The sequence below is a fragment of the Synechococcus sp. N26 genome, from assembly GCF_900473975.1.
Lineage (GTDB): Bacteria > Cyanobacteriota > Cyanobacteriia > PCC-6307 > Cyanobiaceae > Parasynechococcus.
The window spans coordinates 52,583-152,640 of record NZ_UCNM01000009.1; the positions used below are offsets into that span (position 1 = coordinate 52,583).

The 100,058-nt window shown below is 61.7% G+C and carries 106 protein-coding genes and 5 tRNA genes; 81 read left to right on the forward strand and 30 right to left on the reverse strand.

The annotated features are described in order from the left end of the window. The first annotated feature begins 155 nt into the window (after positions 1-155). Complete coding sequence (gene purM, locus DXY33_RS07030; RefSeq protein WP_115132322.1) at positions 156-1,193, forward strand: phosphoribosylformylglycinamidine cyclo-ligase; 1,038 nt, start codon at positions 156-158, stop codon at positions 1,191-1,193. A 116-nt stretch (positions 1,194-1,309) separates the two neighbouring features. Continuing rightward, a complete protein-coding gene (locus tag DXY33_RS07035; RefSeq protein ID WP_115132323.1) occupies positions 1,310-1,942 on the forward strand; it encodes a histidine phosphotransferase in 633 nt (210 codons plus the stop codon). Between the two features lie 9 nt (positions 1,943-1,951). Here DXY33_RS07035 and DXY33_RS07040 read toward each other — a convergent pair whose 3' ends face one another. Next, a complete protein-coding gene (locus DXY33_RS07040; RefSeq protein ID WP_170950983.1) occupies positions 1,952-2,968 on the reverse strand; it encodes an aldo/keto reductase in 1,017 nt (338 codons plus the stop codon). On the opposite strand from DXY33_RS07040, the gene DXY33_RS12315 reads away from it, so the two are divergent. Continuing rightward, the gene (locus tag DXY33_RS12315; protein ID WP_170950470.1) at positions 2,967-3,125 is read left to right on the forward strand and encodes a hypothetical protein; all 159 of its coding nucleotides are present in this window, start codon (positions 2,967-2,969) and stop codon (positions 3,123-3,125) included. The two genes, DXY33_RS07040 and DXY33_RS12315, sit on opposite strands and share 2 nt — an antisense overlap. Next, positions 3,125-3,598: a hypothetical protein gene (locus DXY33_RS07050; RefSeq protein ID WP_244275923.1), complete on the forward strand. Its 474-nt coding sequence runs from the start codon at positions 3,125-3,127 to the stop codon at positions 3,596-3,598. Before DXY33_RS12315 ends, DXY33_RS07050 begins: the two co-directional genes overlap by 1 nt. An 11-nt stretch (positions 3,599-3,609) precedes the next feature. On the opposite strand, the gene DXY33_RS07055 is transcribed toward DXY33_RS07050, so the two are convergent. Further along, positions 3,610-3,680 (reverse strand) — tRNA-Cys (locus DXY33_RS07055). A 54-nt stretch (positions 3,681-3,734) separates the two neighbouring features. Here DXY33_RS07055 and DXY33_RS07060 point away from each other — a divergent pair. Next, positions 3,735-4,955 carry a lipid-A-disaccharide synthase-related protein gene (locus tag DXY33_RS07060; protein ID WP_115132325.1) on the forward strand — a complete coding sequence of 407 codons (1,221 nt, stop codon included), beginning with the start codon at positions 3,735-3,737 and terminating at the stop codon, positions 4,953-4,955. Positions 4,956-4,974: 19 nt separating this feature from the next. Then, positions 4,975-5,232: a hypothetical protein gene (locus DXY33_RS07065; protein ID WP_006850096.1), complete on the forward strand. Its 258-nt coding sequence runs from the start codon at positions 4,975-4,977 to the stop codon at positions 5,230-5,232. Between the two features lie 9 nt (positions 5,233-5,241). Here the strand turns inward: DXY33_RS07065 and DXY33_RS07070 are convergent, their stop codons facing one another. Further along, positions 5,242-5,886, reverse strand: a complete 645-nt coding sequence (locus DXY33_RS07070; protein WP_115132391.1) for a ribonuclease D — start codon at positions 5,884-5,886, stop codon at positions 5,242-5,244. A 115-nt stretch (positions 5,887-6,001) separates the two neighbouring features. Here DXY33_RS07070 and DXY33_RS07075 point away from each other — a divergent pair, with 115 nt between their 5' ends. The 3 genes from DXY33_RS07075 to DXY33_RS07085 are packed head-to-tail and all read left to right on the forward strand — an operon-like array spanning position 6,002 to position 7,827. Beyond that, a complete protein-coding gene (locus tag DXY33_RS07075; protein WP_115010493.1) occupies positions 6,002-6,385 on the forward strand; it encodes a helix-turn-helix transcriptional regulator in 384 nt (127 codons plus the stop codon). A 50-nt stretch (positions 6,386-6,435) separates the two neighbouring features. Then, positions 6,436-6,990, forward strand: coding sequence for a cofactor assembly of complex C subunit B (locus DXY33_RS07080; RefSeq protein ID WP_115132326.1), 555 nt, complete (start codon positions 6,436-6,438; stop codon positions 6,988-6,990). A gap of 3 nt (positions 6,991-6,993) precedes the next feature. Then, a complete protein-coding gene (locus tag DXY33_RS07085; RefSeq protein WP_115132327.1) occupies positions 6,994-7,827 on the forward strand; it encodes an N-acetylmuramoyl-L-alanine amidase in 834 nt (277 codons plus the stop codon). Here DXY33_RS07085 and hemF read toward each other — a convergent pair. Then, complete coding sequence (gene hemF / locus DXY33_RS07090; RefSeq protein ID WP_115132328.1) at positions 7,824-8,912, reverse strand: oxygen-dependent coproporphyrinogen oxidase; 1,089 nt, start codon at positions 8,910-8,912, stop codon at positions 7,824-7,826. The two genes, DXY33_RS07085 and hemF, sit on opposite strands and share 4 nt — an antisense overlap. A gap of 115 nt (positions 8,913-9,027) precedes the next feature. Here hemF and DXY33_RS07095 point away from each other — a divergent pair, with 115 nt between their 5' ends. From DXY33_RS07095 to DXY33_RS07130, 8 genes are all read left to right on the forward strand, one after another. Beyond that, the gene (locus DXY33_RS07095) at positions 9,028-10,104 is read left to right on the forward strand and encodes an Mrp/NBP35 family ATP-binding protein (protein WP_115132329.1); all 1,077 of its coding nucleotides are present in this window, start codon (positions 9,028-9,030) and stop codon (positions 10,102-10,104) included. 2 nt (positions 10,105-10,106) lie between these two features. Continuing rightward, entirely contained in the window at positions 10,107-11,345 is a 1,239-nt protein-coding gene (gene rodA / locus DXY33_RS07100) for a rod shape-determining protein RodA (RefSeq protein WP_115132330.1), read from the forward strand. Further along, entirely contained in the window at positions 11,342-12,691 is a 1,350-nt protein-coding gene (locus DXY33_RS07105) for a sensor histidine kinase KdpD (RefSeq protein ID WP_115132331.1), read from the forward strand. The genes rodA and DXY33_RS07105 overlap by 4 nt, the downstream gene beginning before the upstream one ends. Before the next feature lie 102 nt (positions 12,692-12,793). Next, the gene (locus DXY33_RS07110) at positions 12,794-13,225 is read left to right on the forward strand and encodes a photosystem I reaction center subunit II PsaD (protein ID WP_011363412.1); all 432 of its coding nucleotides are present in this window, start codon (positions 12,794-12,796) and stop codon (positions 13,223-13,225) included. A 60-nt stretch (positions 13,226-13,285) separates the two neighbouring features. Beyond that, entirely contained in the window at positions 13,286-14,803 is a 1,518-nt protein-coding gene (locus DXY33_RS07115; RefSeq protein ID WP_115132332.1) for an anthranilate synthase component I family protein, read from the forward strand. Then, positions 14,800-15,942: a glutamate--cysteine ligase gene (gene gshA / locus DXY33_RS07120; protein ID WP_115132333.1), complete on the forward strand. Its 1,143-nt coding sequence runs from the start codon at positions 14,800-14,802 to the stop codon at positions 15,940-15,942. The genes DXY33_RS07115 and gshA overlap by 4 nt, the downstream gene beginning before the upstream one ends. Beyond that, positions 15,939-18,968 (forward strand): phosphoenolpyruvate carboxylase, encoded by a 3,030-nt coding sequence (ppc, locus tag DXY33_RS07125; RefSeq protein WP_371634684.1) that lies wholly within the window; start codon positions 15,939-15,941, stop codon positions 18,966-18,968. Before gshA ends, ppc begins: the two co-directional genes overlap by 4 nt. A 6-nt stretch (positions 18,969-18,974) precedes the next feature. Beyond that, positions 18,975-19,430 (forward strand): N-acetyltransferase, encoded by a 456-nt coding sequence (locus tag DXY33_RS07130; protein WP_115080374.1) that lies wholly within the window; start codon positions 18,975-18,977, stop codon positions 19,428-19,430. A 17-nt stretch (positions 19,431-19,447) separates the two neighbouring features. Here DXY33_RS07130 and DXY33_RS07135 read toward each other — a convergent pair. Beyond that, positions 19,448-19,521 (reverse strand) — tRNA-Arg (locus DXY33_RS07135). A gap of 103 nt (positions 19,522-19,624) precedes the next feature. Between DXY33_RS07135 and recF the strand changes: the two genes are divergently transcribed. Together recF and speD are read left to right on the forward strand one after the other, a co-directional pair. Next, complete coding sequence (gene recF, locus DXY33_RS07140) at positions 19,625-20,719, forward strand: DNA replication/repair protein RecF (protein ID WP_244275933.1); 1,095 nt, start codon at positions 19,625-19,627, stop codon at positions 20,717-20,719. Positions 20,720-20,750: 31 nt separating this feature from the next. Then, entirely contained in the window at positions 20,751-21,218 is a 468-nt protein-coding gene (gene speD, locus DXY33_RS07145) for an adenosylmethionine decarboxylase (RefSeq protein WP_115010551.1), read from the forward strand. 16 nt (positions 21,219-21,234) lie between these two features. Here speD and larE read toward each other — a convergent pair whose 3' ends face one another. Further along, positions 21,235-22,062: an ATP-dependent sacrificial sulfur transferase LarE gene (gene larE / locus DXY33_RS07150; RefSeq protein ID WP_115132336.1), complete on the reverse strand. Its 828-nt coding sequence runs from the start codon at positions 22,060-22,062 to the stop codon at positions 21,235-21,237. Positions 22,063-22,115: 53 nt separating this feature from the next. Here larE and DXY33_RS07155 point away from each other — a divergent pair, with 53 nt between their 5' ends. Beyond that, a complete protein-coding gene (locus DXY33_RS07155) occupies positions 22,116-23,264 on the forward strand; it encodes a cob(I)yrinic acid a,c-diamide adenosyltransferase (protein WP_115132337.1) in 1,149 nt (382 codons plus the stop codon). A 9-nt stretch (positions 23,265-23,273) separates the two neighbouring features. Here DXY33_RS07155 and moeB read toward each other — a convergent pair whose 3' ends face one another. Together moeB and DXY33_RS07165 are read right to left on the reverse strand one after the other, a co-directional pair. Beyond that, positions 23,274-24,410 (reverse strand): molybdopterin-synthase adenylyltransferase MoeB, encoded by a 1,137-nt coding sequence (gene moeB / locus DXY33_RS07160; protein ID WP_115132338.1) that lies wholly within the window; start codon positions 24,408-24,410, stop codon positions 23,274-23,276. Continuing rightward, positions 24,382-24,855, reverse strand: coding sequence for a M67 family metallopeptidase (locus DXY33_RS07165; RefSeq protein ID WP_244275925.1), 474 nt, complete (start codon positions 24,853-24,855; stop codon positions 24,382-24,384). The genes moeB and DXY33_RS07165 overlap by 29 nt, the downstream gene beginning before the upstream one ends. Positions 24,856-24,919: 64 nt before the next feature. Here DXY33_RS07165 and DXY33_RS07170 point away from each other — a divergent pair, with 64 nt between their 5' ends. Next, positions 24,920-25,306, forward strand: coding sequence for a CAAD domain-containing protein (locus tag DXY33_RS07170; protein ID WP_115132340.1), 387 nt, complete (start codon positions 24,920-24,922; stop codon positions 25,304-25,306). A 3-nt stretch (positions 25,307-25,309) separates the two neighbouring features. Here the strand turns inward: DXY33_RS07170 and DXY33_RS07175 are convergent, their stop codons facing one another. Then, positions 25,310-26,197, reverse strand: coding sequence for a fructosamine kinase family protein (locus DXY33_RS07175; protein WP_115132341.1), 888 nt, complete (start codon positions 26,195-26,197; stop codon positions 25,310-25,312). Between the two features lie 50 nt (positions 26,198-26,247). On the opposite strand from DXY33_RS07175, the gene crtD reads away from it, so the two are divergent. Continuing rightward, positions 26,248-27,750, forward strand: a complete 1,503-nt coding sequence (crtD, locus tag DXY33_RS07180; RefSeq protein WP_115132342.1) for a C-3',4' desaturase CrtD — start codon at positions 26,248-26,250, stop codon at positions 27,748-27,750. Here crtD and DXY33_RS07185 read toward each other — a convergent pair. Then, entirely contained in the window at positions 27,734-28,615 is an 882-nt protein-coding gene (locus DXY33_RS07185; protein ID WP_115132343.1) for a prephenate/arogenate dehydrogenase, read from the reverse strand. The genes crtD and DXY33_RS07185 overlap by 17 nt on opposite strands. A gap of 83 nt (positions 28,616-28,698) precedes the next feature. On the opposite strand from DXY33_RS07185, the gene DXY33_RS07190 reads away from it, so the two are divergent. From DXY33_RS07190 to DXY33_RS07200, 3 genes are all read left to right on the forward strand, one after another. Next, positions 28,699-30,144 (forward strand): helicase, encoded by a 1,446-nt coding sequence (locus DXY33_RS07190; RefSeq protein ID WP_115132344.1) that lies wholly within the window; start codon positions 28,699-28,701, stop codon positions 30,142-30,144. 35 nt (positions 30,145-30,179) lie between these two features. Further along, positions 30,180-30,428, forward strand: coding sequence for a DUF2839 domain-containing protein (locus DXY33_RS07195; protein ID WP_115132345.1), 249 nt, complete (start codon positions 30,180-30,182; stop codon positions 30,426-30,428). 69 nt (positions 30,429-30,497) lie between these two features. Then, complete coding sequence (locus DXY33_RS07200; protein ID WP_114987287.1) at positions 30,498-30,842, forward strand: DUF1815 family protein; 345 nt, start codon at positions 30,498-30,500, stop codon at positions 30,840-30,842. Positions 30,843-30,844: 2 nt separating this feature from the next. Here the strand turns inward: DXY33_RS07200 and recA are convergent, their stop codons facing one another. From recA to DXY33_RS07230, 6 genes are all read right to left on the reverse strand, one after another. Next, a complete protein-coding gene (recA, locus tag DXY33_RS07205) occupies positions 30,845-31,966 on the reverse strand; it encodes a recombinase RecA (protein WP_115132346.1) in 1,122 nt (373 codons plus the stop codon). A gap of 86 nt (positions 31,967-32,052) precedes the next feature. After that, a complete protein-coding gene (locus DXY33_RS07210; protein ID WP_115132347.1) occupies positions 32,053-32,802 on the reverse strand; it encodes an HAD family hydrolase in 750 nt (249 codons plus the stop codon). Positions 32,803-32,811: 9 nt separating this feature from the next. Next, positions 32,812-32,883 (reverse strand) — tRNA-Gln (locus tag DXY33_RS07215). Between the two features lie 102 nt (positions 32,884-32,985). Then, positions 32,986-34,626 carry an AAA family ATPase gene (locus tag DXY33_RS07220; RefSeq protein ID WP_115132348.1) on the reverse strand — a complete coding sequence of 547 codons (1,641 nt, stop codon included), beginning with the start codon at positions 34,624-34,626 and terminating at the stop codon, positions 32,986-32,988. A 22-nt stretch (positions 34,627-34,648) separates the two neighbouring features. Beyond that, positions 34,649-35,680, reverse strand: coding sequence for an LdpA C-terminal domain-containing domain (locus DXY33_RS07225; protein WP_115132349.1), 1,032 nt, complete (start codon positions 35,678-35,680; stop codon positions 34,649-34,651). Next, positions 35,647-36,108 (reverse strand): NAD(P)H-quinone oxidoreductase subunit N, encoded by a 462-nt coding sequence (locus DXY33_RS07230; protein ID WP_006850745.1) that lies wholly within the window; start codon positions 36,106-36,108, stop codon positions 35,647-35,649. The genes DXY33_RS07225 and DXY33_RS07230 overlap by 34 nt, the downstream gene beginning before the upstream one ends. 381 nt (positions 36,109-36,489) lie before the next feature. Between DXY33_RS07230 and rplC the strand changes: the two genes are divergently transcribed. From rplC to prfA, 30 genes are all read left to right on the forward strand, one after another. Next, entirely contained in the window at positions 36,490-37,146 is a 657-nt protein-coding gene (rplC, locus tag DXY33_RS07235) for a 50S ribosomal protein L3 (protein ID WP_115132350.1), read from the forward strand. Continuing rightward, positions 37,146-37,781, forward strand: a complete 636-nt coding sequence (rplD, locus tag DXY33_RS07240; RefSeq protein ID WP_115132351.1) for a 50S ribosomal protein L4 — start codon at positions 37,146-37,148, stop codon at positions 37,779-37,781. Before rplC ends, rplD begins: the two co-directional genes overlap by 1 nt. After that, positions 37,774-38,076: a 50S ribosomal protein L23 gene (locus tag DXY33_RS07245; protein WP_006850625.1), complete on the forward strand. Its 303-nt coding sequence runs from the start codon at positions 37,774-37,776 to the stop codon at positions 38,074-38,076. Before rplD ends, DXY33_RS07245 begins: the two co-directional genes overlap by 8 nt. Positions 38,077-38,091: 15 nt before the next feature. Further along, positions 38,092-38,955, forward strand: coding sequence for a 50S ribosomal protein L2 (gene rplB / locus DXY33_RS07250; protein ID WP_115132352.1), 864 nt, complete (start codon positions 38,092-38,094; stop codon positions 38,953-38,955). A 35-nt stretch (positions 38,956-38,990) separates the two neighbouring features. After that, positions 38,991-39,266, forward strand: coding sequence for a 30S ribosomal protein S19 (gene rpsS, locus DXY33_RS07255; RefSeq protein ID WP_006849645.1), 276 nt, complete (start codon positions 38,991-38,993; stop codon positions 39,264-39,266). 3 nt (positions 39,267-39,269) lie between these two features. Then, the gene (gene rplV / locus DXY33_RS07260) at positions 39,270-39,635 is read left to right on the forward strand and encodes a 50S ribosomal protein L22 (RefSeq protein ID WP_115132353.1); all 366 of its coding nucleotides are present in this window, start codon (positions 39,270-39,272) and stop codon (positions 39,633-39,635) included. Between the two features lie 20 nt (positions 39,636-39,655). Beyond that, positions 39,656-40,384, forward strand: a complete 729-nt coding sequence (gene rpsC / locus DXY33_RS07265; protein WP_011363386.1) for a 30S ribosomal protein S3 — start codon at positions 39,656-39,658, stop codon at positions 40,382-40,384. Between the two features lie 16 nt (positions 40,385-40,400). Then, the gene (rplP, locus tag DXY33_RS07270) at positions 40,401-40,877 is read left to right on the forward strand and encodes a 50S ribosomal protein L16 (protein WP_006851743.1); all 477 of its coding nucleotides are present in this window, start codon (positions 40,401-40,403) and stop codon (positions 40,875-40,877) included. Between the two features lie 2 nt (positions 40,878-40,879). After that, positions 40,880-41,089: a 50S ribosomal protein L29 gene (gene rpmC / locus DXY33_RS07275; protein ID WP_115010469.1), complete on the forward strand. Its 210-nt coding sequence runs from the start codon at positions 40,880-40,882 to the stop codon at positions 41,087-41,089. A gap of 17 nt (positions 41,090-41,106) precedes the next feature. Next, positions 41,107-41,403: a 30S ribosomal protein S17 gene (gene rpsQ, locus DXY33_RS07280; protein ID WP_006850241.1), complete on the forward strand. Its 297-nt coding sequence runs from the start codon at positions 41,107-41,109 to the stop codon at positions 41,401-41,403. Further along, on the forward strand, positions 41,400-41,765 hold the full coding sequence (gene rplN, locus DXY33_RS07285) for a 50S ribosomal protein L14 (protein ID WP_006851211.1): 366 nt from the start codon (positions 41,400-41,402) through the stop codon (positions 41,763-41,765). Before rpsQ ends, rplN begins: the two co-directional genes overlap by 4 nt. Positions 41,766-41,767: 2 nt before the next feature. Further along, entirely contained in the window at positions 41,768-42,124 is a 357-nt protein-coding gene (gene rplX / locus DXY33_RS07290) for a 50S ribosomal protein L24 (RefSeq protein WP_006852039.1), read from the forward strand. Between the two features lie 40 nt (positions 42,125-42,164). Continuing rightward, the gene (rplE, locus tag DXY33_RS07295; protein ID WP_006851706.1) at positions 42,165-42,704 is read left to right on the forward strand and encodes a 50S ribosomal protein L5; all 540 of its coding nucleotides are present in this window, start codon (positions 42,165-42,167) and stop codon (positions 42,702-42,704) included. Positions 42,705-42,723: 19 nt separating this feature from the next. Further along, positions 42,724-43,125 (forward strand): 30S ribosomal protein S8, encoded by a 402-nt coding sequence (gene rpsH, locus DXY33_RS07300; protein ID WP_115132354.1) that lies wholly within the window; start codon positions 42,724-42,726, stop codon positions 43,123-43,125. Between the two features lie 14 nt (positions 43,126-43,139). Next, positions 43,140-43,679 (forward strand): 50S ribosomal protein L6, encoded by a 540-nt coding sequence (rplF, locus tag DXY33_RS07305; RefSeq protein ID WP_114987267.1) that lies wholly within the window; start codon positions 43,140-43,142, stop codon positions 43,677-43,679. A gap of 33 nt (positions 43,680-43,712) precedes the next feature. Then, positions 43,713-44,081, forward strand: a complete 369-nt coding sequence (gene rplR, locus DXY33_RS07310; RefSeq protein WP_114987264.1) for a 50S ribosomal protein L18 — start codon at positions 43,713-43,715, stop codon at positions 44,079-44,081. Between the two features lie 14 nt (positions 44,082-44,095). Then, positions 44,096-44,740 carry a 30S ribosomal protein S5 gene (gene rpsE / locus DXY33_RS07315; protein WP_011363379.1) on the forward strand — a complete coding sequence of 215 codons (645 nt, stop codon included), beginning with the start codon at positions 44,096-44,098 and terminating at the stop codon, positions 44,738-44,740. 6 nt (positions 44,741-44,746) lie between these two features. After that, a complete protein-coding gene (gene rplO, locus DXY33_RS07320) occupies positions 44,747-45,202 on the forward strand; it encodes a 50S ribosomal protein L15 (protein WP_115010467.1) in 456 nt (151 codons plus the stop codon). 104 nt (positions 45,203-45,306) lie between these two features. Further along, positions 45,307-46,626, forward strand: coding sequence for a preprotein translocase subunit SecY (secY, locus tag DXY33_RS07325; RefSeq protein ID WP_115010466.1), 1,320 nt, complete (start codon positions 45,307-45,309; stop codon positions 46,624-46,626). A gap of 52 nt (positions 46,627-46,678) precedes the next feature. After that, positions 46,679-47,230 (forward strand): adenylate kinase, encoded by a 552-nt coding sequence (locus DXY33_RS07330; RefSeq protein WP_115132355.1) that lies wholly within the window; start codon positions 46,679-46,681, stop codon positions 47,228-47,230. 46 nt (positions 47,231-47,276) lie between these two features. Then, positions 47,277-47,390 carry a 50S ribosomal protein L36 gene (rpmJ, locus tag DXY33_RS07335; RefSeq protein WP_006850859.1) on the forward strand — a complete coding sequence of 38 codons (114 nt, stop codon included), beginning with the start codon at positions 47,277-47,279 and terminating at the stop codon, positions 47,388-47,390. Between the two features lie 71 nt (positions 47,391-47,461). After that, on the forward strand, positions 47,462-47,827 hold the full coding sequence (gene rpsM / locus DXY33_RS07340; RefSeq protein ID WP_006850466.1) for a 30S ribosomal protein S13: 366 nt from the start codon (positions 47,462-47,464) through the stop codon (positions 47,825-47,827). Between the two features lie 35 nt (positions 47,828-47,862). Continuing rightward, positions 47,863-48,255, forward strand: a complete 393-nt coding sequence (rpsK, locus tag DXY33_RS07345; protein ID WP_006850182.1) for a 30S ribosomal protein S11 — start codon at positions 47,863-47,865, stop codon at positions 48,253-48,255. Between the two features lie 47 nt (positions 48,256-48,302). Continuing rightward, positions 48,303-49,241: a DNA-directed RNA polymerase subunit alpha gene (locus DXY33_RS07350; RefSeq protein WP_114987249.1), complete on the forward strand. Its 939-nt coding sequence runs from the start codon at positions 48,303-48,305 to the stop codon at positions 49,239-49,241. Positions 49,242-49,290: 49 nt separating this feature from the next. Next, on the forward strand, positions 49,291-49,641 hold the full coding sequence (rplQ, locus tag DXY33_RS07355; protein WP_006851925.1) for a 50S ribosomal protein L17: 351 nt from the start codon (positions 49,291-49,293) through the stop codon (positions 49,639-49,641). Between the two features lie 25 nt (positions 49,642-49,666). Beyond that, positions 49,667-50,548 carry a tRNA pseudouridine(38-40) synthase TruA gene (gene truA, locus DXY33_RS07360; RefSeq protein ID WP_115132356.1) on the forward strand — a complete coding sequence of 294 codons (882 nt, stop codon included), beginning with the start codon at positions 49,667-49,669 and terminating at the stop codon, positions 50,546-50,548. Positions 50,549-50,703: 155 nt separating this feature from the next. Next, positions 50,704-51,156: a 50S ribosomal protein L13 gene (rplM, locus tag DXY33_RS07365; RefSeq protein ID WP_114987243.1), complete on the forward strand. Its 453-nt coding sequence runs from the start codon at positions 50,704-50,706 to the stop codon at positions 51,154-51,156. Then, positions 51,153-51,554 (forward strand): 30S ribosomal protein S9, encoded by a 402-nt coding sequence (gene rpsI / locus DXY33_RS07370; RefSeq protein ID WP_115132357.1) that lies wholly within the window; start codon positions 51,153-51,155, stop codon positions 51,552-51,554. The genes rplM and rpsI overlap by 4 nt, the downstream gene beginning before the upstream one ends. An 11-nt stretch (positions 51,555-51,565) precedes the next feature. Beyond that, a complete protein-coding gene (rpmE, locus tag DXY33_RS07375) occupies positions 51,566-51,817 on the forward strand; it encodes a 50S ribosomal protein L31 (RefSeq protein ID WP_006851595.1) in 252 nt (83 codons plus the stop codon). A 15-nt stretch (positions 51,818-51,832) separates the two neighbouring features. Continuing rightward, on the forward strand, positions 51,833-52,930 hold the full coding sequence (prfA, locus tag DXY33_RS07380) for a peptide chain release factor 1 (protein ID WP_114987239.1): 1,098 nt from the start codon (positions 51,833-51,835) through the stop codon (positions 52,928-52,930). Between the two features lie 3 nt (positions 52,931-52,933). Here the strand turns inward: prfA and DXY33_RS07385 are convergent, their stop codons facing one another. Further along, positions 52,934-53,434, reverse strand: a complete 501-nt coding sequence (locus DXY33_RS07385) for an HNH endonuclease (RefSeq protein WP_114987236.1) — start codon at positions 53,432-53,434, stop codon at positions 52,934-52,936. A 69-nt stretch (positions 53,435-53,503) separates the two neighbouring features. On the opposite strand from DXY33_RS07385, the gene alr reads away from it, so the two are divergent. From alr to DXY33_RS07405, 4 genes are all read left to right on the forward strand, one after another. Then, positions 53,504-54,634 (forward strand): alanine racemase, encoded by a 1,131-nt coding sequence (gene alr, locus DXY33_RS07390; RefSeq protein WP_170950984.1) that lies wholly within the window; start codon positions 53,504-53,506, stop codon positions 54,632-54,634. Positions 54,635-54,671: 37 nt separating this feature from the next. Beyond that, positions 54,672-54,760 (forward strand) — tRNA-Ser (locus DXY33_RS07395). A gap of 475 nt (positions 54,761-55,235) precedes the next feature. Beyond that, complete coding sequence (locus DXY33_RS07400) at positions 55,236-56,810, forward strand: Calx-beta domain-containing protein (RefSeq protein ID WP_115132358.1); 1,575 nt, start codon at positions 55,236-55,238, stop codon at positions 56,808-56,810. A gap of 84 nt (positions 56,811-56,894) precedes the next feature. Next, complete coding sequence (locus tag DXY33_RS07405) at positions 56,895-57,095, forward strand: AlpA family transcriptional regulator (RefSeq protein ID WP_115132359.1); 201 nt, start codon at positions 56,895-56,897, stop codon at positions 57,093-57,095. A 257-nt stretch (positions 57,096-57,352) separates the two neighbouring features. Here DXY33_RS07405 and DXY33_RS07410 read toward each other — a convergent pair whose 3' ends face one another. Next, a complete protein-coding gene (locus DXY33_RS07410) occupies positions 57,353-58,267 on the reverse strand; it encodes a serine hydrolase (protein ID WP_115132360.1) in 915 nt (304 codons plus the stop codon). Positions 58,268-58,284: 17 nt separating this feature from the next. On the opposite strand from DXY33_RS07410, the gene DXY33_RS07415 reads away from it, so the two are divergent. Together DXY33_RS07415 and DXY33_RS07420 are read left to right on the forward strand one after the other, a co-directional pair. Then, the gene (locus DXY33_RS07415) at positions 58,285-59,013 is read left to right on the forward strand and encodes a C40 family peptidase (protein ID WP_115132361.1); all 729 of its coding nucleotides are present in this window, start codon (positions 58,285-58,287) and stop codon (positions 59,011-59,013) included. 60 nt (positions 59,014-59,073) lie between these two features. Next, entirely contained in the window at positions 59,074-60,036 is a 963-nt protein-coding gene (locus DXY33_RS07420) for a glycosyltransferase family 2 protein (protein ID WP_115132362.1), read from the forward strand. Here the strand turns inward: DXY33_RS07420 and DXY33_RS07425 are convergent. Beyond that, positions 59,994-60,461 (reverse strand): HEAT repeat domain-containing protein, encoded by a 468-nt coding sequence (locus DXY33_RS07425; protein ID WP_115132363.1) that lies wholly within the window; start codon positions 60,459-60,461, stop codon positions 59,994-59,996. The two genes, DXY33_RS07420 and DXY33_RS07425, sit on opposite strands and share 43 nt — an antisense overlap. A 90-nt stretch (positions 60,462-60,551) precedes the next feature. Between DXY33_RS07425 and DXY33_RS07430 the strand changes: the two genes are divergently transcribed. The 4 genes from DXY33_RS07430 to DXY33_RS07445 all read left to right on the forward strand — a co-directional run bounded on the left by DXY33_RS07430 (position 60,552) and on the right by DXY33_RS07445 (position 65,426). Next, on the forward strand, positions 60,552-60,668 hold the full coding sequence (locus DXY33_RS07430) for a photosystem I reaction center subunit VIII (RefSeq protein WP_006851672.1): 117 nt from the start codon (positions 60,552-60,554) through the stop codon (positions 60,666-60,668). Positions 60,669-60,711: 43 nt separating this feature from the next. After that, positions 60,712-61,203, forward strand: a complete 492-nt coding sequence (locus DXY33_RS07435; RefSeq protein ID WP_011363361.1) for a photosystem I reaction center protein subunit XI — start codon at positions 60,712-60,714, stop codon at positions 61,201-61,203. Positions 61,204-61,311: 108 nt separating this feature from the next. Continuing rightward, complete coding sequence (locus DXY33_RS07440; RefSeq protein WP_115132364.1) at positions 61,312-64,428, forward strand: efflux RND transporter permease subunit; 3,117 nt, start codon at positions 61,312-61,314, stop codon at positions 64,426-64,428. A 41-nt stretch (positions 64,429-64,469) separates the two neighbouring features. After that, a complete protein-coding gene (locus tag DXY33_RS07445; protein WP_115132393.1) occupies positions 64,470-65,426 on the forward strand; it encodes a cupin in 957 nt (318 codons plus the stop codon). Positions 65,427-65,437: 11 nt separating this feature from the next. Here DXY33_RS07445 and DXY33_RS07450 read toward each other — a convergent pair whose 3' ends face one another. The 3 genes from DXY33_RS07450 to psaA all read right to left on the reverse strand — a co-directional run bounded on the left by DXY33_RS07450 (position 65,438) and on the right by psaA (position 70,874). Next, entirely contained in the window at positions 65,438-66,157 is a 720-nt protein-coding gene (locus DXY33_RS07450; protein ID WP_244275927.1) for a DUF3598 family protein, read from the reverse strand. 177 nt (positions 66,158-66,334) lie between these two features. Further along, the gene (psaB, locus tag DXY33_RS07455) at positions 66,335-68,548 is read right to left on the reverse strand and encodes a photosystem I core protein PsaB (RefSeq protein ID WP_114987216.1); all 2,214 of its coding nucleotides are present in this window, start codon (positions 68,546-68,548) and stop codon (positions 66,335-66,337) included. A 22-nt stretch (positions 68,549-68,570) separates the two neighbouring features. Beyond that, on the reverse strand, positions 68,571-70,874 hold the full coding sequence (psaA, locus tag DXY33_RS07460) for a photosystem I core protein PsaA (RefSeq protein ID WP_115010450.1): 2,304 nt from the start codon (positions 70,872-70,874) through the stop codon (positions 68,571-68,573). 403 nt (positions 70,875-71,277) lie between these two features. Between psaA and DXY33_RS07465 the strand changes: the two genes are divergently transcribed. Together DXY33_RS07465 and cobJ are read left to right on the forward strand one after the other, a co-directional pair. Further along, positions 71,278-72,621 (forward strand): hypothetical protein, encoded by a 1,344-nt coding sequence (locus tag DXY33_RS07465; RefSeq protein ID WP_115132366.1) that lies wholly within the window; start codon positions 71,278-71,280, stop codon positions 72,619-72,621. Positions 72,622-72,690: 69 nt separating this feature from the next. Further along, positions 72,691-74,430 (forward strand): precorrin-3B C(17)-methyltransferase, encoded by a 1,740-nt coding sequence (gene cobJ / locus DXY33_RS07470; RefSeq protein WP_115132367.1) that lies wholly within the window; start codon positions 72,691-72,693, stop codon positions 74,428-74,430. A gap of 67 nt (positions 74,431-74,497) precedes the next feature. Here cobJ and DXY33_RS07475 read toward each other — a convergent pair. Then, a tRNA-Pro gene (locus DXY33_RS07475) sits at positions 74,498-74,571 on the reverse strand. An 86-nt stretch (positions 74,572-74,657) separates the two neighbouring features. Between DXY33_RS07475 and lipA the strand changes: the two genes are divergently transcribed. Next, on the forward strand, positions 74,658-75,527 hold the full coding sequence (lipA, locus tag DXY33_RS07480) for a lipoyl synthase (protein ID WP_115132368.1): 870 nt from the start codon (positions 74,658-74,660) through the stop codon (positions 75,525-75,527). Here the strand turns inward: lipA and DXY33_RS07485 are convergent. Both DXY33_RS07485 and gltB read right to left on the reverse strand, forming a co-directional pair. Further along, on the reverse strand, positions 75,505-75,813 hold the full coding sequence (locus tag DXY33_RS07485; RefSeq protein WP_115132369.1) for a YciI family protein: 309 nt from the start codon (positions 75,811-75,813) through the stop codon (positions 75,505-75,507). The genes lipA and DXY33_RS07485 overlap by 23 nt on opposite strands. 15 nt (positions 75,814-75,828) lie before the next feature. After that, entirely contained in the window at positions 75,829-80,430 is a 4,602-nt protein-coding gene (gene gltB, locus DXY33_RS07490; protein WP_115132370.1) for a glutamate synthase large subunit, read from the reverse strand. Positions 80,431-80,532: 102 nt separating this feature from the next. Between gltB and DXY33_RS07495 the strand changes: the two genes are divergently transcribed. The 9 genes from DXY33_RS07495 to DXY33_RS07535 all read left to right on the forward strand — a co-directional run bounded on the left by DXY33_RS07495 (position 80,533) and on the right by DXY33_RS07535 (position 89,013). After that, the gene (locus tag DXY33_RS07495; protein ID WP_115132371.1) at positions 80,533-82,218 is read left to right on the forward strand and encodes a phosphodiester glycosidase family protein; all 1,686 of its coding nucleotides are present in this window, start codon (positions 80,533-80,535) and stop codon (positions 82,216-82,218) included. A gap of 34 nt (positions 82,219-82,252) precedes the next feature. After that, a complete protein-coding gene (locus tag DXY33_RS07500) occupies positions 82,253-82,579 on the forward strand; it encodes an iron-sulfur cluster assembly accessory protein (protein WP_114987195.1) in 327 nt (108 codons plus the stop codon). A 72-nt stretch (positions 82,580-82,651) separates the two neighbouring features. Then, entirely contained in the window at positions 82,652-83,026 is a 375-nt protein-coding gene (gene rpsL, locus DXY33_RS07505) for a 30S ribosomal protein S12 (protein WP_006850614.1), read from the forward strand. 41 nt (positions 83,027-83,067) lie between these two features. Continuing rightward, a complete protein-coding gene (gene rpsG / locus DXY33_RS07510; protein WP_006849937.1) occupies positions 83,068-83,538 on the forward strand; it encodes a 30S ribosomal protein S7 in 471 nt (156 codons plus the stop codon). Between the two features lie 89 nt (positions 83,539-83,627). After that, the gene (gene fusA, locus DXY33_RS07515) at positions 83,628-85,703 is read left to right on the forward strand and encodes an elongation factor G (protein ID WP_115132372.1); all 2,076 of its coding nucleotides are present in this window, start codon (positions 83,628-83,630) and stop codon (positions 85,701-85,703) included. 44 nt (positions 85,704-85,747) lie between these two features. After that, on the forward strand, positions 85,748-86,947 hold the full coding sequence (gene tuf / locus DXY33_RS07520) for an elongation factor Tu (protein WP_115080435.1): 1,200 nt from the start codon (positions 85,748-85,750) through the stop codon (positions 86,945-86,947). A gap of 121 nt (positions 86,948-87,068) precedes the next feature. Further along, positions 87,069-87,389 (forward strand): 30S ribosomal protein S10, encoded by a 321-nt coding sequence (gene rpsJ, locus DXY33_RS07525; protein ID WP_011363346.1) that lies wholly within the window; start codon positions 87,069-87,071, stop codon positions 87,387-87,389. Between the two features lie 56 nt (positions 87,390-87,445). After that, entirely contained in the window at positions 87,446-88,081 is a 636-nt protein-coding gene (locus tag DXY33_RS07530; RefSeq protein ID WP_114987187.1) for an LON peptidase substrate-binding domain-containing protein, read from the forward strand. Continuing rightward, positions 88,081-89,013, forward strand: coding sequence for a methyltransferase domain-containing protein (locus tag DXY33_RS07535; RefSeq protein ID WP_115132373.1), 933 nt, complete (start codon positions 88,081-88,083; stop codon positions 89,011-89,013). The genes DXY33_RS07530 and DXY33_RS07535 overlap by 1 nt, the downstream gene beginning before the upstream one ends. A 3-nt stretch (positions 89,014-89,016) precedes the next feature. On the opposite strand, the gene pheA is transcribed toward DXY33_RS07535, so the two are convergent. Beyond that, complete coding sequence (pheA, locus tag DXY33_RS07540) at positions 89,017-89,859, reverse strand: prephenate dehydratase (RefSeq protein WP_115132374.1); 843 nt, start codon at positions 89,857-89,859, stop codon at positions 89,017-89,019. A gap of 31 nt (positions 89,860-89,890) precedes the next feature. On the opposite strand from pheA, the gene DXY33_RS07545 reads away from it, so the two are divergent. Further along, positions 89,891-90,487, forward strand: coding sequence for a DUF1997 domain-containing protein (locus DXY33_RS07545; protein WP_115132375.1), 597 nt, complete (start codon positions 89,891-89,893; stop codon positions 90,485-90,487). Here DXY33_RS07545 and DXY33_RS07550 read toward each other — a convergent pair. The 3 genes from DXY33_RS07550 to DXY33_RS07560 all read right to left on the reverse strand — a co-directional run bounded on the left by DXY33_RS07550 (position 90,434) and on the right by DXY33_RS07560 (position 95,900). After that, positions 90,434-91,033, reverse strand: coding sequence for a ribonuclease HII (locus tag DXY33_RS07550; RefSeq protein WP_115132376.1), 600 nt, complete (start codon positions 91,031-91,033; stop codon positions 90,434-90,436). The genes DXY33_RS07545 and DXY33_RS07550 overlap by 54 nt on opposite strands. 5 nt (positions 91,034-91,038) lie before the next feature. Then, positions 91,039-92,979 carry an Rne/Rng family ribonuclease gene (locus DXY33_RS07555; protein WP_115132377.1) on the reverse strand — a complete coding sequence of 647 codons (1,941 nt, stop codon included), beginning with the start codon at positions 92,977-92,979 and terminating at the stop codon, positions 91,039-91,041. Between the two features lie 257 nt (positions 92,980-93,236). Next, positions 93,237-95,900: a TIGR03960 family B12-binding radical SAM protein gene (locus tag DXY33_RS07560; RefSeq protein ID WP_115132378.1), complete on the reverse strand. Its 2,664-nt coding sequence runs from the start codon at positions 95,898-95,900 to the stop codon at positions 93,237-93,239. Positions 95,901-95,953: 53 nt separating this feature from the next. Here DXY33_RS07560 and DXY33_RS07565 point away from each other — a divergent pair, with 53 nt between their 5' ends. From DXY33_RS07565 to DXY33_RS07575, 3 genes are all read left to right on the forward strand, one after another. Beyond that, positions 95,954-97,180 (forward strand): LL-diaminopimelate aminotransferase, encoded by a 1,227-nt coding sequence (locus DXY33_RS07565; RefSeq protein ID WP_115132379.1) that lies wholly within the window; start codon positions 95,954-95,956, stop codon positions 97,178-97,180. A gap of 47 nt (positions 97,181-97,227) precedes the next feature. Beyond that, on the forward strand, positions 97,228-97,548 hold the full coding sequence (gene clpS / locus DXY33_RS07570) for an ATP-dependent Clp protease adapter ClpS (protein ID WP_115132380.1): 321 nt from the start codon (positions 97,228-97,230) through the stop codon (positions 97,546-97,548). 281 nt (positions 97,549-97,829) lie between these two features. After that, a complete protein-coding gene (locus DXY33_RS07575; protein ID WP_244275929.1) occupies positions 97,830-98,336 on the forward strand; it encodes a CPBP family intramembrane glutamic endopeptidase in 507 nt (168 codons plus the stop codon). A gap of 1 nt (position 98,337) precedes the next feature. On the opposite strand, the gene DXY33_RS07580 is transcribed toward DXY33_RS07575, so the two are convergent. Further along, on the reverse strand, positions 98,338-99,927 hold the full coding sequence (locus DXY33_RS07580; protein WP_115132382.1) for a photosystem II high light acclimation radical SAM protein: 1,590 nt from the start codon (positions 99,925-99,927) through the stop codon (positions 98,338-98,340). Positions 99,928-100,058 lie beyond the last annotated feature (131 nt).

Below are 100,058 nucleotides of genomic sequence, written 5' to 3' on the forward strand. Positions count from 1 at the left end.
CCGCGTGCCGACTGGCCGATCAACACCGAAACGCAAGCCCCCGGGCATAAGCCGAGAGAGAACAATCAATAAGCACAACCAATCAGCTGCTGTGCCGACAAGCCAATCAGCACAGGTTCCGTGGCATTGCAGGATCAATGCATCGGATTCGTTCCATGGATTACAAGAGTGCTGGAGTTGACGTTGAGGCCGGGCGCGCGTTCGTGCAACGCATCAAGGCGTCTGTGGAAGCCACCCACCGACCGGAGGTCATCGGCGGCCTTGGCGGTTTTGGCGGGCTGATGCGACTTCCAGCCGGATTGCGCAAGCCCCTTCTGGTCTCAGGCACCGATGGTGTCGGAACCAAACTTGAGCTGGCCCAGGAGCATGGCTGCCATCACGGCGTGGGCATCGACCTGGTGGCGATGTGCGTCAACGACGTGATCACCTCAGGAGCCGCGCCGCTCTTCTTCCTGGATTACATGGCCACCGGGGCCTTAGCGCCATCGGCAATGGCCGAGGTCGTTGAAGGAATCGCCGATGGCTGCAGGCAGAGCGGCTGCGCCCTACTCGGCGGCGAAACGGCAGAGATGCCGGGGTTTTACCCGAGGGGGCGCTACGACCTCGCCGGCTTTTGTGTGGCCGTCGTTGAAGAAGACGAGCTCATTGACGGCCAGCGCATCCAACCTGGCGACAGCGTGATCGGTGTGGCCAGCAGCGGCGTGCACAGCAACGGCTTCAGCCTGGTGCGCAAGGTGCTGGAGAAGGCCAACGCCAATGCGAACACCTTGTATGGCGACGACCAGCGCCCTCTCATCGACGACCTGCTGGTGCCGACAACCCTGTATGCCGACCTGGTGCAGCACCTGCTGCAGAGCGGATGCGAGCTCCACGGCATGGCCCATATCACCGGCGGAGGACTCCCGGAAAACCTGCCGCGCTGCCTGCCGGATGGCTGCTCTGCGCGCATCGATGCCTCCAGCTGGACAAGACCACCCCTGTTCCGATGGCTGCAGGAGGCCGGAGACATTCCCGAAAGAGACCTTTGGCACACGTTCAACCTGGGCATCGGTTTCTGCCTGGTGGTGCCGGCTGGGAGCGAAACCGCTGTGATCCAGAATTGCCGCGGCAAGAACCATCGGGCTTGGGTGATTGGCAACGTGACTTCAAACAGCCCAGGCAGCGCCGCTGTTTTGGACGGTGTTCCCTCCTGATTACGTCAGTTTCAGACAGGTTTAAAGCAGTCGACCACGCCCTAGAAGGGATCGAATAGGCTGCCCTGAAGCACATCGGAACCTTTTCCGATAGCGGCGTCAATACATTTTTTTCAATGCCTTTTGATAAGCCCCAGCGCATTACGCGCCGTCGATCGTCTGCAGGTCCTGTTCCTCCGAGGCGTCCTTTGCCTTCAGGCCAGGACAGGCAACAGGGCTACAGGCAGGGGCCACGACCAACTTTTCTCACGCTCCGGGATCACGGCAAGGTGTTCGTGGCCGACATGCCCCACCTTTCGGATGGGCAACTGGCTCACATCGGCAAGGAAGCCCAGGAGGTTTTGGAAAGCCTCGAACGGCGGATTCAAGACATGGAGCAGGAGCTTAGTCATGGTCCTCAGGAGCGCGACACCCTGATCAAGGCGTCCACCAAGCGCGATGTCACACGCAGGTTCATCCGGGCAATTCAGGACGAGCAGGAACATCGCCAGAACAACCCCGCTCTGAGGAGCGCTGCTGGCGAATCGCTTCCGCGCACCTTTCTGGAGGTCGCCCGGCATCGACTGCCTGGGGCAACCTTTGATTCCTTGTTGCAGGAAGCCCTCGCCGCCTGTGCCCAGCAACAGGACACTGCCCCAGCCCCCACTCGCCTGGAACCCTCGCAAGAAAAAGTCGTTCCGATTCGCAATGACGGCGACAGCCTCCCGGTGGTGGTGAGTCCAGCCCCTGAATCCGCCTCGGAGGCCTGAGCACAACACTCAGCGGCTCTGGAAGGGATTGGCGGGCATCCGCTCGCTGCAATGCAGCCGGGCCGCATCCAACCGCTGAAACTCCTGCGGTGACAATGACCACTGCAGCGCAGCGGCGACATCCCTGGCCTGCTCTGGAGTTCGCAGCCCCGGGATCGGCGTTGTGCCAAGAGCTCTGCACCAGTTCAAAGCGACTTGAACCATCGATGCCCCGCGATCGATCGCGATGGCCTGCATCGCACTGCGCAACTCAAGACTTGCCGGAAGCAGGCGCTGGAACAGGCGTTGTCTCAACCAGGTGACAGGACGCCTCTCCTCAGACCCGGGAGCACAACCAAGCACGCCGAAAGCCAGAGGGCTGTAGGCCAACACCTCCACGCCAAGCTCCCTGCTGACGGCAATCAACTCGCGCAGCTGATCATCCGCAGGTGCCAAGAGCGAGCACTGCACCTGAACGCTGCGTAGGGAAACGCCCCGCTCCAACAGACGGCGATGGATCAACAGCAGGCGTTGGGGGCCCAGGTTGGACAGGCCCAACTCCTCAACCCGGCCAGACAGAACAAGATCAGCCAAGCCATCAAGAAGGCCTGTCTCCTGCCAGGGCGCGTAGCGCGCTGTGCTCCAGTGCAGCTGCACCCGCCGAAGCTGCCCCTTAAGCCTCGTTCGACTGGCCTCAAAGGCGGCATCAAAGCCCCGACGCCCCCATCGCCAGGGGAATGGGGCCAACTTCGTGGCCACCGTCAACTGGGATCGACGCAGGGATGGCAACTCGGCCATGAAGTCGCCAAGCAACGCTTCACTGCGTCCACTCAGGCTCCCCGTTCCATAGGAATCCGCCGTGTCGATCAAGTTGAGCCCAGAGCTGAGGGCCTGACGAAACGTGGCACGAAGTCGAGCGTCGTCCCGCTGGGCGTCATATCCCCAAACCGCCTTGTTGCCCCAGGCCCAGGTGCCGAAACCGATGCCGTTCAACGGGGCGATGCTGCTGCCAGCCATGATCGCCACCAGCCCGTCCCGTTGCGTCATGACCGCATCCCCCGCGCAGGAACCTGCGCGATCGACCGATCAAGCCGTGGAGGGATCGACTGCGGACGCGGAACGCATCCTGTGCAACCACTGCCGCAGAACCGCCAGCAATGGCATTCGCTGCCTGGGCATGTGCGTTGCCGACAGCGATTACTGATGGTTCATCTCTGGATGGCGCCACTGCTGATTGCCGTGCCAGCAACGGTCAATCCAGCCCAGGCTTTTGGCCGTCTGGAGCACCGGCCTGCGCATTGCCGCATCGTCGTCGGTGGGCGTTCTTTGGCCTGCGAGCGCCTGCAGATCAGCGCGAACGGAAGCCGTGGCCTGCGGCTTCGATTCATCGGAGACGATCAAACAACGGGCGGCAGCTACCAGTTGAGCTTCGTCAGCCTGGATGGAGATCAAGGCAGTCCGCTCAGCTGCGACAACTCAAGCTGCAGCGTGGATTCACGCCGCTGGAGCGCAACCCTGCTCAGCACGTCATGGGTTCGCTTTGATGCCAGAGGCCTACCCAAAGGCCTACCTGCAACCCGCATGGCCCAGGGGCGTTGCTGGATTGATGCGGACACCGTGAGCTGCGAGAGTCACTCACGCAACGTTGCCGGCATGAGCGCGGAGGCTCAACTGTGATGAGGATTGAAAGGCGGCACCCAGATTCGAACTGGGGATAAAGGATTTGCAATCCTCTGCCTTACCACTTGGCCATGCCGCCGCCCGGGAACAGCTGTCCCCATCAGGGGATCGTATCAGCCGTGCCCCAGGCTCTCTGCTGTTTCTCTGCAACGGCCACGGCGAAGACCTGATCACCCTGCGAATCATCCAGGCCGTGCATCGGCGCGCACCGCGACGCCCCCTGACGGTGCTTCCTCTGGTGGGTGCCGGCCGAGTGTTTGATGCTGCTGTTCAGCAAGGATGGTTGAGGCGCCTAGGGCCAAAGGCGGCCCTGCCCAGTGGTGGCTTCAGCAACCAAAGCCTGAGCGGTCTGCTGGCAGACGTCAGGGCTGGACTTCCCAGCCTGAGCTGGAGTCAATGGCAGTTGGTACGCCGCTTGGGACATGAGCGCAAACCCATCGTTGCCGTGGGTGATTTGCTGCCACTGCTGATGGCCTGGAGCAGTGGCGCCCCCTTCGGCTTCATCGGCACTCCCAAAAGCGACTACACCTGGCTCAGCGGTCCCGGACGGGCCAAAAGCGACTGCTACCACCGGCTCAAAGGCAGTGAGTGGGATCCCTGGGAATGGCGCCTGATGCGCTCGCGCCGTTGTCAACTGGTGGCCATGCGTGATCGGCTCACCGCACGAGGCTTGCAACGCAAGGGCGTGAACGCCCTTGCGCCGGGCAATCCGATGATGGATGGCCTTCAGGTCCAACCGCTGCCATCGGCCCTGGACCGCTGCCGCCGCGTGCTCCTGCTCTGCGGAAGTCGCATGCCGGAGGCCCAGCGAAACCTGCAGCGGTTGGTTCGCAGTGCCATGGCGCTGCCCGGCCGTGTGCCGATGGCACTGCTCGTGGCCGTGGGCGCCCAACCCGATGCAGAGGCCCTGAGCAACAGCTTTGAACAACTGGGGTTTCGACGCAGCCTTCCGCCTTCAGACCAACTGGGTGCCGAAGCCTGCTGGGTGAAAGGAGCCTGCCTGGTGCTGATCGGGCGAGGTTGCTTTGACCAATGGGCTGGCTGGGCAGAAGCCGGCATCGCCACTGCCGGAACGGCGACGGAACAACTGGTGGGGCTGGGCATTCCGGCCCTGTCCCTACCGGGACCAGGACCGCAGTTCAAAACGGGCTTCGCTCGCCGTCAGAGCCGCCTGCTGGGGGGGGCGGTTCGTCCCTGCCCTGATGAATCCGAGCTCACGAGACGGCTCGAATTCCTCCTGCACGACCCGGCACTCCGCTCCCACCTGGGACGAATCGGCACGCAGCGGATGGGGCCGGCAGGGGGAAGCGATCAGCTGGCACGCCTGATCCTGGATCGCTTCAACGGATACTGAAGATCTTCGGTTGGTTGCGATGGCCGCGATTCAAGACCCCACCCTCGTCAAACTTTGTGCCCAGTTGGCGAGTCGACTGAGCATCAGCCTCGCCAGTGCCCGGCGCCAGGTGGAACAAGCCGCGGCCCGAGAAGGACATCGCGATGTGGAGGGACGGCGAGCCATGGCTGAATCCATGCTGGCCGCCCTCGACAAGGACAACGGTGACCACGCCCGTCAGCTGGACGCGTTGCTCGAGAACAGCGAAGGCGACGGCAATTTCATGCTGGAAGACTGAGCCCCAACCTCAGTGCTCAAAGATCTGGTGAAAGCGGAGCCGATCCAGCTCGGCTACCACCGGAACGCACTGGAAGCAGCGTTGCGCCAGATCCCAGCGCCCTTCCCGCCGCAACATCTGCTCCAGGCGCTCACGGGCTGGCAGCAGATAGCGCACATCGTTGGCGGCGTAGGCCAGCTGGGTATCGGTAAGTTCGTCCACCCGACCCCAGTCACTGCTCTGGGCGCCCTTGTCCAGCTCAACGCCGACCAATTCCATCACCAGATCTTTGAGGCCATGGCGGGGGGTGTACGTGCGGCCGAGCCGACTTCCGACCTTGGTGCAGAACACGGGGTTCACGTCGATCCCCAAACCGGCGGCAAGCGCAGCCACATCAAAACGGGCGAAGTGAAACACCTTCTCCACCGTGGGCGCCTCAAACAGGCGCTTGAGATTCGGCGCCTCGGTCTGGCCCAGGCCAATGCGGACGCAGGCCACACGGTCTTCGGCGTCGGCGATCTGAACCAGGCAAAGCCGATCACGCCCATGGATCAGCCCCATCGCTTCGGTATCAACGGCAAGCCCCGGGGACCGCAGATAGCGCTCCGTCCAAGCTGCATCGAGGTCGCGATCAAAGACGGCGAATTCCGCTGGGGATGACGACTTCTCAGCCATGACTTCAGGAAGGGATAGGGCCAGTGTGGCCAATCACCTCCACAGCAAGTCTCAAGACTCTTCTATTGAATCTCGAAATGAGATCGCTTTTGATTGGTGAAGTCGTCCCGCGCCTGTGTTCTCTCGCAGAAAGCCTTCGCGCACCTGTCTGGCAGACATCGAGCAGTACTTCCATCAGCCGCCGCCGCAGTTCCTCGATCTCGAGCTGGCTGTCTGCTGGATCCTCGAGTGCTTGCTCAAAGACGACAACTACCCCTCCGGACTACTGCAAAAACTGATCCGGGAGGAGCCGCAACTGCGGCTTTCTGAAACCGTGCTGCAACAGGCCCTCGAGTTCCTTGAGCAACAGGGCTCAATCAGCAGTTACACCCAACGCTGCCCGAGCCGCGGACGGCCACGGCGCATGCTGCACCTTGAATCTGATGCACGCGGCGAAGCCGAGCGACTGATGCAGCCCTGGCGCAGCTGGCTGGACTCCCACCGGTTCGCGTTGAACTAAGCGATTCAGCCGGCGCAAGGCTTAAAAAGGTTGAACACCACCGGGATGCCATGCCTGCAGGATTTCAATCCACTCTCCTGCTGACTGTTCTGCTGGCGATTGGTCTGGTCTTCTTTCTGCGTGCAGCCAGCAAAGACCGAACCACAGTGGTGGACGTGATGTCCCCCCAACCCCCCATCACCGTGCTTAACGGGCTCAGCACTTGGCTGGAAGAACGCGGCTGGAGCCGGGATGGCGGCGATGCTGACCGCCAGGTGCTCCGCTTCAAGGGGAAAGTGGCCTCCAGCCAACCCCTTGCGGTGCTGCTGTCACTGCTGGCGGCCATTGGCTCCGCCTGCTTCGGCCTGGTCCTGCGTCAGCTGGCACCCCAACTGCACTGGTGGCCTCTGCTGCTGATCGGCCTCGGCCCTCTGGCGGGAGCTGTTTACACGCGGCGGGCCGCTCGCACAGAAGCCCTGGAACTGCAACTCCTTCCTGCTCCCGAGGGAGACGGCAGCGCCATTCGTCTGCGGGCTCATCGGGACGAATTAATCGCCATCGAACTGGAACTGGCTGAGACCCTGCAACTCGCCAGTGACGGATCCCTGCTCTCCTCCCCCATCTGAACCATGCGTCTGCCGGCCTGGATGCGACGGCGTCGCTTTGCCTCAGGACTTGCCATCGCAGGCCTGTCACTGGCAACCCTGGCGATGACCAAGGCTGCGGAACAGCACAACTGGCTTGGCACAGCCGAGCCCAGCAAAAAACCAGCACCGAAACAGCCAGCCCCCTGTCCTGAGCCCGCCACGCCAGATCCCTTGCTCGGCCCACGCACAAAGAAACCCGGGAGCTGGGTTGGCAGAAGCCCTGTGCAGAGCAACCTGCCAATCGTCGTCATGGCAGGACATGCCGACTCCCAGGGCACCGCCAGTCCAGGAACCCCTGGATATGCCGTGGATCAGCAGAAGCGAGCACCGCTGCAACCGGGCATTCGCGATGAGCTGTTCTGGAACCGCGAAGTTCAGGCCGCTGTGGTGAGCCAAGGCCAGGCCCGTGGCTTAAACATCCGCGCCTACACCCCGCCGTCAATCAGCATCGCGAACGATGACGACCCCAGCACCAATTGGTCGAAGGCCAAGGTCTTTTCGGAGCGTGGTGAATACGTTCTGGAGATCCATTTCGATGCCTACCGGCCCCAAGGCTTCGGCTCCGGCTTGATTCCGGTGCTCCCAAATGTGCGTGAACTGAATGTCGTCGATGAAAGCCTGGCCCAGGCATTTGGGCGCTACCCACGCCTGTTCCGCGGAGGCCTTGGCGGTCCGCAGCGCGGGATCGGAATTCTTGAAATCGCCATGCTGGAGCCCCCTCTCGAGACGAAACTGAGGGATCCACGCTCAAGGGAGCACACGGTGAATTGCCTGGCCGAGCGCGTGGTGAACGCGCTCGTTGAAGGCGTCAGTTAGTTGATCGCTCCATGGGGGCGGCAGCGCTCATCCAGCGAGGCATCACCGAGCCAGTCCTGCGGCTTGGTGAACAGTTCGGTAAGCAGGGCTTCCCTTGATCCGGCCTCGGCGGTGTAGCCGTACTCCCAACGCACCAGCGGAGGCAGAGACATCAAGATCGACTCCGTGCGTCCATTGGTCTGCAGGCCGAAGATCGTGCCGCGGTCCCAGACCAGGTTGAACTCCACATAACGGCCCCGGCGATAGAGCTGAAAGTCCCTTTCGCGATCGCCATAGGCCATCGGGTGGCGCTTCTCAACGATGGGGGCATAGGCGGGCAGGAAGGCTCTGCCATTGGCCTGCCCCAAGGAGAACAGCTGCTCCCAGCTCAACGGCCGAGCTCCCAAACGGGCTGACACCTGAGCCGCAGGCCCTGAGGGATCCTGACCCTTGTAGAGAGTGCCGTTGGCGTCTTGGTAGTCGTAAAAGATGCCGCCAACGCCGCGGGTTTCACCACGGTGCTTCAAATAGAAATATTCATCGCACCAGGGCTTGAACACCTTGTGCAGATCCGGGTGAACCGAATCACAGGCCGCCTGATGGGTGCGATGGAAATGACGGGCGTCGTCCAGGAAGGGGTAGTAGGGCGTGAGGTCGGCACCGCCGCCGAACCACCACACCGGGCCAGCCTCGAAGTAGCGGTAATTGAGGTGAACCGTCGGGATGTAGGGGTTGCGCGGATGAAGAACCATCGAGGTTCCCGTGGCAAACCAGGGATGCCCCTTCGCCTCAGGACGCTGCTTGAGGATCGACGGGGGCAGTTCTTCGCCTTGAACCTCGGAGAAATTCACGCCGCCCTGTTCAAAGACGCGGCCCTCGCGCATCACCCGGGAGCGCCCCCCACCCCCTTCAGGCCTGACCCAACTCTCTTCAACGAAGCGACCTTCACCGTCGAGGGCTTCCAGGCCCGCACAGATTTCGTCCTGCAGGCCCATCACCATCGCCCGGGCCCGCTCTCTGGAATCGCTGGGGGGCAGCTCAAGGGAAGCGTTGCTGACACCCACGTCCTGGCGTCCGAGGACGCGGCGAATCAGGGAGCGGACCATGTGTCAGAGACTGAAGACATCGAAACCTAACCAGGTCACCCCAGGCCTGGACAAGCATCCGTCAGGGACTGTCACGGGCGGCGCCCCTAGGATCCGGCTTGCCTTGATGAAACGGATGACCCCGGTCGAGCAGGCCAACCAAGCCCTCCAGCAAGTCAAAGATGCCGGCAGTGGCAAAACGGCCCTGGAGCTCGGCTGGATCGAACAGATCCGCATCACCCCGCCACGGGCTGTGTTTCGCCTCAGCCTTCCAGGCTTCGCCCAAAGCCAGCGAGACCGCATCGTGGCCGAAGCACGGGGAGTTCTGATGGCGCTCGATGGCATTGACGACGTGCAGATCGAGATCGGCCAACCGCCAAGTCAAGGGGGCATTGGCCAGGCTGGCCATGGTCAGCCGGCGGAACGCCAGTCGATCCCCGGCGTCCGCCAGGTGATTGCCGTGAGCAGCGGCAAGGGCGGCGTCGGCAAGAGCACCGTCGCGGTCAATCTGGCCTGCGCCCTCGCCCAGACCGGCCTGCGGGTCGGACTTCTGGACGCCGATATTTACGGGCCGAACGCCCCCACCATGCTGGGCGTCGCTGACCAAACACCTGAGGTGCAGGGCAGCGGCGATCAGCAGCGGATTGTGCCAATCGAGACCTGCAGCATCGCCATGGTGTCGATGGGTCTGCTGATCGACGATCACCAGCCTGTGATCTGGCGCGGCCCAATGCTCAACGGCATCATTCGGCAGTTCCTGTATCAGGCCGAATGGGGTGAGCGGGACGTTCTCATCGTTGATCTGCCGCCGGGCACCGGTGATGCACAGCTCTCTCTGGCCCAGGCAGTGCCGATGGCGGGCGTTGTGATCGTGACCACCCCACAACAGGTGTCGCTGCAGGATGCGCGACGGGGGCTCGCCATGTTCCGGCAGATGGGCATTCCCGTTCTGGGCGTGGTGGAGAACATGAGCGCCTTCATCCCTCCGGACCGTCCCGACTGCCGCTACGCCCTCTTCGGCAGTGGCGGCGGCGCCCAACTGGCCGCCGACTACGACGTTCCCCTGCTGGCTCAGATCCCCATGGAAATGCCCGTGCAGGAAGGCGGTGACACGGGACGACCGATCGTGATCAACCGCAGCGACTCCGCCAGCGCCGCTGAGTTCAAGGGTCTCGCTGAAGCGGTGCTCAAGGCCGTCACCCAGCCCGTCTGACGATGTTCAGCCGACGTGACCGCCGCAGATCGCACCGGGAGTGGGTGCTCTGGGGCGTTCCGCTCGGAATGATCGCCATCGCCGGGGGGCTGATCGCCAGCACCCAACGCCAGGCGGACTATGCCGACTGGTATCACCACTGGATCACCGCGGCCTTCGGAGTGCTGCTGGCGCTGGGACTGGAACGGCTGCCGCTGCAGCGTCTCCGGCCTCTTTTGGTTCCCGTCTACGCCCTCACCGTGATCAGCCTGGTGGCGGTGCGCGTGATTGGAACCACAGCGCTGGGTGCCCAACGCTGGATCAGCATTGGCGGGGTTCATGTTCAGCCATCGGAGTTCGCCAAGATCGCGGCGATCCTGCTCGTGGCAGCAGTCTTGTCGCGACACCCGGTAGAACGACCGGTTGATCTGATGCGCCCGCTCGGGGTGATTGCAGTGCCTTGGCTGTTGGTGTTCATCCAGCCTGATCTCGGCACATCGCTTGTGTTCGGCGCCCTGATGCTCACGATGCTCTATTGGTCGGGGATGCCGATCGAGTGGGTGATTCTGTTGTTGTCACCGCTGGTCACGGCCCTGCTCTCAGGCCTTCTCCCCTGGGCCATGGCCCTCTGGATCCCTCTGATGGGAGTTCTCGCGTACCGCTCCCTGCCCTGGAAACGTCTGGCAGCCGCAGCAACCCTGGCCATCCACGGCGCCATGGCTGCTGTGACGCCATGGCTCTGGATGCATGGTTTGAAGGACTATCAACGGGACCGTTTGGTGCTGTTCCTCGACCCCAGTCAGGATCCATTGGGCGGGGGCTATCACCTGCTCCAGAGCACCGTTGGCATCGGTTCAGGCGGCGTCTTGGGCACTGGCCTTCTTCAAGGACAACTGACCAAGCTTCGTTTCATCCCTGAACAACACACCGATTTCATCTTCAGCGCTCTGGGTGAGGAAACCGGCTTTATTGGCTGCCTTCTGGTGGTTCTTGGCTTTGCCGCGTTGATGGCTCGGTTGCTCCAGGTCGCGCGCAATGCCCGCACCGACTTCGAATCACTCGTGGTGATCGGGATCGGCACGATGCTGATGTTCCAGGTGGTGGTAAACATCTTCATGACCATCGGCCTGGGCCCCGTCACAGGAATCCCCCTGCCCTTCCTCAGTTATGGGCGCTCAGCCATGGTGGTGAACTTCATCGCGCTCGGCCTCTGCCTGTCGGTGGTCCGGCAAAGCCGTCGCTCCTTGGCGCACCTCCGTTGACCGGCCCCTCCTTCACCGACTTGCGGCAACGGCTGGCACAGGACGTGCCCCTAGGCCGCTGCGATGAGATTGGTGTGCGGCGGCTTTGGTGGGCGGCCCTGGAGACCCTTCAACAGGATCTGCTCGAGCGCGGCCTGGAACGCGGCATCTGGCTCGCTGCCCCCCTGCCGGCTCTCTACGAACCGGAACTACTGAAACATCTGCAGGGATGGGTGTGGGCTCCAGATCAACTGGATCAACTGAGTCCGCATCCAACGGCACTGCCGGGACGGTCCAGCAGCGATGAGCCCAGTTCCCTGCGGGGATTCCAACGCTTGTCCCTGAGCCCCGACGACGGGGATGACCCACTGCTGCTGGTGATCACACCCGAGGTCCAAGTGGCCCTTGCCCTGCATGGGCCGCCCCAGAAGCGTCAGCTGCTGATGCGATGCGACCCAGCAACGCTCAGTGATGTGTTGGTGCAGCTGGGGGGGCGGCTGGAGCACCAGTCACCAGCGCAGGCCGAGCAGCTGCGCAAAGCGCTCGAATCGATCGGATCCCTGCAGAGCAATGCAGCCTGGTCAGAACAGTTCTGGCCACGGCTCACGGAGCGGCTCACCGGCACAGCCCCCGGGCTGATGCTGCAACCCATCCAGGCTGAGCGCCCACCGGAAGCGCCCAGCCATGGAGATTTGAATTTGCTGGAAGCGATCACCCATGAGGTGCGAACCCCGCTGGCCACGATCCGAACACTGATCCGCTCTCTGCTGCGGCGGAAGGATCTGGCTGATGTCGTTGTGAATCGCTTGCGGCAGATCGATGTGGAATGCAGCGAGCAGATCGATCGATTTGGCCTAATCTTCCACGCCGCCGAACTGCAACGGGAACCCAACGAGGCCAATCTGGCCCGCACGGATTTGCAGGCCATGCTGAGCGCCCTTGCACCCAGCTGGACGGAGCAACTAACTCGCCGTGGGATCGCGCTGGAGCTGGATCTCAGCGCTGACCTGCCGGCGATCCTCAGTGACTCCCGTCGACTGGAACCGATGCTGGGGGGTCTGATCGACCGCAGCACCAGGGGGCTCCCCTCCGGCTGTCAGCTCACGCTTCACCTCCAGGCAGCCGGTCCACGGGTGAAGCTTCAGCTGCATGTGGAGCATTCCGACAGGAGCCAGGCCACGGAGGCCGGCCCGTCTCCCCAACGCGAGGACGTGGGCACCGTCCTGAGCTGGGATCCCAGCACCGGGAGCCTGCAGTTAAGCCAGGATGCGACCCGCCAGATGATGGCCAGCCTGGGAGGCCGCTATCAGCCCAGGCGCGACCGCGACATCACCGTTTTTTTCCCGGTGCATACGCCCGCAGAGTGATGGGTTTGTTGACGGGTGTGAAGCTTGCTGTCGGAGCTCAAAACAGGCCCCAATGACGGTGCTACTTTCCAGCCATAACGGCTCTTGTGGATTCTTTCAGCCATGGCAGCAACGGCGTTGAACGGTCAACTTCCCCAGCACATCGCCAGCACTGGCGGCCTTCTGAATTCAGCGGAGACTGAAGAGAAATACGCAATCACCTGGACCAGCAAGACAGAGCAAGCTTTTGAGCTGCCCACCGGTGGCGCCGCTCTGATGAACTCAGGCGAGAACCTGATGTATTTCGCTCGCAAGGAACAGTGCCTCGCCCTCGGCACCCAGCTGCGCACGAAATTCAAGCCCCGGATCGAGGACTACAAGATCTACCGGATCTACCCCGGTGGTGACACCGAGTTCCTGCATCCCAAGGATGGTGTGTTCTCCGAAAAGGTGAACGAAGGTCGTCCCATGGTGGGCCACAACCCCCGTCGCATTGGCCAGAACGTCAACCCGGCCAACATTAAGTTCAGCGGCCGCAACACCTTCGACGCCTGATCTCTCAAAACCGACGCCCGGAGGTCATGATCTCCGGGTCCCGGCTGCGATGATCAGGTCATGTTCAGTCCCGATCGCGACGCCTTTCATCAGGCTGTTTGCAGTGGTGCCAACCTGATTCCTCTGGCACAGAGTTGGCCCGCAGATCTTGAAACACCCCTCACCACCTGGATCAAGGTGGGTGACGGAAGGCCTCCTGGTGTGCTGCTGGAGTCCGTCGAGGGTGGTGAGACCTTGGGGCGTTGGAGCGTGATCGCCTGCGATCCACTCTGGACGGCGTCAGCGCACAACGATCGTCTGACGCGCACCTGGCGAGATGGTCGTGAAGAGACCTTCAACGGCAATCCCCTCGAATCCCTACGCGACTGCCTGGCGCCGTACTCCTGCGTCAACCTGCCGGGCCTCCCTCCGCTTGGGCAGCTTTATGGCGTTTGGAGTTACGAACTGATCCAGTGGATCGAACCCACCGTCGCCGTTCATCCCCGCGCTGCTGCCGATCCCCCGGATGGGATCTGGATGTTGATGGACGCGATCCTGATCTTTGATCAGGTGAAACGACAGATCACCGCTGTTGCCTTCGGCGACCTCTCCAACGGAGCGGATGAGGAGCAGGCCTGGCAAACCGCAATCGGACGGATTGAGGCCCTGCGCCAGCGGATGAACGCACCTCTGCCGGCCGTCAAACCACTTACCTGGGACGCGAGAAGCAAAGAGCTTCCCGCGGTGCGCTCCAACCGCAGCCGCGATGAATTCGAAGCCGCCGTCGACACCGCCAAGGAACACATCGCAGCCGGCGATGTGTTCCAACTGGTGATCAGTCAGCGCCTGGAAACCGAGGTGCCTCAATCACCCCTGGAGCTGTACCGCAGTTTGCGGATGGTGAATCCTTCTCCGTATATGGCGTTCTTCGACTTTGGGGACTGGCAACTGATTGGCTCCAGTCCGGAAGTGATGGTTCAAGCCGAACCCGCTGCTGATGGCATCCACGCCAGCCTTCGCCCCATCGCCGGAACTCGGCCCCGCGGCGCCACGCCCCTGGAAGACCGCGAACTGGAAGCTGACCTGCTGGCCGACCCCAAGGAAAGGGCTGAGCACGTAATGCTGGTGGATCTGGGCCGCAATGACCTCGGCAGGGTCTGTCAGCCCGGAAGCGTGGCCGTGCAAGACCTGATGGTGATCGAGCGCTACTCCCACGTGATGCACATCGTCAGCCAAGTCGAAGGACGCCTCGGGCCCACGCACGACGTGTGGGATCTGCTGATGGCGGCGTTCCCCGCCGGCACCGTGAGCGGCGCACCGAAAATCCGGGCAATGCAACTCATACACGAGCTGGAGCCCGATGCCCGTGGCCCCTATTCGGGGGTGTACGGATCCGTTGATCTGGCCGGGGCCCTCAACACGGCGATCACGATCCGCACCATGGTGGTGCAACCCCGTGATGGCGGGGGATGCCGGGTGAAAGTGCAGGCCGGAGCGGGCGTTGTGGCCGATTCACAGCCGACGGCGGAGTTTGAGGAGACCCTCAACAAAGCCCGGGGAATGCTCACAGCACTGGCGTGCCTGAATCCGCCGGGATGACAACGCAACCCCTCCTGCTGAAAGGCTTCGAGGTTGAACTGTTCACCGGTAGAAGCAACGGAGCCAACGTGGGCGTCGCCCCCGACGTGGTCAGGGACCTGCCTGGCTTCGTGACGGAACCGGACCGTCGCAACCTCGAATACGTCACCGACCCGATCCGGGATTACGCGGAACTGCCCGAGGCGCTGCTTGCTCCCCGGCGGACGCTGCGGCAGTGGCTGCAGAAGCGGGAGCTGACGCTTCTCCCCGGCAGCACCATGAGCCTGGGTGGCAGCAGCCGATTCGAACGCTCCGACCCCGAGAACGCCTATCACGCGCTGATTGAGCAGCTGTACGGCACCAGGGTCGTGACAGCCAGCATCCATATCAACCTTGGGATCACCGATCTCAACTGGTTGTTTGCAGCGGTCCGGCTCGTGCGCTGCGAAGCGGCTCTGCTGCTTGCCCTGAGTGCAAGTTCTCCCTTCCTGGATGGGCAGAGCACCAGCAACCACTCCCAGCGATGGCATCAATTCCCGCTCACGCCCGCTGCAGTTCCTCTCTTTAGGGATCACCAGCACTACATCGAGTGGGTGGAGGAGCAGCTGTCCACGGGTGCCATGCGCAACGAGCGTCACCTGTGGACGTCGGTTCGGCCCAATGGTCCTCGGCGCCCCTACGACCTCAACCGGTTGGAATTAAGGATCTGTGATCTGGTCACCAATCCCGATCAGCTGCTGGCGATCACCTGTCTGCTGGAGCTGCGGCTGCTGGCCCTCAAAAACAACATCGAAAGCCTCGATCCACTCAGCAGCAGTTCGCTGAGCGCCGCTGAACTGGTCCAGCTCGCCGACAGCAACGACGCCGCCGTGGCCCGAACCAGCCTGAATGCTGAACTCAGGCATTGGCAGGACGGCCGTGTCATCAACTGCAAAGACTGGCTGCGGCAGCTGATTGATCAGCTCACTCCCCTGGCCGAATCGCTCCAGCTCAGCGCCTGCTTGAAGCCCTTGGATTCCCTACTTGTTGATGGCAACCAGGCCATGCGCTGGGAAGCGGCCCATGGCCAGGGGCAATCCATCGAAAACCTGCTTCAGGAAGGTATCCAGCGGATGGAGGAGGAAGAACGGATCTCCACCGGGGAAGCCTGTTTGGGATGATCATGTCGAGTTCGTCGCAGCGTGGAGACTTCATGCCCGAGTCCACCACCCCTGTCTCCGAGCAAGAGACTGCACGCTTGAGCGGTGGCGGATCCGGCGCAGGACAGCTTCTTCAGCACCGGCTGGACCTGATTGAAGACCTCTGGAAGTCGGTGCTGCGCAGCGAGTGTCCACCGGATCAGAGCGAACGCCTGCTGAGGCTCAAACAACTCAGCGACCCCGTCTCGATGGGAGGGCGAGATGGCGACAGCACGAGCGAGGCGATCGTCGAGCTGATCAAAGCCATGGACCTTTCGGAGGCCATCTCCGCGGCCCGCGCTTTTTCGCTGTATTTCCAGCTCATCAACATCCTTGAGCAACGGATCGAGGAAGACAGCTATCTCGACAGCCTGAGCCCCAATTCCAGCGCTGACGCGGCCCAACGGGACGCCTTTGATCCCTTCGCTCCGCCCCTCGCCAATCAGACCGATCCAGCCACCTTTGGAGAGGTGTTCGAACGGCTGCGGCGGATGAACGTCCCCCCCGCGCAGGTGGAACAACTGCTGCGGGAACTGGACATCCGGCTGGTCTTCACCGCGCACCCGACGGAGATCGTGCGGCACACGGTGCGGCACAAGCAGAGGCGAGTCGCCAACCTGCTCCAGCAACTTCAATCCGACGCCCCTCTGGCGCATCAGCTGCGGGAGGACTGCCGCGACCAACTGGAGGAGGAAATCCGCCTGTGGTGGCGCACCGATGAACTCCACCAGTTCAAGCCCACCGTCATCGACGAGGTGGATTCAACCCTGCACTACTTCCAGCAGGTGTTGTTTGACGCGATGCCGCAACTGCGCAGAAGGCTGATCTCCGCCCTGCATCGCCACTACCCCGATGTCCAGGTTCCCCAGGCGTCGTTCTGCACCTTCGGCTCCTGGGTGGGTTCCGATCGTGACGGCAATCCTTCGGTCACACCCGAGATCACCTGGCGAACCGCCTGTTACCAGCGACAGCTGATGCTGGAGCTCTACATCAGTTCTGTGCAGTCGCTCCGGCAGCAGCTGAGCATCTCCATGCAGTGGAGTCAGGTGGCTCCATCACTGCTGGAGTCGCTCGAAATGGATCGGCTCCGCTTCCCGGAGATCTACGAGCGCAGAGCAGCGCGATACCGACTGGAGCCCTACCGGCTGAAGCTCTGCTACGTGCTCGAAAAACTGGAGCGCACCCTCGCCCGCAACAACCAACTGTCGGAAGCGGGCTGGCAGATGCCCTGTGAGGCGCTGGCCGATCCCAAGGATGGGCTCGGTAACGCTGAGGTTCTCCACTACACCTCGGTGGACCAGTTCCGAAGTGATCTGGAGTTGGTGCGCAACAGCCTCGTGAGCACTGAACTGAGCTGCGAACAGCTCGACACCCTGCTGCACCAGGTGCACATCTTCGGGTTCTCACTGACCAGCCTGGACATCCGTCAGGAGAGCACCCGTCATAGCGATGCCATCGACGAGCTCACCCGCAGCCTTGAACTTCCCCAGGCCTATGGGGACATGGACGAGACGGAGCGGATGGCATGGCTCCTGCAGGAACTGCAGACCCGTCGGCCCCTGATCCCGCCTGCCGCCAGCTGGTCGGCAGCGACGGCCGAGACGCTGGCGGTGTTCCGAATGCTGCAGCGCCTCCAGGAGGAGTTCGGTCCGCGGATCTGCAACTCCTACGTGATCTCTATGAGCCACACGGCATCGGATCTCTTGGAGGTTCTGCTGCTGGCCAAGGAAGCGGGTCTCGTAGACCCGCCCAACAAACGGGCCTCCCTGTTGGTGGTGCCGCTGTTCGAAACCGTGGAGGATCTCCAACGGGCCCCTGAGGTGATGGAGGGTCTGTTCAAAACGCCGCTCTACCGCGAACTCCTCCCCGTTGTGGGGCAGCAAAAGCAGCCGCTGCAGGAGCTGATGCTGGGCTACTCCGACAGCAACAAGGATTCCGGCTTCCTCTCCAGCAACTGGGAGATTCATCAGGCCCAGATCGCCCTTCAGGAACTCGCCAGCCGCCAGGACGTGGCGCTTCGCCTCTTCCACGGACGCGGTGGATCCGTCAGTCGTGGTGGCGGGCCGGCCTATCAGGCGATCCTGGCCCAACCCAGCGGCACACTCCAGGGCCGGATCAAAATCACCGAACAGGGCGAAGTTCTGGCCTCGAAGTACAGCCTGCCCGAGTTGGCGCTCTACAACCTGGAGACCGTCACCACGGCCGTGGTGCAGAACAGCCTGGTCACCAACCAGCTTGATGCGACACCCAGCTGGAACCAGCTGATGAGTCGCCTTGCCACCCGTTCAAGGGACCATTACCGGGCTCTGGTTCACGACAATCCTGATCTGGTGGCGTTTTTCCAGCAGGTCACACCGATCGAGGAAATCAGCAAGCTGCAGATCTCCAGTCGACCAGCCCGACGCAAAACCGGCGCCAAGGACCTCTCCAGCCTGCGGGCCATTCCTTGGGTCTTCGGCTGGACCCAGAGTCGGTTCCTGCTGCCGAGCTGGTTCGGTTTCGGCACGGCGCTCTCGGAAGAAGTGGGCGGCGACTCCGAACAACTCGACCTGCTGCGGCGCCTCCATCAACGTTGGCCGTTCTTCCGAATGCTCATTTCCAAAGTGGAAATGACCCTCTCCAAGGTGGATCTCGACCTGGCCCGTCACTACATGAACAGCCTGGGGCACCCCGAACAGCGGGAAGCCTTTGAAGCGATCTTCCAGGTGATCGCCAAGGAATACGAACTCACTCGAAAACTGGTTCTGGAAATCACGGGCCAAAACAGACTGCTGGGCGCTGATCAAGGGCTGCAGCTGTCGGTTGATCTGCGCAACCGCACCATCGTTCCCCTGGGCTTCCTGCAGGTTGCGCTGCTGAAGCGACTGCGGGATCAGAACAGGCAACCGCCCATGAGTGAGACGCCAGGCGCCCCCGAGGACACCCGCACTTACAGCCGCAGTGAACTGCTGCGGGGAGCTTTGCTCACCCTCAACGGCATTGCAGCCGGCATGCGCAACACCGGCTGATCCACAGTGCTGTCGTTCCTTCAACAACCCTCGATTCCACCCTTACCCGAGGGAACGCGACTCGAAACATCAACCCCTCCCACCTCCCAGCAGCTCAACACATTGCTGATGTCCTGCGGGGAATCAACCCACCCTGAGGAACGCTGGGAGCTCGCCCTTCAGCGCAGCTTGTGGCAGATCAGCATCCTTGAGGAATCAACGGGGGAACTGATCGGATTTGTTCGGGCCACCAGTGATCTGGCCCTCAACGCCAATCTTTGGAACCTGGCCGCCAAACCAGGGCCGAACCAAGGGGCCCTTTTCGCCGTTCTGGTGCACCGAGCGCTGCAGATTCTGCGCCGGGATCTGCCGGGCTGCAGCCTTTCAATCTCGGCCCCTGCGGATGCGCTGGACGCTCTCAAACAGCAGGGTTTCCTGATTGATCCCAATGGCATTCGCGCCATGGGCCTCAGCCTGAGCTGAGACATTGAGTTCAAACACGAGCATGGAGGGACTCGAACCCCCGACCCTCAGAACCGGAATCTGATGCTCTATCCAACTGAGCTACATGCCCACTGATCGGCGTTAAGCCGCAGTGATATCGAGCGGCAACCGTCCCGATACAGGTACCTTACTCACTGGTCGCCCCAGCACCCATCCGGCTCCACAGGCTCCAACTGCAGGGCTTCCGGAACCACACCGTTCTGCAGCTGGAACTGACGCAGCCACGCCTTTTGGTGATCGGGCCCAATGGCATCGGCAAGTCCAACCTGCTCGAAGCGGTTGAGCTGCTGGGCAGCCTGCGCTCCCATCGCTGCAGCAATGATCGCGATCTGATCCAGTGGGACGCTCCGCAGGCCCTGATCCGGGCCGACGTGAGGGATGGGGATCGTCTGGAGCTGGAACTGCGCCGCCAGGGAGGCCGTCAGGCCAAACGGAACGGCAAGCTGCTGGATCGGCAGCTGGACCTGATTGGTCCGCTGCGCTGCATCGGCTTCAGCGCCCTGGATCTTGATCTAGTGCGGGGCGAACCCGCCCTACGCCGCCAATGGCTGGACCGCGTCGTGCTGCAGCTCGAACCGGTCTATGCCGATCTGATGGCGCGGCTGAACCGGTTGCTGCGGCAGCGCAGCCAGCTCTGGCGCCAGCGGCAGGTCTCCAGTGGCGAACGCCATGCACTGCTTGATGCTTTTGACGTTCAGATGGCGCTGGTGAGCACCCGAATTCACCGGCGGCGGCAACGGGCCCTGCATCGGCTGGAACCGATAGCCCAACGCTGGCAGGCCCACCTCAGCGGGGGCACAGAAGCCTTGGAACTGCACTACAAACCCGGCAGCATGCTCGACGGGGAGGATGCCGAAGAACCCTGGCGACTCGCCATCGAGGAGCAACTGCGCCAGCAGCGGGGAGAGGAGGAACGGCTCGGCAGCTGCCGCGTGGGCCCGCACCGCGATGAGATCGCCCTGCTGCTGGGGGGCAGCCCGGCACGACGGTTTGGCTCGGCAGGCCAGCAGCGGTCGCTGGTGCTGGGCCTGAAGCTCGCCGAACTGGAGCTGGTGACCCAGCTCTGTGGGGAGCCACCCCTGCTGCTTCTTGATGATGTATTGGCCGAACTTGATCCAACCCGCCAGCAGCTTCTCCTGGAGGCCGTGGGCGAATCGCATCAATGCCTGGTGAGCGCCACCCACCTCGAGGGCTTTGGCGGCGGATGGCAGCAGCAGGCCCAAATTCTCGGCGCAAGAGACCTGAGACCCGATCTGAAGATCGGATAAGGTGGCGGACCTGTTTTTCTCTCATCGCCTGATGGAGCAGACCCTCTCTGAACTGCATCCCAACCCGGGATGGGGGGCACCTGAGATTCATGCCACCGACATGGTCGGCAAACACTGCATTCTCGAGCTCTACGACTGCGATCCGAGCCGGCTCGACGACGAAGCATTCATCCGCACAACGATCACCTCAGCAGCCAAAGGCGCTGGTGCGACGCTGCTGAACCTGATCACCCATCAATTTCAACCCCAGGGCGTCACAGGCCTTGCCCTGCTGGCGGAATCCCACATTTCCATCCACACCTGGCCGGAATCCGGCTACGCCGCGGTTGATGTGTTCACCTGTGGTGACCACACCATGCCGGAACAGGCCTGCGCGATTCTCTGCAGTGAGCTTCAAGCGAAACGCCATGCGCTGAAGAGCTTTCTGCGTGAAACACCGGCGGCCATTGCCACTGGGGTGAGAGAGCCTGTGGAAACGCCGAGCCAGCTCCCCAGCTGATCCGGCCCAGGCAAAATCAGCGGCGGTTCAACTTGCCGCTGACCAGACCTTCCAGATCCAGGTTCACGGAGGTGAAGCCAAGGGAGCGAAAAGCCTCCACCAGAGGCTCGCTTTCCGCCAGCGCGAGCACAGCGCGGATCTGCTCGCTGGGCACCTCAATCCGTGCCGCCAATCCGTGGGAGCGCACACGAACGGAGCTGAATCCCCTGGCAATCAACCAGGCTTCCGCCTGACCCACCCGCTTCAACCGCTCAGCGCTGATGCTTTCGCCATAGGGGAAACGGGAGGCCAGGCAGGGCTGCGCCGGCTTATCCCACCAGGGAAAACCAAGGGCCCGTGACAGCGAACGAATCATGGATTTGTCGATCGACAATTCCGCAAGGGGGGAGCGAACCCCCGCCTGTCGGGCCGCTTCAATGCCGGGCCGATGATCACCGAGGTCATCGAGATTGACCCCATCAATCACCAACGCGTCTCCAGCCGCCGCGGCAATGGGCTGAAGGTGCTGGTGCAGTTCACGCTTGCAGGCAAAGCAGCGATCCACGGGGTTGCTGCTGTAGTCAGGGTCGTTCAACTCGGCCGTTGCACACTCCCGATGCGGGATGCCGATCCAGGAGGCTTGATCCCGGGCTTCCCGCAACAGATGCGGCGCCAGAGCCGGGGAGACACCCGTTACCGCCAGAGCGGCATCGCCCTGGGCTTCGTAGGCCATCGCCGCCACCAGGGTGCTGTCGACTCCACCGGAATAGGCCACACAAAGGGCAGATTGATCTGCCATCCACTGCCGCAGGTTCGCCAGCAGCTGCTGCTCTCGATCCGCCAAAGGCTCCTGCAACCGAAACATCAGCGGGGAAAACCAGTTGAGCTAGGTAGGCTCCAACGGTAAGAGCTGTCCCCATGCCTCGAAGCATCGGCATTATCACCGCAGCGGACAGCCGCGAGCGCAGCCATGGACAGCTGCACATCTATGACGGCGAAGGCAAGGGCAAAAGCCAAGCAGCCCTAGGGGTTGTGCTGCGCACCATCGGCCTCGGCATCTGCGAGCAGCGCCAGACCCGGGTGCTGCTGTTGCGCTTTCTCAAGGGCCCAGGACGGGCCTACGACGAGGATGCGGCCATCGAAGCTTTGCAGCAGGGCTTCCCCCATTTGATCGACCATCTGCGCACCGGAAGGGCCGATCACTTCACCGCTGATGAAGCCACCCGGTTCGACCGCGACGAAGCCCAGCGGGGCTGGGTGATCGCCAAGGGCGCGATCGCCAGTGCCCTCTACTCGGTGGTGGTTCTGGACGAGCTCAATCCCGTGCTGGATCTCGGCCTGCTGGATCTGGATGACGTGGTCCGCACCCTCAGCAACCGGCCGGAGGGGATGGAGATCATCGTCACCGGTCGGGCTGCACCGGCCCCGTTGGTGCGTGAGGCAGACCTCCACTCCGAGATGCGTGCCCATCGCCGTCCGGGCATGAACAACAACCGGGTGGTGCCTCTCAATGTGAGCAGCGGCATCGAGATCTACACCGGTGAAGGCAAAGGCAAATCAACCAGTGCACTCGGGAAAGCGCTGCAGGCCATCGGGCGGGGCATCAGCCAGGACAAGAGCCATCGGGTCTTGATCCTGCAGTGGCTCAAAGGCGGCAGCGGTTACACCGAAGATGCAGCCATCGCCGCCCTGCGCGAGAGCTATCCCCATTTGGTGGACCACCTCCGCTCCGGCCGTGATGCCATCGTCTGGCGGGGCCAGCAGGAGCCGATCGATTACGTGGAGGCCGAGCGGGCCTGGGAGATCGCACGGGCCGCCATCTCAAGCGGCCTCTACAAAACCGTAATCCTCGATGAGTTGAACCCCACGGTGGATTTGGAGCTGCTGCCCGTTGAGCCGATCCTGCAAACCCTGCTGCGCAAACCAGCAGAAACTGAAGTGATCATCACGGGGCGCTGCAAAAACCCTCCGGCCTACTTCGATCTGGCCAGCATCCATTCCGAAATGGTGTGCCACAAGCACTACGCCGAACAGGGCGTCGACTTGAAGCGAGGGGTGGATTACTAACCCTCAGGTTCAGTAACGAGGGATTGCAGGATCCACCTGCTGCGACCAGGCATCAATTCCACCGGTCACATTCGTTGCCGCGATCCCCTGCTGAGCCAATAGCTCAACGGCCCTGGAAGAACGCCCCCCGAGCTTGCAGTGCACCAAAAGGCGCCGTCCCTCCGCCAAATCACGAACGCGATCGATCGCCTCTCCACTCTCCAGCGAGGCCAACGGAACCAAGTGGCTTCCTTCAATCGAAGCCACCTCTGCTTCAGGAGGATTGCGCACATCAACCAGCGCAATCTCGTCTGGAGCGGAGTCCAGCAGGGCCTTCAGCTCCATGACAGTGATGGCTTCCATCTCCGATGACGCCGGACGGCAGAACTGGCGATAGTCAATCAGGCTCTCAACCTTCGGTCGGTCGGGATCAACGCGGAGGGTGAGTTCGCGAAATCGCATCGCGAGGGCATCAACCACCAACAGCCGACCATCCAGGCACTGGCCAATGCCGGTGATCAGTTTGATCGCTTCGGTGGCCTGAAGCAGACCGATCAGCCCCGGCATCACACCCATCACCCCAGCCTCCGAGCAAGACGGAACAGCGTCCGGGAGAGGGGGTTCCGGCAGCAGATCGCGGTAATTGGGGCTCGCCGGCGTGCGGTTGAACACGCTGACCTGGCCGTCAAAGCGCTGCACGGAGCCGTAGACGAGGGGCTTGCCGAGCAACACACAGGCGTCGTTGATCAGATAACGGCTGGGGAAGTTGTCGGTGCCGTCACAGACCAGGTCGTAGGCACCGATGAGATCCAGAGCATTGCCCACATCCAGCATGTGTTCATGCACCTCCACCTGGCAGTGGGGATTGAGGTCGTGGATCCGCGCTGCGGCTGAGCGGGCCTTGGAGCCGCCAACCCCGCTGGAGCTGTGGATCACCTGCCGCTGGAGATTGGACAGCTCCACCACATCTCCATCCACGATTCCAATACGACCAACACCTGCCGCAGCCAGATACAGCAGCAGAGGGGATCCGAGCCCTCCACTGCCAACACAGAGCACAGAAGCAGACTTCAACCGGAGTTGACCGGCCGAACCAACCTCGGGAAGGATCAGATGGCGGGCGTAGCGCCCCCGCTCATCAGCACTCAACATCGGTTGGTCTTGCATCCTTGTGAGTGTCCCAGAGATGAATCGGGATTTCATCCACACTGCGGTCCCCATGCAGCCACCAGGCCCGCAGGCCAAGCGAGGCAGAGAGGATCAACATCAGACTCTCCGTCTGTCCCAAGCGCCGATCCTGAGGCGAGGGAACTGGGGCGGACGCCGGATGGGAATGGGCCACCCCAAGACAACGTTGATGACGCTCCCGCGCCCATCGCTGGGCTGCCAACTGCTCCCTCGGATCCACCAGAAACCTGCTGCGACGGTCGTGGACAGGCTCCTGACCGGATCCCCCCCGTCCCCAGGCATTGCAACAGGGCCAGGTCGTGGTCAGCCTCAAACAGCCTGAATTCGTCCGTTGTCCCAGCAGCAAGGCGCAGCCTTCTTCGGGGTGGGGCGCCAGCAAAATCCGGGCCAGATCCGTGTGGCATCGGTGATCAATTTGCAGCACGGATGGCGTAGACCCCGTCGCACCGATACGCTCAGCTGAAATTGTGAAGGATTTAGTCGTTCTCATGAGTGACGCCACCACTGAAGTTAAGGATGCCGCCACAACCGTGACGACACCCCTCGAAACTCCTGCGCAGGAAGACACCACCTCCTTCGCTGAGCGCTACAGCGACGTATTGGGCAAGGTGAACGACACGCTCGATCAGGTCGACTGGAGCCAGATGGGACGCATCGGCAAGATCGTCGGCATCTTTGCCGCCGTGATCATTGCCCAGATCCTGATCAAGGGAATCCTTGACACGATCAATCTGTTGCCCATCGTTCCGGGCCTGCTGGAACTTCTCGGCGTGGTCGTGGTGGGGCAATGGAGCTGGAAGAACCTCACCACCAGCGACAAGCGCAATGCCCTGGTTCAGCGTGTTCAAACCCTCCGGAAGGAGTACCTGGGCTGAGCCTCAAAGCCGCCGAGCCAGATCTTTGAGACTGGCTCGGCATTGGCTCAAATAACTCCCCCCAAACAAATTGGCGTGGTTGAGCAGGTGGTACAGGTTGTAGATCTCCACCCGACCGTCAGCGCCTGAAGCCTCGGGGATCACCTCCCCATAACCCGAGCGGAAGGCTTCACCGAAGCCGCCGAACAGCCGGGTCATGGCCAGATCAACTTCCCGATCAGCCCACCAGCTGGCGGGATCAAAAATGCTCCCCCGTCCATCGCTGAGGCTGGCAGCATTCCCACCCCAGAGATCGCCGTGCACCAAAGCAGGACGCGGTTGATGCTCGTTCAAGTGCTCTGCGAGGCGCAGCAACAACGGATTGAGGTCCGTTGAATCCACCTGCAACCCATCAAGGATCTCGAGTTGCGGGCGCAGCCTGAGCTCCACGAAGGCCGATCCCCAGTCATCACGCCACCCACCGGGTTGAGACCCAGCGCCGATGAAGCCATCCCGATGCCAGCCGAAACGAGCTGGGCTGGAGGCCATCGACGACTGGTGCAGCAAGGCCAAACCCCGGCCAAGGGCTGTTTGGTCGCTGCCACCAAAATCCAGCCAAGGCAACAGCAGCACCGCACCATGGGGCAGTGCTGCCAAAGCGATGGGCTGCGGCACAACCAGGAACGAGGTATCGGCTTGGGCATGCAGGGCCTCGAGGGCCTCCGCCTCCACCTCAAACAGGGGTAGGGCGCTGGCGCCACCACTTTTGGCAAACAACACCTGGCCATCAGAGAGGCGAAGTTTCCAGGCCTGATGGATGCAGCCACCACCAACGGGGGAGACGTCTGTGATGACAGCCCCCGCCAACGGGCCGTCCTTCGCGGTGAGATCCCGGCGCAGTTCGCTGTTCATCCTCAGCAGGCCCCCTGTCTTGCCAGCATGGCCCGATTCTTCAGGGCGCCGTGAGCGAATCCAGCGTGATCGTGGTGGGCGGTGGGATCGCTGGCTTAACCGCAGCGGCACTCCTGGCCCGCGATGGCGTCAAGGTCACGCTGCTGGAAGCGCATCAACAACCGGGGGGATGTGCCGGAACGTTCCGGCGTGGTCCATGGGTGTTCGATGTTGGGGCGACCCAGGTGGCTGGATTGGAGCCCGGCGGCAGTCATGCCCGACTGCTGAAGCATCTGGACATGCCTCTGCCCAGCGCAGAGCTTCTGGACCCAGGTTGTGTGGTCGACCTCGGCGATGGCTCCCCTCCCATTTCGCTCTGGCATGACCCGGACGCCTGGGCCGCCGAGCGTGAGCGTCAATTCCCAGGCAGCCAGCGCTTCTGGAGCCTTTGCCATCAGTTGCATTCCAGCAACTGGCAGTTCGCCAGCCAGGACCCTGTGGTGACGCCGCGCTCCCTCTGGGATCTCGGCACATTGCTGCGGGCCCTTCGGCCCGCAACGCTTGCATCGGGACTGTTCACAGGTCTGACCATCGCCGATCTATTGCAGCTGTGCGGTTGCGGTGACGATCAACGGCTGCGGCGCTTTCTCGACCTCCAGCTGAAGCTGTACTCCCAAGAACCGGCCGATCGCACGGCGGCGCTTTACGGCGCAACCGTCCTGCAGATGGCCCAAGCACCGCTCGGTCTCTGGCATCTCGAGGGATCGATGCAGGTGTTGAGCAATCAGCTGGTGGCGGCCATTGAGCGCGACGGCGGAACGGTGCTGATGAAGCATCGGGTCACCAAGCTGCAGCCCCGCTCATCCGGCTGGCAGGTGACGATCAGCACCGGCAAGGGCACGGAACACCAACGCAACAGCCGTGATGTGGTCTGCAGCCTGCCGCCCCAGTGCCTGCAAGAGTTGATCGAACCGGATCAACTACCCCAGGGGTACCGCAAGCGACTGGACAACCTGCATGAACCGAGTGGTGCGCTGGTGCTTTACGGAGCAGTGCGGCGTGATGCACTGCCACATTCCTGCCCAGGCCATCTCCAGCGGGGCTGCGCATCCCCAGGGCCTCTGTTTGTGTCCATCAGCCGCGAGGGCGATGGGCGTGCGCCCCAGGGGCAAGCCACCTTGATTGCCAGCGTGTTCACCCCAACAGGTGACTGGTGCCGCTTGCCGGAGCCGGAGTACCAGCAGCGCAAAACAGAAATGTTGAAGCTGATCCAAGCCGAGTTGAACCGCTGGCTCTCGCTCAAAGATGACGCCTGGTTGCACGCTGAACTGGCAACACCACGGGGCTTCGCCGGCTGGACGGGCCGTCCCAACGGCATGGTCGGGGGCCTTGGACAGCATCCAAGCCGGTTCGGCCCCTTCGGCCTGGCAGGACGAACGCCCATGCCGGGGCTTTGGCTCTGCGGCGACAGCCTCCATCCGGGCGAGGGCACAGCGGGGGTGAGCCTGTCAGCCCTCAATGCCTGCCGGCAGCTCAGGGCCGAACGGGGTCAACCCCTCAGTTTTCGGAGCTGACTTCCCCAGGTGCCCTCAAAAAATCCGGGCGCAGGGTCTGGGTTCGGCGCAGTTCCAACTCGAGCTGAGACCAGTTTTGCTGGAGCACGGCATCTTCGAGCTGCTCCAGGCTCCAGCGGTAAGCCGCCAAGCCACGCAACACCGCATCCCGATTGGTGGAGGCCATCGCCACCCCCAGCTCGGGATTCCCGCCACCCACGCGACTGGTGTCGGCAAAGCCACTGGACGCCAGCACCATGGCCAACTGCCGGATCTCCGGATCCCGTTCATCGCCCACTGCCCGCAGCAGTGCAGCACTCACCAGCACCGGCATGTGGGAAATCAGAGCCACAGCCTGGTCGTGCTGGGACGCGGTGGCCGTCAGCCAATGGCCGCCCACGCTGACGGCCAGATCACGAACCTGGGCCAGAGCAGATGGATCTGTTGCCGCATCAGGAGTCGCGATCCAAGGGCGGCCGCGGAACAGATCCAGCACACCGGCCTCAACGCCCGCCTGAGCTGTGCCTGCCATGGGGTGACTGGCCACAAAGCGGGGATGCCGCTGGCGCCAAGCCTGCAACACAGGTTGTTTGACCGAACCAACATCGGTGATCACCGCTGCTTCAGGCAGGGCCGCAATGAGCTCATCCTGTGGGTTCAGCAGCAAGGGAATGGGCAACGCCAGGATCACCAGGTCGCAACCCGAGAGGCAGCTGGGATCGGTCGACACCGAACCCACCAGCCCTCGGGCCATGGCGCGATCCGCCGTGGCCTGACGATGTACAAGGCCCTGCACCGACCAGCCCCGAGCCTGCAGATCCAGCCCAAGGGATCCCCCGATCAAGCCAAGACCAACGATCCCCACACGTCCCGGTTGCATCGCCATCTCTCCCGCAGGGTCGTGAAGCCATGTTGATGGATGGATTGCCATGAACCAATCGCCAGGGGAGCCCTGCTTAGGGTTTGACGATGTTGGAAGCCCAGGCCCACCACCAGATCAAAACCCTGCTCCGTCAGGAGGAATCGGACTGGCCCCACCACCTGACCCTGAGCCGGCTGGTGGCACGAAGCCTGAGGCGTCGCGACACAACACTCGTTCAGCTCCCCCCGAGCAGCAGCGAACGCTGGTGGCTCGGTCTGCTGGTGCCGCTGTGCCTGGCTCCCGAAGCGGGGGCGCTGGTGCTGACGGCCCCCCAGCGCCGGCGTCTGCTCCAGCTGGAATTGCCCCGTCTCCGTAACCAGGGTCTGAGGCTCCCCTGCTGGCAGGGACCGACCCCTCCGGAGGGACCACAGCTCTGGCTGATGGATGTTGGCGAGCTGATTCAGGCCCATCGCGACGGGCAATTGGGCCAACGGCAACTGCTGATCCCGGAGATGGATCAGTTGAGCCGGCGCATGCGCAACGCTCTCACCTTGGAGATCGAGCATCAGCACTGGGATGAGCTGCGCCAGGCCTGTCCCCAGGCGGAATCCGGATTGCTGGAACTGCATGACCGGATGAGCCGGCAGCTGTTCGCTGATGCCACGAGGCCCGATGGCGCCGTGCGACTCGAAGGCTCAGCCGGGCAGGCCCTGCGTGACCTGCTCCAGCTGATGCCAGCCAGCCCTGAACCGTGGAACAACCTCCGCAGCATCAACCCGGCTGAGTGGAGTCAATGGGCTGAACTGGATCACCGGCTGCTCCAGTGGCGCTGGAAGCTGGCCCCCCTCGAACCACTCCAATTGCTGCGGGGGGTTCTGCTGGATCACCCCTGCCTGATGTTCAGCAGCAATGGAGACAACGCCAGGCTTGATCTGGAATTTGAACAGGCCGGCGTTGTCCCCGACGTGCGGGCAACACTGCGGGAACGGGAGCTGAATGAACCGCTCCCCGTCTATGCCCCGCGTCGCCAGCCCCTGCCGAACACCCGGATCTACGCCCAACATCTTCTGGAGGAGAGCAGAAGGCTCATCCTTGGCCAGGCGGGGCTCACCCTTGTTCTGATCAATGACAACCAGCTGCGTCGGCAGCTGACCAGCTCCCTGGCTGCGGAATTCGGACGCCGTGTGGTGCATGAGTCGACAGCACCCGAAACCAATGGCGTGGTGACCTGCAACTGGGACTGGTGGCTGGAGCATCAGGAGCAGCTGCCGGCCCCAGCACAGCTGATTGTCGGCATGCTCCCCATCGCCAGCCTGGACAATCCACTCACCTCGGCTCGAGTGGAGCGGTTGAAACAGCAGGGAGAGGACTGGTTCCGCACCCTGCTGCTGCCGGAAGCCCTGAGTCTGATCCCCGCCGCCATTGCGCCGCTGCGCCGCAGTGGTGGTCGTCTGGCCATTCTCGATGGCCGCCTGCGAGGGCGCAGCTGGGGTGATCAGGTGCTGAATCGACTGGAACCTTGGATTCCATTGCAGCGACTGCTGCCGGAGTGAACAACGCCTAACCTCTCTGCAACGCTCAGAAGTGCATGGGAGAAGCACGCCGCCGGGCTGCCCAGGGCTTACCTCCTCGTCAACCCAAGGTCAGCACCAAAACCGTGGACACCTCCCCACGGGTCGTGTCCTGGCTTCCGCTCACCCGCAATCAGACGCAGCAGTTCATGGCGGTGACCACTCGCGGCGCCTGGATTGGAATCGGAGGGATGGTGGTGCTTTGGGTGACGGTGCGCTTCATCGGCCCAGCGGCCGGTTGGTGGACGCTTGCGGATACCCCCTGAGCAACCGGCTCAACCAACAAACGAAAACAAAAGAAAACCTTTAGAATGGGTCTCATTGGAGACTCAATTATGTTTCCGCGCCTCGCAGAGCACTATCGATCCGTTGTTGAAGACCTGGTGATGAGCCTGCAGGCCCTCGCCAGCAGCCTTCAAAGCGCGGGCTTCACAGCCACTTGCTATTCCTGTGGCGACGGCCGCGATGGCCATGGAGCTTCGTTTGTGGCTGACATCGGCGATGGCCACATGGTGCGCTTTCTGGTCTCCGACTTCGGCATCAGCTGGGTGGAATCCCGCAACGGCCGAGAACTGGTGAAGCTGGAGGGAGCAGAAGCCATCCAGGAATTGCAGCGGATGGCTGATTTGGCCCAGGAAGGCCAGGTCCGTGCCATGCAGTCCCTGGCCCAGGCCGCCTGAGATCAGGCGGCGGCTTCCGGAGCCTTTGCCACAACGGGCTTGTCAGCAGCCGCCTTCGCAGCGGCGGCCAAAGGCCGCATGGAATTCGACTTCACCTCAGAGCCCTCCGTCAGCTTTTGACGCACCAGCGTTTCGATGGTGGCTGTTGCATCCGGGTTCTCCTCCATCCAGGTGATGGTGTTGTCGCGACCCTGACCGATGTTGTCTCCTTCGTAGCTGTACCAGGCGCCCTTACGGACAACAACGCCTGTCTCTTCGGCGAGATCCAGCAGACAACCCAAGGTGCTGATGCCGCGGCCAAAGAGAATGTCGAATTCGGCAATGCGGAAGGGTGGCGCCACCTTGTTTTTCGCCACTTTCACCTTGGCCCTGATGCCGAATTCCTCTGTTCCCTTCTTGAGGGTCTGAATCCGACGGATGTCGAGGCGAACCGAGGCATAGAACTTGAGCGCGTTGCCTCCAGTGGTGGTCTCTGGATTGCCGTAGGTCACACCAATCTTGAGACGCAGCTGGTTGAGGAAGATGACGGTGCAACCCGACTTGCCGATGTTGCCGGTGATCTTCCGCATCGCCTGACTCATCAGACGCGCCTGGGCGCCAACCGCCAGATCTCCCATCTCACCTTCGATCTCAGCGCGGGGGGTGAGGGCAGCCACCGAGTCGACAACGACCAGATCCACCGCCGCCGATCGCACCAGTTGATCAACGATCTCCAGCGCCATCTCGCCGGTGTCGGGCTGAGAGACCAGCAGGTTCTCCACGTCAACGCCCAGAGAAGCTGCATAAACGGGATCCAGGGCATGCTCCGCATCCACGAAGGCCGCCACACCACCACGCTTCTGCACTTCAGCGATCGCGTGCAGCGTGAGCGTGGTTTTACCGGAACTTTCCGGGCCGTAAATCTCCACTACGCGGCCCTTCGGGTATCCACCACCCAAAGCGAGATCAAGGGTCAGCGCACCGGTGGAAATCGTCTCCACCCGCATGCGGGAGGCATCGCCCAGCCGCATGATCGATCCCTTGCCGAAGTTGCGCTCGATCTGACCCAGCACCAGATTCAGCGCCTTGTCCCTCTCGCCGGAGGAACGGGGATCGGAAGCGCCGGATTTCATATCTGCTGGCATGAAAAAGACCTGAAACTAAGGAACGAGAGATCCAATGCCACAGAAGCGTCGAATCGTCTCAGGTAGTACAAGCGTACCGTAACGAATCAGGACCATTGCGCCAGGGGGGCCCGAAAACGATCTGGATGGAGCAGGGCAATCCCTGAGGGAAGACAGCTCTGATCCTGCGGGCGAAGATAGCCCCAACTCACCAGAAAACAGGGCAACTTTTCTAACCCTGGGGTTGAGCGCACCGCCTCCAGCGTCGCCCGGCGGTCTTCCACGAAGCCACACAGCCTTCGCTGCTGCTGAAGCTGACGCAGAACCTGAGGCTTGGCGCCAGCCTCACGGCCATCCAGGCGCCAAGGATGCAGGCCAAGGCTGTTCAGCAGTTCAGCTGTGAAGGCCTGGGTTTTGGTGGTCAGAACAGACCAGTCCACCCCCTCAGCCTCCAACCGCTGCAGCCGCTCCACCAGACCGGGGAAAGGTCGATGCAGCGCCAACCAAGCCGAACGGTTCTGCTGAACGGCTTGATCTCTGGCGTCATCGAGGGCCGCCTGAAGCTGCTCCGGCCGCCATCCACGCCGTTGCAGTGCCGAAGCCTGCGCCTCCCCATAGGAGTCCAGCCAATCCTGAAGGTTCAGCACCGGCAGCTCCGCGGCCAGCAGAACCATCTCCCAACCGTGATGCACCCATGGCCGCAGCTGTCGAAAGGCGTCAGGCACCCGATCAGGAGTTAAGCCCTCTGGAGCAGCCTCAAGACCACGACAGGCATGCCAGGCACTCCACCAGTACTCCGCCATGCCATCAACGATGACCCCGTCGAAGTCGAAGACGAGGAGGGGTCGATCATTCATGGACAAAAACTGGGCCGCTAGGATTCGAACCTAGGAATGGCGGGACCAAAACCCGCTGCCTTACCACTTGGCGACGGCCCATTGATCCGTTTGAACCGCGACCTGCGGATCACCGGAGTACACATAGTTACCCACAGCAGCCAACCCTTCGTCAATCCACCGGGCGAACCAACCGACGGCCGATCAGCGAGGGAAAACCCTCAGGCGTGACATTTCAGCCTCACCGAAGACATCACTGCGCAGTTGGTAACGGCGCACAAGGTCGGCCTGCATCCGGAGAACACGCTCACTGCGAGGTAGCAACTCCACCGGCCTGCCTTGCGGCATCACCACCTGTTCCACCGCAAGCCGGCATTCCTCGAGAGCAGCCAATTCATCGTCCTGAGACGCCCGATCTGGCGGAGTGACCTCTGCGGCTGTTTCGGTGGCCTGACGGCGCAGAAGACGTGCCATGGCACGGGTCACCTGGGGCAGGGTGTCGGACTTGATCACCAGGATCGGGATCCCCAGATCCCTGACCTGACGGCGCAGTGATGGTTGACGACTGAGGCCCAGCCGAACGCTCAACACCACATCAGCCTCACTCAAGTCCTCCACAACCCGCGCCTTCCAACCGTGGGAACGGATGGCCTCTTCCACAACACGATGTGGAACCCCGCAACAGAGAACCTGCAGATACTCGGCACTGGTCTCCTGCGGAGATGATTCCTCTGCCGCACTGGCCCCTCGGGCACTGGCTGCAGGCATGGGTACGGGAGCGGAGACCGGCTGATCCGCAAACGACCGTTGGGACGGAGGGCGCAGCAAACCGGAAGCCTGAGGCGGGTCCACCAGCTGAACGCCCCCCTCAGGCGTCAGCTCGCGCTCCTGAGCCCTTGGCTTCAGGCCCCGGAGCAGTTGATCCACGGTGGCGGCAACGTCGGTGTGAACGGCCCAGCGCTGCCGGCTGTGCATTTCAACCGCCACCGGAAACGTTGGTTCGGCGGCGCGCTCCAACACCGTTTTCTGACTGCGCCGCCGCCGGGCCTCCTCATCCCCGAGGGTGACCGCCTGAATGCCCCCCACCAGATCGCTGAGGGTGGGGTTCTTGATCAGGTTGGCCAAAGCATTGCCGTGGGCTGTGGCGACGAGAACCACACCACGTTCAGCGATGGTGCGCGCGGCCTGCGCCTCCAGCTCCGTGCCGATCTCATCGATCACGATGACTTCGGGCATGTGGTTTTCCACCGCCTCGATCATGGTTTGGTGCTGCAGCTCAGGCCTGGCCACCTGCATGCGGCGGGCCCGACCGATCGCGGGGTGCGGGATGTCGCCATCACCGGCAATCTCATTGCTCGTGTCGATCACCACAACGCGCCGCTCCAGCTCATCGGCAAGCACCCTGGCAATCTCGCGCAACGCCGTTGTCTTGCCCACACCCGGGCGCCCCATCAACAACAGGGACTGCCCTCCATCCAGGAGGTCCCGCACCATGGCAACGGTGCCGAACACGGCACGGCCCACCCGGCAGGTCAAACCAACCACCTCACCCTGACGGTTGCGGATCGCGCTGATCCGGTGAAGCGTTCGTTCGATTCCCGCCCGGTTGTCGCCACCGAACTGACCGAGCCTGGCCACCACAGCCGTTAGATCCTCGCGAGACAAAGGCGTGGAACCCAACGCCAAGGCACGGCCTGGATAACGCGCTTCTGGAACCCGACCCAGATCGAGCACAACCTCAAGCAACTGCTCTCGCGCTTCTTCCAGCCGCAACTGCTCCTGCACGGCATCCGGCAGGAGCTCGAGAAGGCGATCCAGATCGTCGGTGACCCGTTGCGTGCCCATGGGTACTGCGCGTTTCAGCCTTCTAGCAAGAGCGCTGCAGCCATGGCGCGACCAATGGACGCGCGAGGGAGAGGGCACGCTTCCAACCCTCGGGCCATTGCCACAGGGCAAGGCCACGGGTTTGCGCCTCATCCAGCACAGGCATCAGCAAGCGACGGGCCACACCACCAAAGGCGATGCCAGCCGGCCGCTCCGTCGAACGCAAGAACTCCAGCGTTGCGGCGTTGGTACCACCGGCCAGCTGCAGCGGGCCCGGCGGGGCCAGACTCCGCATGGCACGCCAGAGCTGAACTGCAGCCCGCGCGGTGCCAGCCCCCACATCGCCGCTCATCGGACGCCCATCCAGCTGCCAGAGGGGTCTGTAACCGGCTTGCCGCAGGCGGGAGTAGCGACGCCAAAGCAAATCAGCCAACTGATCAGCCTTCACGCCGTGGCCCTCCAAGCCGGAGCTCACAGCCAAGCGCCGCAAGGGAACCTTGTGCTGCTGAAGGCTTTGGATCAGCGTTGCGAAGCCCTCGTCATGCCCAGATGCGGTGTGAATCTCCACAGCATCGGGCTGAATCGATTGGAGCAGAGAGATCACCTGCTCAGGGGCCAAACGGTGGTCGCGCTCCTCGATCAAGCCATGGGGGCAAGCCGGCAGGCAGCGGCCGCAGCCATAGCAACGCTGCTGGTCGATGCCAGCACCAGGCGGAATCGCTGCCGCCGGACAGATCCTTTCGCAGGGCCGCGGACAGTCCACAGGGCAGCGGGCTGGATCGAACCAGGCCTTGCGGAAGTGAGCATCGATGCCATCGCTGAGGCTCACCATCAGCCAGGGGCGACGACCTGTTTGCGCCTCAGCCCAGTCCAGACCGCGACGCGCTGCGAGGGCAACCGCTGGGTCGGCCGCCACATCAACACAATGAACACCAACAGCAGCAAAGACTGCGGTCAGGTCGGCAATGGCCGGCAGATCCTGGTTGCTTGCCCCACAGATCAGCTTGACCCAGCGCCCCTGAACGAGGGCGTCGTCAGGCGTCAGGCCTTCAGATATGTGGTCATCGGTTCCCACTTCAGGCTGCGAGCACCACCCATCTCCACGATGATGCGTAAACGCGGTTCGCGCTTGCACAGATCGCAGAGAGAAAGAAGTTCAGAGCGCGAGAGCACCTGGCCTTCCAGCAGCCAGAGAGCCACGGGAGCATCACCTTCAAATAGGTCGCCGAGCTGAGGAGCCACCTCCTGCACTTCTCCCACAGCAGCTCCACGACCAACACTTTGATGGCCGAGATGGGGCGGACGGATGCCGTGCTTCTGGGTGAGAAACACCTCCGGATCACCAAGACCACGGGCCGATGTCATGCGGGTGCTGTAACCGGCGCCGCGCAGACGTCTTAATAGACGGGTTTCTGCACCGCCTTCAAGAGGAGCCTGCACCGCCAGGCAGCCATTGGCTTCGAGATCACGGCGAAATGCCTGACCGGTGAGAAGCAGAGGCATGGCAGCTACAGGGATTGGACGAGATTCTGGCAGCAGGCAGAGGGATCAGGGGAGAGGGAAGGTCGGTGTTGTAGGTTCGTTGTTTGTTCTGTGTTTCTGTGCCCGTCCGCTAGCCGGGCCTCCAGTCGGCAGAACAGATTCGACGATTGCGTCGAATCCCCAGGCCAGTACGGAAGCTTTCTTCGGAGATCTCCGTCGGGAAACTGCAACAGCACATCGTGCAGATGCAAGTCCCAGCCTCGCTGAATCGTTCGCTAGCCCATTCGAATCCACTCCTTCGGGAGTTCCGCTTCGAACCACGTCTGCGTCCAATCGATCAGCACCTGACCCCATGCGGTTCTCCGCCTGGTGGTTGTCCACGCTGGCGCTTCCTCCCCATCCATGTCCATCGGCATCCTCGGGAAGAAGCTGGGTATGTCCCAGTTCTTCGACGAGCAGGGCAGAGCTGTTCCGGTCACCTTGATCGAAGCCGGCCCCTGCCGCATCACCCAACTCAAAAACGACGACACTGACGGTTATTCCGCAGTGCAGATCGGCTTTGGCGAAACCCGCGAGAAGCTGATCAACAAGCCCGCCCAGGGTCACCTCAAGAAATCCGGTGAGGGCCTTCTGCGTCATCTGCGCGAATACCGCGTCGACAGCGTTGAAGGTCTCGAACTCGGTGGCGCCATCACCGTCGGCGATTTCGAAGCCGGCCAGAAGGTGGATGTCAGCGGTGACACCGTCGGCCGCGGCTTCGCTGGCTACCAGAAGCGCCACGGCTTCAGCCGGGGTCCGATGACCCACGGTTCGAAGAACCACCGCGAGCCCGGTTCGACCGGTGCCGGTACGACCCCGGGCCGCATCTATCCCGGAAAGCGGATGGCCGGTCGCTACGGCGGCAAGAAAATCACCACCCGCGGCCTGACCATCCTCAAGGTGGACAGCGAGCACAACCTGCTGGTGGTGAAGGGATCCGTGCCCGGCAAGCCTGGTGCGCTGCTCAACATCCGCCCGGCCTTGCGCGTGGGCGCCAAGCCCGCCAAAGGAGGTAAGTGATGGCCAATTGTGTCGTTCGTGATTGGCAGGGCAAGGAAGCCGGCAAGGCAACCCTGGACCTGAAGGTGGCCAAAGAGACCACCGCCGTTGACCTGATGCATCGGGCCGTTCTGCGTCAGCAGGCCCATGCACGCCAAGGAACCGCCAGCACCCTCACCCGCTCAGAAGTGCGCGGTGGTGGTCGCAAGCCCTACAAGCAGAAAGGAACTGGTCGGGCCCGTCAGGGATCGATCCGCACTCCTCTGAAACCCGGCGGCGGCATCATCTTTGGACCCAAGCCCCGCACGTACAACCTTGCGATGAACCGCAAGGAGCGTCGTCTGGCCCTGCGCACCGCGCTGATGGCCCGCATTGACGATGTAACCGTCGTGAAGGACTTCGGTGCTTCGCTGGAGGCCCCCAAGACCCGTGAAATCACAGATGCTCTGGGTCGCCTCGGTGTTGCTGCCGACTCCAAGGTGCTCATCGTTCTGACAAACCCCTCCGATGTTGTGCGCCGTTCCGTGCGCAACCTGGAGAAAGTCAAGTTGATCTCCGCAGATCAGCTGAACGTCTTCGACCTGCTCCACGCCAATGCTCTGGTGCTGGGCGAGGAAGCTCTCGCAACCATCCAGGAGGTCTACGGCGATGACTGAACGTTTCCAAGGACGCCTGGCGGATGTGATCCGCCGTCCCCTGATCACCGAGAAGGCCACCCGCGCCCTCGAAATCAACCAGTACACCTTCGAGGTGGACCACCGCGCCGCTAAGCCCGACATCAAGGCCGCCATTGAGCAGCTCTTCGATGTGAAGGTCACCGGCATCAGCACCATGAATCCCCCGCGACGCTCCCGTCGCATGGGTCGCTTCGCCGGCAAACGTGCCCAGGTGAAGAAAGCCGTGGTGCGCCTGGCGGAGGGCAACTCGATCCAACTCTTCCCTGAGTCCTGAGGGGTCTGAATCGTCATGGCAATCCGTAATTTCCGCCCCTACACCCCCGGTACCCGCACCCGGGTGGTCACTGATTTCAGTGAGATCACCAGCCGCAAGCCAGAGCGGACCCTGGTGGTGGCCAAACACCGCCGCAAGGGCCGCAACAACCGCGGTGTGATCACCTGCCGCCATCGCGGTGGTGGCCACAAGCGCCTCTATCGCGTGGTGGATTTCCGTCGCAACAAGCACGGTGTCCCCGCCAAGGTGGCCGCGATTCACTACGACCCGCACCGCAACGCGCGTCTGGCACTGCTCTTCTACGCCGATGGCGAGAAGCGCTACATCCTTGCTCCTTCAGGAGTTCAGGTGGGCCAGACCGTGGTCTCCGGCCCTGATGCCCCGATCGAAAACGGCAACGCCATGCCGTTGTCCTCGGTGCCCCTCGGTTCGGCGGTTCACTGCGTTGAGCTCTACGCCGGTCGTGGTGGCCAGATGGTCCGTACCGCCGGTGCCAGTGCCCAGGTGATGGCGAAAGAAGGCGACTACGTCGCTCTGAAGCTGCCCTCCACCGAGGTTCGCCTGGTTCGCCGCGAGTGCTACGCCACCCTCGGCGAGGTCGGTAACTCCGAGATGCGCAACACCAGCCTGGGTAAGGCCGGTCGTCGCCGCTGGCTCGGTCGCCGTCCTCAGGTTCGAGGCAGTGTGATGAACCCCTGCGATCACCCCCACGGTGGTGGTGAGGGTCGTGCACCGATCGGCCGTTCCGGCCCGGTGACCCCCTGGGGCAAACCCGCCCTCGGTCTCAAGACCCGCAAGCGGAACAAACCCAGCAACCAATACGTGCTCCGGAAGCGTCGCAAGACCTCCAAGCGGAGCCGTGGCGGACGCGATTCCTGATGCAAACCATCACTTATCCGCTTGCTTAAACCGTTATGGGACGTTCACTCAAAAAAGGTCCGTTTATTGCCGACAGCCTGCTTCGCAAGGTTGAAAAGCAGAACGACAACGACGACAAGTCTGTGATCAAGACCTGGTCACGGGCCTCCACGATCCTGCCGATGATGATCGGCCACACGATCGCGGTTCACAACGGCCGCACCCATGTGCCGGTGTTCATCACCGAGCAGATGGTGGGCCACAAGCTGGGAGAGTTCGCTCCCACCCGCACCTTCAAGGGCCACATCAGAGACAAGAAAGGAGGCCGCTAAACCATGACATCGTCAACCCAAACGGCACCCACCGCCCAGGCTCACGGTCGCTTCATCCGAGGCTCCGTGTCGAAGGTGCGCCGTGTGCTCGACCAAATCCGTGGCCGCACCTATCGCGACGCGCTGATCATGCTCGAGTTCATGCCCTACCGCTCCACCGGCCCGATCACCAAGGTGCTCCGGTCTGCGGTGGCCAACGCTGAGCACAACCTCGGTCTCGACCCCTCATCTCTGGTGATCTCGGGCGCGACCGCTGACATGGGCCCCTCCATGAAGCGCTATCGCCCCCGCGCCCAGGGCCGGGCTTACCAGATCAAGAAACAGACCTGCCACATCAGCATTGCTGTGGCGGCTCAGACCGATTCCTGACCCCCGAGGACTCTGACCCAATGGGACACAAAATCAACCCAACCGGTCTGCGCCTGGGGATCACCCAGGAACACCGGTCACGCTGGTACGCCTCCAGCAAGAACTATCCGGCCCTCCTCCAGGAGGACGACCGGATTCGCAAGTTCATCCACAAGAAGTACGGCTCCGCCGGCATCAGCGATGTGCTGATCGCCCGTAAGGCCGATCAACTGGAAGTTGAACTCAAGACCGCACGCCCCGGCGTGCTGGTCGGCCGTCAAGGCAGCGGCATCGAAGAGCTTCGCTCCGGCATTCAGAAGACCATCGGCGACTCCAGTCGTCAGGTGCGGATCAATGTTGTCGAGGTCGAACGCGTCGACGGTGATGCCTTCCTCCTTGCCGAGTACATCGCCCAGCAACTGGAGAAGCGTGTGGCCTTCCGCCGCACCATTCGCATGGCTGTGCAGCGCGCTCAGCGTGCCGGCGTTCTGGGTCTGAAGATCCAGGTGTCCGGTCGCCTGAACGGTGCTGAGATCGCCCGGACGGAATGGACCCGCGAGGGTCGGGTGCCCCTGCACACCCTGCGTGCCGACATCGACTACGCCACCAAGGTGGCCAGCACGACCTACGGCGTGCTCGGCATCAAGGTTTGGGTGTTCAAGGGCGAAGTGCTGAGCGAACAGGCTCAGCCCATGCCGGTGGGTGCCGCCCCCCGGCGCCGGGCCAGCCGTCGGCCCCAACAGTTCGAAGACCGCTCAAACGAGGGTTGAACAGGAGGCCTGAACCATGCTGAGTCCAAAACGCGTCAAATTCCGTAAGCAGCAGCGAGGCCGTATGCGCGGCGTCGCCACCCGGGGCAACACCATTGCCTTCGGACAATTCGCGCTGCAGGCACAGGAATGTGGCTGGATCACCTCGCGCCAGATCGAGGCCAGCCGTCGTGCCATGACCCGCTACGTCAAACGTGGCGGAAAAATCTGGATCCGGATCTTCCCCGACAAGCCGGTCACCATGCGCGCTGCCGAAACCCGGATGGGTTCCGGTAAGGGCAACCCAGAATTCTGGGTGGCGGTGATCAAGCCCGGCAGGATCCTGTTCGAGATGGGCGGTGATGAAATCACCCCCGAAATCGCCAAGGAAGCCATGCGCCTCGCGCAGTACAAGCTTCCCGTGAAGACCAAGTTCATCCAACTGGATGAGCAGGAGAAGTCAGCTGGTGCCAAGGCTCCGGCAGCTTCTGAAGCCGTCACCGTGGAGTCCTGACCATGGCCCGTCCCAACGCCGCCGATGTGCGCAGCCTGTCCGATTCGGATATCAACGAACAGATCGACGGCCTGCGCCGCGAGCTGTTCCAACTCCGTTTCCAGCAGGCCACGCGCCAGCTCGCTAACACTCACCGTTTCAAAGAGGTCCGCATCAAGCTGGCCCAGCTGCTGACGGTGCAGTCGGAGCGCCAGCGCTCCACCGCCTCCTGATCCCCCACTCCGTAACCATGGCAGTCAAGGAAAGGATCGGCACCGTCGTCAGCGACAAGATGGAAAAAACGGTGGTAGTCGCGGTGGAAAGCCGCTTCCCACACCCCATCTATCAAAAGACGGTCAGCCGTACCACCCGTTACAAGGCTCACGACGAAGACAACACCTGTCGCGTCGGTGACCGCGTTCGCATCACTGAAACCCGTCCGATGAGCCGCCAAAAGCGGTGGGCCATCGCCGAGGTTCTCAGCCACAGCCCGAAAGCTGCGGCTGAGGAAGCCAACAAGGCTGAAGCTCAGGAGGTGAAGCAGTGATCCAGCAGGAGTCCTATCTCACCGTTGCCGACAACAGCGGCGCCAAGCGCATTCAGTGCATTCGCGTCCTCGGCACCAACCGTCGCTATGCCCACGTGGGCGACGTGATCGTTGCCGCCGTGAAGGATGCCGCCCCCAACATGGGCGTCAAAAAGTCCGACGTGGTGAAAGCGGTTGTGGTGCGCACCAAAGCCACCATGCGTCGTGAAACCGGAAACTCGATCCGTTTCGACGACAACGCCGCCGTCATCATCAACGACGACAAAAACCCGAAAGGCACCCGCGTCTTCGGACCGGTGGCCCGTGAGCTGCGTGAGCGCAGCTTCACCAAAATCGTGTCCCTCGCTCCGGAGGTGATCTGACCATGGCGACTGCAACCACCAAGGCCAAGGCCACCGAGCGCATCAAGATGCGCATCCGCAAAGGCGACACCGTTCAGGTGATCGCCGGCAAGGACAAGGGCAAGACCGGTGCCGTTCTGCGCACCCTGCCCAACGAAAACCGTGTCGTCGTGGAGGGCGTAAACATGCGCACCCGCCACGAAAAGCCCACCCAGGAGGGCGAGACCGGCCGCATCGTGACGGAGGAAGCTTCCCTGCATGCCTCCAACGTGATGCTGTATTCCACCGACAAAAAGGTGGCCAGCCGCGTTGAAATCGTCGTCGAGAAGGACGGCACCAAGAAGCGCCGGCTGAAGAAAACCGGTGAAGTCCTCGACTGATCCCGACTTCTGACCACGCCCAGAAGCACCCCAACCCGTTATGTCACTCAAGAAGCGCTACCGGGAGACCATCCAGCCCAAGCTGCAGAAGGATCTCTCCCTCACCAACATCCATGAAGTCCCCAAGGTGGTGAAAGTCACCGTCAACCGGGGTCTCGGCGAAGCCGCCGCCAATGCCAAGTCCCTCGAGGCTTCGGTGAATGAGCTGGCGCAGATCACCGGCCAGAAGGTCGTTGTGACCCGTGCCAAAAAAGCCATCGCCGGCTTCAAGATTCGGCAGGGCATGCCGATCGGCTGTGCCGTCACCCTCCGTGGTGATCGGATGTATGCCTTCCTCGAGCGCCTGATCAACCTGGCGCTGCCCCGCATCCGCGACTTCCGCGGGGTCAGCCCCAAGAGTTTCGATGGCCGCGGCAACTACACCCTTGGGGTGCGCGAACAGATCATTTTCCCTGAGATCTCCTTCGACAAGATCGATGCGATCCGGGGCATGGACATCACCATCGTGACCACTGCCCGTTCGGACGAAGAGGGCCGGGCCCTCCTCCGCGAGATGGGAATGCCGTTCCAGAGCAACTGAGCCCTCCCCGTCGACACCTATGGCCAACCACGACCCCATTTCCGACATGCTCACCCGCATTCGCAATGCGAGTGAGAAACGTCACGAAACCACCAAGATCCCCGCTTCGCGGATGACCCGCAGCATCGCCAAGGTGCTGCAGCAGGAGGGCTTCATCTCCGAGATCACCGAGCAGGGTGAAGGCGTTCGCACCGAACTGGTGCTCGCCCTCAAGTACAGCGGCAAGCACAGGCTGCCCACCATCCGCTCCATGCAGCGGGTCAGCAAGCCCGGTCTCCGCATCTACAAGAACACTCGCGGCCTGCCCAAAGTCCTCGGCGGACTGGGCGTGGCGATCATCTCCACCTCCAAAGGTGTGATGAGCGACCGCGACGCCCGTCGTGAGGGCGTCGGTGGCGAAGTGCTCTGTTACGTCTACTGATCCGGAGCTGAACCATGTCACGAATCGGCAAAAACCCTGTTCCCGTCCCTGAAAAGGTCACGGTTTCCCTCGACGGTCTCACCGTCAAGGTGAAAGGACCCAAAGGCGAACTGGAGCGCACCCTTCCTGAAGGCGTCAGCGTCAGCCAGGACAACAACACCATCGTGGTCTCTCCCACGAGCACCAAGCGCATCTCCCGTGAGCGCCACGGCCTGAGCCGCACCCTCGTCGCCAACATGATCGAGGGCGTCAGCAACGGATACAGCAAAGCCCTAGAGATCGTTGGTGTGGGCTCCCGTGCCCAGGTCAAAGGCAAAACTCTCGTGGTGAGTGCTGGCTACAGCCACCCCGTCGAGATGGAAGCCCCTGAAGGCATCACCTTCAAGGTGGAGAACAACACCAAGGTGATCGTCTCCGGCATCGACAAGGAGCTGGTGGGCAACGAAGCCGCCAAGGTCCGCGCCATCCGTCCGCCCGAGCCCTACAAGGGCAAAGGCATCAAGTACGAGGGCGAGCGCATCCTGCGCAAGGCAGGCAAGTCCGGCAAGAAATAAGCCTTGTCCTGACGTTCCTTCCCTTCACCCACCATGTCCCAACTGTCCCGTAAACAGCAGACGCAAAAACGCCACCGGCGTCTGCGTCGTCACATCACCGGAACCTCAGACCGTCCGCGTCTGGCCGTGTTCCGCTCCAACAACCACATCTACGCCCAGGTCATCGACGACGCGGCCCAGAGCACACTCTGCTCCGCCTCCACCGTTGACAAGGAGCTGCGCGCCGGCCTCAAGGCTCCGGCTGGCAGCTGCGACGCCTCTGTCGCCGTCGGCGAACTGGTCGCCAAGCGCGCCATCGCCAAAGGCATCCAGCAGGTGGTGTTCGACCGCGGCGGAAATCTGTACCACGGCCGGATTAAAGCCCTCGCCGATGCCGCCCGGGAAGCGGGCCTTCAGTTCTGATTCCTGCTCAACCCATGACAGATTCCTCCCCCCAATCCAATCCCAACGCCGTGCCGGGTGCGGCCGACGTTCCAGCAGCAGCCGAAGGGCAGCAGCAACAGGAACAGCGCCGCGGCCGTGGCGACCGTGACGGTCGTCGTGGCGACCGGCGTGGTGGCCGTCGCGGCCAGGAGCGCGATTCCGAATGGCAAGAGCGCGTGGTTCAGATCCGCCGCGTCTCCAAGACCGTGAAAGGCGGTAAGAAGATGAGCTTCCGGGCCATCGTGGTTGTCGGCAACGAGAAAGGCCAGGTCGGCGTTGGCGTCGGCAAGGCCGGTGATGTGATCGGTGCCGTCCGCAAGGGTGTTGCCGATGGCAAGAAGCACCTGGTCAAAGTTCCGTTGACCCGCCACAACTCCATCCCGACCCTCTCCAATGGTCGTGATGGTGCTGCCAGCGTGCTCATCCGCCCTGCAGCCCCTGGTACCGGTGTGATCGCTGGCGGTTCCATCCGCACAGTGCTCGAACTCGCCGGCATCAAGAATGTCCTGGCCAAGCGCCTGGGCAGCAAGACCCCCCTGAACAATGCACGGGCTGCCATGGTGGCCCTGTCGCTTCTCCGCACCCACAAGGAGACGGCGAAGGAACGGGGAATCTCCCTCGAACAGATCTATTCCTGATTCGCGATGACTCTCCGACTCGATTCCCTCAAATCCAACAAGGGCGCTCGTCGCCGCAAATTGCGCAAGGGCCGCGGCATCGCCGCCGGTCAGGGTGCCAGCTGCGGCTTCGGTATGCGCGGCCAGAAATCCCGTTCGGGTCGCCCCACGCGCCCCGGCTTCGAGGGTGGCCAAATGCCTCTGTACCGCCGGGTGCCGAAGCTGAAGCACTTCCCCCTGGTGAATCCCAAGTTCTTCACCGTGCTCAACGTTTCTGCGTTGAACGACCTGAAGGACGGCAGCACCGTCAACTTGGATTCCCTGGTCAAGGACGGCATCGTGACCAGCCCCAAGCATCCTCTGAAGATGCTCGGCAACGGTGAACTGAAAGCCAAAAAGCTGACAGTGCAAGCCGCGGCGTTCACCGCCTCGGCCCGCACCAAGATCGAAGCCGCAGGCGGAACCTGCGAAATCCTCGACTAATCAAGGGCTCGTCCCCAAGTCAGCCCTAGGGTCTGAGCCGTCCGCTGGATTTCGATCCACGGGCGGCTTCTTGGCTTTTCGCCCAACTTCACTTTCTTCCGGACATGCTCGTCAGTCGGGGTCGCAACCCCAACGCCTCCGAAGTGATCGGCCAGCTGATCACCAACCCTGGGCTCCGCAGTCGCGTGCTCACCACACTCGGCCTGCTGTTGTTGGTGCGTCTTGGGATTTACATCCCAATGCCCGGAATCGATCGGGAAGCCTTCAAGCAATTCATCGATCAAGGCGGACAGCTGATCGGTTTTCTCGACATCTTCACCGGCGGCGGGATCTCCACCCTGGGCATCTTTGCCCTGGGGATCCTGCCTTTCATCAACGCCTCGATCATCCTCCAGTTGCTGACCGCAGCGCTGCCGCAGCTGGAAGACCTCCAGAAGAATGAAGGCGAGGCTGGCCGACGCAAGATCGCCCAGATCACCCGTTATGTGGCGCTCGGTTGGGGTCTCGTCCAGAGCGTCGTCTTCGCCATGATCCTGCGCCAATACGCCGTGGAAGGTCTAAGCGAAGTGACCTTTGTGGTGCAGACGGCACTGGCCCTGGTGACCGGCTCGATGGTGGTGATGTGGCTGAGTGAAGTGATCACGGAGCGAGGCATCGGCCAGGGGGCTTCCCTGGTGATTTTTCTGAACATCGTTGCCACCCTGCCGCGCACCCTCGGCGCCACGATCGAAGCCGCTCAAACCGGTGACAGGGACACCGTGCTGGGCATCATTGTTCTGGTGCTGGTGTTCCTGGCCACGATCGTTGGAATCATCTTCGTGCAGGAGGGGGCTCGCCGTATCCCCATCGTCAGTGCCAAGCGCCAGGTGGGTGGAGCAGGTGTGCTCCCCACGCGTCAGAGCTATCTGCCGCTCAAGCTGAATGCCGGCGGTGTGATGCCGATCATTTTCGCTTCAGCCCTGATTTTCCTGCCGGTCACCATCGCCAACCTCACCAAGAGTGAGTGGTTGATCCGTGCGGCCAGTGCCCTGAATCCTGGGGCAGCGAACCCCTGGCCATACGCACTCACATTTTTTGCGTTGATCCTGGGCTTCTCTTATTTCTATGCCTCTCTCACGGTGAATCCCGCTGACATCGCCACCAACCTGAAACGGGGTGGTGTGGCGATTCCAGGCGTTCGCCCTGGCAGCGCGACGGCCACTTATCTCTCAGGAGTCCAGAACCGCCTTACCTTGCTGGGTGGTCTGTTCCTCGGCGCCGTCGCCATCATTCCCGCGGCCGTCGAACGCGCCACGAATGTGCAGACCTTCCAGGGGCTTGGCGCCACATCACTGCTGATCCTTGTCGGTGTGGCCATCGACACGGCCAAGCAGGTGCAGACCTATGTGATCTCACAACGCTACGAAGGCCTCGTTCGCCAGTGAGCGCTGCTGGGCAGCGCACCTTCCGTTCACGTCACCTCACGCTTACGCAACTATGAAAAATCGCTTGCTCTTTCTTGGCCCTCCCGGAGCCGGCAAAGGCACCCAAGCCGCTCGGCTGTGCGATGCCAACAGCATGAAGCATCTGTCCACAGGCGATCTGCTGCGCTCTGAAGTAGCAGCCGGCAGCGATCTGGGCAAAGAAGCTGAAGCGGTGATGAACCGCGGCGAACTGGTGAGCGACGCCCTTGTGCTGGCGATTGTGGAAAGCCAGATGAAAGCTCTCACCACCGATGGCTGGCTACTGGATGGGTTCCCCCGCACGGTGCCCCAGGCTGAAGCACTCGAACCCCTGCTGGCCGAATTGCAGCAACCCATCCAGGCCGTGGTTCTGCTGGAGCTGGATGACGCCGTTTTGATTGAACGGCTGTTGGCCCGCGGTCGCGCCGACGACAACGAAACGGTGATCCGCAATCGCCTGGAGGTTTACCGCGAGAAAACCGCACCCCTGATTCGCTTCTACAGCGACAAGGGTCTCCTCGTTTCCGTCCCCGCCCAGGGCACAGTCGAGGAGATCACCAAGCGGATCGAGTCCGTTCTCGGTTGACCGGCATGGTAATGTTGCCGTTTGGAAATTTGGAGAGCCACGCCTCATGAAGGTGCGCAGCTCAGTGAAAAAAATGTGTGACAAGTGCCGGGTGATCCGTCGCCACGGCAAGGTCATGGTCATTTGCGCCAACCCCAAGCACAAACAGCGCCAGGGCTGATCCCCCGCTGTTGTGAAACATTCCTCGCCTCCAGGACTTCGGAGGCATCTGTCCTTTTCAACTAAACGAACGTGGCACGGATCGCCGGCGTTGACATTCCCCGCGACAAGCGGATCGAAGTGTCCCTCACTTACATCTACGGAGTTGGTCTCACCCGCTCACAGGCCATCCTGGCCAAAACCGGCGTGAACCCCGACATCCGGGTGAAAGATCTGGAGGACGGAGATCTTCAGAAGCTCCGCAACGCCATGGAGGAATACACCCTCGAAGGCGATCTGCGCCGTCAGGAGGGCATGGCCCTCAAGCGCCTGCAGGACATCGGCTGCGTCCGTGGCCGTCGCCACCGCATGAGCCTTCCCGTTCGTGGCCAACGCACCCGCACCAACGCCCGCACCCGCCGCGGCGCGCGGAAAACTGTGGCCGGCAAGAAGAAGTAATTCCTTTACATCCTTATCCCTGACTGCATACGGCCATGGCTAAAACCGTCAAAAAATCCGGCCCCAAGAAGGCCAAGCGCAACGTCCCGAACGGCGTCGCTCACATCCAGAGCACCTTCAACAACACCATCGTGTCCATCACCGACACCGCCGGTGAGGTGATCTCCTGGTCGTCTGCAGGTGCCAGTGGCTTCAAAGGTGCTCGCAAAGGCACCCCCTTCGCGGCTCAAACCGCTGCAGAAGCAGCAGCACGTCGCGCCCTTGACCAAGGCATGCGTCAGATCGAAGTGCTGGTGAGGGGTCCTGGCTCAGGCCGTGAGACCGCCATCCGTGCTCTCCAGGTTGCTGGCCTCGAAATCACCCTGATTCGCGACGTCACCCCCCTGCCCCATAACGGTTGCCGCCGGCCCAAGCGCCGCCGCGTCTGAACCGAGCTGATTTCCGTCCGGTTTCTCCCCTTACCCCGATTCAGACCGTGTTGCAGTACCAGATTGATCGCATTGAGCATCAGGTGGCCGAGGATCGCGCCCAGTCCGGCGTTTTCCTGATCGGTCCCCTCGAGCGTGGCCAGGCCACGACCCTGGGCAACGCGCTGCGCCGCGTGCTGATGGGTGGGCTGGAAGGCAGTGCTGTCACCGCCATCCGGATCGCCGGTGTCAATCACGAATACGCCACGGTTCCTGGGGTCCGTGAAGACGTTCTCGACATCCTGCTGAACTGCAAGGAGCTCACCGTCAACAGCCGTTCGGCCGAACTCGAGATCGGTCGTCTCGTGGTGGCTGGTCCCGCTGAAGTGAAGGCCGGAGATCTTCAGTTCTCCTCTCAGGTGCAGGTGGTGGACGCCGATCGTCCGATCGCCACCGTGGCAGACGGCCACAGCCTCGAGCTGGAAGTGCACGTTGAGCGCGGCGTTGGCTATCGCCCGGTGGATCGTCACAACGAAGAAACCAGTGCCATCGATCTGCTCCAGATCGATGCCGTGTTCATGCCCGTGACCCGGGTCAACTTCACCATCGACGAAACCGCCGTTGCCGAAGGCGGTTCGGCCCGCGAGCGCCTGCGGATGGAGATCGTCACCGACGGCTCTATTACCCCCGACGACGCCCTGGCTCAATCAGCCAATCAATTGATTGAGCTGTTCCAGCCGCTGGCCACGGTCACTCTCGTGGAGGAAGTTCCTGCTGAACCCGAGCCCTCGGCGGAAGCACAGATTCCTCTTGAGGAACTGAACCTTTCGGTTCGCGCCTACAACTGCCTCAAGCGGGCCCAGGTCAACTCCGTGTCTGACCTGATGGGCTTCAGCTACGAGGATCTTCTGGAGATCAAGAACTTCGGTTCCAAATCCGCTGATGAAGTGATCGAAGCCCTCGAGCGCATCGGCATCTCCATCCCCCAGAGCCGCACTTCTGCATAACTGCAGAACGGCCTGAACGTCCTTTTTCGTCTTCGTCACCGACAGAACCATGCGTCATCAATGCCGAGTTCCTCAGCTGGGACGTCCAGCTGACCAGCGCAAGGCAATGCTGCGCGCCCTGACCACCCAGCTGATTCGCGAAGGTCGGGTCACCACCACCAAGGCACGGGCCAAAGCGCTTCGCGACGAAGCCGAGCGCATGATCACCCTGGCCAAGGACGGCAGCCTCGCCTCCCGTCGCCGGGCCATGGGTTACATCTACGACAAGCAGCTGGTGCATGCCCTGTTCGACAAGGCTCCCAACCGCTACAGCGATCGCAAGGGTGGCTACACCCGCATCACCCGCACCGTTCCCCGTCGTGGCGACAACGCCGAGATGGCCATCATTGAACTGGTCTGATCAGACCTCACGTCAGTTCTGACGTTTGAACACCCAACCCTCGTCTGCAGGTCCTGAGCCAGCGTCCCTTCAGCGGATCGCGCTCAGCCTTCAGTACGAGGGTTCTTCATTTTGTGGGTGGCAGCGCCAACGCAACGGTCGCAGTGTTCAGGCCGTGCTGGAGAACGCCATCGCCCAGCTTGATCCGCACCGACCGGTGCAGACCTTTGCCGCCGGTCGCACCGATGCCGGCGTTCATGCCGCCGGTCAGGTGGTGCACTTCGACTGCAGTGGGCCGATCCCAGCTCGCAAATGGGCCCCGGCCTTGAACAGACGCTTGCCGAGCACCATTCGTGTGCGCGAATCCGTCGCCCGTCCCCTGGATTGGCATGCCTGTTACTCCGCCACCTATAGGCGGTACCGGTACACGATTCACAACGGGCGCCGCCCCAATTTGTTTTTAAGCCCCTGGAGCTGGCACCGTTACCAACACAAGCTGGATGAGTCCCGCATGCGGGACGCTTTGAGCAGCATGCTTGGTCTGCACGACTTCAGCGCCTTCATGAAGGCAGGCAGCCGTCGCGCCCATGCCCGAACCACCGTGCAGGAGGTGCTCGTGGAGCGCCAAGGCGATCTTCTGCGGGTTGAGATTCAGGCCAGTGGTTTTCTGTACGGCATGGTTCGCCTGCTGATGGCCCAGTTGGTGGCCGTTGGCGAGCACCGTCTCAGTGTTGCCGCCTTTGAACAGCGCTGGAGGGAACGACGACGCCATGAGGTAAAAGAGGCGGCGCCGGCCACGGGCCTCTGCCTGCTTCGGGCTGGCTATGCCGAGCCCATCTTCACCAAAGCCGGCTGGTACGATTGTCAGCCGTGGTTTTTTCTGGCCGAGAGCGATCCGCCTCCGGATCCACCCTCAACGCCGGGATAAACGGGCCTCTACTTCGAAAGCTTCCCAACTCACTGGAGCTGGAGGGCCGAAGAGTAAGCTCGACCTTTAGCCCCGTCAGGTCCAGTTCTGGACCGACCCCTTTGCCCAGTTCCGCTTCTTCAGGCGGGACATAACCGAACCGGCATGCCGGCGCGATGAACAAGACCTCTCTCCCCCCGATTGATTCGATCGACCGCCAGTGGTACGTGGTGGACGCTGAGAATCAAACCCTCGGCCGTCTGGCCACTGAAGTGGCCGCCGTGCTGCGTGGCAAGAACAACCCCAGCTTCACCCCCCATCTGGACACCGGTGATTTTGTCGTCGTCGTGAACGCCGAGAAGATCAAAGTCTCCGGCCGTAAGCCCCAGCAGAAGCTGTACCGCCGTCACTCCGGTCGTCCCGGAGGCATGAAGGTGGAAACCTTCGAAGCTCTGCAGGAACGTATCCCCGAGCGGATCGTGGAGAAGGCCATCAAAGGCATGCTTCCCCACAACGCCCTGGGCCGCCAGATGTTCCGCAAGCTCAAGGTCTACAAAGGCACCGAGCATCCCCACGCCGCTCAGAAGCCCCAGCCTCTTCAGCTCAACCCCTCCGCATCCGCCCAATGAGCAACAATTCCGTCGTCTACTGGGGCACCGGTCGTCGCAAGACCTCTGTCGCCCGTGTTCGTCTCGTCCCCGGCAATGGAACGATCACCATCAACGGTCGTCCAGGTGACAACTATCTGAACTACAACCCCTCGTACATCGCAGCGGTGAAGGCTCCCTTGGAGACCCTCGGCCTCAGCAGCGAGTACGACATCCTCGTCAATGTTCACGGTGGTGGACTCACCGGTCAGGCCGGCGCCATCAAGCAAGGTGCAGCCCGCGCCCTGTGCGAACTGTCTGCCGACAACCGCAAGCCGCTGAAGACGGAAGGTCACCTCAGCCGCGACCCCCGTGCCAAGGAACGCCGCAAGTACGGCCTCAAGAAAGCCCGTAAGGCTCCTCAGTTCTCCAAGCGCTGATTTTTTTACCGATGCCAAAGCCCGACATTCATCCCACCTGGTATCCCGACGCCAAGGTGATCTGCAACGGCGAAGTGGTTATGACCACAGGCGCCACCCAGCCAGAGATCCACGTCGACGTCTGGAGCGGCAACCACCCCTTCTTCACCGGCACCCAGAAGATCCTCGACACCGAGGGTCGTGTGGACCGCTTCATGAAGAAGTACGGCATGGGCACCAAGAAAAAAGGTGCCGACTCTGCCAAGGCCGAGTCCAAGGCCTGAGGGTGATAACGGGGCATGGACGCCTCGACCTTGTTCACACGGCTGGAAACAGCCACAGCCAGCTTCCGCAACCTCGAGCGGCAGCTGGCTGATCCTGATGTCGCCGCTGATCCGAAGCGGCTTGAATCGATCGCACGGGAGCGATCAAGACTTGAGCCACTCGTGCTCGACTTCGAGGAACTCCAGAAGCTCGAATCCGAGCGTGATTCCGCACGTCAGCTGCTGAAAGACAGTCGCGGTGACGCTGCAATGGAGGAGCTGGCGCAAGATGAGTTGGCCAGCCTCCAAGAACAGCACGCAACGCTGACGGAGAGGCTCACCCTGGCTCTGCTGCCGCGGGATCCCCGCGATGAGCGCAGTGTGATGCTGGAAATTCGTGCCGGCGCAGGCGGCGACGAGGCCTGTCTCTGGGCCGGTGATCTGGCACGGATGTATGAGCGGTACAGCCAAAAAGTGGGCTGGGCCGTGCAATCCATCAGCTGCACCGAGGCCGACCTGGGCGGGTTTCGCGAACTGATCCTGTCGGTGCGTGGCGACAGTGTCTACAGCCAACTGAAATTTGAAGCGGGAGTGCATCGGGTGCAACGGGTACCGGCCACGGAATCCCAGGGTCGGGTCCACACCTCAACAGCCACGGTGGCCGTGATGCCCGAAGCCGACGCCGTGGAAGTTCAGCTCGACCCGAAGGATCTCGATATCAGCACCGCGCGTTCAGGCGGTGCTGGGGGGCAGAACGTCAACAAGGTGGAAACAGCTGTGGACCTTCTCCACAAACCCACGGGCATCCGCGTGTTCTGCACCCAGGAACGCTCCCAGCTGCAGAACCGGGAACGGGCCCTGGAGATCCTGCGCGCCAAATTGTTGGAGCGGGAGCAGGCGGCTGCCGCAGAACGCGAAAGCAGCGACCGACGCGCCCAAGTGGGCAGTGGTGACCGCTCTGAAAAAATCCGCACCTACAACTACAAAGACAACCGAACCACAGATCACCGGCTGGGCCGAAACTTCACCCTGGAACCTGTGTTGGAGGGCCAACTAGAAGACCTGATTGGTGCCTGCATCGCCGAAGAGCAGCGTCAGAAACTCGAAGCGCTGAGCGATCAGGCCGAGGCCTGACGGTCAAGCACCGATCACGTACTTCGCCCATTCCTGGTGATGACCGGAATGGATCTGGCGCCGGGCCTCAAAACTGAGGCTGCTGGCCGGTCGCCGCGGCACATGGCGCAGAGGCATGGCGGCTTCCTTCGGAGTTCGATTGCCTTTGCGCACATTGCAGCTGAGGCAAGCCGTGGTCACGTTCTCCCAGGTGTCGCTACCTCCCCGACTGCGGGGCATCACATGGTCGATGGACAACTGATTGTCACGACTGCCGCAGTACTGGCAGGTGTGGTTGTCCCGCTGGAAGAGGTTGCGACGCGTCAGGGGCAGCTGACGAAAAGGAACGCGAACGTACTGGCGCAGGCGGATCACCGTTGGCAGGTGGGTGCCCTGACGCAGTTGCCGACAGGGGTCGTGTTCCAGACTCTCGGCCTTGCCCTTCAGCATCATCACCACAGCCCGTCTCCAGGTGGTGATATTGAGCGGCTCGTAGGACGCATTGAGAACGAGAACCTGGCCCATGCCAGCTCACTCAATAATGGTCATGCTATCGGGGATGTGAAGCTGTCTCGGTAGCGCCGAGCACCGCCTGTGATTCCGGAGCTGAATCCACGTCAGCGCGCCTGGGTGGAGGTTTCACCTGCAGCGATTCGGGCCAACGCCAGGGCGCTCTGCCAACACCTCGGTGCTCGTACCCAACTGATGGCGGTGGTGAAGGCCGATGGCTACGGCCACGGCGCCGAGACGGTGGCACGGGCTGCCCTTCAGGGGGGAGCCACCAGCCTTGGCGTAGCCACGCTGCAGGAAGGCCTTGAGCTGCGGCGGGCCGGGCTGGAAGCACCAGTGCTGTTACTAAGCAACCTCAATGAACCGGACGACCTGCGCACTTGCCTGCACTGGCGGTTGATGCCCACCCTGAGCAGCCTCAGGGATGCCCAGCTCTGCAACGCTCTGGCAGCCGACAGCGGTCGGTGTTTCGACGTGCAATTGAAGATCGACACCGGCATGGCACGGCTGGGCTGCTCCCTCAGCGAGGGACATCAGACCGCGGCGGAGCTGAACAGCCTGGAACACCTCAATCTGGAGGGCATCTACAGCCATCTGGCCTGTGCCGATGAGCCGAACGATGCCTTGACCAGCCTCCAGCAGGAGCGCTTCGTGAGCATGCTCTCGGCTCTGCCCCAAGCGGGTGCCGGCATCACCCGCCATCTGGCCAACTCGGCGGGGACCCTGCTCAACCGGGAGCTGCACCACGACCTCGTGCGCGTTGGATTGGCCCTGTACGGCCATGCCCCCGCCAGTCATCTGAGCAACGTCATTCCCCTGCAACCCGCCCTGGCGGTTCGTGCCCGGGTCAGCCTGATCCGCGACGTGCCCGCCGGCACTGGAATCAGCTACGGCCATCGCTTCATCACCCAGCGCCCCACGCGGCTTGCGGTGGTGGGGATCGGCTATGCCGATGGTGTTCTGCGGTCCCTCAGCGGGCACATCCACGCCTTGCATCGCAATCGCCAGCTGCCTCAGGTGGGAGCCATCACCATGGACCAGCTCCTGCTGGATGCCACCGATGCAGCTGAGCTGGAGCAAGGCGACATCGTCACTCTGCTGGGCCAGGACGGCGACCTGGAATTAAGCCCTCAAAGCTGGAGCAACCACTGCGGCTCGATTCCCTGGGAGATCCTCTGTGGTTTCAAACGACGTATGCCCCGCGTTGAAGTCTGACCACCTGCCCAGCACTTGGTACTCTGGGTGCGCCGCTGGAGAGGTGGCTGAGTGGTTGAAAGCGGCTCCCTGCTAAGGAGTTACAGGAGGCAACTTCTGTCGAGGGTTCGAATCCCTCCCTCTCCGTTCCAAACCTGACTTGTCAGGTCTCAAGAACACTCAAACCCTGATGCCGCAGCTCGTTTCAGGGGTTTAGCCTTTTGGGACCTCACCCAATCAAGCCAGTGCGCTTCGGTCTTGCTCTGATCTGCGCAGGAGCCCTTTCGTTCTTGGCTTTTCCTGCTCAGGCGAACCAGATGTTCCGAGCAGGGGGGAGCAGTGGAACCTCCTGCCCTTCTGGCTCCTAATACCGAGGCAGTGGCTTCTGCAGAGCCACAAAGCCGAACTATCAGTTCTTCCGCGCTGGAGGCAGCAGTGGGACGTCCTGTCCTGGCGGATCGCAGTACAGGGGCAATGGTTTCTGCATGGCACGCTGAGCAGAGCTGAGATCCATCTCCTGGCAATGGATTTGAACAGGCAAGGACACATACAGACACCACGTTCAACCGCATCAACTCGATGGAAAATCAAGAAAGCCTGCTAAAATATAAAAAAAATTGGTATGACTGAAAACAACGGAAAAATAAAACTGTCTGCAAGCAGTGACGGCAAAATTGTTGCCAACTATGGTCAAAAAGACTTAAAAATATCCTTGGTAGATCATAGAGATGGCAAGCCGTATAGAAAGCAATATCTGCTTGACGGCGAGGGATCCGACGACAGCGTGACAGGCTTCAAAGCTTATGCTGCGGATATAAGTAGTGATGGGAGCGAAGGAATACTGATTCGCAAAAATCAATATCTACAGAACCCCGCTGAAGATGTGGGAAACCAGGCATGGACACCCACGGTGTATGAGGTATTTACATTTTCTCTGCAAACTGGCGAGATAATTGGTCAGTATTGGGATGATGGCTTTCGCAGAGATATTTCACTATCGCTTGACAGGGTAGACAAAGCTTCAGCAGGGAATGGAGATTTAGATTACCTATACAATACCCTTTACTGGGACGAAAAAGAAGGAAAAAGCGAAAAGCTACTCGGGCAATTTGATTACATCATCAATCCAAAAACTCCTTCAACGCCTAGCACTTATTTCTCTATCGTTGGCACGGAAGTCATCGAAGGGGGAATTGCCAAGGTCGCGATAAGAAGAACCGGCAATTTATCAAGTGAAGTCAGCATAAATGTATTTATTACCGGAGATTCTGCCGCAATAGGGAATGATTTCAAAGGTGGCAATCTCATCGATATGAAGTGGCTTCCAGGCGAGGAAGAGACCATAGTCGAGATTCAGACCGTTGAAGACTCACTGGCAGAAGCAGATGAAAGCTTCACAGTAATGCTTACTGGTGGAGACGAATCGGTAATAATGCTTGATTCAAACGCTACAGTAATAATCAAAGATAACGATAATTTAGGTATTAGTCCTGGGGTTAGCGCTACATATTTAGAGACAAAAACCGTAAATACCTCCACATGGTCAGACGAAGTTAGAATTAATCTTCACAAAACAGGTTCAGCTTCTGATTCGGTCATCCAAGCCAAACAAGTCCATAAGTCTGAATACGACTCGGGTTTTGTGGGTTCAATTGTTAACGGCAGTTCTGATGACGACACCATTCGTGGATTGGCTGGCTTTGACCAATTGTTTGGTAAAGCCGGAGATGACCTGATCCATGGCGGCAATGGGCGCGACATCATTGATGGAGGCAGTGGGTCAGATGAGCTTCACGGAGACTTCGGATGGAACACTTTCAAATCTCAACAAGACAGCATGAAGGATCTAATAGCGATCAAATCCGACCAACATTTGAGTAATTGGTGGTATGGAAAGGCTGGCAATAGTCCGAATGGTGAAAAAGCTGATTTTATTGAGGGTTTAGATGCATTTGACGAGATCAAGATCATTGGCGTTTTCACTCCTGACATTTCAGTGGTCGACAACGTCACCGCCAGAGGTGTCTCCGGCATTGGCATCTACGCCAAGGGCGCCCTTGAGGCGGTCTACACCGGCGGCAACTTGAGCATTGGGCAGATCACCCAGATGACCAGCGGTGATGGCTCAACAGCAGCGATGAAGAACCAGATGTGGAGCTACTGGGGCAGCAACACTGTCCCTCCTCTGCAGACCTAGAAAAGAACAGGGCTACGAACAGCTACTTGGCTCTGGCTGGTTTGAAAGAAGAACTCTGTCATCAGGACTCTTCTTTCCTTCGCCATGCCATCAGGCAATAAATCCAGACCACAATTCCACCGTATCTCAGAGGTCATCGATCTCATCGGCGTCAGTCGCCCCACCATCTACCGATGGGTGGCATCAGGTGAGTTCCCCAAGCAAATCGCTATTGGTGCGAACTCCGTCGTCTGGTTGGAGTCCGACGTCACCAAGTGGATGGAAGACCAGATCGCAAAGCAATGACCTCAGTAGGCAGGGCACTCACCGGTGCTCTGCCTTTTTTTGTGCCAACTCGCAGGGGCAAACCATCCCGCACCTGGGACACCCGATACCTCTTATATGCAACAGTTCTCAGGACTTCTTATCGCAGCACAAGAAATGTGTTGTGGGATGTGTTGTGGGAAATTTGGATTTTTACCTCAAACCTGTCTCAAGCAGAGTCATGCCAGTGCATTTCGGACCACTCCGAATGACTCCCTCTCCGTTCCAAGTCCATCAACTCAATCCGCCGGCTCCTCTGAGCTAGTGAACAGTTTGAGTTGCCGTGCCAGCTCCGGCAAAAGAGATGCGTCCCTGGCGCGATCAGGCCCCGTGGTGAACACCACCAGCAAGCTGGGCGGCTGCTGTTCAGACGCCTGGAACCAGGCGGCGTCATGACGGGCCTGACTCATCCAGCCGGCCTTGCTCCACAGCAGAGCGTCCTCAGGTAGGCCTTCGCCGAGGAAGCCATCCACCTGGTTTTCAGGATCAGCGCGACGCTGCTTCTGATCGAGCGAGCGCCGCAACAGACCCTGCAGCCGACGACAGGCCGGTGGCGACACCACCGCACCGGTCATCACCGCCTCCAGCATCCGGGCTGTCGCAACCGTGGACAAGCCATTGCGGTTGCCGTTGTCGACCCCATAAAACATTTTCTCCCGGCCATAGGGACCATCACCCCAGGTCTTCTGGCAGCAATTCACCGCCTCAAGTTCCGGCCAGGCCAGGCTCTGCAACCAGCCATTGATCAAGCGACGCTGCTGCGTCCAAAGCTCCCAGCGTTCGCCATGGAGGGCAGGGCCGCTGGTGGTGCCTGTGAGCAGATCCACCACAAGCCCCGTGGCATCGTTGCTGGAATCAGCGACCATGTCACGCATCGCGCACCGCAATTCGTCGCTCTCAGGGATCAGGTCCCGTTGCAGCCACTGCTCAACGGCGACGGCATAGAACAGCTTCACCACGCTGGCCGGATAGAGGATCCGATCTTGGTTCCAGGAAGCACCATGGCCCTGACCCGCCTCCGGTGCAGCTTCGTCGTACCGCACCCAGGTGATCGCCAGGCTGTTGCGCAGCCCCGGGCGACCGTCGGCATCGAGCCCATCGAGGGCCGCCTCAAGCCGAGCCGCCATTGCGGGATCGGGACGGTAGAACGCCATAGCGATTCGATTGGGCCATGGCGACGTTAGGCACCCTGCTGGCCCCGGACCTCATTCAGACAGGCTCCAATTGGCAGCTGTGCGCTGACGTGAATGGTTATTCGCGATCTGACGGCGCAAGTCTGACCACCCAGGCCTGTCGTGGACGCCGTTTTCGCATTCTGGAGAGGCAGCCCAAGAGGATCGCTGTTCAGCTGCTGGAGGATGGCTACCGCTGCTGGCTCGAACTCGAGGCGGTTCTGGGGCGAGCTGAGCGATGCGCAGCCTGGCGACCGTCGCCTCTGAGCGCGACGGAGATTGAACGACGTCTGCCCAGCGTGCTCGCCTGGAGCGAAACCGCCCAGCAACGCCCCAATGTCTACCTCTGGGGAGGCACCACAGAGCCGGACATGGATTGTTCCGGTCTGATGCAGATGGCCTTCGCCAGCCAGGACATTTGGATTCCGCGAGATGCCTATCAACAGGAGCGGTTCTGCCAACCTGTTGCAGCTCTGCCCGACGATCACAGCCTGCTGCGCCCTGGAGATCTGCTGTTTTTTGGCACACGTCGGCGTTGCACCCATGTGGGAATCCATCTCGGCGAGGGCCGCTACCGCCACAGCTCAGGCCAGGAACATGGGCGCAATGGGATCGGCATCGACAGCTTGCACAGCAGCGATCAACACCCGGTGGCTTGCCACTACAGGGCTGAATTCCGCGGCGCAGGCCGTGTGGTGCGTTGCCATGACGGATCGCATCTCTCCTGACGCTGGCTGCCGGATGAACCGGGCCCCTGCTTAAGTTGAGCGACTCGCAGCGCGACCGGCATGAGTGAGCCCCTGAATCTCTCGGTGGTGGTGCCGCTGTACAACGAAGAGGAAAGCCTGCCTCATCTGGTTGAGCAGCTCCTTTCAGCGCTGCGTCCAACCGATGAGGCGTTTGAGCTGGTTCTGGTCGACGACGGATCCAGCGACCGCACCGCGAACGTGCTGGCCAAGCTCAGCGCCGAAGTACCCGAAGTGGTGGCTGTGCTGCTGCGCAAGAACTATGGCCAGACCGCAGCCATGGCGGCTGGGTTTGATGTGGCTGGCGGAGAGGTGATCGTCAGCCTCGATGGAGATCTGCAGAACGATCCAGCCGACATCCCCATGCTGCTGGCCAAACTGCGAGAGGGGTACGACCTCGTCAGTGGCTGGCGCCATCAGCGCCAGGACGCCGCCCTCCAGCGCAAACTTCCCTCCCGGATCGCCAACCGCTTGATCGGCCGGGTAACCGGTGTGCGGCTGCATGACTACGGCTGCTCCCTCAAGGCCTACCGCCGCGAGGTGCTCTCAGACATGCGGCTCTATGGGGAGCTGCATCGCTTTCTTCCCGCCCTGGCCTTCATCGAGGGTGCACGGATCACCGAAATGAAGGTGAACCACCGGGCGCGTCAGTTCGGCAGCAGCAAGTACGGGATCGATCGCACCTTCCGTGTGCTGATGGATCTACTCACCGTCTGGTTCATGAAGCGATTTCTGACCCGGCCGATGTACGTGTTCGGCTTCGGGGGGCTCCTGGCCATCGCCGCCAGCCTGATCACCAGCACCTATCTGCTGGTGATCAAGGTGATGGGAGGCGACATTGCCAATCGCCCACTGCTCACCTTGGCGGTGGTGCTTGGCTTGGCTGGCATTCAACTGTTCTGCTTCGGACTGCTGGGCGAACTGCTGATCCGCACCTACCACGAAAGCCAGGATCGCCCGATTTATCGCATCCGCGAAACATTGCGCGGCGGCCGAGCCTGCTGACGGATCGGGGCAGCGGCCGGCGCGCCGCGGAACGGTGCGATCGCAGCGGCAGCTGCTTCCACCACACTCGCATCGCTGTCACGCAGCGCCTGGCGCAGCAGGGGCAGCGCCGAACGGTGTCCCCATCGGGCGGCCAAACGAACAGCGCGCAAACGCTCCTCGGGTCCAGCCTCCATATCAGCCTTGAGACGACGCTCCAGGGCAAGACGCTCCAAGGGACTGCTCGGCGCCGTCCAGGACTCCAGGGAAGCATCGGCGGATTCCCCATCAGCAGCGGGCTCAATCACCAGTTCCAACTGGGCACGATTGATCTGTGCGACACGGCTGGCATCCGTGCTGGAAAGCATCGGCTTCGCCGGCTTCCTGCGCAACCACAACACCACCGTGAGCAGCACGACGGCACCGGGGAGGAGAACGTTCTGCATGCGGATTGAACTTTTATGTCGCCGTCGGGACCTAAAGCAGGCCGTCAGAACGGTCCTACTTACAGTAGCTGCGAAGCTTTTGGCCTCGACATGACTGGAGATTTCGCTGCTGCTTGGCTGCCTGCGATTTTCGTGCCCATCACCGGAATCGTGTTCCCCGCAGTGTTCATCGTCCTTGTTGGTCGAGTGATCACCGCTGCCGAGTGACCGCGACCTGCGGACCGTTTCAACCCCTCAGCACTCGTACCTCATGACCGTCACTCCTGCTGCTGATCCCTGCGTCGGCAACCTTGCGACACCCGTCAACAGCGGCTATTTCATCAAGGGCCTGATCAACAACCTGCCCCTGTACCGACCCGGAATTTCTCCGAACTTCCGTGGTCTGGAAACTGGTGCAGCCTTCGGCTATCTGCTCTACGGCCCCTTCACCATCTGTGGTCCCCTGCGTGCCACTGAGTACCAGCAAACCGCTGGTCTGCTGGCTGCCATTGGCGCCGTGCACATCCTCAGCCTGCTGTTCCTGCTCTACAACCAGCCCGGCAAGCAACCCAACATCCCCCCTGCAGATGTAACGGTTGAGAATCCCCCCGCCGACCTGTTCACCCGCACCGGCTGGGCTGATTTCACCAGTGGGTTCTGGCTGGGTGGTTGCGGCGGTGCCGTTTTTGCCTGGTTCCTCTGCAACACCGTTCACGTGCAGGAACTGTTCAAGATTGCTGCTGGTGTCTGGAGCGTCGGCTGAAGCAGTTCACTGAACCCTCTGACTAAAACCTTTCATCCCCCGGTTGCCTTATTCCAGGCGATCGGGGGATTTTTCCTGGCAGGATTCATTCACATTTGAGACGCCCCGGTGCGGTCGATCTCCCAGCCGTTTCTTCGGCGGCCGGTTCTGACGGTCGTCTGCAGCCTGCTGATCCTTTTGGCGGGCTGCACTGCGTTGTTCGGCCTGGGACTGGAGGATCTTCCGCCCCTCGCTCCCACCCGCGTGAGTGTGAGCGCCAGCTTCCCGGCGGCTTCACCGGAGGTGGTGGAGCAGAGCGTGACCCGGGTATTGGAACAACAGCTGAATGGCCTGGAAGGGGTCGAAAGCATCAGCTCAACCAGCAGGCAGGGCGGCGCCAGCATCTCGTTGCGCTTCAACGCGGGTGATCCCGAGCTGAATGCGATCAAGGTTCAGAACGAGGTGAACCTGGCCAGCCGCCGGCTGCCCCAGGCAGTGACGCGCCAGGGGCTCCAGGTGCGGCGCTCCTCGGAAGACCTGTTGATGATCCTGGGGTTCAGCCACCCGCCGGATCAATACGTCCCCACCTTTCTCACGGGCTGGCTGGACCAGACCCTGCGGGACGCGCTGCTCAGCACACCAGGCATCGGTGATGCGCGGATCTTCGGCAGCAGTGAACTCTCTTATCGCCTCTGGTTGGATCCGCAACGCCTCGAACAGACCAAGCTCACCCTTGGCGATGTCAGCCGAGCCCTGGCTGAACAGAACGTTTTGGCTGCCGTTGGCAGCATCGGGGCTGCCCCAGTTCCAGAGGGCCAAGTGCTGAGCCTTCCGGTAGAAGCGGAAGGACGTCTTCGCAGCCAATCGGATTTCGAGAATCTCGTCCTGCGCCGGCTCGACAACGGCGGGCTGCTGCGCCTCAAGGATGTGGGACGGGTTGTACTCGGACAGCGCAACTACGGACGCGAGGCCATGAATCTGGCTGGCGAGCGTTCGGTGGCCGTGGGCATCTACCAGCGCGATGGGGCCAATGCCCTGGAGGTGAGCAGGGCGATCAAGGGCAAGCTGAAGCAGTTGGAAGCGAGCTTTCCCCCGGGCATCGAGGTCTCAATGATCGTGGATATGGCCGACACGGTTCAGGCCAACCTCGATCGCACCTTCATCACCTTGCGCGATGCCGTGCTGCTGGTGCTGCTGGTGCTGGTGCTGTTTCTGGGCCGCTGGCGTCTCGCCCTGATCCCTGGCCTTGCCGTGCCGGTGGCGCTGGTGGGAAGCCTCAGCCTGGTGAAACTGAGCGGTTCCAATCTCAACAGCCTGATCTTGTTTGGCCTGGTGCTGGCCACCGGGATTGTTGTGGATGACGCCATCGTCGTGAGTGAAGACATCGCCGGACGCATCGAACGGGGCACACCCCCCGAACAGGCGGCCGAAGACGCCATGGCTGAGTTGGCGACGGCCGTTGTGGCCACCTCATTGGTGCTGGCAGCCGTGTTCCTCCCCGTGCTGCTCATTCCTGGATCGATCGGACGCCTATATCAACCGATCGCCCTGGCCATCAGCGGAGCGATTCTGTTCTCCACCCTGAATGCGCTCAGCTTCACCCCAATGGCCTGCGCCCGGGTGTTGGGCCCAGGGGGCGGCCGTCTTCCTGGGGCCATCGGCAAGCTCAGCCGTTGGCTTCGGCAGGGCATGCAAACCCTGCAATCCCAATACGCGAAACAACTCAAGCACTGGCTGCAGCACAAGCGACGCATCGGCCTTGTGCTGCTGAGCGGCCTTGTCATCACGGCCTCAGGCTTGGCGGTGATGCCAACGGCGTTCATCCCCGATGACGACCAAGGCCAGATCCGCGGCTACTTCACCCTCCCCGATGGTGCCAGCCTTGAGCGCAGCGTGGCCGTGATTGACGACATCCGACGGGTCGTCAGCGAAGAGCCCCTGGTGCGCACCGGCAACTTTTATGCCGGCAGCTCCTTCGGACAGAGCGGAGAAGACCGTGGCTCGTTTTACCTGCGCCTGCAGCCACGCAAGGATCGACCTGGCAAAGAGCAGAGCAGCAACGCCATCAAACGCCGTCTCAATCGCAAGATTCAGCAACGGGTTGGTGAGGCCAGGGTCGTGCTGATCACCCCACCAACCGTGCGGGGCTTCAGCAGTGAATCAGGACTTTCGCTGGAACTGCTGGACCGCAGCGGAGGGCAACTCAGCCTGGAGCAATTCGGCCAGGTCGCCGACGATTTCATCCAGACGGCCAAGGCGACGGACCGCTTTGAACGGGTGAGCTCCCGCTTTGATGCCAGCTTCCCCCGCTGGCGGCTGGAGCTCGACCGCGACCAACTGGCTGCTCTCGATCTCGACTACGGCGCAACCCTGCGGGAGATCGGCACCGCCTTCGGCGGCCGCTACATCGATGACACCTACAACGACGGTCGCATCCGCTCGATTGTTCTTCAGCTGGAAGGCAGCGAGCGACGTCGGCCGGAAGACCTCACCGGGCTGATGGTGCGCAACCGCAGCGGTGAGCTGGTGTCGGTGGCCAGCGTGGCCAGCCTGACCCGCGAGGAGGGCGTCAACAACATTCGCCACTACGGACTCAACCGGGCCATCCAGATCACGGCCATCCCGGCGCCAACGGTGAGCAGCGGTGAAGCCATCGATGCCCTCACCCAGGCCGGTGATCGCATTGGAGGCAGCAACATCGACCTGGCCTTCACGGGCCTGGCGTTGGAGGAACAACGGGCTGGGCAGGTGACCTGGGTGCTGTTCGCCCTTGGCGTGACGGTGGTCTATCTGATGCTGGCCGCTCTTTACGAGAGTTTCATTGACCCGTTGATCATCCTGCTCACGGTGCCGATGGCCCTGCTCGGGGCTCTGATCGGCTTGAAATTGCGGGGCCTTCCACTGGATGTTTACGGCCAGATGGGACTCCTTGTGCTTGTGAGCCTGGCGGCCAAGAACGGAATTCTGATCGTGGAATTCGCCAACCAGCGGGTGGCGGCAGGCCTGGCCCTGCGCGAGGCCGTTGTGGATGCAGCCGTGAACCGGATGCGCCCAATCCTGCTGACAGCGGTCACATCTCTGGCGGGTTTCCTGCCCCTTCTGTTTGCCCAGGGCACTGGAGCCGCCAGCAGGGTCAGCATTGGCACCGTGGTGTTCAGCGGACTGCTGGTGGCCTCGTTGCTGTCCCTGTTTGCCGTCCCTGCCGTCTATCTGATGCTGAAACGCGATCGAAGGCCCACCGCGTAGGGTGCGATCTCGATCCAATGGTTCTGCTGCTTGAGGGAACGATGACCATCACCCCACGGGCGACAACGGCAACCAGTTCCCAGGCGCAGTTCTTCGATTACGCCTCAGCAGCCAATCCCCTGCAACAGGGGCTGATCAGCACGATCCCCTACCGCAGCTTTTCGGCCAGTTTTTTTGATCAAGCCGGAACGGCCCTGCAACCTCTTGATTTAAGTGCCGACTTGCACTGCGAAGGTCCGGCCACCGGTCCATCGCTCTGCGGCAACTTCATCCGACTGGATCATGGATCCCTGCGCACCCATGCGGATGCGACCAGTCAGTTGTTCTTCGTGGCCCGAGGCCATGGGCAAACTGAAGCCTGCGGTCAAGTTTTTCACTGGAGCGAGGGAGACACGTTCGTGCTTCCGGCGGGCGGTGAAGCCATTCACAGCAGCGAAACGCACGCAGGCCTGTATTGGGTGCACGATGCCCCCTTGCTTCGTTATCTGGGGGTGAGCACCGTGAAACCGGTGTTCGAACCCTGCTTCTACAGCCATGAGGATGCTCGCGCGCAGTTGGATGCCATCGCCAGCCATCCCCGCGGAGCCAACGCCAATCGCGTGAGTGTGCTGTTGGGAAACAACGCCTTCCCGCAGACGCGCACCGTCACCCATACTCTCTGGGCCATGTTGGGAATCCTCCCCGCAGGCCAGGTGCAGCGGCCCCACCGACACCAGTCAATCGCCCTTGATTTTGCGGTGGCCTGCCAACCGGGTTGCTACACGATGATCGGCACCGAGCTGGATGAGAACGGAATGATCCGCAATGGGCACCGGGAAGACTGGGCAGCCGGCGCAGCCTTCGTGACACCGCCCGGCTACTGGCACTCCCACCACAACGAATCCGGCGCCGACGCCTACGTGCTGCCCATTCAGGATGCCGGCCTGCACACCTATCTGCGCACTCTCGACATTGCCTTCAGCATCAGAGGCCGGGCTGACTTAAGTTACATACCGTAGCCAACCCAACCTCAACGGGTGAGCAATTGATGGTTCACCGAGCTGAGGGCACCGTGTTCTGAATAGCGACGTGAAATGCGCTCGAGGCGCGTTGCACTCGACAGCCAAAGCGCTTCGATGTTGAAGGGCTGGTGCGGATGAATCTGGGCCGGCGCCAGAAAAGCGCCTCCATCCGGCAAAAAGATCCAGCGATCAAGATCGCCTGCGGCAAAACAGATGTTGTCCCCTGGCGAAGGGTGGTCGCAGCGCCAGTCACCGATCAGCTGATGTGGCTCCAGGGGTGGACGTTCCAGGGCTGAACTGCCAGCGAGGAACTCACGGATCAGCACAATCCGATCCAATTGCCCCGCACCATCCCAAAGCAGCACCAAGCGATGACGGCGTTGCTCATGCAAGAACCCGAACTCGGCATAGAGCTTGGTCCAAGTGGAGCGGTGCAGCGTCCCCCTTGAAAAACTACCGGTGCCGAAGACCCCCATGTCGGGATCCAGCCGCGTGAAGCATTGAACGATCCGCTTTTCAGGCTCGCCGGTAGGCGGTTGATGGGGAGAACTCGATCCCGCTCCCTCAGGCCAGAGCAGCAGAGTCAGATTCAGTGGCACACCGGAGGGAGCCGGTTTAAGCGTGAGCAGGGAGGGCTGACGCTTGGTGCGTTGAAGTGTCCGGTCCAGGCTGTCGAACCAGCCGCGCCACTCACCAACGTTGCGCTGCAGGTGCTCCCATTCGCCCACGTTCAGCCCGATCCCGATCGAGGCCTGAGGCTAGAGAAGGCCCAGAGCAAGACGAGAACAACAACGCGGTCCAACAGAACCACTGCGAAGCACAGACAACAAAAATCCCCATCCGGCGAACCGGATGGGGACGTTTGAAACGAGGAACGACTCGTCGCGGGTTAATTCAGGAAGGAATCAACCGAATTTCCCTGAAGTCGAGGCAATCAGGAAGGCGGCGTACGTCAGGACATAGCCAACTGTGAAGTGAGCCAAGCCGACGACACGGGCCTGAACGATGGACAGTGCCACAGGCTTATCGCGGTAACCCATCATGTTGGCGATGGGGCTGCGCTGGTGAGCCCAGACAATCGTCTCGATCAGTTCCTGCCAGTAACCCCGCCAGGAGATCAGGAACATGAAGCCGGTGGCCCAAACCAGGTGTCCGAAGAGGAACATCCAAGCCCAGACGGCGAGGTTGTTGCTGCCGAACGGGTTGTAGCCGTTGATCAACTGGGAGGAGTTGAGCCACAGGTAGTCGCGGAACCAGCCCATCAGGTAGGTGCTGGATTCGTTGAACTGGGCCACGTTGCCGGACCAGATGGCCAGGTGCTTCCAGTGCCAGTAGAAGGTCAGCCAACCCACGGTGTTCAGAGCCCAGAAGACAGCCAGGTAGAAGGCGTCCCAGGCAGAGATGTCGCAGGTGCCGCCACGGCCGGGGCCGTCGCAGGGGAAGGAGTAGCCGAAGTCCTTCTTGTCGGGCATCAGCTTGGAGCCGCGGGCATCCAGGGCACCCTTCACAAGGATCAGGGTGGTGGTGTGCAGACCCAGAGCAATGGCGTGGTGAACCAGGAAGTCACCAGGGCCGATGGGCAGGAACACATCGGTGTTGCCATTGATCGCGTCCAGCCAGTAGTGCTCACCAGGAATGTTCTGGGCAGCAAGGCTGGCGGAGCTGGAGGCGTTGGAGAGCAACACGTCCATTCCGTACATGGCCTTACCAGAGGCGGCCTGAACGAACTGGGCGAACACGGGCTCAACCAAGATCTGCTTCTCGGGGGTACCGAAGGCAACAACAACGTCGTTGTGGACGTAGAGGCCGAGGGTGTGGAAACCGAGGAACAGGGAGACCCAGCTCAGGTGACTGATGATCGCTTCCTTGTGCTCGAGCATCCGAGCCAGGACGTTGTCCTTGTTGGCTTCAGGGTCGTAGTCACGGATGAAGAAGATCGCACCGTGGGCGAAGGCACCACACATCAGCGCGATGGCGATGTACTGGTGGTGGGTGTACAGGGCTGCCTGAGTTGTGTAGTCCTTCGCGATGAAGGCGTACGACGGCATCGAGTACATGTGCTGCGCCACGAGGCTGGTGACCACGCCGAGGGAGGCGAGAGCCAGACCGAGCTGGAAGTGCAGGCTGTTGTTGATGGTGTCGTAGAGACCCTTGTGGCCAGCGCCGAGGTCACCGGGGGTGCCTTTCGGGGGGTTGTGGGTTTCGAGGATCTCCTTGATGGAGTGACCGATACCGAAGTTGGTCCGGTACATGTGGCCGGCGATCACGAATAGGCAACCGATGGCCAGGTGGTGGTGGGCGATGTCCGTCAGCCAGAGGGCTTCTGTCTGAGGGTGGAAACCACCAAGGAAGGTGAGGATGGCGGTGCCGGCACCTTCGGAACTACCGAAGACCTGATTCAGAGAATCGGGGTTTTCGGCGTAAACACCCCAGTTGCCGGTGAAGAAGGGTCCAAGACCGGCGGGATGAGGCAGAACGTTGAGGAAGTTGTCCCAACCAACGTGCTGACCGCGGGCTTCGGGGATCGCAACGTGAACCAGGTGACCGGTCCAGGCGATGGAGCTGAAGCCGAAGAGGACAGCGAGGTGGTGGTTCAGACGCGATTCAGCGTTTTTGAACCAGGCCAGAGAAGGACGGAACTTGGGCTGCAGGTGCAACCAGCCGGCGAAGAGGGCCCAAGCCGACAGGATCATCATGAAGATGGAACCCTGATACAGCTCGGCATTCGTCTTCATGCCGATTGTGTAGAACCAGTGATAAAGGCCTGAGTAGGCGATGTTCACCGGGGAGGAAGCACCCGCTTGGGTGAAAGCGTCAATGGCGCCTTGACCGAAGTGGGGATCCCAGATTGCGTGAGCGATGGGGCGCACGTGCAGGGGGTCGGCGACCCACTGCTCGAAGTTGCCCTGCCAGGCGATGTGGAACAGGTTTCCCGAAACCCACAGGCCGATGATCGCGAGGTGACCGAAATGGGTGGAGAAGAGCTTCTGGTAGAGGCGCTCCTCCGTCATTCCGTCATGGCTCTCGAAGTCGTGAGCCGTGGCGATCCCGTACCAAATACGGCGGGTTGTCGGGTCCTGGGCCAGACCCTGGCTGAACGAAGGGAATTTCGTTGCCATTAGAGGGAGAGGTCAGGTGAGGTCAGCCGACCACAAGAATGTGGGCGTGGAAGAAGGCCCACGTGGTCGCAATTCCGCCCAAGAGGTAATGGGCAACACCCACGGCACGGCCTTGGATGATGGAAAGAGCACGGGGCTGGATGGCGGGAGCCACCTTCAGCTTGTTGTGAGCCCAGACGATGGACTCAATCAGTTCCTGCCAGTAGCCGCGGCCACTGAAGAGGAACATCAGGCTGAAGGCGAACACGAAGTGGGCGCCGAGGAACATGATTCCGTAGGCGGCCGTGTTCGAGCCATAGCTGTTGATCACCTGAACGGCCTGAGCCCACAGGAAGTCACGCAGCCAGCCATTGATGGTGATGGCGCTTTGGGCAAAGTTGCCGTTGGTGATGTGCGCGACGGAACCGTCGGCATTCACCGTTCCCCAGATGTCGCTCTGCATCTTCCAGGAGAAGTGGAAGATCACAACAGACAGGGAGTTGTACATCCAGAACAGGCCCAGGAACACGTGGTCCCAAGCGGAAACCTGGCAGGTGCCACCACGACCAGGACCATCGCAGGAGAAGCGGAAGCCCAGGTTGGCCTTATCAGGGATGAGGCGGGAGCTACGGGCGTACAGGACACCCTTCAGCAGGATCAGCACCGTCACGTGAATCGTGAAGGCGTGGATGTGGTGAACCATGAAGTCGGCGGTGCCGAGCGGCATGGGAGCAGCGGCAACCTTGCCGCCGACGGCGACAACAGAACCGTTGAACACTTCACTCACACCCGCGAGGGCGTTGGGAGCTGTGCTGCCAGCAGCTGCGGCGTGCACGTTCTGAATCCACTGAGCAAAGATCGGCTGAATGGATATCGCCGAATCGCTGAACATGTCCTGGGGACGACCCAGGGCACGCATGGTGTCGTTGTGGATGTACAGGCCGAAGCTGTGGGCTCCGAGCCAGATGCAGACCCAGTTGAGGTGACTAATGATGGCGTCGCGAGCCTTGAGCACCCGATCCAGCACGTTGTCGATGTGCTTGGCGGGGTCGTAATCGCGAACCATGGCGATAGCGGCGTGAGCGCCGGCACCAACGATCAGGAAGCCGCCGATCCAGATGTGATGGGTGAAGAGCCCGATCTGGGTGGGGTAATCGATCGCTTGGTACGGATACGGAGGCATCGCGTACATGTGCTGAGCAACGATGATGCTCACTGAACCGCCGATGGCGAGGTTGACCGCCAGCTGGGCATGCCAGGAATTGGTCATGAAGTCGTAAAGACCGTCGTGACCGTTGGTGGCAGGGAACAGCAGGGGATCACCCTTCTGACCTTCGTGGATCTCCTTAATGGAGTGACCGATGCCCCAGTTGGTCCGGTACATGTGACCGGCAACGATGAACATCACTGCAATCGCCACATGGTGATGCGCGATGTCGGTCATCCAGAGGCTTCCGGTCACAGGATTCAAACCACCCTTAAAGGTGAGGAAATCGCTGTAGGCAGCCCAGTTGCCGGAGAAGAAGGCACCGACACCAGCACTGAAGCCGGGATACAGCTGCGCCAGCAGGTCCTGATTGAAGAACTCGTGGGGCAGCGGAATGTCTGCAGCCGAAGCGATGGTCTTGCCATTCAGCACCAGCGGCTGGCCGGCGTCGATGGCATCCATCAACTTGGTGACAGGGGCAGACACGTGGATGACGTGACCAGCCCAGGACAGTGAACCGAGACCCAGCAGACCTGCCAGGTGGTGGTTCAGCATCGACTCAACGTTCTGGAACCACTCCAGCTTCGGCGCAGCCTTGTGGTAGTGGAAAACACCGGCGTTGAGCATGAGACCGGCCATCACCAGGGCACCGATGGCCAGAGCCATGAGCTGGGTTTCGCTGGTGATGCCCCAGGCCCGCCACATCTGGAAGAGGCCTGAAGTGATTTGGATGCCTTGGAAACCGGCACCCATGTCGCCGTTGAGGACTTCTTGGCCGAAGACGGCCCAGACCTGCTGGGCGCTTGGCTTCACATGGGTGGGATCAGCAAGCCAACCGGAATAGTTGGAGAAGCGGGCGCCATGGAAGAAGGCACCGCTGAGCCAGATGAAGATGACGGCCAGGTGGCCGAAATGGGCGGAGAAGATCCGCCGAGAGACCTCTTGAAGGTCGCTCGTGTGAGCGTCGAAGTCGTGAGCGTTGGCGTGAAGGTTCCAAACCCAGGTGGTGGTTTTGGGACCTTTCGCGAGAGCTCGGTCGAAGTGTCCGGGCTTGCCGAACAGCTCGAAGGTTGCTGGATTGTCAACCTTCTCGACCTGGCTTTTCGCGTCACTCCCACGCTCAGGTGGGCTGATGGTCATCGAGTCGTTCCTCGAGGGACGGGTTTCGAGGTGGTGGGCCACCCCTCCGAAGGGCCGAAGCCAATCGGGGCCCCGAACAAGGATTCACAAGGAATCGGTGTTCGGGCGTCAGTACAGCAAGAGGCCGAAACCCCTTGTCTGCACTGAAGCTGGGGCCCCAAAGAGGGGACCGCTGGCGGAAGCATAGGGGCGGAGAAGGGGGTTAAAGGGCCCTGAGTTACAAAGGTTCAATCCCGTGGCGAGCCAGTCAGCGACAGGCGTCTGCAGAAGGCTGAGAATCAGCGAAACAACAAAGATCTCAGGCAGTAAGCAACACAATTTCACGCATATTTCCTTTCTAAATAACTAAAACTCTGCCGCTGAAGGGCGGATTGTTCAGAATGATCGGATCTGTTCATACCCGATGCATCGCCCTGGCCTGAAGTCGATATGGGCTGTTCTGCTGGCAGCAGTGATGCTTCTTGGTGCCGGCTTACCTGTTCATGCTCGCCCTGGATTCTTCAATCGCGATGCAGGATCCGCTGCCAAACCGCTGCCGAGTTCAGCCCCCAGCGGGAAGCTCCAGGAAGTGGCTCCTCCAGGGGCAGTGCAACAGCTGCGCCAGAACCTGCAACAGCACCGCCCCTCCCTGCGGCTGATCGATCCAAGCAACGACAGCATCGTTTCTTCTGACACCCTTGAGCTGCGTTTCGAAATCGACGACTGGCCCCTCAGCAGCGACCCCGAATTGGGCCTGGGGCCCCATGTGGTGCTCCAAATCGACAACCGCGCTCCCCTACGACTGAGCAAAAGCGATGGAAACCGCCTGAAGGTCCGCATCGATGACCTGGAGGCGGGCAGTCATCGGTTCAGCGCCTGGGCCGCTTACCCCTGGGGAGAAGCCGTTCAAGCACCGGGGAGCTCAGTCCAGGGACGCGTGCACCTCTGGCAAAAACTGCAGGGCACACAACCCGAACGTGATGCCCCCTGGCTGGTCCCTGTCTCACCGGCCGGAGAGCAGGGCCTGCAACCCCTGTTGGTGGATTGGCTGATCTGGAATGCTCCGCTGCAAAACCTGCGGGAGGGCGATGGACGCTGGCGACTCCGCATCAGCATTGATGGGGACAGCTTTTTGGTTGATCACCAGGAAGCCCTTTGGCTCAAAGGATCGAACGGCTCAGGCAGCCATGACATTCAGATGGAACTGCTGAATGGGCTGGGCGAGCCAATCACACCGGTCTTCAACAACCAGCTGATTCATCTGAAAGCCGCATCCGGTGCCAAAGCGGGCTGGATGCGCCCACGCCTCACCGAAAGCCAGCTCGCGCGCCTGAGCGGCTCCCCTGAGCCTGACGTTCTGGAGGTGGTCGAATCCTCGCCAGAGCCTCCTCAAAAGACTGAGGAGAAACAACAGGAGAAGACAGAACAGCCCCGAGACCTTCCTCAGGCTGAGCTCAAAGCAGAGGTCGTCGTCAAGGACGAGGTTGAAACCAAGCCCAAGGCCACCCCCGAGCCCGCGGCACCAGAGGAAAACGAAGAGCAGGATCCTGAGCCAGCCCTTATTGAACAGCAGCTTGCTGAGCAGCCACCTGCTGAACAGCCATCCAAATCAGAAGCTGCTCGGCCCACTCCTCCCACTCCCGCCCCGGGTGAGCCAGCGGAGCCTCAGCAGGCAGCCGACGAGGAACCCAAGCTGAAGCCAAGCAGCAGCCTGGGAGGATCAGCCCGTGAGTTGCTCAACAGCGATGGGCGCTTGCGCAAGCCCTGATCCGGATTTCCTGCCCTGAACCCCACATCCGCCGCTCCCGCTCTGGGCCTAGGACTGAGCCCCAGCGCCATGCCGCTGTTGGAGCGTTTGCTGCTACGCGGCCACATCGACCGGATCAAGCCAGTCGATCAAGACATCAGCATCGCCCTTGATGGGCACTGGACGGCAGAGAACGTTGTTTTGTTCGTGGGCGCCGTGGGAGCAGTGACGCGCCTGATTGCAGCTCGGATCCAAGGCAAGGAGAAGGATCCAGCCGTTCTGGTGCTTGACCCGAAAGGAGAATTCATCATTCCGCTGTTGGGAGGCCATTCCGCAGGGGCCGAACAACGCGCCTGGGAAATCGCCATGGATCTCGGCGGGCAGGCGGTGATCACGGGCGCCTGCGCCCATGAAGGACGTCTCCCCCTGGATGCCTTTGGCGAGAGCTGGGGCTGGAAACGCAGCGGATCGGTGGCCCATTGGCGCGATCTGATGGTGCGGCAATCCCAGGGATCCAGCATCAGCGTTCACCAGAGCAGTGGATCCACCACCTGGCGTGGCCCTGAAGGCCATCCCTTGCTGCACAACATCGATCCCAAGGATGTGCCAGACGCCGCTGATCTAGTGATCGGAGCGCGCCGTCGGGGTGATTGCCAGTGGCATCCAGCCACGCTCTGGATCGGCATCGGCTGTGAGCGCAACACCAGTGTTTCGCTGGTGGAGAAGGCCATTGCCGAGGCCTTGGCAACAGCAGGACTGGCGGAGGAGGCGATAGCCGGCATCGCCAGCGCAGCGCGGAAATCCGATGAACCGGCCCTGCAAGAGCTAAGCCGCACCAGGGCATGGCCGTTCCGAACCTTTGCGGAGCATGCCCTTGCATCCATCGACGTGCCCAATCCCTCCGAAGTGGTGCGCCAGGAAATGGGGACCGCGTCGGTGGCTGAAGCAGCGGCCTTGCTGGCTGCGGGCGAACAAGGCCATCTGATCCAGCCCAAGCGAATCAGCCGTCCGGCAACAGGAGAGCAGGGTGCCGTGACGGTGGCCATTGCCGAGGCGGCCCTCCCCCACGCGCCAGAGAGGGGCGAACTCCATCTGGTGGGGAGCGGTCCAGGGGATCTGTCCCTGCTCAGCGGAGACGCCAAAGCGGCCCTCTCCCGTTGCTGCGCCTGGGTTGGCTACAGCCTCTACCTCGATCTTTTGGAGCCCCTGCGCCGGCCGGATCAGGTCCGATTCGATGGCCAGCTCACCCGGGAATGGGACCGCTGTGCCGAAGCGCTGCGCTTGGCCCAACAAGGGGCCAAGGTTGCTCTGATCTCCTCCGGCGACAGCGGCATCTACGGCATGGCGGGATTGGCTCTGGAGCTGCTGCTTCAGCAACCCGAGCAGGAGCGGCCCAGCTTCGCGGTGCATCCCGGCATTTCAGCCTTGCAGCTGGCCGCCGCCCGGGCCGGAGCGCCACTGATGCATGACTTCTGCTGCGTGAGCCTCAGCGATCGCCTCACGCCATGGGCCGTGATCGAAAAGCGACTGGAGGCCGCCGCCGCTGGAGATTTTGTGCTCGCTCTGTACAACCCACGCTCCAAGGGCCGGGACTGGCAGCTGGGACACGCCAAGGAAATCCTGATGAAACACCGCCCCCCCACAACCCCGGTGACGCTGGCGCGGCAGCTGGGCCGCGCAGAGGAATCCCGTGAGCTCACGAGCCTTGAGCGCTTGAAGCCGGAATCCGTGGACATGCTCACGCTGGTTCTGATCGGGAACAGCAGCAGCCGTGCAGAGGATGGCTGGATGGTGACGCCGCGGGGCTACCCCGGGGCGAGTCTCCAATGAGCGCCAAGTCTTTTTCGGCCTAGCTCAGGCCTCCATCAAGACCAGGCAGTGCCATGCAAACCAAGAATCGGGATGACAGGATTCGAACCTGCGGCCCCTTCGTCCCGAACGAAGTGCGCTACCAAACTGCGCCACATCCCGGCTCTGCAATCTTAAAAGATCGCAGTGAAGCGAAATCCAGGCAGATCTCAGCAGCGACTAGGGTCATGGATTGAAGATGCTTCGCCGTGCTCAAGCCGGAGTGGTTGCGCGTTAAGGCTCCGCAGCGCGAGCGAATCGGCGCCGTGGCCGACCTGCTGCTGGACTTGAACCTGAACACGGTCTGTCAAGAGGCAAGCTGCCCCAACATCGGCGAATGCTTTGCAGGCGGCACCGCCACGTTTTTGATCATGGGGCCCGGCTGCACCCGCGCCTGCCCCTACTGCGACATCGACTTCGACAAGAGCGTGCGCGAGCTCGATCCCACCGAGCCGCAACGGCTTGGGGAGGCAGTGGCCCGTCTGGGCCTGAAGCACGTGGTGATCACCTCAGTGAACCGCGACGATCTCGCCGATGGTGGAGCGTCCCAGTTCGTGGCCTGCATCGAACAGGTGAAGCAACGCTCACCGCTCACCACGATTGAGCTGCTGATCCCCGACTTCTGCGGCAACTGGGATGCCCTGGCAACGGTGATGGCCGCCGCCCCCCACGTGCTGAACCACAACATTGAAACGGTGCCGCGGATGTACCGCCTGGCGCGGCCCCAGGGCATCTATGAACGCTCCCTCGAGCTGCTGCAACGGGTGCGGGACCAATGGCCCAAGGCCTACAGCAAGTCGGGCCTGATGGTGGGGCTCGGGGAAACCGATGAAGAGGTGATCGAGACGCTCTGGGATCTGCGCAAACACAAGGTCGACATCGTCACCATCGGTCAGTACCTCTCACCTGGCCCCAAGCACCTGGCCGTCGACCGCTTTGTCACCCCGGCTCAATTCGAGACCTACAGAACAGTGGGCGAAAAGGAGCTGGGCTTCCTCCAGGTGGTCAGCACACCACTCACCCGCAGCAGCTACCACGCCGGCGAAGTACAACGGCTCATGGCCAGCCATCCCCGCTGACGGGGATCCATTCCTGCACCTGCCAGTCCACGAGGCCATCGCGGATCATCGGGTCGTTCTGCACCCACGCAAGGGCATCGGCATAGGACGACGCTTCAAAGATCAACAAACCCCCGCCGCCCGGACGCCGATCGCCATCCACCAGGTAGCCGCTGCGTAGACGGCGGCCTACTGCAGCTTCCCCTGAAACCCAATGGCGGTGAGCCTCCAGGGTGGGTCTCCGCTGCTCAACGGAGAGAGCGGCGGCGACGGCCGTGAAGGTTTCGGTCTTGACGAACCAGGCCACGGACTGGGGACGGCGCTAGGCCGCCACAGCCTGCTTGTCAGCCAATCCCATCGCCTCCCGCTCACTGGGGGGGACCAACACCTTGAAGCGACCCTTCGCCGCAGACCAATCGGCCAGGAGAGCAGCAGCCTTTTCACTTCCCGTGAGCGCCACATGCCGTTCCAGCAGACCCTTCAGCAGCGACTCCTGCTCATGGGTGGTGATGGTGCAGACCTCAACAATTTCCGGGTTCACCCGAGGAGCGACACGCCCCTCCTCATCCAGCAGGAAGGTCACTCCACCGGTCATACCAGCGCCGACATTGCGGCCGGTGCTGCCGAGAACAACGACGACACCACCGGTCATGTACTCACAGCAGTGGTCACCAGCTCCCTCCACAACCGTGCGGGCGCCGCTGTTGCGAACACCGAAGCGCTCACCAGCCCGGCCATGGGCAAACAACTCACCGCCGGTTGCCCCGTAAAGACAGGTGTTGCCGAGGATCACTTGGTTACCGGGAGATGCACAACCGTCTGATGGCACCAGGGTGATGCAACCACTGTTCATGCCCTTGCCCACGTAGTCGTTGGCTTCGCCTTCCAGACGAACCTGCATGCCCTGCACCAGGAAAGCCCCGAAGCTCTGGCCTGCTGCCCCCCGGAAGGTGAGATCGAGCTGTCCCTTGAAGCCGCGGTTGCCATGGCGCTGGGCGATTTCACCGGCCAGACGGGCACAGACACTGCGATCGGTGTTGATGATCTCGATGCTGCGGCTGATGGAACCGTGGTTCTCCAGGGCAGCCATCAGTTCAGCGTCGGCGAGGAGCTGATCCTCAAGAATCGGTCCGTTGCCGTGGGCCTCGTCGCTGTGGCGAAGCCAAGAGCGATCTTCGGCGCCGCTGATCGGGGCCAGCAGGCTGGAGAGATCCACACCCTTGGTCTTGGCCAGATCAACTGAGCGGGCCTGGAGCAGATCGGTGCGACCGATCAGCTCCTCGAGACGGCTGACGCCGAGCAGGCTCATCAGCTGACGCACTTCCTCGGCGACGTACCAGAAGAAATTGACGACATGCTCAGGAATGCCGGTGAAACGCTTGCGCAGGTTCTCCTTCTGCGTGGCCACTCCCACAGGGCAGTTGTTGGTGTGACAAACGCGAGCCATGACGCAGCCCTCGGCGATCATTGCGATCGAGCCGAAGCCGTATTCCTCCGCCCCCAGAAGGGCAGCGATCACCACATCCCAGCCTGTTTTCAGGCCTCCATCGGCGCGCAGCAGAACCCGATCGCGCAGACCGTTCTCCACCAGGGAACGATGCACCTCGGTGAGGCCCAGTTCCCAGGGGCTGCCGGCGTGCTTGATCGAACTCAGGGGAGATGCACCAGTGCCACCGTCGTGACCGGAGATCTGGATCACATCGGCGTTGGCCTTGGCCACACCCGCCGCGATGGTGCCGATGCCGATCTCGGCCACCAGCTTCACGCTGACGGGAGCAGCGGGATGCACCTGATGCAGGTCATGGATCAACTGCGCCAGGTCTTCAATCGAATAGATGTCGTGGTGTGGCGGCGGTGAAATCAAGGCCACACCTGGCTTGCTGTTGCGCAACCAGGCGATGTACTTGTCGACCTTGGGCCCTGGCAGCTGACCACCTTCACCGGGCTTGGCGCCCTGGGCCACCTTGATCTCCAGCTGCTTGCCGCTGCGCAGGTATTCCGCCGTCACACCGAAACGACCTGAAGCCACCTGCTTGATTGCCGAGCAGGCGGTGTCCCCATTGCGCAAACCACCAATGCTGGGGAATGAAGCGGAACGGCCCTCGCCATCCACATCCTTGAGGATCTGGAAGCGGGCAGGGTCTTCGCCGCCTTCACCGCTGTTGCTCTTGCCGCCGATGCGATTCATCGCCACGGCCAACACTTCATGGGCTTCGCGGGACAAAGCGCCCAGGCTCATGCCGCCCGTGCAGAAGCGGGTGCAGATGCTCTCGACGCTCTCCACCTGATCCAGGGGCACTGGGATAGGAGCCAACTTGAACTCCAGCAGGTCCCGCAGGGCCATCACCGGTCGGTTCTCCAACAAGGCCTGGTAAGTGGAGAAGTGGTCGTAACCAGGGCCCTGAGCCACCGCCTTGTGGAGCGCCTTCGACAGCTCGGGATTGTTGCGGTGGTACTCAGCACCACTGCGGTACTGAACGAAGCCCATGAATTCGAGCTTGCTGCGGTTGAGCTCAGGGAAAGCCTTGGCGTGCATCGAGAGCGTTTCGTTCGCTAGCTCGGCCAACGTCATGCCGGCAACACGGCTGGTCGTTCCGGTGAAGGCGGTCTCCACCACATCCGCTCCCAAGCCGATCGCTTCAAAGATCTGAGCGCCGTGGTAGCTGGCCAGCAATGAAATTCCGATTTTGGAGAGGATCTTGCGCAGGCCGTTCTCCAGCGACTCACGAACGTTGGCCTGGGCTTGATTGGCATCCAGGGCGGGCAACTTGCCCTGTTCGATCCGCTTCTTGGTTTTGGGGTGATCCAGCCAGTGGCGGGTGGTCTCCCAGGTGAGCCAGGGGCAGACGGCACTGGCGCCGTAACCGATCAGGCAGGCCATGTGATGGGTGCTCCAGCACTGGGCCGTATCCACCACCAGAGAGCACTGCAGCCGCAGCTTCTGGCGCAGCAGATGGTGATGAACAGCACCCACGGCCAGCAAGGCCGGCATCGCCACCGTTGTGGGGGTCAGCGGGGCAGCCGCCCCCGTGCCATCGACCCGGTCAGACAGCACCAGAACCTGGGCTCCGTCACGCACCGCCTGTTCGGCAACACTGCACAGCGCAGCGATGGCCTGTTGCAGGCCTCCCGCACACGACTCAACAGCCACCTGGGTGGACACCGTCTTGACGGGCAAACCCTGCTCACTGATGGCCGCCAGTTCCGCCTCGTTCAGAACGGGCGTCTCCAGATGGATGACGGAGGCAGCTTCCGGCTGGGGCTTCAGGGCGGGCCGGCGCTCACCCAGGTGCATCTCCAGACTCATCACCAGCTTTTCCCGCAGGGGATCAATCGGAGGGTTGGTGACCTGGGCGAAACGCTGCTTGAAGTAGTCGTAAAGCAGGTGGGGCTTGTCGGAGAGCACCGCAAGGGGGATGTCATCGCCCATGCAGTAGGTCGGCTCCTTGCCGAGGGCAGCCATGTCCTCGATGATCAGATCGAAGTCTTCGGCGGTGAACCCCATCGCGGTCTGCAACCGCAGCAGATCGAGTTCACCCACCTGCCGGTCCTGGGTCCAGGGCTGGGGGGCCACGCCGCGGCGATGCTTCTGCAGCCAATCGGCATAAGGGAAGCGCTGCGCCGCGTCTTCCTTCACCGACCAGTTGTCGAGCAACTCGCCGCGTTCAAGATCGACGGCCACCATCTGACCCGGACCAAGACGACCTTTCTGAACAATCGTCTTGCCGCTGAGATCCACCACGCCGGTCTCCGATCCCATGATCACGAAGCCGTCAGCGGTGGTGCACCAACGCGCCGGACGCAGCCCATTGCGATCGAGCGTTGCACCCACTCGCTTGCCGTCGGCGAACACCAACAGGGCCGGGCCGTCCCAGGGTTCCTGAATGCCCGCGTTGAATTCGTACATCGCCGTCACATCGGGACGGCTGTCGAGATCGGGCTGATTGCGAAACGCTTCGGGCACCAGTGTGATCAGGCTGTCGGTGATCGACCGCCCACTGCGCACCATCAATTCCAGAGTGGCGTCCAGGTTGGCGGAATCGCTGAAGGCAGGGTTCACCACCGGAATCAGGTCATCAGCCGCCTCACCCCAGACGTTCTCGAGGCTGGCTTCTGAAGCCTTGGCCCAGTTGAGGTTGCCCAGCAGCGTGTTGATTTCGCCGTTGTGCCCCAGAAGCCGCATCGGCTGAGCCAGGGGCCAACGCGGCAGGGTGTTGGTGCTGAAACGGCGGTGGTACACCGCAAAGCTCACCTCAAATCGTGGGTCCTGCAGGTCGGCGTAGAACTGCGCCAGCACCTCGGATCGCACCATTCCCTTGTAAACAACCGTCCGGCTGCTCAGGGAGGCGACATAAACGTCCTGGGCCACCTCAGCACCCAAAGCGGCCCGCACACGGGCACCGATACGGCGCCGCAACTGCAGCAGCTGGCCATCAAAGCTTGCGTCGTCGGCATCACCATTCAGCACCCACTGCTCGATCACGGGGGCTGTGGCACGAGCCAAAGGCCCGAGAACCGCAGGGTCGACAGGCACCGTTCGCCACCCCAGAGGCTGCAAGCCAAGGGCTTTGGCCTCTTCATCACACAGGCCCCGAACCTCAGCACGACGGCTGGCATCGGTCGGCATGAACATCATGCCGAGGCCCCGTGCTGCAGCCGCCTCGGGCCAGACGGCTTTCAGATACGACCAGGGAATTTCACACAACACCCCCGCGCCGTCTCCGGAGTCGCCATCTCCCCCGCAACCGCCACGGTGCTCCATGCATCCCAGACCACGCAGGGCCTGCTCCAGCACCCAGTGACTGGTCTGCCCCTGGAGCTGAGCCAGGAAACCAACGCCACACGCATCCTTCTCGCCCGCAACAACCTCAGGTGCAGGGCTGTCGCAATAAGGCCAGAAAGCGGAACGGATGGCGTCAGACATAGGGAACTCAACCGGACGATCGCATGGGCCTGCAGCTTCGAGCTCTGCAGAATCCATCTCGAGGGACGATCCTAGGCAGGCGCCTCTCCGCCAAGGCATTTCATGCTGGCCTTTGCCCCACTTCCCGCGCCACCGCCTGAGCTTCGCCCTGTTCCGAACCAGAGCGGTGAGGAGGTGCTGATCGGGAGAGAGCGCAGCAAAGCGGTTTGGCTCTGGCGGGGCAGCGACACAGAACCGGAGGAACTTTGGCTGCCCTTGGAGGTTCTGGAATCCCGTCTGGGTTTCCGGCGGGTGTCCCGTCTCGAGGGAGAAGCACTGGAATGGTTTGGTCGAACGGTCGCATTGACCGCATTGGCGACCCGTTCACTCGGTGATGAAGTCGGCCTCGAAGTGAGCGACTGGCTGGCCGCGACTGGCGTCCGCGCCCAAGTGAGGGAAAAGACCCTGGAGCTTCGGCTGCCCCTACCAAAGGTGAACAACCTGCGCCGCGGCAAGGGTTCAACAGCCGATCGGTTGGTGCTGGACCTGAACGGTCCCGCCCTGGTGCAGCGCTTGAACGGCGACCTTTTGCTGGAGCTCAAGCTGTCGCGGACCCAGCAACGTCAACTCAAGGCATGGGGGCTCTCGCCACAGCTGCATCGCCACGGCGGCCTTGTGCTGAAGGGACAAGCCACCAAGCTGAGAAGCCTGAGCCTGGCGTCCCCTTGGCGGGTGGTGCTGGATGGTGTGCAGACCGGTGGTCGCCGCCCGGTCCAGCGCGCACGTCTCCCCCTCCGCAACCCAGCCGTGGCCGAATGGCTGAGGCGGGGCTTCGTCCTGGAGCAACGCACCATCAAGGTGGGGGTGAAACCCATTCAGGTGTTCCGTGCCGGCGGACGGCTGAGCCGTCTCGGCATCACCCTTCAGCCTCTGGTCAAAGCCGAGCAGCAACAGGGTCTGCGTTTTCTGCCTCAGCTCTCCCAACCCGCCGGGGCACTGGTCGCAGTTAACGGAGGCTTTTTCAACCGGATCAACCAACTACCCTTGGGGGCCGTGCGGCATCAGGGGGTCTGGCTGTCCGGTCCGATCCTGAACCGCGGTGTGATCGCTTGGGGATCCTCAGGGGATCTGCAGTTCGGCCGGCTGCGTCTGAATCAGACGCTGCAGGTGAACAACGGTCGCCGTTGGAACCTCATGGCCCTCAACAGCGGCTACGTCCAGAAGGGGCTGAGCCTCTACACACCTGCATGGGGGCCCCGCTACCGGGCCCTGAGCGGCGAGGAGGAAGCACTGTTGATTCGCGGCGGCCGCGTCGAAGCAACGGTCGACAAGAACAGCCTGCAACGCGGCATCACCATCCCCAAAGACGCTGCATTGGTGGTGGCCCGGGGACGCACGCCGCTGCCAGCACGGCCTGGGGATCGGATCCAGGTGACAGAAAGATCACTCTCTCCCCTCGCGCAACAACCCAATGTTCTGGGCGGCGGTCCATTGCTGATGCAGAACGGCAACGTGGTTCTCAATGGACGCCAGGAGGGATTCAGCCCTGGCTTCATGAGCTTGGCGGCACCAAGAACGGTGGTGGCCCAGGGGCCGAACGGTCAGTGGCTGATGACCTTGCGTGGCGCCGCCGGCAGTGATCCCACCCTTGTGGAAACAGCCCTGGCAGCCCAGCAACTGGGGCTGCGCGATGCCTTGAACATGGATGGCGGCAGCTCCACCACCCTCGTAGTGGCCGGACGCACCGTGATGAATGGCCGAAGCAGCACCCCGAGAGTCCACAACGGCCTGGGGCTGATCCCCCTCTGAGACCTGCAACAGTGGGGGCCCCGAGGAACTGAGCATGGCTGCCAATCTGCGGCTGACCGCTGCCGCTGCTGCCGAGCTAGGGCGACAGGCGGCCGTTGCGGGAACGCCGGGGCAGATGCATCTCGATCTCACGCCCGGCGAATGCGCACAACATGTGCTGCGCATCCGGGCAGGACATCTGGCCGGCGTTGCGATCGCAAGGGCCGATGGCGTGACCCTGCACGCCCCTGCTGAACAGCTCAAATTGCTTGAAGGCCTTTGCCTGGACTACCGCGGCGACCTCAGTGGTGGTGGTTTTCTGATCCGCAACAGCGATGGGGTTGAACCCTGTGCCTGCGGCAGTGCCTTCAGCCGCCTGTGAGGGGGGACCGTCACCCGGTATCGTGGTCGATTGTCGAATCAGGTCGGGAGTCCGACCGCTCACCGACCATCGATGCCAACCATCCAACAGCTGATCCGCACTGAGCGCTCACGCCTCAAGGCCAAGACCAAGTCCCCGGCTTTGAAGTCCTGCCCTGAGCGTCGCGGTGTTTGCACCCGCGTTTACACCTCAACGCCGAAAAAGCCGAATTCGGCGCTGCGCAAGGTGGCTCGTGTGCGCCTGACCTCCGGCTTTGAGGTCACGGCCTACATCGGCGGTGTCGGTCACAACCTGCAGGAGCACTCGGTGGTGTTGATCCGCGGCGGTCGTGTCAAAGACCTCCCTGGCGTCCGTTACCACATCATCCGCGGAACCCTGGATACCGCTGGCGTGAAAGACCGGCGTCAGTCCCGCTCCAAGTACGGCGCCAAGGCTCCGAAGGAGTGATCACCGGTTTCTTCCCCATCCCCATCAAGTTCTGATCCCTAATGTCACGCCGCAACGCCGCTGAGAAGCGCCCGATTCTTCCCGACCCGCAGTTCAACAGCCGCCTCGCCACGATGATGGTGGTGCGCCTGATGCAGCACGGCAAGAAGTCGACAGCGCAACGGATCCTGTCCGACGCGTTCGGCCTGATCAACGAGCGCACCGGCGGAGATCCGCTCGAACTGTTCGAAACAGCTGTTAAAAACGCCACCCCCCTGGTGGAAGTGCGCGCCCGCCGTGTTGGTGGTGCCACCTATCAGGTGCCCATGGAAGTGCGCCAGGAGCGCGGCACCGCCATGGCTCTGCGCTGGCTGGTGAGCTTCTCCCGTGCCCGCAACGGCCGCAGCATGGCGCAGAAGTTGGCTGGCGAACTGATGGATGCCGCCAACGAGGCTGGCAACGCCGTTCGCAAGCGCGAAGAAACCCACAAGATGGCCGAAGCCAACAAGGCTTTCGCCCACTACCGCTACTGAGCCTCGCAGGCCAGCCATCAACACAGATGTTCATGGCTGGCCTGTAGAGTCTCTCCGCCTTTTCACGCCCCACCCCCGGAGAATTTCCTGTGGCCCGCGACTTCCCCCTGGAACGCGTCAGAAATATTGGTATCGCTGCTCACATCGATGCCGGCAAAACCACCACGACAGAACGGATCCTGTTCTATTCCGGTGTGGTTCACAAAATCGGCGAGGTGCATGACGGCGCCGCCGTGACCGACTGGATGGCCCAGGAACGGGAGCGTGGCATCACGATCACCGCAGCTGCCATTTCGACGTCCTGGCAGGACCATCGGATCAACATCATCGACACGCCTGGCCACGTGGACTTCACCATTGAGGTGGAGCGCTCCATGCGTGTGCTGGATGGTGTGATCGCCGTCTTCTGCGCCGTTGGTGGCGTTCAGCCCCAATCAGAAACCGTCTGGCGTCAGGCCGATCGCTATTCGGTTCCCCGGATGGTGTTCGTGAACAAGATGGACCGCACCGGTGCGGACTTCCTCAAGGTTCACGGCCAGATCAAGGATCGCCTCAAGGCCAACGCTGTACCGATCCAGCTTCCGATCGGTGCTGAAGGTGAGCTGAGCGGCATCATCGATCTCGTTGCCAACAAGGCCTACATCTATAAGAACGATCTAGGCACCGACATCGAAGAAGCCGAGGTGCCGGCCGACATGGCCGATGAGGTGGCCGAATGGCGGAACACCTTGATGGAGACCGTCGCCGAAACCGATGAGGCGCTGATCGAGAAGTTCCTCGAAACCGGCGAACTCAGCGTTGACGAGCTCAAAAAAGGCATCCGTGAGGGCGTGCTCAAGCACGGCCTGGTGCCCATGCTCTGCGGCTCCGCCTTCAAGAACAAAGGTGTGCAGCTGTTGCTCGACGCTGTGATCGACTACCTGCCTGCCCCCGTCGACGTTCCCCCCATCCAGGGTGTGCTCCCCGACGGCAGCGAAGCGGTGCGTCCGTCCGACGACAACGCTCCCTTCAGTGCCCTCGCCTTCAAGGTGATGGCGGATCCCTACGGCAAGCTCACTTTCGTTCGGATGTATTCCGGCATCCTCGAGAAGGGCAGCTATGTGCTCAACTCCACCAAAGGTGAGAAGGAGCGCATCTCCCGCCTCGTGGTGCTCAAGGCTGACGACCGTGAGGAAGTCGACGCACTGCGTGCCGGCGACCTCGGTGCGGTGCTCGGACTGAAGAACACCACCACGGGTGACACCCTCTGCACCCAGGACGATCCGATCGTTCTCGAGACCCTGTTCATCCCCGAACCGGTGATCTCCGTGGCGGTTGAGCCGAAGACCAAGGGCGACATGGAGAAGCTCTCCAAGGCCCTGGTTGCTCTGGCTGAAGAGGACCCCACCTTCCGCGTCAACACTGACGCCGAGACCGGCCAGACCGTGATCGCAGGCATGGGCGAACTCCACCTGGAAATCCTGGTGGACCGCATGCTGCGTGAATTCAAGGTGGAAGCCAACATCGGCGCACCTCAGGTGTCCTACCGCGAAACCATCCGTGGTTCAGCAGGTGGCGAGGGCAAGTTCTCCCGTCAGACCGGTGGTAAGGGCCAGTACGGCCACGTTGTGATCGAGATGGAACCGGGTGAGCCCGGCTCCGGCTTCGAATTCGTCAACAAGATCGTGGGCGGTGTCGTTCCGAAGGAATACATCAAGCCCGCCGAGCAGGGCATGAAGGAGACCTGCGAATCCGGTGTGATCGCCGGATACCCCCTCATCGATGTGAAATGCACCCTGGTGCATGGCTCCTATCACGACGTCGACTCCTCGGAGATGGCGTTCAAGATCGCCGGATCCATGGCCTTCAAGGACGGCGTCAAGAAGTGCAACCCTGTGCTGCTTGAGCCGATGATGAAGGTCGAGGTCGAAGCTCCCGAGGATTTCCTCGGTTCGATCATCGGCGACCTGTCCTCCCGTCGAGGTCAGGTTGAGGGCCAGTCCGTCGAAGACGGCACGTCCAAAATCTCGGCCAAGGTGCCCCTTGCCGAGATGTTCGGTTACGCCACCGAGCTCCGCTCCATGACCCAGGGCCGGGGCATTTTCTCGATGGAATTCGACAATTACGCCGAAGTTCCTCGCAATGTGGCCGAGGCCATCATTTCCAAGAATCAGGGCAATTCCTGATCTCTAAACTCCTCCAAATCCAACCCTCGATTCTTTAAACACTCATGGCACGCGAGAAGTTCGAAAGGAACAAGCCCCACGTCAACATCGGCACCATCGGCCACGTTGACCACGGCAAGACCACCCTCACCGCTGCGATCACCAACGTGCTCGCCAAGAAGGGTCAGGCTGAAGTTCAGAACTACGCCGACATCGACGGCGCCCCTGAAGAGCGTGAGCGCGGCATCACCATCAACACCGCTCACGTTGAGTACGAGACCGAGACTCGTCACTACGCCCACGTGGACTGCCCTGGCCACGCGGACTATGTGAAGAACATGATCACCGGTGCCGCTCAGATGGACGGCGCCATCCTGGTGTGTGCCGCCACCGACGGCCCCATGGCCCAGACCAAGGAGCACATCCTCCTGGCCAAGCAGGTGGGTGTTCCCGCTCTGGTGGTTGCACTCAACAAGTGCGACATGGTCGATGACGAAGAGATCATCGAACTGGTGGAGATGGAGATCCGCGAACTGCTCTCCAGCTACGACTTCCCCGGCGACGACATCCCCGTGGTTCAGGTCTCCGGCCTGAAGGCCATCGAGGGCGAGGCTGAGTGGGAAGCCAAGATCGAGGAACTGATGGCGGCTGTTGACGCCAGCATCCCTGAGCCTGAGCGGGAAGTGGACAAGCCCTTCCTGATGGCTGTGGAAGACGTCTTCTCCATCACCGGTCGCGGCACCGTGGCCACCGGCCGTATCGAGCGCGGCATCGTCAAGGTCGGCGAAGAGATCGAAATCGTCGGCATCAAGGACACCCGCAAGACCACCGTCACCGGTGTGGAAATGTTCCGCAAGCTCCTCGATGAGGGCATGGCTGGCGACAACGTTGGTCTGCTGCTGCGCGGCATCCAGAAGGAAGAGATCGAGCGCGGCATGGTGCTCGTGAAGCCCGGTTCCATCACCCCTCACACCAAGTTCGAGGGTCAGGTGTACGTGCTCAAGAAGGAAGAAGGCGGCCGCCACACTCCCTTCTTCGCTGGCTACCGCCCGCAGTTCTACATCCGTACAACGGACGTGACCGGCCAAATCACTGCCTTCACCGCGGAAGACGGTTCCAACGTGGAAATGGTGATGCCTGGTGACAACATCCAGATGACCGGTGAGCTGATCTGCCCCGTCGCCATCGAGCAGGGCATGCGCTTCGCTATCCGCGAAGGCGGCCGCACCATCGGTGCTGGCGTGGTCTCCAAGATCATCGAGTGATCAGCGCAAGCTGAACCAAATGGCAGGAGATGGAGGGGCTCAGCCCCCCATCTCCTAAATTTCTCAGAACCTCGACAACTGAAGTCCTGCTTCGATCTCGAAGCTTTTTCGCTCCCTTCCTATGTCAACTGCCATCGCTCAGCAGAAGATCCGCATCCGCCTTAAGGCGTTCGACCGCCGCATGCTCGATCTTTCTTGCGAGAAAATCATTGAAACGGCCGATAACACCGCTGCAACCGCGATCGGTCCGATCCCCCTGCCCACGAAACGCAAGATCTACTGCGTTCTGCGCTCTCCCCACGTGGACAAGGACTCCCGCGAGCACTTCGAGACCCGCACCCACCGTCGCATCATCGACATCTACAGCCCATCGGCCAAAACCATCGACGCGCTGATGAAGCTGGATCTCCCCAGTGGTGTGGACATCGAAGTGAAGCTCTGATCCGTTCGATCAGAACTTCATTTTCCTAGGATTCAGTTGCCTACAACACGGCGTTCGTGTCCGATTTTTCTGTGAGGGAGCTTCCCCTGTTCCCCCTGCCGGACGTCGTGTTGTTCCCGCAGCAGCTCCTGCCGCTGCACATTTTTGAATCGCGTTATCGGATGCTTCTCCAGACGGTTCTGGAGACCGACAAGCGATTCGGCATTGTTCGCATCAATCCCGAGAACGGCGAAATGGCCGAAATCGGATGCTGCGCTGAGGTGCTTCAGCATCAAACAACGGAAGACGGTCGCAGCTACATCGTTTCGCTGGGCCAACAGCGGTTCCGGCTGCTCAACATCACGCGTGAAACGCCCTACCGAACAGGGATGGTGAGCTGGCTGGAGGATGAGCCCGTGGCCGACACCGACCAGCTCAACAGCCTGCGGGACAAGGTGAGCGAAGCCTTGAGCGACGTCGTTCAGCTGACCAGCAAACTGCAGAACCGAGAGGTGGAACTGCCTGACGATCTGCCTGATCTACCGCGGGAACTCTCCTTCTGGATCAGCGCCCATCTGGATCAGGCCGCTTCTGAGCAACAGAGTCTTCTCGAACTAACCGACACCCACGAACGGTTGAGTCAGCAATTTGAAATGTTGGACCACACCCGACGCCAACTGGCGGCCCGCACTGTGTTGATGGATCTGAAGTGATGTTGGGATCTCTGTTAGTGGTAGCCGGCGCCGTTGGAGCCACCGGAGTTGCACTGTGGCTTCGCCGCGACCGGCGCTACGAATCGTCGGAGAGTGTCGCCTCCGCCTACGACGCCTGGACGGAAGACCGCTTGCTGGAGCAGCTCTGGGGAGAGCATGTCCATCTCGGCCATTACGGGACCCCGCCAGGCTCCTGCGACTTCCGCGAAGCCAAGGAAGCCTTCGTCCACGAGCTGGTGCGATGGAGCGGTCTGGACCAACTCCCCGCCGGCAGCCGGGTGCTGGATGTGGGATGCGGCATCGGTGGCAGTGCCCGAATCCTGGCGCGGGATTACGGATTGAACGTTCTCGGCATCAGCATCAGCCCTGCCCAGGTGGAACGAGCCACACAACTCACCCCATCAGGTCTGAGTTGCCGCTTCCAGGTGATGGACGCCTTGGATCTTCAACTGCCCGATCAGAGCTTTGATGCGGTTTGGAGTGTGGAGGCCGGGCCCCACATGCCGGACAAGCAGTGTTATGCCGATGAGCTGCTGCGGGTGATGCGACCGGGGGGTCTGCTTGCAGTAGCCGACTGGAACCGCCGGGATCCATCTGAGGGCGGCATGACGCGAACCGAACGCTGGGTGATGCGTCAGCTGCTCAACCAATGGGCCCACCCTGAATTCGCCAGCATCAAGGGGTTCCGCCAGAACCTCGACAACAGCGTGCACAACCGTGGCGAGATTGTCACCGGTGACTGGACCCAGGCCACGCTCCCCTCATGGATTGACTCGATCATCGAGGGCGTCCGCCGTCCCTGGGCGGTGCTCAGCCTGGGACCGAAAGCGGTCCTGCAAGGCCTGAGAGAAACGCCGACCTTGCTGCTGATGCACTGGGCCTTCGCTACTGGTCTGATGCAATTCGGCGTCTTCCGGATCAGAAAGGGCTGATCCTCAACAGCCGCTCAAATCGCTGCTGGGGTAAGCACCGAAATGGGCGAGATGCTCACACAGAGGCTGCAACTGGGCGATCAGATCCTGCAGAGCCGTTGACGGAGCCGGCGGAAGATCCACATCCACAAAGAACACGTATTCCCCCAGCTCCCGTTTGGACGGTCGCGATTCAATCCGACTCATGTTCAGGCCCCGCTCAGCCAGACAGGCCAAAGCCTCCAGGAGAGCACCCGGCGCATTGCGATGCAGCGAGAACGCCAGACTGGCCACATCGCCATGCTCACTGCGCTGCCCACGGCGCAGCAGCAGAAAACGGGTGCGATTGCCCGCAACATCGTTCACCGGGAACGCCAGCTGATCCAACCCGTGTTCCCGGGCAGCGGTCTGGGAGGCGATCGCAGCACGGAAGGGACTGCCCGCCACCATGCGAGCTGCTTCAGCCGTGGATGAGGTGGGCAGTTGCAAGGCGTCGGGCAGATGCTGGGCCAACCAGCCACTGCACTGGGCCAGGGCCTGCGGGTGGGAGAGCACTTCGGTGACTCTGCTGAGCGGCCCACTCCCCAGCAGAGCGTGCTGAATCGGCAGCACCAAAGCCCTACGGATACAGAGCTCCGGATGGGACCACAGCGCATCGAGGGTCGCTGTCACCCCCCCTTCAACCGAGTTCTCGATCGGGACAACGGCTGCATCACACTGCCCTCCAGCCAGCTGTTCCACCACCGATCGGAGCCCCACGCAGGGAACGAGCTGAACATCCTCGAGTGCGTCCTGTTCGATCAACACCCGGGCGGCCTGCTCGCCATAGGTCCCTACTGGGCCAAGGAATGCGAGACGTGTAGGCATCGAAGCCGCACTGGATGGACTCGATAAGATCATGCCGCGTCAGGTGAAGACCATGCCCCTGGCCTTCGAAGCCAGTCAAAAGCTTGATCTGCCTGTCCGAACCGGAGCAGAGCGGCTTCCCACTTACCTTTTGGAGGAGGAGCGCGTCCTCGGGGCCCTGCTGGACGCCAAACAGCTCACCCGCCTGCAGTCAGGGCGCTACCGCTATGTGGTGACCAGCCTTCAGGTCTTCCAGCTCCACGTGAAACCCGTGGTGTCCCTCCGGATCCACATGGAAGGCGACACATTGGTGATGCAGGCCCTCGACTGCGAACTGGAGGGTCTGGGGATTGTTGATGACTTCGCCCTGAACCTGGAAGCACGGCTGACGTCCACACCCGACGGACTTCAGGGACATGCCCATCTTTCGGTGAGCGTCAGCCAGCCATCGCTGCTCAAGCTAATCCCCAAACGGGTGCTGGAATCAACGGGCGAATCAATCTTGAGTGGCATCCTCGTTGGCATCAAAGCCCGGGTTGGCCAGCAACTGATCGACGACTACCGAAGCTGGTGCCGGGAAACCGACGGGCAAGGCTCAACCGAGCAGACGCCTCAAGAACGTGTGCCGATGCAGGGGCGTGGGGCCTGAGGCCATCAAGGTCTGACGATGTTGCGCCGTGCCATAGCCCGCATGGCGCTCGAGGCCGTAACCAGGGAATCGAGCCGATAAGCGCCGGATGAGTGCATCCCTGGCCTCCTTGGCCAGAACACTCGCCGCAGCAATGGCCGCTGATCGGCTGTCCCCTGCGATCACCGTGCGCTGCGGGCCCTGCCACAGCCGAAGGGGAAGGTTGCCATCCACCAGCACGAGCCCAGGGCGCTGCGGCAGTCGCTGCAGCGCCCGCAACATGGCGCGTTCCGTGGCAACGCGGATGCCGCAGGCGTCAATTTCGCGCGCTGATGCCTGGCCCAGACCGGATGCCGCACACAGCGACTGGATCACCGGAACCAGAGCAGCCCGACGCTTGGCTGACAGTTTTTTGCTATCGGTCAGCCCTGCCTTCAACAGCTCTTGAGCCGCTGCGGTCTCGAGCACAACAGCAGCCGCAAAGACAGGACCGAACAAGCAACCGCGACCGACTTCGTCCACACCAGCCACGTCCCGCCCGAGGGGGAGGGAGTCCTGCGCGGTCATCCGACTCAGACCGTGGCGACAGCCGAGGAGCGGCGACGGCGACGGCGAGGCTCATCAGGCTCAGCTGTTTCCACCACGGCCACAGGCTCGGGTTCAGCCGGTTCACTGATGGGGGCCGGTTCTGGTTCGGTGATCGTCAGGTTGGTCACCGCCTCCAAGGGGGTGATCTCCACCATCAGGGGAGCCGACTCATCCGGGGCAGATGAAGTGACAACAACAGGCGTCTCAGCGGCAGGAGTCGCAGTGGGCTGACTCGCACCGTTGCGGGACCCTGAACGACCACCCCGTCCGCCACGACGACGGCGGCGTCCGGAACTGGCTGCCAATTGCTGACGCGCCGCCTCCAGCACCTCCTGCTCGTCCTCGCCAGGACGCACAACCCGGACCACGACGTTGTCGGATGCAGGGGGCTCCTCCAGCAACAGGGCAGGGTTCAATCCCAGCCAACCAAACAGCTGCTGTTGCTCGTCGGTCATCTGGACGGCAACCAATTCAGGGTCCTGACGACGGGCGGTCGCTGGCTCCTGAGCCTCTTGGGTCGACACCTCAGGGGCAGTGGTGTCGGACGTCTCGACAGGAAGGACGGCATCCTGACTGCCGCGCCCTCGACCACCGCGCCGCCGCCGGCCATTGCCACCGCTCTCTCCGGGCGCAACAACTTCAGCGCGGGCAGAGGCCGCCGAGCGAACCAATCCTGTGGCCGTTGCCAGGGGTTGAAGCAGGTCTTTGCCGGGAAGAACGGCCACATGGCCCAGACCACCACAGCTGGGGCAAGCCCGACCGAACAGTTCATAGATGTTCTGCCCTTGACGCTTGCGGGTGAGTTCCACCAGGCCCAGTTCACTGAGCTGTGCGATCTGCGGGCGGGCTGAGTCGTCGCGGACGGCTGTCGTGAAATGCTCCAGCAGCTGGAGCTGATCACGACGGGAATCCATATCGATGAAGTCGATGATGATCACCCCACCGATGTTGCGCAGCTTGAGCTGGCGAGCGATTTCGATCGCCGCCTCACAGTTGGTCCAGAGAACGGTTTCGCGCGCATTGGCCGATCGTGTGAACGAGCCCGAGTTCACATCGATCACAGTGAGTGCTTCGGTGGGCTCGATGATCACGTAGCCACCGGACGGCAGATCAACCCGCGGCTTCAGCGCATCGCGGATGGCGGCATTGACCTTGTAGTGCTCCAGCAACTCGCTGGGTTCACTGTGAGCCTCCACCAGCACATTGCCGGCTTCGGCACCAAGGAAGCTGCTCACACGGTTCACAGCGGCGGCATCGTCCACCACAACACGGGCCAGATCCGGGCCCATGTGGTCCCGCAGAATCCGATGGATAAAGTCTTCATCGCGGTTGAGCAGCACCGGCGGTGCAGCGGTTTCAGCGGCTTGCTGAATCGCTTCCCACTGGCGCAGCAAGGATTCCAGATCCTCAATCAACAGCTCTTCGCTGATGCCGTCGGCTTCCGTACGGATCAGCAGACCGGCTCCAGGCGGCTTGATCAGAACACCAAGGGCACGCAGCCGGTTCCGTTCTGCATCAGAACTGATGCGCCGGGAGATGTTGACCCCCTGGCCATGGGGCTGAAGCACCAGGTAGCGACCTGGCAGAGCAAGATTTCCCGTCAACCGTGGGCCTTTGGTGCCGGTCGGTTCTTTCATCACCTGAACCAGAACCTTCTGGCGAGGCTCCAGAAGTTCAGTGATCCCTGCTGAACCTTTCTTCAGACGCAGCGGCCCAAGATCGGTGACATGGATGAACCCGTTTTTCTCACTCTCACCGATATTGACGAAGGCGGCATCAATGCCTGGCAGAACATTTTCTACCGTTCCTAAATAGACATCTCCGATCTGATAACGACCCTGCGCGACGATCAGTTCATCAACGCGTTCATCGGTCAGCACTGCTGCGATGCGCAGCTGCTCCGCGATGACAATTTGCTGGGGCATAACAGGACTGGTTGAGCCCGATTGAGGGCCAAATCCGTTGAGGAACCTGCCGGTTCTCCCTCACGGGTTGATGGAAAGATTTGAGCTGGTCAGCAAGACCAAAAGGTTGCGGAGCAAAAACTCCTATGACTCAGGCTTGGGGGTTCCAAAAAAGACCGCCGTGCAAGCCGTGATGTGGACCTCGATATCCGTGTTGGATCAGACAAGACCGGAACAAGGTTGGTCCCGATGGACGAAACACCTGTTGTGTAGCCAAATTAGCACTGCGCACTGAGGAGCAGGGCCTCTCGCGCCAAGCGTTGCACCTGCAAGGGCTGACCAACGTTCTCAGCCAGCCAGTGCTGAATCTGACTAGGGCGCAAGCTTCGACCCATCTCATCCACCGCCGCTTCCAAGCGAAGCCGAACGGATCCATTGGCGTTCTGATCCGTCACCTGCAGCGCCTTCAACGCGGGGCGGCAATCCCGTTCCCGAGGGCGGCCCTTCTTATCGGTGTCGTGCCACACCAAGGCTGTGGCCTGCAGGAGCTGATCCACCGCCGCATTCCAGTCCAATGACGTTGGGTCCTGCTCCTGCGGCACGAGATCAAAACACCAAATGGCCCCCGTCAGTTCTTGCGAAAGGCTCTTGCCACTGACGGGAACCTCGGCTGCCGCCAGCAGCTGAATGCCCTCCGGCAGCAACGGCTGAAGCGTCTTGCGGAAGTGGTTGGGATCCAGGGCCTCGGTGAATTCCAGATCCATCCACTCGCTCTGGGCCTCAGCACCGAGGGGAAGTGCCAAAGCGATCTGAACCCGCGGCAGTGGATGAAACCCACCGGTGAAGCTGATCGGAAGCGCACTGCGACGCAGGGCCCGCTCCAGCATGCGCATCAGATCAAGATGGCTGAGCAGAGCCATCGATCCCGTTTTGGCGAATTGCACCCGGATCCGGCACACCCGGTCACTGGGCGGCGCCTGGGTCGGCACCTGGGTTGGCACCTCAGGAGCGGGAACCACCACGTTGTGCCCGAGATCCGGGCCGCAGACCCCACAACTGCTGCAACCATCAAAGGAGCAGTCGGGCACAACCGCCGCTGCCAGAGCCCGTTGCAGATCGTCAGCCAACCAGGCTTTGTCGATGCCGGTGTCGATGTGATCCCAGGGGAGTGGCTGAGCACAGAACGCTTCCAGATCCTCCCGATCCAGCGCAGCCACAGCACTCCAGCCCCCCACCTCCATCTCCCGGTAACGCCCCTCCAGGCCGGCATCCGCGATGGCTCCGGTCCATGCGTCGTAGGTGCGATCCAGCGACTCGAACCAGGCATCCATGCCGGCACCGGCCCGCCAGGCCGCCTCGATCACCGGGGCAAGGCGCCGATCGCTGCGGCCCACAAAATCCTCCATAGCCGAAAGCCGCACATCGGTGAAATTCACCTTCACACCGCGCAAACGCCTGAAGGCCTCCTTGAGCAGCACCTGGCGCCGCTCAAACTCAGCCGTGGAGACGCTGTGCCACTGAAAAGGGGTGTGGGGCTTGGGCGTGAAATTGCTGATCGTGATGTTCAGGTGCAGCCGACCCAGGTCACGGCAGCGCTGCTGGAGCATCACGCAGGTCTCGGCAATGCCGAGAACATCGGCATCCGTCTCACCGGGGAGGCCGATCATGAAGTAAAGCTTCACCTTGCGGTACCCGTTCTGCATAGCCGTGCGGATGCCATGCAGCAGGTCGTCATCGGTGAGGCCCTTGTTGACGATGTCGCGGAGGCGCTGTGTCCCGGCCTCCGGGGCGAAGGTGAGGCCCGCTTTCCGCGTGCCGCCAAGGATGTGGGCAATGTCTTCATCGAAGCGATCCACCCGCTGGCTGGGCAGTTGAAGCGTGACGTTCTGATCCGCCAGGCGGTTGCGCAACTCCACCCCCACCGCCGGCAGCGCCAGATAGTCGCTGCAGCTCAAGGAGAGCAGCGAGAAATCGCTGTAGCCGGTTTGTTTCATGCCGGTCTCCACTGCCTCGATCACAGCTTCGGGTTCCACATCCCGAGCCGGTCGCGTCAACATTCCGGGCTGGCAGAAGCGACAACCCCGGGTGCAACCGCGGCGAATCTCCACCGTGAGACGGTCATGCACCGTTTCCACATGGGGCACGAGACCCATGGCGTAGTGGGGCATTGGCGTCGCCACACGGCGAAGAACCCGTGCCGGGACATCAGGATGAAGGGGCTCGAGGGTGACCCCATCGGCGCCCGTTCCATAAAGCGCAGGCACGTAAACGCCGGGAACCTGGGCCAGATCCCGCAGCAATTGCGATCGCGTCAATCCATCCGCTTTGGCTTGCGCCACCACCAGACCGATTTCGGGCAACAGCTCCTCACCGTCACCCAGAGCGATGAAGTCGAAAAACGGGGCATAGGGCTCTGGATTGCTGGTGGCGGTGGGCCCACCAGCGAAAATCAGAGGATGTGCTGCAGGATCACTCAGGGGCAAGTCGCCCCGATCAGCGGCGCGGATGGGCACCTGCGCCAGATCCAGCATCTCAAGAATGTTGGTGGCGCCCAGTTCGTAACTGAGACTGAAACCCAGGATGTCGAAGGCCGGCAAAGGCCGACGGCTTTCCACGGCAAACAACGCCTGGGAACGTTCCCTCAAGCGGCCTGCCAGATCAACCGCTGGAAGATAGGCGCGATCACACAACTGCCCGGGGAGGGCATTGAGGATCGAATAGAGAATGATGTGGCCCAGGTTGCTGGAGCCAACCTCATAGATCTCGGGGTAGGTGAGCGCCCAGCGAACCGACGCTGTCTGCCAGTCCCGTGGTTCAACCCCTAACTCGTGCCCCATGTAGCGGGCCGGTTTGTTGATGCCGCTGTCCACCAGGGCATGAAAATCAACCGGGTGATCCAGGGATGAGACGACCACGTCGGATGTCCTGACTCCTGAGGTCATCGTATGGAGCTGCCGACACGGCAGGATGCCCCGCAGAAATAGCTCCCGATTCCGTGGTTCAGGTCAACGGCAACTACCTCAAGCTCAAAGCGGGCTACCTGTTCCCTGAGATCGGTCGACGCGTCAAAGCATTCAGCAGCGCCAATCCCGAGGCAGCGCTGATCCGCCTGGGCATCGGTGATGTCACAGAACCCCTGCCGCTGGCCTGCCGTGAAGCCATGAAAACCGCCATCGATGCGATGGGCACCGCCGAAGGCTTCCATGGCTATGGCCCGGAACAGGGCTACGGCTGGCTGCGGGAGGCCATCGCCAAAAACGACTTCCAAGCCCGAGGGTGCGACATCAGTGCCGAGGAAATTTTTGTTTCCGACGGCTCCAAGTGCGACAGCAGCAACATCCTCGACATCCTCGGCGAGGGCAACAAGGTGGCCGTCACGGACCCCGTCTACCCGGTGTACGTGGACAGCAACGTGATGGCTGGCCGCACCGGGGAAGCCGGAGAGATCGGTCGCTACGCAGGACTGACCTACCTACCGATCAGCGCAGACAACGGCTTTGCAGCGCAGATTCCCAGTGAACCGGTCGACCTGATCTACCTCTGCTTCCCCAACAACCCCACCGGTGCCGTCGCCACCCGGGAACAACTCCAGGCCTGGGTGAACTACGCCCGCGCCAATGGCGCACTGATCCTCTTCGATGCTGCCTATGAGGCCTTCATCCAGGACCCTGAACTCCCCCACTCCATCTTCGAGATCGAAGGAGCACGGGACTGTGCCATCGAATTCCGTTCCTTCTCCAAAAACGCTGGCTTCACCGGCACCCGCTGTGCCTTCACCGTGGTGCCCAAAGGGCTGAAAGGCAAATCGGCCAACGGCGAAGCGGTGGAACTCTGGGGACTGTGGAACCGACGTCAGAGCACCAAGTTCAACGGTGTTAGCTACATCATTCAGCGCGGAGCTGAGGCTGTTTACTCCGAAGCCGGTCAGGCCGAAGTGAAGGCCTTGGTGAGCTTCTACATGGAGAACGCCGCGATCATTCGTCGCGAACTCAGTGCCGCAGGCCTCACTGTCTATGGCGGCGAACACGCTCCCTACGTCTGGATCAAGACCCCTGAGGGCATGGATTCCTGGGGATTCTTCGACCATCTGCTCAACAAAGCCAACGTGGTGGGCACACCCGGCAGCGGTTTCGGCGCCGCTGGCGAGGGGTATTTCCGCTTGTCGGCCTTCAACAGCCGGGCCAATGTGGATGAGGCCATGGCCCGCATCAAAGCCCTGTGAGCCGCTCCCCGTTCGCATTGCCTTTAGATTTCAATCGCTTCGGATCAATGGCCATGGTGGTGGACTCTCCTAGCCAAAAACCAGGTGGTGCAGCTGTTCTGGACAAAGCGCCGGAACGGGTTCGCAAGCGCTCGCCTCGCTACAAGGTGCTGCTGCACAACGATCCGGTGAACTCCATGGAATACGTGGTGGCCACCCTGCAGCAGGTTGTGCCTCAACTCAGCGAGCAGGACTGCATGGCCGTGATGCTGGAGGCCCACAACACTGGAGTGGGCTTGGTGATCGTCTGCGACATCGAACCGGCTGAGTTCTATTGCGAGACGCTGAAATCCAAAGGCTTGACCAGCTCCATCGAGCCTGAGGCGTGAGGCCCTACTGGCGAGGCACTCTTCTGTATCCGGCGTCGTTGGTGGCATTGTTTCTCAGCTTGCAAGGACTGCTTGGCCTCGCAGGTGTTCCCACGGCTCAGCAGGCTTCCTTAGCGGCGGGCCCAAGCGTTGGAGCAATGCTGATTTCACTGCCTTGGCGGTTGAGACGGACCTGGGGCGTTGATCGCCCTTGGCAGCAACTTGGAGTGGTTCGGTCAGTCGTCAAAGCCCTTCACGCATTCCTAGGTGGTCTCACAGCAGCCTCAGCCCTTCTTTTCGGAGTGGTTGCTGTCCTTCTGATTAGCGGTAACGGCCTATGGCAGGGCCAAATCACCACAGGTGATCTTGCCAATGCCATTGCCCTGATGCTTCTGGTGGGTTTTGCAGAGGAGCTGCTCTTTCGTGGCTGGCTCTGGGGTGAATTGGAGCTATTGACAGGTCGACAGCGGGCGATCGGGATTCAGGCGGCTGTCTTCGCCCTGGTGCATCCCTGGTATCAGCTGCCTCCCGTCGAAGCCATTGCACTGCTCGTGGGCCTGGTCTTGCTGGGTCTTGCCCTAGCCCTGCAACGCAGAGCCGACAACGGAATGCTCTGGGGATCAATTGGCCTGCACGGCGGGCTTGTTGGTGGGTGGTTCGCCCTTCAAGCTGGGCTGATCACCCTGCCTGGAACGAGCCCAACTTGGCTTCTTGGGGCAGGTGGCGCCAATCCCAACCCGATTAGTGGTCTGTTGGGTTGGGCCGGACTGGGGGCATTCATCTTGATCAGGCGCCGATGGTGGCGATGAGTCAACGAGTTGCCGTTGCCAAGGCCTTGCGGCCTTCCACCGGAGCACGAAGAGCGTCCTGAAGCGAAGCCACGCCGTAGTCCCTTTCGAGGAGTGACATCACCGTGCGACCAAAATCTGCAGGATTGCGATCAAAGGCCTCAAGACACACCCGACCAAAGGTGCTCCCCATCGGCTCAGGGTTCCAGAGAAGTTTTCGCGCCGTCCAAGGCATCATGCTCATCGGGTTGTAACCCGGCTTGATCAAACCCTGATCAAAGCCGTATTGCTCCAAGTGGGTATGGGGCTGCAGACCGATGAAAAAGATCGCTGGCTCAACCAAGTCAGCGCCAAAAATGGCCTCCAGCTCTCGGTGATAAGCCACGGTCTGGCGGATCGTTTCCGGCCGTTCGTCGATCACGTTGAAGGAGTAGTTCACCGACACGTGATCTCGGAAGCCCGCATCCGCCAGCATCCGGCAACTCTCCAGAACGGTGCGAAGGTTGTAGCCCATGCGCATCTTGCGAACGAGCTCCTGCGAGCCGGATGTAATGCCGATCTCGAAATAGCTCATGCCCGTCTCCACCATGAGCTGGGCCAATTCGGGGTCCAGATTGTCGGCGCGGATGTAGGCGGCCCAACGAATGCCGGTCAGCCCTTCAGCCTTGATCGCCCGTAGCAGTTCCTTGGCGTCTTCGATGTAGCGCCGCGCCGGTATGAACTGGGCATCGGTGAACCAGAACCCACGAACACCACGGTCGTACAGCTGGCGCATCTCTTTCACCACCTCATCCACGGGGTTAAGACGCACCTGCTTACCTTCCACCACCGTGTAGACGCAGTAACAACAGTTGTGGGGGCAGCCGCGCTTGGTCTGTACTCCTACGTAAAAGTCACCGCCTTCGAGATACCAGTCGAGTTGGGGCCAGATCGAAGCGATGTAGTCGTAATTGCAGGCGGTTTTGGGCCGACTTTCCGGCTGCTCATGGATCAGGCCTGAACGCGGCTTCTCGCCAACCACGAAGCATCGTTCGCCCTCGAGGGAGTGGCCCTGAATCAACTTCTCGAGAAGCGGCTCCCCCTCACCGATGGAGACCACCGTTCCTTTGGGGAGCGATTTGCCGAGTTGCTCGTAAAACACACTGACAGCTCCACCGCCAAGCACTGCTCTGGCCGTCGGCTGGTGGCGGCGTGCACGTTTCAAGCCTTGACGCACCAGACGCTGGTTCCTGCGCAGCTCGCCGTAATGACTGCTCATCAACTGAAGCCCACCCAAGGCTCCATGCAGACGCTTTAAAGGGTTACGGGCGTAGAAGACCTCGAACGAATTCTGAAGAGGGTTGCCCCCCCGCCCATCGACCGGCGCATAGATCTGGATGTCTCTCCACGAGAACACCAGCAGCGTCGGCTGGAACTGGTCAACTGCGGCGTCCAGCACGCGATGGACATCCAGCACCGGAAGAGCAGCGAGATCCAGGATGCGCTGAGGCATCTCCGGGAAGCATTTGTGCAGATGGTCGGCGAGATAGATCGGCCCGATCGGAAAGATCGGATTGCAGGGCAGCCGCACCAGCAACACCCGTTCTTGTTGTGGTGCCACGTCAGCTGCCATGAGGCTTTCGGGACGCTAACAAGCGCTGCCGCCAAAGGGGCGTAGGGCCTCTTCACAACAACTTCATCAAGCCAGCGACACACAGCGCAAACTTCCTTTACACTCCCCTTTAGGCAGGGCTCTCCTGCCCT

Excerpts from the sequence above, each read along its gene's own strand:
- rpsG (WP_006849937.1), top strand. The coding sequence starts at position 83,068 with ATGTCACGCCGCAACGCCGCTGAGAAGCGCCCGATTCTTCCCGACCCG.
- DXY33_RS07050 (WP_244275923.1), top strand. The coding sequence starts at position 3,125 with ATGGTTCATCTCTGGATGGCGCCACTGCTGATTGCCGTGCCAGCAACG.
- DXY33_RS07330 (WP_115132355.1), top strand. The coding sequence starts at position 46,679 with ATGAAAAATCGCTTGCTCTTTCTTGGCCCTCCCGGAGCCGGCAAAGGC.
- speD (WP_115010551.1), top strand. The coding sequence starts at position 20,751 with ATGGAGCAGACCCTCTCTGAACTGCATCCCAACCCGGGATGGGGGGCA.
- moeB (WP_115132338.1), bottom strand. The coding sequence starts at position 24,410 with ATGCAAGACCAACCGATGTTGAGTGCTGATGAGCGGGGGCGCTACGCC.
- DXY33_RS07495 (WP_115132371.1), top strand. The coding sequence starts at position 80,533 with ATGCTGGCCTTTGCCCCACTTCCCGCGCCACCGCCTGAGCTTCGCCCT.
- rplV (WP_115132353.1), top strand. The coding sequence starts at position 39,270 with ATGACATCGTCAACCCAAACGGCACCCACCGCCCAGGCTCACGGTCGC.
- DXY33_RS07115 (WP_115132332.1), top strand. The coding sequence starts at position 13,286 with ATGTTCAGTCCCGATCGCGACGCCTTTCATCAGGCTGTTTGCAGTGGT.
- cobJ (WP_115132367.1), top strand. The coding sequence starts at position 72,691 with ATGCCGCTGTTGGAGCGTTTGCTGCTACGCGGCCACATCGACCGGATC.
- rodA (WP_115132330.1), top strand. The coding sequence starts at position 10,107 with ATGTTCAGCCGACGTGACCGCCGCAGATCGCACCGGGAGTGGGTGCTC.
- DXY33_RS07555 (WP_115132377.1), bottom strand. The coding sequence starts at position 92,979 with ATGCCCCAGCAAATTGTCATCGCGGAGCAGCTGCGCATCGCAGCAGTG.
- DXY33_RS07095 (WP_115132329.1), top strand. The coding sequence starts at position 9,028 with ATGACCCCGGTCGAGCAGGCCAACCAAGCCCTCCAGCAAGTCAAAGAT.
- DXY33_RS07245 (WP_006850625.1), top strand. The coding sequence starts at position 37,774 with ATGACTGAACGTTTCCAAGGACGCCTGGCGGATGTGATCCGCCGTCCC.
- DXY33_RS07200 (WP_114987287.1), top strand. The coding sequence starts at position 30,498 with ATGTTTCCGCGCCTCGCAGAGCACTATCGATCCGTTGTTGAAGACCTG.
- hemF (WP_115132328.1), bottom strand. The coding sequence starts at position 8,912 with ATGGTCCGCTCCCTGATTCGCCGCGTCCTCGGACGCCAGGACGTGGGT.
- rplC (WP_115132350.1), top strand. The coding sequence starts at position 36,490 with ATGTCCATCGGCATCCTCGGGAAGAAGCTGGGTATGTCCCAGTTCTTC.
- rplR (WP_114987264.1), top strand. The coding sequence starts at position 43,713 with ATGTCCCAACTGTCCCGTAAACAGCAGACGCAAAAACGCCACCGGCGT.
- rpmE (WP_006851595.1), top strand. The coding sequence starts at position 51,566 with ATGCCAAAGCCCGACATTCATCCCACCTGGTATCCCGACGCCAAGGTG.
- rpsC (WP_011363386.1), top strand. The coding sequence starts at position 39,656 with ATGGGACACAAAATCAACCCAACCGGTCTGCGCCTGGGGATCACCCAG.
- ppc (WP_371634684.1), top strand. The coding sequence starts at position 15,939 with ATGATCATGTCGAGTTCGTCGCAGCGTGGAGACTTCATGCCCGAGTCC.
- clpS (WP_115132380.1), top strand. The coding sequence starts at position 97,228 with ATGGCCATGGTGGTGGACTCTCCTAGCCAAAAACCAGGTGGTGCAGCT.
- DXY33_RS07445 (WP_115132393.1), top strand. The coding sequence starts at position 64,470 with ATGACCATCACCCCACGGGCGACAACGGCAACCAGTTCCCAGGCGCAG.
- rpsE (WP_011363379.1), top strand. The coding sequence starts at position 44,096 with ATGACAGATTCCTCCCCCCAATCCAATCCCAACGCCGTGCCGGGTGCG.
- prfA (WP_114987239.1), top strand. The coding sequence starts at position 51,833 with ATGGACGCCTCGACCTTGTTCACACGGCTGGAAACAGCCACAGCCAGC.
- DXY33_RS07170 (WP_115132340.1), top strand. The coding sequence starts at position 24,920 with ATGAGTGACGCCACCACTGAAGTTAAGGATGCCGCCACAACCGTGACG.
- DXY33_RS07430 (WP_006851672.1), top strand. The coding sequence starts at position 60,552 with ATGACTGGAGATTTCGCTGCTGCTTGGCTGCCTGCGATTTTCGTGCCC.
- rplB (WP_115132352.1), top strand. The coding sequence starts at position 38,092 with ATGGCAATCCGTAATTTCCGCCCCTACACCCCCGGTACCCGCACCCGG.
- rpsJ (WP_011363346.1), top strand. The coding sequence starts at position 87,069 with ATGTCAACTGCCATCGCTCAGCAGAAGATCCGCATCCGCCTTAAGGCG.
- DXY33_RS07535 (WP_115132373.1), top strand. The coding sequence starts at position 88,081 with ATGTTGGGATCTCTGTTAGTGGTAGCCGGCGCCGTTGGAGCCACCGGA.
- psaB (WP_114987216.1), bottom strand. The coding sequence starts at position 68,548 with ATGGCAACGAAATTCCCTTCGTTCAGCCAGGGTCTGGCCCAGGACCCG.
- DXY33_RS07410 (WP_115132360.1), bottom strand. The coding sequence starts at position 58,267 with ATGGCGTTCTACCGTCCCGATCCCGCAATGGCGGCTCGGCTTGAGGCG.
- DXY33_RS07065 (WP_006850096.1), top strand. The coding sequence starts at position 4,975 with ATGGCCGCGATTCAAGACCCCACCCTCGTCAAACTTTGTGCCCAGTTG.
- rpmC (WP_115010469.1), top strand. The coding sequence starts at position 40,880 with ATGGCCCGTCCCAACGCCGCCGATGTGCGCAGCCTGTCCGATTCGGAT.
- rplP (WP_006851743.1), top strand. The coding sequence starts at position 40,401 with ATGCTGAGTCCAAAACGCGTCAAATTCCGTAAGCAGCAGCGAGGCCGT.
- DXY33_RS07405 (WP_115132359.1), top strand. The coding sequence starts at position 56,895 with ATGCCATCAGGCAATAAATCCAGACCACAATTCCACCGTATCTCAGAG.
- DXY33_RS07210 (WP_115132347.1), bottom strand. The coding sequence starts at position 32,802 with ATGAATGATCGACCCCTCCTCGTCTTCGACTTCGACGGGGTCATCGTT.
- DXY33_RS07545 (WP_115132375.1), top strand. The coding sequence starts at position 89,891 with ATGCCGCGTCAGGTGAAGACCATGCCCCTGGCCTTCGAAGCCAGTCAA.
- DXY33_RS07385 (WP_114987236.1), bottom strand. The coding sequence starts at position 53,434 with ATGGGCCAGGTTCTCGTTCTCAATGCGTCCTACGAGCCGCTCAATATC.
- DXY33_RS07190 (WP_115132344.1), top strand. The coding sequence starts at position 28,699 with ATGTTGGAAGCCCAGGCCCACCACCAGATCAAAACCCTGCTCCGTCAG.
- DXY33_RS12315 (WP_170950470.1), top strand. The coding sequence starts at position 2,967 with ATGACCGCATCCCCCGCGCAGGAACCTGCGCGATCGACCGATCAAGCC.
- DXY33_RS07035 (WP_115132323.1), top strand. The coding sequence starts at position 1,310 with ATGCCTTTTGATAAGCCCCAGCGCATTACGCGCCGTCGATCGTCTGCA.
- rplQ (WP_006851925.1), top strand. The coding sequence starts at position 49,291 with ATGCGTCATCAATGCCGAGTTCCTCAGCTGGGACGTCCAGCTGACCAG.
- DXY33_RS07420 (WP_115132362.1), top strand. The coding sequence starts at position 59,074 with ATGAGTGAGCCCCTGAATCTCTCGGTGGTGGTGCCGCTGTACAACGAA.
- DXY33_RS07580 (WP_115132382.1), bottom strand. The coding sequence starts at position 99,927 with ATGGCAGCTGACGTGGCACCACAACAAGAACGGGTGTTGCTGGTGCGG.
- DXY33_RS07435 (WP_011363361.1), top strand. The coding sequence starts at position 60,712 with ATGACCGTCACTCCTGCTGCTGATCCCTGCGTCGGCAACCTTGCGACA.
- DXY33_RS07465 (WP_115132366.1), top strand. The coding sequence starts at position 71,278 with ATGCATCGCCCTGGCCTGAAGTCGATATGGGCTGTTCTGCTGGCAGCA.
- DXY33_RS07560 (WP_115132378.1), bottom strand. The coding sequence starts at position 95,900 with ATGACCTCAGGAGTCAGGACATCCGACGTGGTCGTCTCATCCCTGGAT.
- rpmJ (WP_006850859.1), top strand. The coding sequence starts at position 47,277 with ATGAAGGTGCGCAGCTCAGTGAAAAAAATGTGTGACAAGTGCCGGGTG.
- recA (WP_115132346.1), bottom strand. The coding sequence starts at position 31,966 with ATGCCAGCAGATATGAAATCCGGCGCTTCCGATCCCCGTTCCTCCGGC.
- DXY33_RS07220 (WP_115132348.1), bottom strand. The coding sequence starts at position 34,626 with ATGGGCACGCAACGGGTCACCGACGATCTGGATCGCCTTCTCGAGCTC.
- DXY33_RS07425 (WP_115132363.1), bottom strand. The coding sequence starts at position 60,461 with ATGCAGAACGTTCTCCTCCCCGGTGCCGTCGTGCTGCTCACGGTGGTG.
- rplD (WP_115132351.1), top strand. The coding sequence starts at position 37,146 with ATGGCCAATTGTGTCGTTCGTGATTGGCAGGGCAAGGAAGCCGGCAAG.
- psaA (WP_115010450.1), bottom strand. The coding sequence starts at position 70,874 with ATGACCATCAGCCCACCTGAGCGTGGGAGTGACGCGAAAAGCCAGGTC.
- purM (WP_115132322.1), top strand. The coding sequence starts at position 156 with ATGGATTACAAGAGTGCTGGAGTTGACGTTGAGGCCGGGCGCGCGTTC.
- DXY33_RS07175 (WP_115132341.1), bottom strand. The coding sequence starts at position 26,197 with ATGAACAGCGAACTGCGCCGGGATCTCACCGCGAAGGACGGCCCGTTG.
- DXY33_RS07070 (WP_115132391.1), bottom strand. The coding sequence starts at position 5,886 with ATGGCTGAGAAGTCGTCATCCCCAGCGGAATTCGCCGTCTTTGATCGC.
- DXY33_RS07230 (WP_006850745.1), bottom strand. The coding sequence starts at position 36,108 with ATGCCTCTGCTTCTCACCGGTCAGGCATTTCGCCGTGATCTCGAAGCC.
- gltB (WP_115132370.1), bottom strand. The coding sequence starts at position 80,430 with ATGTCTGACGCCATCCGTTCCGCTTTCTGGCCTTATTGCGACAGCCCT.
- DXY33_RS07195 (WP_115132345.1), top strand. The coding sequence starts at position 30,180 with ATGGGAGAAGCACGCCGCCGGGCTGCCCAGGGCTTACCTCCTCGTCAA.
- rpsI (WP_115132357.1), top strand. The coding sequence starts at position 51,153 with ATGAGCAACAATTCCGTCGTCTACTGGGGCACCGGTCGTCGCAAGACC.
- rplE (WP_006851706.1), top strand. The coding sequence starts at position 42,165 with ATGTCACTCAAGAAGCGCTACCGGGAGACCATCCAGCCCAAGCTGCAG.
- DXY33_RS07085 (WP_115132327.1), top strand. The coding sequence starts at position 6,994 with ATGCGTCTGCCGGCCTGGATGCGACGGCGTCGCTTTGCCTCAGGACTT.
- DXY33_RS07185 (WP_115132343.1), bottom strand. The coding sequence starts at position 28,615 with ATGGCGATGCAACCGGGACGTGTGGGGATCGTTGGTCTTGGCTTGATC.
- rpsK (WP_006850182.1), top strand. The coding sequence starts at position 47,863 with ATGGCTAAAACCGTCAAAAAATCCGGCCCCAAGAAGGCCAAGCGCAAC.
- DXY33_RS07415 (WP_115132361.1), top strand. The coding sequence starts at position 58,285 with ATGGCGACGTTAGGCACCCTGCTGGCCCCGGACCTCATTCAGACAGGC.
- DXY33_RS07080 (WP_115132326.1), top strand. The coding sequence starts at position 6,436 with ATGCCTGCAGGATTTCAATCCACTCTCCTGCTGACTGTTCTGCTGGCG.
- secY (WP_115010466.1), top strand. The coding sequence starts at position 45,307 with ATGCTCGTCAGTCGGGGTCGCAACCCCAACGCCTCCGAAGTGATCGGC.
- rplO (WP_115010467.1), top strand. The coding sequence starts at position 44,747 with ATGACTCTCCGACTCGATTCCCTCAAATCCAACAAGGGCGCTCGTCGC.
- DXY33_RS07400 (WP_115132358.1), top strand. The coding sequence starts at position 55,236 with ATGACTGAAAACAACGGAAAAATAAAACTGTCTGCAAGCAGTGACGGC.
- DXY33_RS07500 (WP_114987195.1), top strand. The coding sequence starts at position 82,253 with ATGGCTGCCAATCTGCGGCTGACCGCTGCCGCTGCTGCCGAGCTAGGG.
- larE (WP_115132336.1), bottom strand. The coding sequence starts at position 22,062 with ATGTTTCGGTTGCAGGAGCCTTTGGCGGATCGAGAGCAGCAGCTGCTG.
- DXY33_RS07155 (WP_115132337.1), top strand. The coding sequence starts at position 22,116 with ATGCCTCGAAGCATCGGCATTATCACCGCAGCGGACAGCCGCGAGCGC.
- rpsS (WP_006849645.1), top strand. The coding sequence starts at position 38,991 with ATGGGACGTTCACTCAAAAAAGGTCCGTTTATTGCCGACAGCCTGCTT.
- rplM (WP_114987243.1), top strand. The coding sequence starts at position 50,704 with ATGAACAAGACCTCTCTCCCCCCGATTGATTCGATCGACCGCCAGTGG.
- DXY33_RS07110 (WP_011363412.1), top strand. The coding sequence starts at position 12,794 with ATGGCAGCAACGGCGTTGAACGGTCAACTTCCCCAGCACATCGCCAGC.
- tuf (WP_115080435.1), top strand. The coding sequence starts at position 85,748 with ATGGCACGCGAGAAGTTCGAAAGGAACAAGCCCCACGTCAACATCGGC.
- pheA (WP_115132374.1), bottom strand. The coding sequence starts at position 89,859 with ATGCCTACACGTCTCGCATTCCTTGGCCCAGTAGGGACCTATGGCGAG.
- rplF (WP_114987267.1), top strand. The coding sequence starts at position 43,140 with ATGTCACGAATCGGCAAAAACCCTGTTCCCGTCCCTGAAAAGGTCACG.
- DXY33_RS07040 (WP_170950983.1), bottom strand. The coding sequence starts at position 2,968 with ATGACGCAACGGGACGGGCTGGTGGCGATCATGGCTGGCAGCAGCATC.
- rpsQ (WP_006850241.1), top strand. The coding sequence starts at position 41,107 with ATGGCAGTCAAGGAAAGGATCGGCACCGTCGTCAGCGACAAGATGGAA.
- DXY33_RS07550 (WP_115132376.1), bottom strand. The coding sequence starts at position 91,033 with ATGACCGCGCAGGACTCCCTCCCCCTCGGGCGGGACGTGGCTGGTGTG.
- gshA (WP_115132333.1), top strand. The coding sequence starts at position 14,800 with ATGACAACGCAACCCCTCCTGCTGAAAGGCTTCGAGGTTGAACTGTTC.
- rplX (WP_006852039.1), top strand. The coding sequence starts at position 41,768 with ATGGCGACTGCAACCACCAAGGCCAAGGCCACCGAGCGCATCAAGATG.
- rpsL (WP_006850614.1), top strand. The coding sequence starts at position 82,652 with ATGCCAACCATCCAACAGCTGATCCGCACTGAGCGCTCACGCCTCAAG.
- rpsH (WP_115132354.1), top strand. The coding sequence starts at position 42,724 with ATGGCCAACCACGACCCCATTTCCGACATGCTCACCCGCATTCGCAAT.